Below are 114,376 nucleotides of genomic sequence, written 5' to 3' on the forward strand. Positions count from 1 at the left end.
GGCTATTGCCAAAGTCGAGCCTCACCAGTCCGCCGGGAGCATGATTCACCGAAAAGCCATAATAATTACCATTGACGTAAACATAGTCCATGAATACCGGCATGGATAAGTTATTACTGATATTGCCAAGATTGGTTCCCTGCGGTGTAGTAGTGATATCCGCTACGCAGAAGTTCCAGAAATAACTGCTGGCGCCGATGGAAGTATTCGTAAGGGTTACAGGATTATTGATACAAATCGTATCGGGAGCAGTAAAAGAGGCTATCACTGTACAATTGCTGGCGGTGACTACAACTGTATCGGCAACGATACAACCAAAACGATCTATCTCCACCCAATATTTGCCACCGGCTGTAACATCGATCGAGTCGGTATGAGCACCTGTATTCCACGTATACTTTGCATATTTGGTACCTGTACCGATTCTTATGTTGTTGCCACTGCACAACCTCACCTGTTGCGTAGGCGCCTGCACAGGAGCTGCCATTACGACCACCTGCTTACAAAAAGCAGATTGTGTAGGCAAGCCATCATCTACTGTCAGGTTGATGTTATAAGTACCGGGTGTATTATAAGTAACCGGCGGCGGCGTTTGCGCAGAAGAGCTGGCTACACTGGCGTTGGCACATCCTTCAAAACGAAACCGGGTGATGGTACTATTAACCACGTTGGTCACAAAACCATAAATATCTTCATTGACCCGAAACAGTTTGGAAATGGAATGTGGAAAGTTCAGGTTGCCAATATTACCGAGAGAAGTACCCGTAGGAACTGAAGAAAGATCATTATTGAAATTCAATTTCACAATATCATCCGATCCAAAAGCGCCATTCACGGCAAAAGCTATTATCTGGTCACAGGAACGCATGATGGTAAGGTCTCTCGAATGCCGCAATACACCGCCTGGATTCCCCAGGTTAACACCAGTAGGCGTATTCAGCAATGAATTACCAAAGTCAAGCCTGGAAAGAGACCAGTTGGCATGTGTATTCCGTGAATTATCACCACCATTGGTAATAAACACCCGATAATTGCCATTGTCATTGATGGCATAGATCCCTGTAGGATAGGAGAGGCCACCAATATTACCAAGGTTTATGGCAGTAGGTGTATTGTTGAAGCTATTGGTAAAGTTAAAACGGGTAATGGTATTATTTTCTGAGTTTACGGTAAAGCCATACCAGTTGATACCATCTTTAAACAGGTGCAGGTCGATAGGCTGCAACATATTGCCCAGGTTGCCCCAGTCGGTAGCCACCGGAGCTGGGTTAGCAATATTGGTTCCCAATTCAATTTTCAAAACCCTGGGCGTAACGCCTCCCGGCACAGCCGGATTACCCCCCACCATGATCACATACCATTTGCCTTCATTCTCCACAACCTGCAAGCCCTCTGCACTATTGTTGGGCGGTATAATACCACCAAAGTTGCCCAGGTTAACAGCAGCGGGAGTATTGAGCAGACTGTTGCCAAAATCAAGTCTTACCAATCCACCCGGAGTGAAATTAGTAGTGAACCCATAATAATTACCATTGACGAATGCATAATCCATGAAAACCGGCGCCTGAAGCACTCCACCCGGGTTTCCGATATTGGTTGCAACAGGCGCTTTATCGATATCCGCCACGCAAAAATTCCAGAAATAACTGCTGGCACCTGTAGAAGTATTGGTAATGTTGACCGGATTGTTGATGCAAACAGTATCGGGTATTGTAAAGCTGGCAATGGCATTGACAGATGTAACCACCAGCTCACAGGAATCTATCACCTGCGTGCAATTCACATTGGACTGATTGATAGCTGCTCCACCTTGCAAAGTCCCATTCCAGGCAGCATTGCCTTGCTTATTTAGTAAGTCATTGAATACATAATATGCCTGAAGTCCAGGCTGGGTAGTGGGAGCAGATAGCGATGTGTTCATGTAACCTTGTATCTCCGCCTGCGTTCTGGCCCTGTTCCATATCCTTACCTCATTGATAAATCCATTCATGTGCTCCGCAATCGTGTAAGGACCTGTTGCATAAGCATTCTCACCAATGGTAGTAATCCAATTGTTCTGAATGAGATTGCCCGTAGCCGCCACCTGGCTCATGAGGTATCCATTCCTGTAAAACTTCAGGAAACTGCCATCATATACCATAGCTACATGGTATGTCTTATTAAGTTGGAAATCGCAAACTTGTGGCGTACTGAAAAAACCATTAGAAGTACTGATCTCCGCATGTCTGGGACGCAGCAAGTAATTACAATCAGTAGGTTCTTTGTGTTTTGAAACTATGTTGCCGGCATACAAATAACCGCTTGAATAAGGAGCCACTCTATTGAAGATGGCTTCAACGGTCAGTTGGTTACCCGCTATATCCAGATCGCCTATTCTAACACCATCCAACTGGTTGGTAGTCCTTAACCAGTCACTACATAGTTGAGAAGGGCGTAGCGCATTTATCTCCTGTTGATTGAGTGTGGTAGCATCGATGGTATTGCCAGTGAAAGGGTAATAAGCTACAAGGCCTTGCCACAGGTTGGCCTGCGAAAAGCAGAAGACAGGGATAATAAGAATAAATAAAAAGCTTAATAATAAGCGTATCATTTTGGTCATCAGGGCATAGGGGTATTCCTTACCAATATATAAATTAAATTCGTCATTGCACAAGCAAACCGATAAGTGCGTCGATTCGGGCAATAACTGTGCAGTTTTAGAACGTAACCGTGCAGCTCATATTATTTTTTTCGCGCAAATCTTTTCCTGACCACCTCAATAAACTGAGGCAGATCGGGCGTAAGCCGAAGATAAAAAACGCCGGTAAAAAATAAAGTGGAGAAGAGTGAGGAGCGCAGCAAAATGCCGGTAAAGCCATGTATATTTCTCAGCAGATACCAGGTCAGGAAATAACAACCTGTCACCAGCAGCACCGCATATACTGTTTTAAGGCTGAATGGCCACATATTGAAGCGGTACTTGATAAAGATCAACCGGACTATATTGTACAATACGAGTGTACCGGCAGTAGCCAACGCCACTCCATCCATCCCCTTGGATCTGGCCATATATATATTGAGGGGAATAGACAGCGCCAACAGGATAACACCGGAAAAGAATTCGAAACGCCAGGCTGGAGATGTGCCTATCAATACCGAATTGGAACCGGTTCCCAATTCAAACACATTGTACAGCCCCAATAACAGAAACACCGTTTTACCCGCTGCAAACCTCGCATCGGTACGCAATACCTGCAATCCATCATCATAATTGATCCAGATATTGACAAAAAGAAAACAGCCTATGAGCAGCAGGTTGATAGATGACCGTTGATAAATACGGGAGATCTCTGTCAGATTCTTATTTTTCCAATGCTCCGCAATCAATGGAGCAGCAATAGCCGTCAACCCGCGATAAGGCACCTGCAGGATCGCTGCCGCAAACTGATTGAGCGAATAGACCCCCGTAACGCTGAGGTTTTGAGCACCTGCCAGCGCGATGGTATCTATTTGCCGGGCGATATTAGCAATAGCTGAGCCTGCATACACGTACCCGACATAAATAGCAGCACTTCGTTTAATACGCTTTGTTACCCTGCTGAAACGGGTAGCAATGATGAGTTGTTGGGTCAAAAAGAGATAACTGACCAGTATGACCACAATAAGCAGGTAGATACAGCAAAACAATATAACAAAGAGACTAAAGGGGATGACCTGAAAAACATACAAGGCAATCAGGATCGACACGCATATACGGTAAACAGTTTCCTTCATGAAGTTGGGCAGTACCGTTTTCTTCAGCGCGCCCATATAACTTTCAAGGATGGAAAAGCACATGAAGAAGAAGGAGAACAGGAGCGACCAGTAATAAAACTCTACGAGCAGTGCCGATTTCGTCTTAAACTTTTTAATGACCAATGGCTCAAAAACGAAACAGCCTGTAAACACCAATGCCGCCCCGATAATGCCGACAATGATGGTAACGGTGAGCATGTCATTTTTCCGGTTGGAAAGATGGCCAAAATAATACGGGAAAAACTTGTTGATGAAGGACGTCATGCCCAGTGCAGCGAGGGGCGCCAACACCTGGGATAAACTGATGATAGCCTGCGTAAGTCCATATTGTTCAGGCGTAAACATGCCTTCACGGGTGAAAAAGTAAGTATTGATGGCCCCAATCCCGAACCCTATATAGGAAAGAAAAGAAGATTGAATAACTTGTTTGCGTATCTGCCCCATGATTATGATTGCCTGAGCTTGTGTTGCCCGCAGTTTAGCGGTAAAAATACTGCATTGCGATTATTATGCAGAAATTGGTTTTCAATAAATTAAATGGCATAGCAAGACATTAATAGGGGAAATAATTTTAATTTTGCGCAACTTTTTACCTATTATGAAAGTAGCCGGTTTAGCAACAATTCCTAAGGACTTTAACCCTTCCCTTACTAATCCTTCGTACTTATTACGAAACCGGCTATTGAAACATATCCTTAAGTATACACCTTCTTTTTCGGGGTCCCTGATGGATTTTGGTTGTGGATCAAAGCCTTACCGGGATTTATTCAAAGTAGATGAATATATGGGAGTTGACTTCCATGGAGAGGGACATTCGCATGAAAATGAATCGATTGATGTGTTTTATGATGGACTGACCCTGCCTTTTGAAGCCGATCGTTTTGATGGTATTTTTTCCACCGAGGTCTTTGAACATGTTTTTAACCTTGAACATATGGTCAGGGAATTACATCGCGTGTTGAAACCCAAAGGGAAAATGCTGATAACCTGCCCTTTCGCAATTTGCGAACATGAAGTTCCCAATGACTTTGCCCGCTACTCATCATATGGCATAAAAGACTTGTTGGAAAGGAACGGATTCAGAGTCATAGCTTTTGAAAAATCCGGCACAGCCATCGAAACCATCGGCCAGATATTCATTGCCTATTATCACATACATATAGTAAGAAGATTTTTCGGTAAAATTCCAGTCATCAGAACCATATTGGATAGCGGAGGCGTTTTTTTCCTGAATGTTATCAGTTTGTTCTTTAATGCGATATTACCCAAAGGCCCCGATCTGTATATGAACAATGTCTTACTTGTAGAAAAGAAATAATGGTTCAAAACAGTGATAAAATTGTTCCTGTTACGGTCGTTCACCTGATATGGATGCCGTATGGAACAGTATTATTCGAAAAATTTATCACCTCCTATTGTGAACGCAAGGCAGGCTATGAACACCAGCTAGTACTGCTGTTCAACGGTGTACAGAATGAGCAGGATCTGGCCCCCTACCTGGCCATTGCCAACGCTAATAAAATAACCTATAGCCCCCTCATCCATTATGGCGCCTGCCAGGACATAGATGCCTATTTCTGGGCAGCCAGACAACTAAACACCGATTATATTCTTTTTCTAAACAGCTATTCCGAATTGCAGGCAGATAACTGGCTTGCATTGTATGCAGAAAAAATGCAGGCAGAAAAAGCAGGTATTATTGGCGCTACAGGCTCCTGGCAAAGTTATAGCTCTTCCGTTTTTATTAATAACACGTGGAAATGGGAGCTGAATAAACCCTTTCAGGAGAATTTCAGCAAATTCAAATTGTTGCTGAAAGCCTTATTCTACTGGAGTTTTTTATTTCCTTCTTTTCCCAATCCTCATATACGCACCAATGCTTTCATGTTGAAAAGAGCCCTGTTATTATCATGCAAAAAAGGTAACCTGAAGAATAAATTCAACGCATACCTTTTTGAAAGTGGCAGGAATAGTCTTACCCGTCAGGTCAACAAGAAAGGGTTGAAAGTACTTTTAATCGATAAAATGGGAAATAGTTATGAAAAGGAAGAATGGATAAACAGTTCAACCTTCTGGATGCAGTCACAACAGAACCTCTTGGTAGCAGACAATCAAACGAGACTCTATTCAGATGGCAGTGATGCCCAAAAAAAGAAATTGACTTATCTTGCCTGGGGCAAATAAAAGCTATAAACATGTCTGTAATAAGCGATTATCTGATAACTGGCTTATCTTATGTATCCCGTCCTGCAAAACGGATGTTGATTCGTTATAGCTATCAACTTAGTGGGAAAAAAGGACTGGAGATCGGAGGCCCAAGCGCGCAATTTTCTTTGATGGGCGGAGTACCGGTTTACTTGTTTGCAGAGCAGGTAGATGGGGTGAATTTCAGTAATGAAACGGTTTGGGAAGGCTCCATCAGAGAAGGCCAAACATATCGCTACCATACCAAAACAGGTCATCAGTTCATCAAAGAGGCTACAGACCTCACAGGAATTGCGAATGATAGCTATGACTTCATATTGTCCTGCCACAGCCTGGAGCATGTGGCCAATCCATTGAAAGCTGTCAAAGAATGGATGCGCGTATTGAAAACAGGTGGTCTTTTAATTTTAATATTGCCCGATAAGCGATTCACTTTTGATGCGCCAAGGCCCTATACTACCATGGAACACTTGTTGAATGACCTCAGGTCTGGTGTTCAGGAAGATGATACTACCCATTTTGAAGAAATACTGAAACTAAATGAACCGGGTTTTGAAACCAGCCCAGCTTCACCAGAAGAGCGGGAACTGATATTGCGTAATAATCATCAAAACCGCCGCGCCCATCATCATGTTTTCAGCCTGGAACTTGTACGGGAAATGTTAGAGTATAGCTCCTGCAATGTATTGTACCAAAAAGCCCAAAAACCTTTTCACCTCATTACTGTAGCACGGAAGATGTAGTAAGCGCCCTCTTAAGCCGGGCGTTGAACACAAACAGCGCAGATGATTATTGCTTTAAAGCCACAAACATAGTACGATTGTAGTGTTGCGTATAATTGTCCGGGAAAATATCACCCGTATAGTTAAATTGTTCAAATACGTGATTGAATCCTGCATCGTGCAATGCCTGCGTCAGGTCTTTTTTGCACAACCAGAACGACCGGTTGTTATTGTAGGATGCCCAAAGAGATTTTTCAATCTTTGCCCTATCCTGATTAGGGCTCCATTCCTTAAACCACCTTCCGCGAAAGCCTTCATTTTTCGTTAAAGCAGAAAGCCGGTAATTTTTCTGATATTCCAGGAAATGGGTTCTTTTTTGAATGGGACCAATAACATATTTGTTGAGAAAACCCAATCGGTACCTGATGTCCCGTTCAGGAGCAAAATGCGTATTGAGCAGTAACAGTTTATTGGTATTGTCGCCAATCCTTTTCAGGAAATCAACAGGATCATTCAAATGATATAACAACCCGTAACAAAGAGTAACATCAAACTTGCCGTAGTTGGCCACATTTCTTACATCATCCTGTGCAAAATGTAAATTGGGCAAATTCAGGTTTTCCTTTACATAATTACATTTTGCGATATTGTCTTCACGCGCTTCTATACCCAGACTGTCAAAGCCTAATTTAGCCAGTTCCGCAGTATAGGCCCCCTCCAGGCATCCAAGATCTACAGATCTCAGCTTATTCCTTTCTTCCCGAGAGCCTGGCAGAAACAGATCAATGGTACTTTTAATAGATGTCCAGACAGCACTGTCACTAAAAAGGATATGGTCATCGCCCAGTGTCTTCTTCCCATTATTTAGCAATATGTTATGGGCTGTAAACTGCATGGTATGAATAGGTTAATGTTGGAAAGGGCGCAAAATACGTAAATAATCCTATCAAATACCTGCTAAATATTTTACCTACTTTTGCAAGCGCCATACCAATGGCCTACAACTGTTATATGACATTTCCCGTTCTCATATCGATATGTATCCCGGCCTATAAAAATGTTGACTACCTCACAAGAATCCTGGACTCTGTTAAAGCACAAACGTTCCGGGATTTTGAAGTGGTAATAACGGATGATAGTCCCGACGATAAGGTACAAGCCTTATGCGATACTTATAAAACCTCTTTCTCACTGCATTATTCAAAGAATGCCCATGCACTGGGCACACCGGAAAACTGGAATGAAGGTTTACGGCGCGCCACGGGTCAATGGATCAAGATAATGCATGATGATGACTGGTTCAGGGAAACCACCAGCTTACAGCAGCTTGCAGATGCTATTGCCAACCATACGGGCGATCTCATTTTTTGTGCATACTATAACATCTACCTGCACACAGGGAAGCAAGAGCCCATTGTTATTGCCGATAGCAGGGTAAAAGCATTGATGAAGGAGCCGGCGATCTTATTTGCCCGGAATATCATTGGACCACCCAGCGTAATATTGCACCGGAACAACCAGCAGTTCTTTTATGATCCCAAAACCAAGTGGGTGGTAGATATCGACTTCTATATACGTCGCCTATCCACAGAAAAGATCGGCTATATCAACCAGCCTTTGATCAATGTGGGCATGAGTGATCAGCAGGTAACCATGGATTGTGTAGGTAACCGAAAAGTACAAATACCAGAAAACTTTTACTTGCTGAACAAGATCGGCATACATTGCCTGCGAAACATACTTGTCTATGATGCCTGGTGGCGGCTCATGCGCAACCTGGAGGTTCGCTATGAAAAAGAGATCAGGGAAGCAGGTTACCAGGGGGCTGTTCACCCGGTCATACTGTCAATGGTACATTGGCAATCCAAAATCCCACGTCGCTTATTGACGACAGGCGTTTTCTCCAAGTTTAGTATGTTCATTCATTATCTGACACACCGACATAAATTAAGCCAGTGATCTCTATCGTTATTGTCAATTATAAAACACCACAATTACTCGACAATTGCCTGAAGACGATCTTTGAGCCGACCCCACAGGTCGACCTGGAAGTGATTGTGGTAGATAACGCATCCGGCGATAATAGTCAGGCTTTGATCACCCGCCATTATCCTGCCGTTAAGTGGATCCAGATGGATTACAATGCAGGCTTTGCCCGGGCCAATAATGAGGGGATACGACACGCCAAGGGTGATGCGGTCCTGCTGTTGAATTCAGACACCCTGGTGGAAGACAGGGCAATAGAAAAGTGCTATGTACAGTTTATGCAATCCGGTTATGTCGCTTGTGGCGTACAATTACTGAATGAAGACCGAACCCCACAGATTTCCGGCAGTTATTTTACGGCGGGCAGCCTTAACAACCTGTTGCCCCTTCCATACATCGGGCAGTTCCTTAAGTGGCTGGGCAATGTTATGAAGGTCAAAAAACCACACGTGCCAGACACCAGGGAGGAAACCACCGTAGACTGGATCAATGGTGCTTACCTGATGGTTAAGCAGGCTGCCATTGATAAAGCAGGACTGATGGATGAAGATTTTTTTCTTTACGCAGAAGAGGTGGAGTGGTGTAGCCGTCTTGGGCGTTTCGGGAAAATGTGCATTTATGGTCAATTCAATGTGGTACACCTGCAAGGCGCTACAGCCAATGAAACATTCGGATCATCGGGCAAAGGATATTATAATCTGTATGACAGGAAAGGATTGCAGATCATGCTCTCCAATTTTCTACGTATCAGAAAACAATCAGGAGTTGGCTGGTTATTCTTCCACCTCGCCGTGTATACAGTGGCAGTACCCGTTTTCTACCTGTGCAGCTTTCTTGAAAGATTGTTCACCCTGCGCAATCCATTTGCCGAATGGGGACGTGCTTCACGGCTGGCCGGTAATATAGCCCGCCTTTGGCGTTTTATCCCCCGGATAGCCAGGAATAAGCCCTACTTCTACAAGGTCTTATAAAAGAAAAGGTCGTCTCAAAAGTAAACCGAAGGCTCTGCTGCTGTTGTTGTTATGCTTATTTAGTAGTATTGGCCATCGATTTGTTTTGCTTCCACAGGTACCAGGTCCCCGCCAACAGTATTAATATGGAAATAATGCCCGCGATCAGCGATATCCGGTCACCCAGTATATAGTCTTCCGGCTCAAAGCGGAACTCGATAGCATGCTTGCCTGACGGTACCGGTAATCCCCTCAATGCATAATTAACTTTTACAATAGCTGTTTCTTTACCATCGATAAAAGCTTTCCATCCGGCAGGGTAATAGATCTCACTGAACACAGCAAACTGGTTAGTAGCACCATTGAACTCGTAATTGATCTTATCGTTTTCATTCTTTATAAGCCTGATGGTGGCGGTGGAATCAAACTGAGGAGCAAACGCTACTTTCGGCTGCTCCCGCTTATCGATGATCACGGTGTCTTTAGGATCGAAATTATCCAGTGCCGCCATTTCCGCATCCGCATTATCTACATACTTAATGGTTTTCACCAGCCAGGCAGCTCCCAATGCGTCAGGATTCTGTTGAGCGATCGGTTGACCATCCTGCGGATTCTGTACAATAAAGTATTTCGTATTCAGCATACTGTACACCTTCATATTCCCTTTCGAAAGCTGGCGCTGGATCAGGTCATCATACAAAGCCAGCCTTGCAGGGTGCTGACCACCTACTGAATTATGGAAATAGGAAGCCCTTGAATCGAGGAACGGATTGCCACCGGTTTGATCGAGCACCCGGTAATAACCTGTATCCTGTTTTATTTGCAAGTCGGCACGATTAGCCACCAATTCACCACCTTCATCAGCCGCATGCCAATGCTTATGATTGAGGTAACGCAAATCCACACCAAGCAGGTCAATGGCTGTAAGCGCGACCAGCGCCAACGAGACCACAGTGTCGGAAACAGCCTTCTTTCTGACATAAAAGAACAACAACCCGGCAGCTAATGCTATAAAAATGATGGTACGCGTCAGATCACCAGCAAATAGAGAGCGGCGATCATTCCTTAATCCGTTGACTACTGAACGGCCAAAATCAGTGGCCTGCTGTTGCATCTCCGGCGTAGGTTGTCCACCCTGCGCCATTTGTCGCGCCATGCCAGCTGAAAGATTTTCAGCAATCGCATTATCATTCTCGCCTTTATAGTCGAACGAAAAATACATACCAGCTACTACTACCAGCACAGCACCTGTAATGACAAGAGATAGCCTGAGCTTTTTCCAGAGCGTAGCAAGATCGTATTTATCAGAGAGCACTTCATTAAGCCCCAGCACAGCCAGTAAAGGAACTGTCAACTGGGGAATGACAAGTGCTATGGAAGGGGCCCTGAATTTGTTGTAATAGGGGAGGTGGTCGAATAGCCAGAAGTTCAGGGCTTTAAAATTACTGCCCCACGCCAACAAAATCCCTAATACCGTTGCAGCAATAATCCAACTAAGGTGCCACTGCCTGTAAAACACCAGCCCTACGATAAACAGGAAACAAATGACTGCACCAAAGTATACTGGCCCTGAAGTACTGGGCTGTGTGCCCCAGTAGGGAGAGTATTGCTTGGCAAACTCATTTGCCTGATCCTCTCCCATACCTGTCTTTTCGGCTATTGCTTGCGCAGTTTGAGAGTTGTCGCCAATTTCATTCACATATTGATTATCCAATACACTGATTGAACTGCCGCCATAAAGACGCGGCACCAGGAAGGTAAAAGTCTCATTGATTCCATAACTCCAGTTAAAAGCATAATCTTTATCCAGTCCGCCTTGCGATTTATTTTCCTTATCGATGGGCGTCAATTCAGAACGGCCACCACGCATGGTTTCTTTAACATAATCCCGGGTAGGCATCAGCATAACGGCAAAAGAAGCTGCACTCAATCCTACAGCAACGGCGGCCAGGCAAACAGTGAGCACAAACGGTTTAATAGCCTTTTCCCGTATTGCCTGGATCAGATAAGCTATGCCCAGGAAGCCGGCAGTCAGAAAAGTATAATATACCACCTGCAGGTGATTCTGGTAAAAAAGACAAGTGGTAAAGATCAGGGTAGCCATAAAGCCCAATACGTATTTCCGTTGCGCAAGCAGTATTAAACCTGCCAGCACGGCGGGAGCATACCCCATTGATGCGAATTTACTGATATGCCCTACAGCAACAATAATGGCACTATAAGAAGCAAATGCATAAGCCAATCCACCCAAAACAGCTATCCAGTTTTTCACCCGCAATACCAGACATAAAATGTAGAACCCCACACAAGAAAGAAAAAACAGGCCCGCAGGAACAGGCAGGAATAAGGTCAGCAATAAATGCAGGTACGAAATAGTGATATTATATTGAGATTCCAAAGCTATCTGGTAAGCCGGCATACCACTCAGCATGGCATTGGTCCATAACGGAAAATGACCATGCTTCTCTTTATATTCAAACGATTGGTGCGACATGGCCTTCCAGCCAATGGAATCGTGTCCACCCAATACTTCGCCTTTAAAGACAGGCAAACAGTATATACAGGATATTACAAAAAAGATTGCTATCGCTATTACGTGAGGCTGAAGTCGTTGCCAGAGCGTTTTGTTCATGTTGTTATTATTGACAGAAGGGCAAAATAATGCAATTTTATAGCAAATCGGGGCATTAATTTATACAATATTGGGGATAGCTATTGTATAAACCGGGCCGCCTTTTCTGCGATATTGCCCCAATAGAAATGTTGAAAGTAAGCAGGCGATTGATCAGCTTCGTACCGGGCAGCCGCAGCTACCGCCCCTGCAAATCCTGTCAGCGCATCGTCCGTGATCACCAGCTTACCATTACAAATAGCCGGATCAACCCCAATAGCGCCATTTTGCGAAGACACCGCATTCATATTATGTCCCAGCGCTTCCACCAGTTTGGTTTTGATACCACCACCTTCCACCACGGGATTCAGGAACACATCACACCCTTTAAAATACAGATCGATATCCGGTACAAAACCGGCAAAGATGATGTTGGGGTAGGACTGGCTGGTCAGTTCTGCAGGAATATCCTTTCCACAGATCAGGATGCTATAGTGAAAACCATGAATGGTCTGCAGTTCGCGGTTTACCTGGTTGATGATACGACGCAAGGCGTTGATGTTGGGTAAATAATTAAAAGCCCCATTGAACAGCAACAATCGGTGATGGGCAGGTATACCATGTTGCCGGAGCAGCATTTCTCTTGCAGCTGCTTTTTCCGCCTTTGAAGGACAGGCATCCCACTCTATACCATAAGTAACCACTATGCACCGTTCAGGAGAAAGTCCAAAATGCCGGATGGCATATTGCCTGTCGTCTTCCTGTTTGAAGAAATTATAGTCGGCCCGCCGGTGCACCCACTTTTCGTACAGCCACAACAATCTCCACCAGGGCTTACCCAATGTTTTGAAACGCGTACCCTCGATATTGTGAGAATGCACGATCAATTTGACACCGGCAAACCATTTGAGCAGCACGGCCATCCAGCCATAATAAGGATGTTCAAGCTCAAAATGCGTCACCTGATGTTGCCGGATGAGCCTGCGCAGTTTAAAAAAGTAAAAAGGATTGATATAACGTCCAATGCCGTCCGACAGGATGTTCAGCATGGTATAACCTTCGGCAAAAGCAGGATCGTTTTTCCGGATGGAAACAGCCAGAAAAGGAACTTCCCGGCTGAAATATTTGTAAAAAAATGCGATGTCTTTTTGTCCACCTATTTTAGCAGGCAGGATGGAATACGATACCAGGCCCAGCACTTTCATCATAGATCGGGTAAAAATACAGCAATCGGGCAAAAATCAGGTCATCCATTCCTTCTTTTTGAGATTCACGAATTTCCCCTGTTTCTACGCACTTATCGGCTAAAACTGCACAGATATGGGTTTCTACCAGATTATAAAAATTCACCACCTATTTTAGCACACTTAAACAGTAGTTTTATATGAAACCTTCTTTCGTTGTGGCTTTAATAGCCTTTAGCTCTCTTATGTTTACTCAATGCAAAAAAGAGTGCGATCCGCCAGCGCCAACACCTCCGCCGCCTAACTACGAAGACAGCCTCAAGAGAGGATTGTGGGCCTATTTCGACTTTAATAACAGCAACTTTAATGACCTGAGTGGCAAAAACCACAATATGGCAGGTTTCAATGGTGCTAAATTCGGCATCGACACCTGGGGCAATGAAAACAACACCCTTCAATTAGACGGGGCGGACGATTATGCCCTGATCGATTCAGGCAAAGTCTTCCCCGATGGCAATTTCACAGTCAGCTTATTGATGATGCCAGCGAATACATATGGCAGGGTATTTCAAAAAGCAAACCCGGCCGATGCCAAAGGAGCCTCTATGGGCTTAGGTTATGACGATGCAGGTCAAAATGTCCTTGTGTTCAACGTCACCAAAGACAATAACATCTGTACAACTCTTACCGATCTGTCCAATTCAACACCCTTATTTCTCACCAAAAAAACCTTTGCCAATGCCTGGTATTATGTAGTATTTCAGTACATCAACGGCACGCAGAAAGTTTATATCAATGGAACATTGGCAGGTAGCCAAACCAACACGACTACCTCATTCAAAAATTGTCCCAATGCACCCTTTTACTTTGGCAGATGGTGGAATAATGATGTACATGCCTTTGGCGGCAAGATCGATGAGCTGAGAATTCATACACGGGCACTTACTGAAGAAGAAATCAAGTTTCTATATTCGAAACGATAGTAATAATCCCGCTATTTCATAAAAAAGGCCATCCCTTTCATACGGGGATGGCCTTTTTTCATGAAGTTTACAGCATCATCTATGCAAAAGCTATTATTTTTCTCCCGGGTAGCCTTTATTTGCAACATCTGTTTCCTGCTCACCTGGCTGATGCGGTACCTACCACCCATGCAACAAGGCCATATTGCCTCCACGGTGGTCATATTGGGCATAGGGCTTTCTGTGATATTGAATGTGATCGTTAATTTTTTTATTATTGTATTCCTATTGCAGAGAAAGCCGGTGTGGCAGCACATTCCACGGTGGCTGGCAATAGCCAATGCACTGTTCCTGATCGCTCAACTAATTCTATTGCTTAAATGATCCATAATATTATTAAAGACAAAGCCACCCGCCTTTTCATCATACTGGGCGGCTTTTTTATTGCCAATGCCATCGTGGCTGAAGTAACCGGCGTAAAAGTATTCTCGCTTGAAGATACCCTTGGTTTTCCAAAAGCAAGCATTGACCTGCTGGGCGAAAAAGGATTGTCATTCAGCCTTACCGTAGGCGTTATTCCCTGGCCGGTGATCTTTGTCATGACAGATATCATCAATGAATATTATGGCGTGCGCGGCGTTCGCTTTCTGTCGATCCTTACGGTGGTACTGATCGCCTTCGCCTTCCTGGTCTTTTACCTGGGAATTCACACAGTACCCGACGGAGGCTGGCGCTACCGCGGACTGGAGCCGGGTGTTACCGACCAACAAGCGGCCTATGTACAGGTGTTAGGACAGGGCATGAACATCATTATCGGTTCCATTGCCGCCTTTATCATCGGGCAGTTGCTCGACGCCTTTATATTCCGGAAAATTAAAAGAGTAACAGGAGAGAAAGCCATCTGGATGCGGGCCACCATCAGTACACTGGCTTCCCAGTTCATCGATAGCATTGTAGTAACCTTCGTGGCATTTTACTTGTTCAAAGATTTCAGCCTGGCAACAGTAACCGCCTGGGCACTCACCGCCTATATGTATAAATTCCTGGTGGCAGTATTGATGACACCTGTCATCTACCTGGTGCACGGCATCATCGAGCGCTACCTGGGCCATGACCTGGCGGCCAATATGAAGGAAGCAGCGATGAGAGATCGGTAACTACAGGCTTTTTTCCATTACATAGTCATTCATGTAGTAATCGTGGCCAATATCGATATCCTCCTCTTTGGTCACGATAAAACCCAGCTTTTCATAAAACTGGCGCGCTTTGTTGTGCCGGTTCACATTGAGGCGGAGCGTAGTGACTTCCGGAGTAGGGAGTTGGTCGATGATGAAATCGATCAGGTTCTTGCCGATACCTTTTCCCTGGGTTTTGGGATGAACGTATAACTTATGCAGCTTGTATACACCAGCTTCGCGGAGCGGAGAGTAAGAAGCAAAGCCTATGGGCTCTTCATTTAGTTCAGCCAGCAGGAACACATGCTTGTGCCTCACCATTTGCTGCTGCAGGGAGTCGGGACTGTAAATAAGGTCCATCATGTATTGCAGTTGTTCCGGCGACAGAATGGAGCTATAAGTGCCGGGCCATATTTGCTGTGCGAGATATCCTATAGTGGCAAGATCGTCAATACCCGCTGTCCGGATAACTAATTCATCATTCATATATCAAAACTAAAGCATATCCCCGGGGTTATCAAAAACCTGTTTGGAAAGCGCCTCGTGCTGACGTATGGAACGCAGGGAAAGCCGGATGGCAAACCAATAAGATACCAGAGCGCCTGTCACCAGCAAACTTTCAGACACATAGCGCGTAACATTGGGGTTATTCTGAAGGAACAGGAAAAAGTCGAAACTACCATGAAAGAATACAGCCAGCAATACCCCTTTCCACAAATGGATAGGAGCCTTGGCCGGGTCAAATTTTGCCAGACCGGTATGATACCCCATCAACACGCCAAAGCAGGCATGGGCTGGTACGGACAGGAACATGCGCAATATCCCGGTAGTATACCCGTGCTGAAATACATATAGCACATTTTCGAGGGTGGCAAACCCCATGCTCACCATGACCGAATATACGATGCCATCGAAAGGTTCATTAAAAGCCTTCTGCCGGTAAGAATACAGCCGCAAGGCAAGGTATTTACACCCTTCTTCACTAAAAGCAACCAATATAAACGCCCAAAGGAAATAATAGGTAATGGAATAGGGAGATACAAAACGATCCAGCTCCGGCTGCAATCCACGCTGAATAAGGGATGCCGGCACTGTACCTACTACACCCAGCAAAAAGGAGATAAAGAGATTCTCAAAAGGTTCACGGTCATATTTATCCTTTGAATAAATATAGAAAATGATAGCTATGCCCGGAGCAAGAGATAATGCTAATAAAGACAGCATACCCAAAAATACGGAACCACCCGTTTGCTGTGAAAAAAAGAGTTAATTTCCCTCCTTATAACCTTTACTGCTAATTAACTGCACATGGTTAAATATTGCTTATTGACATTTGCACTGCTGATCTATGGATTGCTGCCTGCCCAACAATTTGGAGGACATCCCACCCGCACAAAATGGAAACAGATCAACACGGATACCGTACGCGTTGTTTTCCCCGCCGGCTACCAGCGGCAGGCCGCCGATATAGCCGGCATTGTGCACAGGCTGGCCCAACAAAGCACTTCAACGCTCGGCACCGACCTGCGTAAGATCAGTATTGTCTTGCAACCCAAAACCACTATCTCCAATGGGTATGTGGGTTTAGGGCCCTGGCGCAGTGAATTCTACCTCACATCGCCACAAAACAGCTTCAGCCTGGGCAGCCTTTCCTGGCACCGTACCCTGGCCCTCCATGAATACCGGCACGTACAGCAATACAACAACTTCCGCAAAGGCATTTCCAAAGCATTCTACGTACTGTTTGGCCAGCAGGGGCTGGAACTGGTGAACAGTGCCGCAGTACCCAACTATTTTTGGGAAGGCGATGCCGTATACCAGGAAACATCACTCAGCGAACAGGGGAGAGGCAGGCTGCCATCCTTCTTCGACGGCTATCGCTCTTTATGGAGCGCCCGTAAGAACTACTCCTGGATGAAACTGCGCAACGGCTCCTTGCGCGATTTTGTACCAGATCATTACAAGCTGGGCTACATGATGGTAGCCTATGGCCGCGAAAAATATGGCGCAGATATCTGGGGTAAAATAACCGATGATGCGGTGCGCTATAAAGGCCTGTTCTATCCCTGGCAAAAAGCTATAAAGAAATATACCGGCAAAGATTATAAAACCTTCCGCCGCGAAGCATTCGAATACTTTAAAACCTCTTTAGCCACTACAACGCAGGATTCATCGATAGACAACTGGGCACGGCAACAACGTCATTTTGCAGCCGATGAAGAATATCCACAATGGATGGACGACCAGACCCTCATTTTTGTGAGCAACAGCTACATGAAGATACCTGCCTTCTACATGCGTAATATATTGGGAGGTGAAGATGAGAAACTGCGCTTGAAAGACATTTCTCTCGACAACTACTTTTCTTACCGCAACGGCAAAGTGGTATACGCGGCCTATGAACCGGATGTCCGCTGGCGATGGAAAGATTACAGCGTGCTCAAATGGCTCGATGTATACACCCGCAAACAACGCACACTGACGAGCAAGTCGCATTATTTTTCTCCCGACATTACCGAAGATGGCAACCAGATCGTGGCCGTACAAGTTGTGCCTGGCGCTCCTACAGAATTGCATTTGCTGAATAGCAACGATGGCGCTGTTATCAAAAAGCTGCCCAATCCCGATCAACTGTATTACACCTTCCCCAAGTTCTATGGCAATGGGCAGATAGTATCGGCAGTACGTAATCCCAAAGGAGCGATGTCACTCGCGCTGATCAACACCAACGATGGCAGCGCAGAGTACCTGCTGCCCTTTTCAATGAATGTGATCGGCTTTCCTACTATACACAAAGACACCATCAGCTTTTCGGCTGCCTATAAGGGACAGGACAGGCTTTTCATGCTGGTCGATAAAAAGCTATTACTGTTCACACCGCCTGCATCCACTGCCTCCACCAGCCATTACCAGCTACAGGTGGCCTACGGACGATTTGCCTGGAGTGCCTTCACGGCAGCAGGTCAACACCTTGAACAAGGCACATTAGCAGCCAGTCAACTTACCCCTGTAGCAACAGGAGAGTTTGCTGCAACCCCTGCCAACTTCAATGTCGCAGAACTGGAACCAGGCAAACATATACCCCAGGATGCTGTGCCGGCTGACACCTTATTGCCAGTAACCAGTTATTCCAAAGCACACGGCCTGTTCAACTTCCACAGTTGGCGCCCCATCGTGGAAGATCCGGATTACACCTTCTCCATTATCGGCGAGAACGTGTTGAATACCCTTCAGTCAGAACTGTATTTCAACTACAACAGGGATTTCCGGTACAAACAAATAGGAGGACGTTTTACCTATGCGGGCTTGTATCCCTGGATAAGAGTAGGCTCGGTATATACCATCGACATTCCCGGTACCACCTCATTGGCATCACTGGCAGGAAAAACCCTCTATTACAATACCTGGGACAACAGTGTTGGACTACAAGTACCACTCAACCTAACCAGCGGGCGGTATAACCGGTCGCTAACCTTTGGCAGCGACCTGGTGTATACCAAACGATATTTTCCTGGCACTTACAAAGACAGCCTCGATTCACGAGCCTTCGGTTACCTCAGCAACTACATATCCTTCAGCAACCAGTTGCAACAGGCACGCCGGCACGTTTATCCGCATTTTGCACAAAGCATTTACCTCAACTATAGCCGGGCTGTCATCAACCGGGAGGGCAACCAGTTTGTAGCCAGCGCCAATTGGTATTTCCCGGGCATCAGCAAAGACCATAGCATCATCATCAACACAGCCTTCCACGGCCGCGACACATCCTCTAATATCAATCTTCCCACAGCCTTTCCATTCGCCAGGGGATATGTGGGCCTGAACCTGCATCGCATGTTGAAATTTGGCGCCAACTACCATATGGGCCTACTATATCCGGATTGGGGATTTGCCAATATCATTTACTTCACCCGTGTGCGGGCCAATCTGTTCTATGATTTTGTGCGGGTACAGGATTATAACCAGGGCCGTAAGGTAGAAGCAGACTTTCGCTCCTGGGGCACAGAAGTCTATTTCGACACCAAATGGTGGAACCAGCACAACGTTACCTTTGGTTTCCGCTACAGTCGCCTGCAAGACCTGTCACAACTTAACCCTTCGGCCAATCACTGGGAGTTCATTGTGCCGATCAATCTATTGGGGAGAGATTAGAGAAACAGGAGTTAGCTGTTAGGTATTAGCTTTTAGCCGTTAAAATGAAATTAGCCTTTAGCAGTTGGCTAATAGCTAACCGCTAAAGGCTAATACCTTGTATTTATTTCTATAGATGAGAAAGGCTCTCTTCTATGATCTTGATCTTCGCCTCGGCATCAGCCTTCTTTTTCTTTTCGATATCCACTACTTCAGGCTTTGCATTTTGCACAAACCGCTCATTGCTTAGCTTCTTGTTTACCGATTCAAGGAAACCTTTGAAGTATTCCAGCTCCTTGGTAAGCGTTTCCTTTTGCTGCGTAGTATCTACTTCCTGCTCGGAAGTGATGTAAAACTTATCCTTACCGATAACAGAAGCAATACTATTAGGCACCGGCTCCTGTACATAAGTAATAGATTCAGCATTCACCTGTTTGGCAAGGATCGGTTCAATAGCCTTAAAAAGGGCATTATCAGCAGTGTGAATGCACAGCTTGATGGCTTCTTTTGGCTTCAATTGATTCTTGTTACGCGCATCACGCAAACCGGTAATAACATCCTGCAGCAGCTGACCTTCCTTCAACAGCGTCGCGTCGGCAGCCTCTGCAGCGGTAAACTGTTTTACACAAAGCTCATCAGTACGCTCTGCCAGCAAGTGGTAGATCTCTTCTGTGACAAAAGGCATAAAAGGATGCAACAACTGCATCAGTTCAGAGAAGAAATTAACCGTTTGCTCATACACTGCTTTGGAAATGGGCTGTTCAGGAGCTGGCTTCACCCATTCGAGGTACCAGCCACAGAAATCAGTCCAGATCAGTGAGTATAAAGTTTTCAGCGCTTCACTCAGCTTAAAGTCGGCAAACGACTTTTCAATATCTGCCTTTGCTTCGTTGAGACGCTGCTGGAACCAGTTTACGGCAAAAGGCAGCGGCTCATTGCTCACGTCCGTTGCCTGGCGTGCTTCAAACAACTTCACCAGCTTCAGCGCATTCCACATCTTGTTATTGAAGTTCCGGCCCTGTTCGGGAGAAGAATCATCAAACAACAGGTCATTACCGGCAGGAGAAGAAATCATGATGCCAAAACGTACAGCATCGGCACCTGAATGATCGATCATTTCCAGCAGGTCGGGTGAGTTACCCAGACTCTTGCTCATCTTACGTCCCTGTTTATCACGCACCATACCAGTAAAGTAAACATCACTGAATGGTTTTACGTTCATGTATTCCATACCCGCCATGATCATACGCGCTACCCAGAAGAAGATGATATCCTGACCGGTTACCAGTACAGAAGTAGGGTAGTAGTAGTTGATATCAGGATTACCCGGATGCGTAATACCCTTGAACACTTCAATAGGCCACAACCAGGAAGAGAACCAGGTATCGAGACAATCTTCGTCTTGCGTCAGATCGTCGATCGTCAATTGCCGACTGCTCCCGTCCGTTGACGGGACCGACTGCCGGTTAAATTCAGCCAATGCCGCCTCTTTATTCTCTGCTACTACAAAAGTGCCATCGGGCGCATAGAAAGCCGGGATCTGCTGTCCCCACCACAACTGGCGGCTGATACACCAATCCTTCACATTCTCCAGCCAGTATTTATAAGTAGCCAGGAACTTGTCGCCGGGATGTATGCGCACCTCACCACTTGTCACAGCCAGCAACGCTTTGTCGGCCAGCGTACGCATAGCTACAAACCATTGAGTAGAGATACGGGGCTCTACCACCGCACTGGTACGTTGGGAGAAACCAAGGCGGGTAGTATACTCTTCATCCTTTACCAGCAATCCTTCCGCCTTCAACAGTTTTACCACTTCCTTACGCGCCTCAAAACGGTCCATGCCTACACAAACCTGTGCCGCAGCACTCAGTTTGCCATCTTCCGTTAATGTATCGATAATCTCGAGGTTGTGCTTCAGCCCGAGATTATAGTCATTGATATCGTGTGCAGGCGTCACTTTCAGCGCACCAGTACCAAACTCCTTATCTACATATTCATCAAAGATCACCGGTACAGCACGATTCACGAGCGGCACGATCACCTTCTTACCCTTCAGGTGAGCATATCGCTCATCAGTAGGGTTTACACACACACCCGTATCACCCATGATGGTTTCCGGACGCTGTGTGGCAATGATGATGCTTTTATCGCCAGTAGGCGTACCATCTGCATTCACCACTTTATATTCTACATAATACAGCTTACCCTGTACTTCCTTGTATTCAACCTCTTCATCACTGAGCGCCGTTTTCGCAGAAGGGTCCCAGTTGATCATGCGCGCACCGCGATAGATCAATTTCTTATTATAGAGGTCTACAAAAACTTTGATGACCGCTTTGTAATAATCGGCGTCCATGGTAAACGATACCCTGTCCCAATCCACGCTGCAACCCAGCTTTTCGATCTGGTGATAGATAATACCACCATATTTGTCCTTCCACTCGTAAGCATGCTCCAGGAACTTCTCACGCGTCAGGTCGCTTTTCTTGATACCTTTCTCTTTTTCCAGCATCTGCACCACCTTGGCCTCTGTGGCAATAGAAGCGTGGTCGCTACCAGGCACCCAGCAGGCATTGAAACCACTCATACGCGCCTTGCGCACCAGGATATCCTGTACGGTTTCATTGAGCGTATGTCCCATGTGCAGCACACCCGTTACGTTGGGAGGCGGTATCACCACCGTGAAAGCCTTGCGGCCATCAGGCTTACTATTGAAATAGCGTTTCTCTTTCCAGATCCTGGACCATTTTTCCTCTATTCCGGAGGGCGTATAATTTTTACTTAATTCCATCTGTATGATCATCTTAAAGGACGGCAAAGGTACGAAAAAGAGGCGAGTGGTGAGTAGAGAGAGTTCAGGGGCAGAAGACGGCAGTGAAGGACAAGGAAAGTGCCCAAAAACAAAGCGCCCCATTTGCATGGAGCGCTCTGAGAAAAAGAGGTTAACTAACCGGCAAACCTATTGCCAGTAGTCTTTTTGTGGTCAGGTTTTGAAGCTATTTACAACTTATGCAAACCAGTACAGGTAAGACAAAGTCATGATAAATGCCAGGAAACCGATTGCCAGTAATACAACTTTAGTTGTTTCACTTACGTGGAATAAGGAAGTCTTCTTCATACGACTACGTGTTTTGTGTGTTAAGAAATTGTACGTGCACGATCATTGTACAATCGGTCTTCAGAGGGATGTGATTCTCAGTGGCGGTCCATCAATAAGATACGTAGTACGGTCAGGGGGTAGTAAGAAATACTTTGTTAAGATCACGACCTATATGCTCATCTTAGGAATAGTTCCGGGGTCTGAGAACAAAATTAATACAAGGATTTGGAAAGTGCAAGCCCAAAATTGTGAAATACCCGCAGGGAAGTCGGCTCCTGCGGGTAAAAACCTATCCTCGTTGATTATCAGGCAATCAACTTTGGGTGAACCAGTAAGAAAACAGAATTAATGCGGTGAAATAAAGTACGGTAGCAGTTGTAAGTGCAGCGTTTTCACCTGCTTTTTGTAAGTCGATCTTTTGCATAGATATGGATTTTGAGGTTTAAAGACATACTCAAAGTCCTCATAGGGGATACATAGCGGATAAGAAACTGATGCCTCAGCCTCTTTTTAATGCGGTACGGTGGATAAAAACCGGTGTGTCCGTTCTACTCAATTGCTGGCGCTTATCCCTAACTTTACAACTTCATCACATGTACGCCATTGTCGACATAGAAACCACGGGCGGTTATGCTGCTAATAACGACATAACGGAGGTGGCTATTGTGTTACACGATGGAGAAAAGGTAGTCGATAGGTTCGAAAGCCTGATCAGGCCAATACGCCCTATTCCCTATCATATTCAAGTACTTACGGGCATCACACCAGCCATGGTAGAAGATGCGCCACCCTTTGAGAAGTTGGCATCCATCATCTACAACATGCTGGAAGGAGCTACTTTTATCGCCCACAATGTCAACTTTGATTACTCATTCCTGAAGCACCATTTGTCCCTCGCCGGGTACGAGCTTACGGCCAACAAGCTCTGCACAGTTCGTCTTTCCAAGAAGGTATTTCCAGGCTTCAAATCGTATAGCCTGGGCCGTCTGTGCGAAAGTCTCGGCCTGCCGTTGCAAAACAGGCACCGGGCTGGGGGTGATGCGGACGCTACCGTACGCCTTTTTGAGCACCTGCTGCTGCACGATGCCATCACCCACATCAACCAGTTCGTTAAAAAAGGAGCCAAAGAACAATCCCTGCCGCCCCACCTGCCCAAAGAAGCAGTGGAAAGCCTGCCCTATACACCAGGCGTCTATTATTTCCACGACCAGAAAGGAAAAGTGTTATACGTAGGTAAGGCCAAGAACCTGAAATACCGCGTCCGCAGCCACTTCACTCACAATGGAGCAGGCCGCCAGCGACAGGAGTTCCTGCGCAATATCTATAGCATCACCTACCAGCCATGCGCCACAGAGCTAATGGCCTTCATCCTCGAAAGTGTAGAGATCAAACGCCTGTGGCCACCCTACAATAGCAGTCAAAAACGTTTTACGCCTTCCTTCGGGTTGTACCTGTACGAAGACAGGAGCGGCTACCAGCGCCTGGCCATCGATAAGATCAAAAAGAACCTGACACCCATCTATACTTTTAATCTATTGCTGGAAGGCCATCGCTTGATCAGGCGATTGATCACGGAGTTTGAGCTTTGCCCCAAACTCTGCCACATGCAAACAGATGCCGCAGCCCCCTGCACCGGTGTAGAGGAAGCAACCTGCCACGGCGCCTGTGAGCACCGGGAAAAAGCTGATGTATACAATGATCGCGTACAACAGGCTATTGAATACATGGATCAAAACCTGCCCACCTTTGCCGTAGTAGATGAAGGCAACCAGTCCATAGAACAAAGCTGTATACTCATCGAGAAAGGACGCTTCTATGGCATGGGCTACCTGCCATCCGACTGCGCTATCCATGATATGGACTCCCTTAAAGGCTATCTTACCCGCTATCCCGAAAATGACTATATCCGCGGCCTCGTATACCAGCACATTGAAAAATACCCACACAAAAAAGTAACCTGGAAGGCTGACGCCTGACCCTGAGCAAAAATTATCGCTTCATTTCCCAATATTGACAACTGCGTAAGCCACGCGTTGTTTTCGCGTCAAAGCGGTATAAATTGGAACAATGAAGCACTTAATTTCTACCAGTATACTGTGCAGTCTCCTGTACAGCGCTTCGGCGCAGACTGCCACACCACAACAACTCACCAACAATCTCTTCACCCTGAAAACCGATCGATATGGCATCGGTGAACTGTCCAGGACCAACGATGTACACAGCACCAACTACATCAGGCGGGGCAGGGTATTCGGCGAAGTCGTTGCCCGATATTACCACGCGAGGAAGCTGGATACAATAATGGCTTCTGCCAATAGCGAAACCACCATTTCGCAAAATGGCACTACGGTAAGCACCTGGGCGCCAGAAACCAAGCAAAACAAAGCCCTGCAGATCACACAGTCTTTTGCATTAGATAACAATGCCATCACCTGGCAGATCAACCTGAAAAATACGACCACCAATACTATCCGGATAGAAGACCTGGTAGTGCCCCTTACCTACAACAGTGGAGGTGGAGAAAATCCCATCGAGATATTTGAGCAACGTGTAGTAAAACATCACTTCATATCAGGCAACAACTCCTTCATCTTCTGGGAGCGGCCAACAGGTCTTGGTCCTTACCTCGTAATGGTGCCATTACCAGGTACTTCGCTGGAATACTTTAATACCTCTCAGCGTGACCGTGGCACGTTCATGGCCTATATCCATTCATCTCTCACAGGTAACCAGGAATTGCGCGGCAACTGGCGTCAGCCACACACAGCAGGTTTTATTGAAGGCAATGCAAGCAAAAGCTATTCCTTCCGCTTACGCTGGGCTAATAACTACAACGAGATACGCGATATCCTGGTAGAAGAAGGCCTGATCGACGTACAGATAATGCCCGGCATGTCTATTCCCACAGACCTCGATGCTACGATTGCTTTGCGCACCAAGCAAAAAATAACGTCTGTACTGCCGGAGTTTAGCGCCAACACCAAGATCACTTACATAGGAGAAAAACAAAAAGGAACACACCTTTATAAGATCAGGTTCTCGCGCCTTGGCGAAAACAAACTCACAGTAACCTATGGCGACAACTACAAAACTTATTTAGAGTTCTTTGTTACCGAACCATTAGAAACACTGTATAAGAAACGGGCTTCCTTTATTGTGAGCAGTCAACAACATACCGATCCATCCAAATGGTACAACGGTCTCTTTGGTGTATACGATATGAAGAATGCGGCCTTGCGTGGGCCTGACAATGGCGACTTCTTCGACACCAGCCGCTTAAGCTATGTACTCACCTGCGATGACCCCGGTTTGTGTAAAGCACCCTTTATAGCAGCTGTCAACGTAGCCTATCCCGATCAAAAGCAAATAGACGCACTTGAATATTACCTGAAGAACTTCGTATGGGGTGGTTTACAAAGAACCGACAAGGAAACACCCTATCCTTATGGTGTATATGGAACACCCAGCTGGAAAGTGAACCGCGACAATGAAAAAAGGCAGCCCAACATCTACGACACGAGTAAGTTCAAGATGCACGTATGGAGGTCATATGATTACCCACATATTTTCATGTTGTACTACCACATGTACCAGATTGCGACCATGTACCCCCACATGACGCATTACCTCGACAAGAAAGGGTATCTCGAAAGAGCCCGGCAAACAGCCCTCGCTTATTTCAAATACCCCTACGAGATACTTCCCTGGTACGAGATCTACAAATGGGGTTGCTACAATGAACTGTTACTGCCCGAACTTATTGCAGACCTGAAAAAAGAAGGCTTTAAAGAAGATGCAGATTTTCTTACCCGTGAATGGGAAAAGAAAGTGAAATATTTCATTTATGACGACAAATATCCCTTCCGTTCAGAATATGCCATCGATGCCACGGCTTTCGAATCGAGCCATGCACTGGCAAAGTATGCCGTACAAAATGAAATGAAACCCGACAGCAACCTGTGGCTGGATAAGAAAACAAAACAATGGTATTCACATCCCAAAATTCGTAAAGAAGACGGCGTACAGTTCATGGACCGGCAAACACAGGCCAACATGGCATTGCGCGGCGTTATAGAGCCGGCTTATTATTTCCTGGGCAGCGATTTCAGGGGTAGGAGCGATGGCTACACGCTGAGCTATATGTCTCAAATGGGTGGCTGGTCGATCCTCGATTACGGCCTCAACTTCAGCAAAGACCCGGCAGATTACATCAGGTTAGGCTATCAGTCGTACCTGAGTTCCTTCGCACTCATCAACTCCGGCACACCCGAAAGCAATTATGGCTACTGGTATCCTGGCAAAGAAAACGATGGCGCTTCCGGCTGGGCTTTTGAACCGCAAAAATCTGCCACCTCCTGGATACAAAAACCACAGGGCCGCGGCCCCTGGTTCTACGACGGCGAAATAGACCTCGGCTTTGGCGGCGCAGTAAGAACAGCGGCCACAGTAGTCACCAATGATCCCATCTTTGGGCTGGTAGCTTATGGCGGCGATCTGGTACAAAAGAACAAGTTGCTGGAAGTAGTACCGAAGGATGGCTTACGCAAAAAGATCTATTACCGCAACGGCAACCAGCAAATGGATATCGAGCTAATCCGTGATGGTTTCAAGGCCGGTGCTCCTGTGGTAATCGACCCGGCTGGCAACAGCATTCGATTCACGGTTGAAAACCGCACAAACAATGCACACGAGTTGCCGTTATTCCTGAAAGGACTTTCCGGAACATATACTGTGCAGGCAGGGCAGGGGACAGCTAAAAAGGTGACACTGCAGAAGGAAGGAACGACTGTTACTGTGGCTGTACCGGCGGGTAGTAGCACAGGAATCAGCCTGACAAAAAGTGGTAGTTAATAAACACGAAATGCCAACTTGTAAATACTGACAAATACCTATAAATTCATGGCTTCAAACAATCAGTAAACAGCCATGAAGCGCGCTTTCATATTTTTCCTTTTACTGTCTGCCATCCAATATTCATTTGCACAAACGAACAAGACAATTGAGTTAACCGATAAATTACTGACTAATGGCAGCCACAAGGCTGCCATTACAGTTTATGAGTTTCCCGATGAAATTCAGGTATTGCAACAGAAGGCAATGAAAAACCTGAAAGCCAATCCGGAATGGGCAGACAAATACATAGTACGAATGGTCGAAAAGGGCACTAAAGATATTTCGTACATGGATGCTTACGGCTTAACCAGGGAAGAGTTTAATAAAATGCTCACGGGCTTCAAAAATGGCAAGCGGGCCGTATTCACAGACACGTTTAACATCAGCATAAAACGAGCCAATGACATTATCACTTTCAAGGCAGAAGGTAAACTAACCGCGTTTAATTACTTTAATATTGACCTCAAAAAGAAACACATTATTTACGACAACTTGCTTCTTACGAAGGAGAATGAGTTAACCGGGCAAAATAAGCATGCCCCGATCTTGTACGGCTATGAAGCACTCAGGGAAAGTAAAATCCCTGGCCAAAAGAAGGTGACAAAGGTCAATGCGCTCAGCTTTAACATTGGGAAGAACCGGGGTGATACGCGAACAACAATTAGCCTTGTTTTGATTAAAGGGTTGAGTGACGTTGATTTCCTGACGATAACGTTGCTGTGATTAGCAGATAGGCCAGTAGATGCCAATGCAGGCTGGGCCTGTTTTTCAGCGTGAAGGGCTATTAATTAATGCGTTAGGCAAAAACTTTTTTGAAAATAGTAGCAGAAAAAAGAAGAAAAAATTTTGCAGTAATCAACCAACCCTTATCTTTGCACTCCCAAAACGATACCACGGTATCAAAAGGGAAAAGAAAAAGGGAGTTTAGCTCAGTTGGTTCAGAGCATCTGCCTTACAAGCAGAGGGTCGGCGGTTCGAGCCCGTCAACTCCCACAGATAAAAGGCTTCATAAAGTGAAGCCTTTTTTTATTTCACCTATCCCCCTCTTATATTCATGTTCGGATTTTTCAAGAAAAGAAAGCAAGCCAGGATTCCAATGCAAAACTGGAATATCCCTGTAAATGCAGATTTTCAATTAATCACGAACAACGATAGTATACAATATATCAAAAATGATGAAAGCATTGTATTGTATTTCTCCTTGTTACACACAACCAACAATTCTTTATTGCCTGAAAATGTTATAGCCAAAATACGTCCATCTGTGAGCTCTACGGAAAATGGCTGGGATTTTAAAGGTGCTAAGGTCAGTCCAAACGGCACAGAAATACTTACCTGTGTATTTTCTTTTACCAATGAAAGCGATCGGGCTTTCATTAACGACTTGTTTAATAACATTACGTATGTTAACGGAGGATAAGACAAAATCCAATGCCCCACCAGATTTTCCTTTACCCCTGTACCTTCTTCGCTCATTCCCTTCTTTCTTGCCTTGTCGGTTTGAATTTTTCAGGAATTGTCTGTCCGCTGAAGTCAATATATTCAGCTTCAAACCAACCTGTAAACCCGAAAAGCGGACCAAATAGTTTGCTTTTTACTTTTAAGTCTAAATAAAACTTTTGTTGTGCGTCATCAAACCATTCCAAAAGCTCAATGTCGCCTCTGAAAAGTCGTGGCACAGGCAGCTTAAGCCCTGCAATAAAGGCAAACTGTCTGCCTGATGTAAATCGAATGGCTCCATTCTCAGCTGACAAACCCATTTCAAAAACCATTCTATGATCAAGACCTAAATACTCGACAATATGTTGTTTCGTTTCACTATACGTAGCCGTTCCGTCAAATCGTTGTTGTTCGTCTGAAAAGTAAAATACTCGGTTCATTGAGTGTACTTCTCTGCCAAACTTGTCTAAATAGGGATAATTGTGAATTTCGTAATCAATATCTCGTCCAACCCTTGGGAAAAGTATGTTGCTTTTGGATAAGAGTTTGAGGATAAAAACAGCCAATTTATTTCCATTCCAAATATTGTCCATTGTCCCTTTTCCTATAAAAGCAATGTTATTGGTTGTTGAAAAATCGAATCGTTTTTGAATTTCTGGATGCAATTTTTCATACTCAAGCCCCATTTGCCTGCGGTATGGCGAAATATGTTTTATGTCAAAGTTCTGTTTGCTCATTCTTTATTCTATTGTTCAGCGTTATTGCCTGCCAGCCTATATCGGCGAAACCCCACTCGCCAGAAAATACTGAAGCTCTTTACCTGTACTATCAATGTAAAAGAATATGCCCGTCACCTGTGGATCACCAACAGTAATGAAATACCATTGCCCTTGCTCAAACACAATTGGGCAGGTAGGATGTTTCCCGAATTTGTTTAACCAATCCAATCTACTTGAAGTATCCAATGCAATTCTACTTAAGCCACTGTGCTCGTATCGTATTTTAAATATAGGCAAAATTGGTATGCCACATACTGCTCTTCAAAGCTGCTATTCCATATTCCAGCCCGTCAGCGTATATTGAAGGATGAAAAAACTTGTCTCAATCAGTCTACTCCTTTTCTCTTTAGGGATCATAATAGTTGCCTGCAACGACAATGCAAGCAAAATGGATAATACGGCAGAAAACAAGGCACTAAAAGACTCCCTGGAAGCTGTTAAAGCACTCGATACAGTTTTACATATGCCCGAAGTAATAGACCGCAAAAAACTGATCGAGAGCAACTCACAGGGACAAAGAAAAATCAGCTCCTGGATTGTTGAAAAGCCTGGCAAACATCCCTATTATTTGATCGCAGTAGGAGAGGATTCCGGGAATAGTATTCATTTCAATTTTCATGTCTACCCCGATTCGATGCGGGTACTGTTTTATGACCCTTTAAATGAGCGGGAGATCCCCCTTGAAGAATGGCGTGCCCAAAACAAGTAAACATTTACTACACTCACGCAGTCAATATCAAAAACATAAAAAGGCCTCACTAAAAAGTGAGGCCTTTCTTTATAATCTAAGAAGATTGAATTGCTTAGTAAGTGAGACTATCCTTCCGGGCTGAAGTCAAATTCTTCAGCGGAGGTGCAAACTTAGTCAGGTCGATACCCGTTACGGCAGCTTTGTACTCATCCATGTTTGGAATTCTTCCGAGGATGGCCGACAGCACCACCACAGGTGTAGAAGCCAGCAGAGACTCGCCTTTCTTACGATCGGAGTCCTCAACAACCCTGCCCTGGAAAAGACGTGTGGAAGTAGCCATTACCGTATCACCCTTAGCAGCTTTTTCTTGGTTACCCATACAAAGGTTACAACCCGGACGCTCGAGGTACATCATATTTTCATATTCAGTACGTGCCGCGTTTTTCGGAGCATCATCATTGAACTCAAAGCCGGAATACTTCTGCAAGATCTCCCAATCACCCTCAGCCTTTAATTCGTCGATGATATTGTAAGTAGGAGCTGCTACTACCAGTGGTGCGTGGAATTCAACCTTACCCTGTTGCTTTTCCAGGTTCTTGAGCATTTGAGAAACGATCTTCAAATCGCCCTTGTGTACCATGCAGGAACCAACAAAACCAAGGTCCACTTTTTTCTCGCCACCATAGTAGGAGAGTGCGCGAATCGTATCGTGGGTATAGCGCTTGGAAACATCGTCATTATTAACATCCGGGTCAGCGATCATGGGTTCAGCGATCACATCCAGATCGATTACCACTTCAGCATAATACTTCGCATTCACATCCGGCGTCAAAGCAGGTTTCTCGCCAGACTTGATCTCAGCGATACGCTTATCGGCTTTATTGATCAACCCCTGAAGCACCTGTTTGCTGTTATCCATGCCCTTCTCGATCATGATCTGGATCCTGCCTTTGGCAATTTCCAGTGATTCGATCAGTGTATCATCTTCAGAAATACAGATAGAAGCCTTAGCCTTCATCTCTGCCGTCCAGTCTGTAAAAGTAAAAGCCTGGTCAGCAGGAAGCGTTCCAATGTGCACCTCGATGATCCTTCCTTGGAAAACGTTCTCGCCGCCAAATTGCTGCAGCATCTGCGCTTGCGTAGAATGCACTACATCACGGAAATCCATATGCCCCTTCATCTCACCCTTAAAGGTCACTTTCACTGATTCCGGAATAGGCATGGAAGCTTCACCGGTAGCCAATGCCAGCGCCACAGTACCAGAGTCGGCACCAAAAGCGACACCTTTCGACATTCTCGTGTGAGAATCACCACCAATGATGATGGCCCACTCATCCACCGTAATATCGTTGAGCACCTTGTGAATTACATCCGTCATGGAATGATAGTCACCTTTCGGGTCACGGGCAGTGATCAGTCCAAACTCATTCATGAACTTCATGAGCTTGGGGATATTTGCCTGCGCCTTCTTATCCCACACCGAAGCAGTGTGACAGCCCGATTGATAAGCGCCGTCAACAATGGGGGAGATCACCGTAGCAGCCATAGACTCCAGCTCCTGGGCAGTCATCAGACCGGTAGTATCCTGAGAACCCACGATGTTCACTTCTACACGAACATCAGAACCCGCGTGTAATATTTTACCAGGAGTAGTACCTACAGCATTTCTGTTGAAGATCTTTTCAACAGCTGTAAGACCTTGCCCTTCGTTGGAAATTTCTTTTGACGGAGCAAATACAGGAGTAGGCTCGATACCTAAAGCCTTTGCTGCAATCGTCTGGATCTTTTTACCGAATACGATCGCATAGGATCCGCCAGCCCTGATAAACTCCTTTTTCTGAGGCGTCAGCGCCTTGGAAATATCGATCAGTTCCTGCTCACCATTATATAACTTCTTCGTCTTTGTGTTGATCGTAAGAACGGTGCCGGTAGCTATAGAGTAAACTTCTTCGAGAATAGGCTCCCCGTTTTCATTGCGGACAACCTTGCCGTTTTCGTCTACCTTTTTCACCCAGTTCTTGAGGTCGATACCAATGCCGCCGGTAACGTCGACAGTAGTAAGGAAAATGGGAGAAATGCCGTTGGTACCACCTACAATAGGGGCAATATTTACAAAAGGCACATAAGGGCTGGCTTGTTTACCCGTCCAAAGCGCCACGTTATTTACACCCGACATCCTTGATGAACCCACACCCATGGTGCCCTTCTCGGCAATCAACATCACGCTCGCGTCAGGATGTTGCGCCTGCAGCGCCCTGATCTCGGCCTGTGCCTTGGGGGTGATCATACATTTACCATGCAGCTCACGGTCCGACCTGGAGTGCGCCTGGTTGCCCGGAGACAGCAAGTCAGTCGAAATATCACCCTCACCAGCTATAAAAGTCACGATCTTAATCTCTTCAGGTACTTCAGGCAGTTTGGTGAAAAACTCAGCCTGTGCGTAACTTTCAAATATCTCTTTAGCTATTGCATTTTCGTTTTTGAATGCCTCTTTCAGGCGGTCAGTATCAGCATCATAGAGGAAAACCTGCGTTTTCAGCACATTGGCAGCTTCTTTTGCAGTAGCCGCATCATTACCCAGCGCCAGGTCCAGCAACACCTGAATGGAAGGACCTCCTTTCATGTGAGATAACAGCTCAAAAGCAAAAGCAGGGGTAATTTCTTCCACTTTGGCTGTGCCAAGGATGATCTCCTTTAAAAAGGCAGCTTTCACGCCGGCAGCACTGGTAGTACCCGGCAACACATTATAAATAAAGAAATTCAACGATTCCGCTCTGTGCACGTTTTTAACATCCCTAATTTGCTCAATAATTTCACTGAGCAATTCAGCACCATCGATAGGTTTCGGGTGGAGACCCTGACCTTTTCTTTCTTCAATTTCCTTAAGATATTCAGAATAACGACTCATAAAGTTCTCTTTTTGAAGCTAATCCGCAAATGTAAGCAATGTCGATTATATTACACAGCCCCTTACGGGCAGATTCCACGGAGTGGGTCATAAAAGACATTTCTTCATCTGCTCTCTGTATTAACAGTAACGGTTCTTTTTTGTTCTCATTGTACGACTTCCTACAAACCAGGACGCCGGAAAGCAAAAAGGATTATCCTTCTTACTTCCCGTCTTCCCGGCACAGTCAAAACCCGGCAACGGAGTTCCTGCTGAAACGGGACCCCGGCAAAACCACCAAAGATTGCAGGAAGCATCTCGGTTGGCTGTTGCGCAGAAAGCTGCCAATAGTTTGCTCCTTGTAGGGAACTACTACTATTGTAAAACAACTACTGAACAACAATTGCCGGAGTGGAGCGAGGTAGCAGTGTACTGCCGTTGCCGGTGCTGCTATTAAATCATCATATGCGCAACGATATACTGAGTTGGCCGTGGCCAGCCGAAACAACTGAAGATAAATGCTGCACATCGTTCATCACGCTTCTACTGAATCCCAAACCAGTATTGATCAGTTACCAGTTTATGATTTACAGCATCAGCACGAATGAACTTTTTTAAAAAAAGTGAGTCATGACTTACCGATCCAGACAAACGTACAACATCGAGATACCCGTTTCCAAATTTATTTATCCTGGTTTCGGATAGAATAGGAGAGAATGGGAGAAAGTGATTCCTGTTTTATCCCATTCCTTCCGAAACTCTCCCATTTCATCCCATTCTGCACAGAAGTAAATTTGGAAACCGCATTACCGGTATTGTATATTCGACGCTCGCTGTTAGAGACGAACAACAAAATAGAAATGGGAAAGATTCCGGAAAAGGGAAGAAAAGAAGAATAGAAAAGGAAAATGAAGAGCGGATGCACCATAGATAGTCCATGGATGGTACGTAGATAGTACGTAGATCAGCCGTAGATGGTACGTACTAATAGCACGAAACCCAAAAACAGGTGCAATTTGCAAAAAAGGGCAGGGCAGGACGCGCCCCTATGCAACACACCCGTTGTAACTCAGCAATAACGTTGGCAGTAGATTCTTTTATCGCTACGTGCAACATTCGTTCCGTGAAAGCACTCTCTTCAGAGCATGAAACGATTATTCTCACTTATCCTTTTGTTGGGTATCGCTACACATGCCTTTACCCAAACCAAAACTAAATTCACCGTCACCGTTTATCCCGGCACGGAACTGCTCAGCGTGATCCATCTGCTGACAGGTAAGGCTGAGTTTACCCGCTCGGCTTACCAGCAGGAGGTAATGCAGTATTTCGAAAAGTACAAAGACCACCCGGCCGTACAGAAAGCAAAGGCACTGCCCTATGTAAGCTGCGATTTTCCTACACGCCTGAGCTGGGCGTTTTACAACTTCCCCAAAGCCCGCGTACATAAACTGGATACACTTAGTGGCTATGAAAAGAAGTTCACCCTTGCCCAGATACAGGACTATTTTGAAGCCTGCCTTGATTTTTATAACGACACTAAGTTCTGGCGCTTCTTTCAACAACACCAGGCAGAATACAATAACTGGATCACTGCTTTTGAACGCAACATCTTTGAAAAAGGACAGGCCGCTGCACTGGACAGCTTTTACCGCGTGCAGGCATCCAAAGAGATCGTCTTTGAGTTAGGCGGCACCAACTGCTCAGCTTATGCTTCACCCGATATGAAAAGCATTAATCCACGCTATGCTGATAAGATGGTTTTGATGATAGCGTATGGCACCCTGGTTGGCAGCAGAGATTCCATCCACCTGCACCCTAATTTTTACATGCCCTGGTGGATAAGCCAGTTGGTATGGCATGAAGGAGGGCACGCTTACCTTGAAAGCACCTTTGAGCATTACAGCCATTCTATCGATAGCCTTAAAAGCATATTGGAAAAAGACACCACACTACAAAAAGCTGCCGGACCATTGAGCTGGTCAAAGCTCCTCAACGAGAACGTAACACAGTCCGTTACCAGCCTCTTGCGCATCAAACATCGTTACGCAACCAGAGAAGCAGAAATGAAGCGTTTCGAAAACAACCAGTTCTATGCCTTCGTCCCGCTGTTCATAGGTATCATAGAACAGGAATACCTGGACAACCCGACTTACCCCAATTTTGAGACCTTCTTTACCCGGCTGCTGCAGGAGTTGAAGAAAAAGACAATTATAAGTAGTTGATGATCAGTAGCCATATTGTCTGTCAAAGGAAGTTTACCCGGGCTTGTCTCCGTGCATCCGTTTTTATACATTTGTGTCATCAATACACTGATTTTATGGCATTTGACGGACCTACACGCCCTTACGAGTCAGAAGATGTGGATGTGCTCACCGAAAGTGAAGAGCCCTGTAGCCTCATTGTGTGGAATGATGAGGTGAACACTTTTGAACATGTAATCGAAACATTGGTACAGGTTTGCGGCCACAGCGCCGAGCAGGCCGAGCAATGCGCCTACATCATCCACTTCCAGGGAAAATATGCTGTAAAGCAGGGTTCCTATGATGAGCTGAAGCCACAATGCGATGCCATTACCGAAAGAGGCATTGGAGCTACCATCGAAGTAGTGGCTGCATAACCCTTGCTGCTATGCCATTATTTGCGTTAGAAAAAGACATTTATTTTCCTCCTGTACATCTGGCTGAACCCGACGGCTTGCTGGCCATCGGCGGCGACCTCTCCCGCGAACGTTTATTACTCGCTTATCGCAGCGGCATCTTCCCCTGGTACGAAGGCGCCCACATTTTATGGTGGTGTCCCCATCCACGCTTTGTATTATTCCCCGATGAATTGAAAGTGAGCAAAAGCATGCAGCAATTGCTGAAGCGGGATGCCTTTACTTTTACGGTCAACAAAGCCTTTTCCGAAGTGATCAATGCCTGCAAATCCATCAAACGGCAGGGACAGGACGGCACCTGGATCACGCCAGCTGTGGAAGAAGCCTACACAGATTTACATCACCAGGGTTATGCACACAGCGCCGAAGCATGGCTCGATGGAGAATTGGTAGGAGGGCTCTACGGTATCCGGATGGGAAAAGTATTCTTTGGCGAAAGCATGTTCAGCAGAGCCAGCAACGCCAGCAAGTATGCCTTCATCAGCTACGTTCAATTACTGAAGTCAGAAGGAGTTCAGCTGATCGACTGCCAGGTACACACCGAACACCTCGCTTCCTTAGGCGCCCGTATGATCGACCGCGAAGAATTCATCAACCTCCTCGATAAATTGATCTGAACTTAAAACCTTGTTCCTAAGTAGTGGGGGAGCATCGCCTTCCACGTAGGCCAGTCATGTTTCCATTCATGCCCCCAGATATCCAGCTCGTAATTGATCCCTTTGCCATACAGAATGCCGGCAAAGCGGCGCGCCGATTCAGGATCTTCATAATCGCCACTGCCGGAGAACAAATGAATATGATGGCTGCGCCTGATCTGTTCCAGGATGGAATGGTCAGTCAGGTTGGGCATATAATGCATGGGACTGTTGAAATATACATCATCGTCAAAGTACCCCTTGGTATATTCGGTAAGCTCATACACCCCACTCATCGCGATACAACCGTTGAGAAGGTCAGGCCGCTGAAAGAAGAGGTTGGCGCTGTGCAAAGCACCAAAGGAGGCGCCAGATACGATCACGGGAGTTTCTCCACTGGTGTGCGTATGTACAAAAGGGATCACCTCATTATATACATAATCATTCCACTGGCGGTGACGGATCGCTTTATGACGCGGCTGCATCTCATTATTCATCCAGCTTTCCGTATTGATGCTGTTGATGGAAAATACTTTTACTTTTCCGCCATCGATAAAAGGACGCAGAGATTCTATTAATCCAAACCGCTCGTATTCGAGGTAGTCGGCAGCAGCCGTAGGAATAAGCAACAAGGCAAAACCATAATGCCCATAAACGGCCATTGGCATTTCCTTATTCAACGAAGGGCTATGCCAGGAAGTGAGCTGTCTTTCCATACTATAATGATATTCCTACCAAGATAAGACAATTCTACTGCTGATAAGTAGCTACCGCATAATGCTTCAGCGCCGTCACCTTCAGGGTGCCACCCACCACATACACTTTCTTGTATTCCCGGAACTGCTTGTCCTTGTCAAGGAACCCAACGATACAGGAATAACCTTCCGGCCCTTTGCGGACCTCAGGTTGGGGCATAGTGCCGAAGTTGGGCAACTTCAACGTATCCGTCCCTTGAATCTCTTCAAACTGCAGGCGCATCAGGTAATAAAATGTCTTGGGAGTTTCGTACAACCGCACCGAAAAATACCAATCATTCAAAGGATTGTCGGTCTTGACGCGGTATTCTGCAACCGGAGCTTTCTGCAAGGTATCACGAAACAACGGTACATTGGCGGCAGGATTGACGACAGTAGGACCCTGGGTACTATCTTTCTTTCCGGACGCAGGCGTTGTAGCCGTTTCACCACAACCGGCCAATAAGCAAAAGGATAAAGCGAAGTAGATGATTCTCATAGTTGTATAGCGAACATTATCCACAAATATGCCAAAAACCGGCAAAAGTAAAAACTGTTTATCACGCAAATACCAACGTGATAGTACTCGAAAACGGAAAATCAACCGATCCACGTATTTAGAAAATTCATTTTATTACTATATTGTGCAGCAGTTTTAATTTGAGCAATGTCATTCTCCAGCTCTGCATCACCAAGCTCTTCGGGTAGTAGCCAATATTAATGCATGAACCAGGTCGTAGATTTTTTTGTCAGATTATTCGATACCTCGGATTGGCCCCCACGCTGGCATTGTGGCAAGTGGACTGAATTCCACGGATGGTTATACATCATCAGTGACCTTTTGGTTTGGTCCGCTTACTTTGCTATCCCCTTTATTATCATTCGCTTTATTACGAAGAAGCACGACGCACGTTTTATACGGTTGTACTTTCTGTTCGCAGCCTTTATCCTGGCGTGTGGCGCCACTCACTTTTTCGATGCCATCACATTCTGGTTCCCTGCTTACCGCGTCAATGCCCTTATCCGGGCAATTACAGGAGTATTGAGCTGGATCACGGTGTTCTATCTAATAAAAGTATTACCCGTAGCGTTTAGCTTACGTTCATCACGCGAGCTGGAAGAAGAAGTAGAACAACGCAAGAAAGCAGAAGACAAGTTCAGGAACTTCCTCGAACGCGCGCCCGATGGCATTATCGTAGTCAATGAAGCAGGAGATATACAACTGGTCAATGCACAAACAGTGAAACTGTTTGGCTATGGCCGGGAAGAAATGATCGGTAAACGCATAGAAATGCTGATACCACAGCGCTATGAAAAAATGCACCCGTTCAGGCGTTTCAGCTTCTTCGACACGTCACAGTCCACCCAGGTGGCCGAAGGCTTTGAAATGTTCGCCATACGAAAAGATGGCCGCGAGTTTCCCGTCGAAATGAGCCTCAGCCCCATGGAAACCGATGAAGGCATGATGCTCACCGCCTCCATACGGGATGTATCCGAGAAAAAGCAGCTGGAAAAAGTGATCCGCGAAACCAATATTATCCTTGAGCGAAAAGTGCGGCAACGCACAGAAGAATTGGAACGTAAGAACAAAGAGCTCGAGCAGTTTGCCTATGTGGCATCACACGATATGCAGGAACCCTTGCGCACCACGTCCAGCTTTGTAGACCTGCTGCGCAAGCAATACAAAGGCAAGCTGGATGAGAACGCCGACAAGTACCTGGATTATATGGTCCAGTCGTCTGACCGGATGAAGGTATTGATCAAAGACCTGTTGGATTATTCAAGACTTGGGCGCGAAAAAGAGAAAAGGCAGATAGATTGCAACGCCATTGTAGAACAAGTGAAAGCCGATCTCAATAAAGTGATCAGGGAAAGTCAGGCCGAATTGAGGTCCGGACAGTTGCCTTTACTGGACGCTTTTCCGACGGAGCTGAAACTGTTGTTCCAGAATCTGGTGAGCAATAGCATCAAATTTCGCAGGCCAGATTTACCTCCACTGGTAGAAATCAGTGCGATGAGGGCCGACGGAGGTTGGGAATTTGCATTTAAAGACAATGGTATAGGTATTGAACCACAATACCTTGAACGTATATTTGTTATCTTCCAGCGATTACACAATCGCACAGACTATGAAGGCTCGGGCATCGGCCTTGCACACTGCAAGAAAATTGTAGAACTGCACGGGGGCACGATCTGGGTGGAATCAGAGCCAGGCGTTGGAAGTACGTTCTACTTTACCATTTCTGAAATTCAGTAAACAAATGAAAAGAAAATTAGAATGTGTGCTGCTCATCGATGATGATGAGCCTACCAATTTCCTCAATAAGATGATTATTGAAGAAACGGGTTATGTGAAAGAAGTAAAAGTAACGCAAAGCGCCCGCGATGCGTTGGACTACCTGTCGGGCAAACAACAATCGGCAGAAGGCGGCCAACTGCCCACACCCGAATTGATCCTGTTGGATATCAACATGCCGGCCATGGATGGCTGGGAGTTTCTGGAGAGATACGATAAACTGTCTCCCGAACAAAAAGCAGCCATCATCGTGGTAATGCTTACCACTTCATTCAACCCGGAAGATGAATCAAAAGCCAGCCGCATCAGCTATATCTCCAGCTACCGCAATAAGCCACTTACCCAGGAGACAGTAATAGAGATCCTGAAGGAACATTTCGACTTTAATGAAGCCTGATATGTCTTTGATTGCCGATTGACGACTGCCGATTGCCGTCACAAGGGAATATCGACCTTCAATACACAGCCCTGGCCACTGCTGCTGATGATCTCCATATTGCCATTCTGCATTTCCACCCGGCTCACAATATTGTTCAGTCCAATCCCTTTGGCCTTTTGCTTGGGATCGAAGCCAATACCATTGTCTTTGATAACAAGGTGCGCTTTCTTGCGGGAAGTCTTCAACTCTATGTCTGCATGCGTTGCACGGGCGTGCTTTACGATGTTGTTCATTTGTTCCTGCACAATACGATAGAGGATCAGCTTTTTATTGTTGGATAAGCTTTCTATGTGCTGGTCGTTCGCCTTTATCCTGATGTGCAACTCAGGCGACACAGTCATGTTCTCGATCATTTCCAATAATGCTTCTTTGAGACCGATATCACCAAGAGAAGGCGGAACGAGGTTCTTGGACAAAGACCTTATTTCATTAATGGCCTTGGAGATATTGTCGTAGCTCTTATGCAGCAACTCTTTACGAATGTCATCATCATTGATGGCCATGTCCACGCACAACTTGGCGGTAGCCAGTATCTGGTTGATATTATCGTGCAACTCACGGCCAATTTCCCTTCTTTCCTGCTCCTGTGTTTGAATGGTGATCTGCGTGATCAGCTTTTGCGTCTCTATCTGGCTGCGCATAAGCTCTTCCTGCATCTTCTTGCGTTCGGTAATGTCCATCATGGCGCCGATCACCCGGTAGGGCCGGCGCTGGTCGGTACGAAGAATATATCCCCGGTCAAATACAAAACGATAAGTGCCGGCGGCAGACATGAAGCGGTACTCTTCCTGCCATTGGTCTTTACCCTCCTCGATACATTGCGTTATCCGCTGCAATACCCGGTCCCTGTCCTCCGGGTGTATCTTTTGATTATGCCACTCGATGGTGTTTTGTACATCCACAGGCTTATAACCAAATATATTGGTGATACCCTCATTCCATAAGATCTCGTTGGTGCGAATATCCCAATCCCAGATGGTATCGTTGGTGGCTTTGATCAACGTATTGTAGCGTTCATAGTTCTCTACCACCTTTTGCAATATCTTCTTGCGCTCGATGCTATATTGAATGGATTTGGCCAGCAGCTTTTCATCAAACTCGCCTTTTACGAGGTAATCCTGCGCACCCATCACGATGGTATTAAGGGCTATCTGGGTATCAGACACACCGGAAAGCACAACAATGGAAATATGAGGAGCCTGGTCGTTGATGCGGGCAAAAGAATGAATGCCCTCACTGTCAGGCAAGGTGAGATCGAGAAAAATAAGATCGGGCGCATCATCCTGTACTATCTCCAGCGCTTCCTGTAGCTTCTCGGCATGGTGCAACTCGCGCACGGGCAGCCCTGTCAGCCGAAGGTATTCTGTGAACAGGAAATAGTCACTCGGATTATCCTCCACTACCAGTATGTTCAAAGGGTGTGTAGAAGTGATCATAATAAGTTTTTGTGGTGCAGGTTTGCGCTACTTCAAACATGCATAAACGGTCGTCTATTCAGAGCCAGCGACTTAAAGGTACCCGTTATTCCGGGCTTTCCTGCTTTTACGCTCGCCGGGCAGGTAAGGGAATTGATCTTGTGCTGAAAATGAACTGTGTGGAAACGTTGCTAACCAAACCTTAATGAAGCAAAAGGCAAAGAAAAGGTACTAAATACTTTTTTCAGAAAAAAATTAGGAGAATTTCTTTTTTTAGGCCCCTGTCCAACTAATTTTGAAAGGACAATATGCCCCAAGCACCCAAAAAAAGTTACTGTGAAGCCGTCTGGGAAATGGAACCCGGCAACGTACACATACATTACCACGATTATGAGTATGGGTTTCCCATCAAAAATGACAATGAACTCTTTGCCCGGCTGGTACTGGAGATCAACCAGGCAGGGCTGAGCTGGCTCACCATCCTGAAAAAGAAAGACAACTTCTACAAAGCATTCGACAGTTTCGACATCGATAAAGTAGCCAGATACACAGATAAAAAAGTAGCCCGCCTGCTGCAGGATGAAGGCATCATCCGCAACCGTTTAAAAATAAATGCCGCCATCGAAAATGCCAAACGCATTAAGCAGCTGCAAAAAGAATTTGGCTCCTTTCAGGAGTGGTTAAAGGCAAACCACCCAAAAACAAAAGAAGAGTGGGTGAAGCTGTTTAAAAAGACATTTCTTTTCACTGGAGGAGAGATCGTTCACTCATTCCTAATGAGCATTGGCTACTTGCCCGGTGCACATATTGAAAGCTGCCCCATCTATAAAAAGATATTGAAAACAAAACCAGCATGGCTGGCTAAATAGCATTAAACCCCTTCATGTTAAACAAACTCCGCATCATTATCCTTTTCTTCCTCGCCTGGTTCTTCTTACATACTTTATGGGTAGTAAAAGACGGCCTGCACGATTTTACCGGCAAAGCAGATGTAGCCATCGTATTGGGCAATACCGTTTTTAAAGATGGTAGCCTATCGCCCTGGCTCAAGGGCAGGGTAGATGCAGCCCTGGAGCTGTACCGCAATAAACAGGTCAGGAAAATATTTGTAAGCGGCGGCATCGGCACATCCGATTACCCCGAAGGAGATGGAATGCGGAACTATTTGATAGCACAGGGCGTGCCCGGTCAGGATATTATTGTAGACAATTTGGGCGACAACAGCTACCTGACTGCCAAAAACTTTCTTACACTAAATACAACAACGCATTATCAATCGGCCGTAGTAGTAACCAGCTATTACCACGTTACCCGCTCTAAATACATTGTTAAAAAATTAGGATTTCCGACAGTAGCCGGCGACCATTCGAAGTTTACAGCCATCAAAGATTGGTATGGCCTGACCAGAGAATTCCCTGCCTTCTATAAGTATTGGCTGAAGTATTGATCGGCAATCGGCAGTCGTAAATCGGCAATGGTGCCTGTAAAGCAAAACGGTTGATCAAATGCAAGTTGCATTCAATCAACCGTTCCGAATGATTTATTGCCGATTTACGACTGCCGATTGCCGACTAATTCAGTTGTACCGCCGGCAGCCTGTAATGCTGGCCGTCATAGATAAACAGCTCATCTATCTCGTAGCTCCAGTATTTGTGAATAGGAGACTTAACAAGATAATCCTCAATCTCATTCTTGTCTTTGGCTGTAAAAGTGATCCAAACACGTTGGGTTTCCATTGACACCACATACTGATCTATGACCCCCTTTTCTATGAGCGTATCGATGTATACTCGGTGGGAGGGGACCAGGGACATGAACTCATCATCCATCTCAAATTGTATCGTTACCTGGAATTTCTTCATACTAATCCATTTCTAACACCTGACTGTTCTTAAATGTTTACAACGTACAGTCTCTTACCTCGTTTGCATAATCAGCCCGGTACGGCATAGTTACCTTGATATAATTGTCGGTATAACCTTCCATCATACCATTACGTTCATGCCTTTCGAATAATACTTTACGGGTTTGACCAGCATGCAGTTGGGTAAAATACTGCATTTTCATATAGGACAAGTTACGCAGCGATTTATTTCTTTCATTGCGGATATTGACTGGTACTACGGGCTCAATCTCCAATGCTTTGGTATTGTCCCTTTCAGAATACGTGAAAACGTGAAGATAAGTTACGTCAAGTCCATGCAAAAAATCAAAAGTTTCTTTGAAATGGGCGTTTGACTCGCCGGGAAAGCCTACAATGACGTCGACACCCACTGCGCAATGCGGCATCAAAGTCTTGATCAGATTCACACGATCGGCATACAACTCGCGCTTGTAACGCCTTCTCATCAATCTCAGCACCTCATTACTGCCACTTTGCAGCGGTATGTGGAAATGCGGCATAAAACGATCGCTATTGGCCACAAACTCAATGATCTCGTTAGTAAGCAGGTTAGGCTCGATAGAAGAAATACGATAACGCTCGATGCCTTTCACTTTATCCAGCTCCCGGATGAGGTCCATGAAGTTCTCTTCATGCCTTTTATTACCATCCGGCCCCTTGCCAAAATCGCCCAGGTTCACACCTGTTAAGACGATCTCTTTGACACCGGTAGTTGTCAGCTCTTCCACATTGCGCAACACATTATCGATACTGTCACTACGGCTTTTGCCCCTGGCCATGGGAATGGTACAGAAAGAGCAGTTATAATCGCAGCCATCCTGCACTTTCAGGAATGTGCGCGTTCTGTCATTGATGGAATAAGAAGCATTGAAACCGGTAATCGTTTCGATATCGCAGCTGCATATCTTGGCAGAATCGCCTTTAGCGAGCTCCCTGATATGCTGCGCGATGTTGAACTTCTCGGCAGCCCCCAATACGAGGTCTACACCGGGTATCTCTGCAATTTCTTTGGGCTTCAATTGAGCATAGCAGCCGGTGATGACCACCAGGCTTTCAGGCGATTTACGCTGGATGCGGCGCACCAGGTGCCGGCATTCCTTGTCGGCATTATCCGTCACAGAGCAAGTGTTGATCACGTACACATCAGCCTGATCCTCAAAAGAGGTTTTCTCAAATCCTTCATTCTCCAGTAAACGTGAAAGCGTGGAAGTTTCTGAAAAGTTGAGTTTACAACCCAACGTATGAAAAGCTACAGTCCTTTTTTCTGCCATGACGGGGCAAAGATACTTCAGTCTGGCGTAATTTGCCGCCATGAAAAAAACGTGGATACCGCTCGTCTCAGCCTTTATAACCATCGGCATAGCCCTTACTATCGCACTGAATAACAAGCACTCACGCAAAAAGCAGGATAAAGAACAACCCCGCCAGGAAGAAGTAAAGACCGATCCCCAAAAGGTTGACGACACGGCCAGCCAGCGCCGGAAGCGGATCACCCACCCACCCAGCGACAAACCTGTACGTGATATGGGTTTCGACCGTCGCCATGCCGACGGCAAGCTGATCTTCACCAAACATGCCCGCTGCCGCATGGCCTGCCGTCATATCGACGAAAGTGAGGTAAAGGACATCCTCGAACACGGCGTGGTCAACGACAAGAAAAGCGAACCCGCCGCCCGGCCCGACCCCAAATATGCTCTTGAAGGCCGCACCCGCGACGGTCAGCAGGTACGCATCGTTTTTGCTCCCGCCGACAGAGGTATGGTAGTTATTACCGTCATTGACCTGGACACAGACTGGAGCTGCGATTGCAAATAGCTTCGGATATGAGCGACGAGTTGCGGACAGAAACTACTGAACGTCAGGTCTTCGCTCATATTAACTTTTCAACTTATTTACTTTCAAACTTTATCACTACTTTTCCCGATTCAAATCCTGACGCTGCCTCATGAAATGGCTCAAGACCCCGCTTAAATGGCTTTACTGTGTGTATGCATACGTGATATTTGTATGGCTCATGATCAGTGTGCTGCCGGCCGTGATCGCCGGTTCCTTTTTTGGGAAAGTAGCAGGAGGTAATTTCATTTACGGTTTATGTAATCTCTGGGGGGAGCTATGGTTCTTTTTCATCGGCATCCGCCACAAGAACATCTACGAAGTCCCGCACAACAAGAAAGAACAATACATTTTTGTTGCCAATCATATCTCATACCTCGATGCGCCTATTATCGTCACAACGATCAGGCAACCAGTAAGGGTACTTGGCAAGCAGGAAATGTCCAAAATACCTGTATTCGGATACATCTACCGCAATACGGTGGTAACGGTGGATCGCAGCAGCGCAGAGGGCCGCGCCCGCAGTGTGCGTACCCTCAAAGCAGTCATCAAAAAAGGTATATCTATCTTCATCTTCCCGGAAGGCACTTTCAACGAAACCCATCAACCGGTAAAAGAATTCTATGATGGTGCATTCCGCATTGCCATCGAAACACAAACACCCATCAAACCGGTGTTGTTCCTCGATAGCTATGCCCGCATGCATTACAAAAGCGTATTCTCCATCAACCCCGGCCGGTCACGATCGGTATTCCTGGCGCCCATTCCGGTAGAAGGCCTCACCAATAAAGACCTTCCTGCGCTGAAACAAAAAGTATTCGACATCATGGAACAGAAGCTCCGCGAATACAAAGCCGACTGGATTGAATGATGAAAGCGTATCTTGCGCCTTAATTTTTTATTTTGTTTGCAGAAGTAATTATACCGCTGGCATTGCCAAAAAACTATACCTGGGCTGTACCCGTTCACTTACAGGAACAGGTGAGGCCCGGCGTACGCGTGGAAGTGGGGTTGAAGCAAACAAAAAGATATGCAGGCGTTGTAAAACGACTGCACAATGAAAAGCCTGAATTCTTCGAACCCAAAGACATCCTCAACATACTGGATGTAGAACCCATTGTTTACCCGGAGCAGTTGAAACTGTGGGAGTGGATCGCCCGCTACTACATGTGCAGCGAAGGAGAAGTGATGGCGGCAGCACTGCCTGCTCACTTCAAGCTGAGCAGCGAAACACAACTGGTGTTCAATGAAGAGTATGGCGAAAACTTCGAGCAACTCGACCATGACGAATATATAGTATCGGAAGCCTTATTAATTAAGAAAGAGCTGAAGCTGGCCGAAGTGCAGCAGATACTCGACTCCTCCCACGTATATCCCGTTATCAAGAGACTCATCGACAAGAAGGTCTGCTTTGTTTGGGAAGCCCTCAAAGAAACGTACACGCCGCGCAAAGAAACCTTCGTGCTGCTGAACCCGGTGTACGACAATGAAGACGAGCTGGCCAAACTGCTGAACGAGGATAAAAAACTACAACGGGCCGAGAAGCAAATGGAGTTGCTGCTGAGCTACCTCCACCTCAATAAAACAGAAGGCGAAGTATCGAAAGCCAACCTGCTTAAAAAGAGCGGCGCTTCCGATGCACAACTGAAGGGACTGGTCGATAAGAACATCCTGTTCCTCGAAAAGCGTAATGTAGACCGCCTGATGTACCTTCCGAGGAACATCAACATTGACTTTACACTTACACCCGCGCAGCAAACTGCACTGGAAGGAGTCAATGCGGCGCTGACTGAAAAACCAGTCTGCCTGCTGCATGGTGTCACCTCCAGCGGCAAAACACAGGTATACGTAAAGCTGATGGAGCAATTCGTACGTCAGGGTAAACAGGTATTGTACCTGCTGCCCGAGATCGCACTTACTTCACAGGTCATCCGCCGCCTCCAAAGACACTTTGGTGGCTATATCGGTATCTATCACAGCAAGTTCAACCAGAACGAAAGACTGGAGATCTGGAATAAAGTAAAGACCGGCGAACTGAAGATCGTATTGGGCGCCCGTTCTTCGTTATTCCTTCCTTTCAGCGACCTGGGTTTGATCGTAGCCGATGAAGAACACGACACCTCTTACAAACAGCAAGATCCGGCGCCGCGCTACCATGCGCGGGACGGCGCTGTTTATTATGCATCTTTATTCAATGCAAAGGTATTGCTGGGCAGTGCCACTCCTTCTATTGAGAGTTACTTCAACGCTCAAACCCAGAAGTATGGATTAGTACAGCTGAACGAACGTTTTGGCGGCGTGCAGCTGCCCGTTATACATATCATCGATACCAAGAAGATCATGCGGCCTGAAAAGGACAAGATCATGATCACCCCCGAGCTGCAGTCGGCCATCGAGCAGTCGCTGGAAAGAAATAAACAGGTGATCCTTTTTCAGAACCGCCGCGGTTATTCACCTTACCAGATATGCCAGTCTTGCGGCTGGATACCGCAGTGCAAGCACTGTGACGTTTCTCTTACTTTCCACAAGAATACCAATAAGCTGCATTGTCATTATTGCGGTACGGTGTACCCGCCTGTGTATACCTGCATGGCCTGTGGCAGTGATCGTTTCCTGCAACGCAACTTTGGAACGGAAAAGATCGAAGAACAACTCGAAGAACAGTTTCCCAAATACAGGATCGCGCGCATGGACGTGGACAGTGTAAAAGGGAAAACAGCACATGATAGCCTCATCCAGCAGTTTGAACAACAAAAACTGGACATGCTGGTGGGCACACAAATGGTAGTGAAAGGGCTTGACTTCGAACATGTATCCCTCGTGGGCATCCTCGATGCCGACAGCATATTGAGCTTTGCCGACTTCAGGGTCAACGAACGGGCTTTCCAACTGATGGAGCAGGTGAGTGGCCGTGCAGGACGCAAGGATGAACAAGGGCTTGTATTGGTGCAAGTATCGAATACCAGGCATCCGGTACTGGGCTTTGTGCAGCAGCACGACTATCATTCCTTTTATCTCTATGAGATCGAAGGAAGGCGGCAGTTTGGCTATCCACCTTTCACACGCTGTATCATGATCACCTTTAAGCACCCCATCAAGGATATAGCCGATGCAGCCGCCAACAGCATTGCCGCCGGCCTTAAATCGGAGTTTGGCAATTACCTCGTTGGTCCTGCCGAACCCATTGTAAACCGGGTGCGTAATCAATACCTGATGGAACTGCTGATCAAGCTGCCACGCGAAGCGCAGATCATCCAGCGCTGCAAGCAGCAGATTCAGGAGCAGATCGCTATTATGCACCAGAACCAACGTTTCAGGAAGGTGATTGCTATTGTTGACGTAGATACGATGTAACTATATGGATATGCTTAACAATGTTTCCCTGCGTTCTTATAATACCATGGGCATCGATGCCAAAGCCCGTGCATTTGCCACATTTAGTGACACAGATGAGTTATCAGAATTGTTAGCACAACGCCCCGCTACAACGCCCTTGCTGGTATTGGGCGGCGGCAGCAATCTTCTCTTCACGAAAGATTATGATGGACTGGTGCTGAAGAATGAGATAAAAGGTATCGACATTGTAAAGGAAGACGCCAACCATATATATATACAATCCGGGGCAGGGGAGAGCTGGCATGGCTTTGTGCAGCATTGCCTGCAAAGGAACCTGGCCGGAGTAGAGAACCTGTCACTCATTCCCGGCAATGTAGGCGCCAGCCCCATGCAAAACATTGGTGCTTATGGTGTGGAGATCAAAGATGTGTTTGAAGAACTGCAAGCTTATCATATCCACGATAAAAAAGTACACACATTCAGTGTGAATGATTGTCAATTCGGTTACCGGGAAAGCGTATTCAAACGGCAGTACCGCGATCAATTCATTATTCTGAATGTTACTTACCGGCTCAACAAAACACCCCGTTTCAATACCAGCTACGGCGCCATCGAGCAGGAACTGCAACACATGGGTGTGCAGGAACTAAGCATACAAGCCGTTTCTCAGGCGGTCATCAATATCCGCCGTTCTAAATTGCCCGACCCTAATGAGATCGGCAATGCCGGCAGCTTCTTTAAAAACCCTTCTATTCCTGCTGATCAATATGCACAGCTACAACAGTCCTTTCCGGGCATCGTTGGCTATGCTAATGCAGATGGCAGTGTGAAGCTGGCTGCAGGCTGGCTCATCGAACAATGTGGCTGGAAAGGCGTGCGCAGAGGCGATGCCGGCTGTCATGCACGCCAGGCACTTGTATTGGTGAATTACGGGCACGCCACAGGAAAAGAGATCTACGATCTCAGTGAAGACATTCTCCAAAGCGTAAAAGCAAAGTTCGGCGTAGAGTTGGAAAGAGAAGTGAATATCATATAGATTGTCAAATTGACAATAATTGTAAATATCCCACTAAAACGTGTTAATATTTGTTATCATTTGTCGTCCCCCGCTTAGTATATTTATAACCGGTATTATAGCAACTACTCCATAACCGCTGCCCTGCGGGTTCCACACTACCGGTGTAGCAACACCGGTAAACAATCATCCTGTACCATCGCACCGCTATTCTCTAAATTGATCTGCACCTCCTGTCGGGGAGGCATTACCCTTTACATCCTCAACCCATTGTAACCTTGACTTAACAAGCAGGGCAGTGCTGTTATTTGTCTGCGGCGTAGCTATTTGTCTACACCAAACCCTTTTATTATTCAATATTAATTAAACGCTTATTGTATGATCAAACAATTGACTTGCATTTTGCTTTTGTTGGTTTGCTGTGCTGCCCAAGTGAGCGCGCAAACCAACGTGGCGCCTCAAGCTACGGCGTCCACTTCGTATGTCTCTTCCTGGGAAACCATCGCTGCATTGAACGACAACTTCACGCCCGCCAATTCCAATGATAAATCACATGGCGCGTATGGCAACTGGAATAATCCCAATTCACTGCAATGGGTGCAGTACGACTGGGCGCAGACCTATTCCGTTACGTCCGTTCAGGTGTATTGGTTCAACGATGGTGGTGGCGTATTGACACCTACTACCGCTTACCTGGAACGCTGGACTGGTTCGGCCTGGGTGAACATGGGTAACATTCCTTTGGTGACCAATGCCTTCAATACGTTATCCTTCAGCGCTGTGAATGTTACACGGCTGCGTGTTACTATGCGCAATACCACACAGTCTACCGGTATTCTCGAATGGCGGGTAATGGGCACTGTTGTTGGCGGTGGCGGCACAGGTAATCCGTATACCTGGCCTTCTTATTCGCCCAACATCAGTTACAACTTCCGGGATGAATTTCCTTCGCTGCCTACACCTACCAATGTGCTGAACGATTGTCCGCAGGTAGTGGGCACACAATCTTCGCAGTGGTGGTGTTTCCGCTGGGGGCCCAACAAAAATTCACTGGTCACCACCAATGCCATTACACCCATGCTGGCACGCATGAATACAGACTTTGCGTACTTCCGTGACCAGATGGGTTGGCCACCTGATCTGCGCGCCAAAAATGGCTATCGCAGTGCAGTGTATTTGTATGGCTCTGGTCTTTGTACCGACAATGCGCCCAATACCGCATTGGGAGGCTGGCAAAGCGCCATCAATTACAATGGTACAAGTTGGCCGATGGTGCTGGCATCTTATTATCCTATTTACAGCTTCGATCCTGCCTCTACGTATTCTGACAAGGAGTTCCAGAAAGGCGCTATGGTGCATGAAGGCATCCACTCCCTCCTGGCCGACCTGCCCGGTGTGAAGCAATCAGCCTGGTTCCACGAAGGTGGCAACGTGTGGCTACAGCAGGTGGCCGACGCCAGAAGGAGCGGCAACTACAGCTCCATGGGCGATCTGAGTGGTACTGACTTCATTGCACCTTTCATGCCCATCGAGTGCTACTCCGGATGGCTGCAGGATGGTAGCTTTGGCGGCCCTTCTGCAGAAGGCGTAAACAGGTATAATAGCAGCGGGCAGCAACTTTGTACCTGGCGCACGTACCTCGGCGGCCACCAGTACAGCAGTTCATTCCCCACCTTCCTGGGTAATGCGCTGGGCGATGGTGCAGTGCCCTGGATATGGCGCAATTCACCTACACGTGTGTTAGCAGGTATTGCTTCAGGCATCGGTACTGCACAAACACGCCGGTTGATCACAGAATACCGCGCCAAGCAAGCGCTGGTCGACTTCGGTCCATGGAAGAATGCCATCGTTGCACTGCTGAATGCCCACTTTGGTCAAACCATCCAGGCCGAATGGCAACCTTCGTGGATGAACCCGGCAGCATGGACTGCTACACCGTATGTTGCCACCACCAACAGCAGCGGTCTGCTAACCCCGGAAGCACGTACATTGCCCGGATGGTCAGGAGCCAACCAGATACCGCTAACTGTCACCGGCAATATGGTGACGGTGAACTTTGAGCCCATCGGCGCCAACATGACTTGCCAACTGGTATATCGTTCTACCAACGGCACACCGGTGTACAGCCAGTATGTATCAAGCGGCCAGGTGAGCCTGCGTCTTGACCTGCCGCCCGCCAACAACGTAGTGATCGCCGTGATCACCAATACAGATCATATCTACAATGGCGAAAGCACCCGCACCGCCAAGTATGATTACAGGTTGCGGCTGGTGACCGGTGTCACCGGTGCTGCTGCTATCAATACCCGGTGGTACCAGTCAGCCAACCTTGCATCGGCAAGAACTGCCGAAGGTGCTATAACATCAAGTGGTGAGGGTGAAGTAGGCATCGACATGAGTAAATATTGCACGCATGCTTATCATCACACGCAACGGGTTGCTGCAGTAAAAGAGACCATCAATCCGGATAAGTTCCAGATGTATCCAAATCCTGTAGCCATAAATAAGCCTGTGATGCTGGAGTTTCCCAATGCAGATAAAGAGACAACCACGATCACAGTTGTTTCCTTACAAGGAACAAAAGTGTTTGAAGGATCAACGAAAGGGAATAACTACATCCTCGATCCGAAGAACCTCCTCAGTGGCACTTACATTATCCAGGTGAAAAATGCGAAGTCGACTTCAACGCAGAAGTTGCTGGTACGATAATAACCACTGTATACATGAAAATGCCCTGATCATATAATGATCAGGGCATTTCTTATTAAATGATAGCCGTTAATTAAAGTCGTCGCTTTCGAGGTCTTCTTCAGAGAAGTTACCGGTATTACCCAGGTTGAGCATGGACCCCATGAGGTCTTTGAACTCTACTTTGTTCTCCACGATCTTCTTGCTGATGAGGGAGAAGGACGCCAGTCCATGTAATACAAATTCCATCAGCAAAGCGGCTTCTTTTTCATTAGCGCCTTTGAAGAAGCGTTTTACCAATGCATGTAACCCATCCACTCTGTACAACTGCTGCACCTTTTCTGCATCGGTAGTATTGAAGAAGATATTGAGTGCATTGCCTTTATCGAACCATGCCTGGATGGAACGATAGGGATTATCCTCCGCCTGTTGCTGGCTGCTGCGTTTCTTTTTCAGCGACTCAGGATTGGGGAAGTAATTGACAAACTGTGTGCGGATGGCTTTGTCGAGCAGGTTCATGGCTACCTGGTAAGGGCCTTCCTGCTCACCTTCATACACCAACTCTATCTTACCAGTGATAGAGGGGATCACACCGATCATATCACTGATCCAAACCTGTGTGTCTTTCTCCTTGTTGATGATCACGCGGCGCTCGGCAGCACTCACGGCATTCTCAAAGGCCGAGATGCTCAAACGGGCAGATACACCGCTCTTTTTATCGACCAGCTCACTGCTGCGCGCTTCGAAAGGTATTTGCTCTATCAATCGCTTGATAAGGTCACTGACGCGGACCTTTTCTTTTTGCGCTTCCGGCACATCTGCTTCCTGCTCTGTAATGGACAGGGCTGTTTCAATGCTCTTCGGATAGTGCGTAAGTATCTGGCTTTCTATACGGTCTTTCAGCGGCGTCACGATCGATCCGCGATTGGTATAATCTTCCGGATTGGCCGTAAACACAAACAGGATATCCAATGGCATGCGCAGTTTAAAGCCGCGTATCTGCACATCGCCTTCTTCAAGAATATTGAACAGAGCCACCTGTATGCGCGCCTGCAAGTCGGGAATTTCGTTGATCACGAAGATGCCACGGTTGCTGCGGGGAATGATGCCGTAGTGAATCACTCTTTCATCAGCAAAGTGGAGCTTGAGGTTGGCAGCCTTGATGGGATCGATGTCACCGATCAGGTCGGCTACACTTACATCGGGCGTGGCCAGTTTCTCGCCATACCGTTCGCTGCGGTGCAGCCATACGATGGGTGTTTCATCGCCCTTCTCCGCGATAAGGTCTTTGGCATAACGGGAAATAGGATTGAGCGGATCATCGTTGATCTCACTTCCGTATATTACCGGCACATATTCATCCAGCAGGTCCACCATTTGGCGGGCCATGCGGGTCTTGGCTTGTCCACGCAAACCAAGGAAAAGTATATTGTGCTGGGAAAGCAGGGCTCTTTCCACATCAGGTATTACTGTTTCTTCATACCCCAGAATTCCTTTGAAGGTATTTTCCTGTTTCTGCAGGGAGCAGATCAGGTTCTTGCGTATCTCTTCCTTTACCGATAAAGGTTTATATCCACTTTTCTTAAGCTCTCCTAAAGTTGCTGCTAATCTCTTAGTCATTAGAATATGTTCTGTTGAAAATTAATTGTACTGCCAATAGTCTTTTCACAGGCAATGAAGGTATTAATACACGGTCTTACGACGGCCGCTTTCAAAGTCCTTGAAGATGAAAGCGCCCAGTTTATCCAGGGAAGCGAAGAATGCCTTACCATTATTCGTTTCGGTGAATTCCTGCACAAACCGCTGTAAATAGGGGTCTGTTGCGATCATAAAGGTAGTGATCGGTATCTTAAGTTTCTTGCATTGTGCCGCCAGGTTCAGACAACGGTTCGTGATCTTCCTGTCGAGCCCAAAGCTGTTCTTGTAATAGCGTTTTCCAACTTTGAGACAGGTAGGCTTACCATCTGTGATCATGAAGATCTGCTTGTTGGGGTTCTTCCGCCTGCGCAGCAGGTCCATCGCCATTTCCAGTCCGGCCACCGTGTTGGTATGATACGGTCCCACCTGTAAATAGGGAAGGTCCTTGATCTCTACCGGCCAGGCGTCATTACCAAACACTACGATGTCCAGTGTATCCTTGGGATACTTGGTGGTGATCAGCTCACTCAATGCCATGGCCACTTTCTTGGCCGGCGTAATGCGGTCCTCGCCATACAGGATCATGGAGTGGGAGATATCGATCATCAGCACCGTAGAGGTCTGGGCCTTGTAATCCGTTTCGCGGATAGACAAATCGTCCTCCTGCATGCTGAAGCTGTCTATGCCGTGGTTGATCTGCGCGTTGAGGATGGAAGTGGTAAAGTCGATCTGCTCCAGGGTATCACCAAACTGATAAGGGCGGGTATCCGGACTGATCTCGTCACCCTGTCCCGGTTTGAAAGTATGGTGTTGTCCTGACTTTGTCTTCTTGAGTTTCCCGAATATTTCCTCGAGCGACTTCTTGCGGATGCCTTGCTCGGTCTTGGAGGTGATGGATATCTGCCCGTTTACCGGGTTCTCCTGGATATAGCCCTTCTCCCGCAACTCCTCGATGAAATCGCCCATACCGTACTCACTGTCTGTGAGTTCGTATTCTTTATCCAGTTGGTTCATCCAGTTCAACGCTTCTGTAATATCGCCATTGGTGTAGGACAATAACTGCATCAGCACATCGAGCAACTGGTCAAACCGGCTCTTACCCTTGTTATTGGGATCAAACTTTGAAAAATGATGACCTATCACGAATTATAATTTTAACTATATAAGGGTTCTACTTCAATTTAAGCATTATTGCTGACTATACCGTCCGCAATACGTATCAATTTCAATAACAAATTGTTAAGTGAAATTGTTGGGAGCGCGGGAAAGGCATAGAGGCAGCAAGGCAACGAGGGGGGAAGTCCGGGCCTTCTACTTGCAACACTACCGTTTAAAAATAGTTCATATAGATTGTCCGCCTTTGTTTAGTCTGGTCGTCGATAGGGTGTAATACAAAAATGTAAACCAGTAAAACGAAATCAAATGAACGCTTTCCTTTCCCCGATCGAGAAGCCCAAAGGGCTGATGATGAAAATGGCCTATTTCTTCCTCCGTAAAGAGTTTGGCAAGGTCATAACACCTACGAAAGTCCATTCCGCCCGGTTGCCCTCAGCTTTTGGGCTGTTTTATGCCAAGGTATCCAAGCTCGACAAAAAGCTGGTGTTGCCGGCAGAAACCATGCTGCTGATCCGTACCCAGATCGCAAAGATCAACATCTGTCATTTCTGTATCGATGCTGCCCGCTGGCAGGTGATCAAAAACTCGATCAATGAAGCCAAGTTCAATGCACTGGACCAATATGCCAATAGTTCACTGTTCAGCAATGCGGAAAGGGCTGCACTGGATTATGTAACTGAGTTGACAATTGACAAGAAAGTAAGCCCCGATGTCTTTACCCGTATGGCTCATTATTACTCTGAGCGGGAAATCTGTGAGATCGTGTGGCTGGCAGCCAGCGAACATTTGTTCAACATGACCACGCTTGGCTTGAATATTCATTCGGATATGTTGTGCGATATCAGCCGCAAGGCCGTCAGTTAATATTAAAAATCCCGGTCCTTCGCAGACCGGGATTTTTAATTGGGCTAAAGCCCAAAGAGATATTGATCATATATAAACCCGGCCCTAAAGGACCGGGCAATTCTCGTTCGCTTTGAAAAGGTATCCCTTTGCTTTGAAAGGTCTGGCCGCCTGGAGCGGCCTGACTACAATTCGTCTCTATTAGTTATACCCCGGATTTTGTTCCAGTGCTTTTTGCTTGTCTCTTTCGCCTTGCGGGATAGGGAACAGATCGAAGGCGGGTTTGTACACGCGCTTCTCCAGCAGAAACTTTTCATACTTGTAGGTGTTGCCTGTCTTGGTGATCTTCATGCCATAGGCATCGGTAGATGCTGCGTCTCCGCCAATGCGCCACCTGTGCACGTCCCAATAGCGGTGTGCTTCGAAGGCCAGTTCTACTCTGCGTTCATGACGTATGCGTTCGCGCATTTCATCTTTGGAAAGGCCTGCAGGCAGGGGAGGCATCTTCACAGTAAGGCGATCACGTACTTTATTGATGGCATCGTATACTGATTGATCAGGTCCTACTGCTTCGTTCTGCGCTTCTGCATAGTTCAGGAATGCTTCTGTATAGCGCATGAAGATCCAGTAGTGGCTGCCTGGCTTATAGGATGAAATGAGGGTAGCGTTCTCATCGAGGTTCTTGGCTACATAATACCCGGTTTGGGTAGCAGCGGTATTGTAGTTGAGGCCATCGGTGCCTGAACCTACATACGTGTAGATAGGAGAGCCCAGCCAGCTGCGGCCATTGTAAATAATCGATTGATGGAAACGGGGGTCGCGGCCTACATAAGGATTGTTAGCATCATAACCGGAGGTAGGGTCGGTGATGTATTTGCCATTCGCCATTTCATAATCATCTACCATGTTCTGCAACGGCTGCAGGTTGCCCCAGCCACCACCTTTGCTCGGTGGCTCCGTGTGGCGCACCCAGTCGTTGGCCACTACCTGCCACACGTTGTTGATGGTAGATTGGAAAATGATCTCAGGTGAAGTACGGGTATGGAATAATGTTTTATAGTTATCGTCCATGCGGTACACATCTTTCATGTCCATCACCACTTTGGCTGCGGCCGCCGCAGCAGTCCATTTCTCTACCTTGTTTTCAGGATTGTACAGTTTGCTGGCTGCATACAACAGTGTTCTTGCTTTCAGCAGCAGGGCAGCTCCTCTGGTAGCTCTTCCCAGTTCTACAGCAGGCCAGGAGTTGGCAAGGTATTGAACGGCACTGTCACAGTCTTTTACGATAAAAGCCGCCACTTCATCCGCAGAATTCCTTGGCAGGTTCAGGTTGTCGTCGATGGTCAATACCCTGTCAACGATGGGCACACCGCCGTAACGCTGAAACAGCTGGAAGTAGAAGAAGGCACGCAGGAAAAATCCTTCTCCCTTCATCCGCAGTTTACCGTTGATCTGCGCCTGATCATCTGAGACAGGCACTTTGTCGATCTTGGCGATCAGGCGGTTTACCTGTCGGAGATGTTGGTATTTACCGGCCCAGATATCAACCGGGTTGTAGGTGGGTGACAATGATCCGTTGTTGAAGCCAACCGGACTGTTGACTGTTGTGTAAGGACATTTGGCTTCGTCGGTGGCTGCTGCCCAGGTAAAGGAATAGGCGGGCATCCAATCGCCTGCGTTAATGCCATTGAAGTAAATGGAGGCGAGGTAGGATTGTGTTTGTACGTAATCGTTGAACACCTGGTCTTCTGTCAATCCACCTGATTCGGCTTTATCGAGGTAGCCGTTTGTTTTAGAGCAGCCCGTCATCAGCAGGCCAAGCAGGCAACCTGCTACCCAGATCAGCGTGCTGTATTTTTTATTCAGTATCATTTGTAATGAATTAGTTAGTTTAAAAATCTGTTGATACGCCAACGTTGAAGACTTTCAGCTGGGGATAGAAGAAGCCTCTGCCGGTGGGCGCTTCAGGATCGAAATAGTCATTGCCCATTTTGTCCCAGGTGATCAGGTTCATGCCATTGGCATAGATACGCACGTTGGACAGCGTTGCTTTTTTGGTGATGGCCAGATTCCTGAATGTGTAGCCTATCTCCAGGTTCTTCAACCTGATATAGCTGGCATCTTCGAGGAAGAAGGTGGAGTTGCGCCAGTTGTTCACGTTGGTATTGTAATGCAGCGCAGGATAGGTGGCTGTGGCAGCAGTTTGTGGTGTCCACCTGCCCAGGTGTCGCTCCATGGCTGATGCCTGGTTGTAAAACTCCCATGCACCTTCATTGCTGAACAGGATATTGAACTTGGCAGCGCCCTGGAATAATACACTGAAGTCGAAATTCTTCCAGTTGATGCCGGCTGAAATGCCATACATGATCTGGGGTACATCGGTGTTACCGATAGGGCCTTCGTCCAATGCATCGATCACATTGTCACCGTTGAGGTCTTTGTACTTCAGGTCACCGGGAATAACCGTACCAAACTGTTTGGGGCTTTTGTTGATCTCGTCCTGGCTTTGGAAGAAGCCGATGGAAGTGAGACCAAAGTACTGACCAAGTGAAGTACCTGTTCTTCTCAGGTAATCGTATCGTCTCTCTACCTCATCCATGTAGAGTATTTTGTTTTTGGAGTAAGAAGCGTTGGCATTCACGAAGTAGGTAACTTTTCCAAGCCGCTGGCGATGGGTGGCTTCTACTTCAAATCCCTGATTCAGGATCTCACCCATGTTGGTAGGCGGAAGGTTGGCAGTAGACATACCGATGATAGAAGGCACAGAGCCACGCGTGATCAGGATGTCGGTACGCTTTTCCCGGAAGAAGTCGGCAGTGATGCCCAGCAAACCATTCCACATCTTTAATTCCAGACCGATATTGGTCTTGTGCGACTTTTCCCAGGTTACGGCTTCGTTGGCCATAGCGCCTTCGGAACGGCCACCGATCGTTTGCAGGGTTTCGCCATAGCCATATCCTGAAGTGGCGCCATATTGGGATACGAACAACCACCTTCTGCCATTCAGCTGGTCATTACCAGTCAAGCCATACGATGCCCTGATCTTTAAAAAGTCGATGATCGGGTTGCTGCTCAGGAAGTTCTCCTGTGAAATTACCCATCCTGCGGAAACAGCCGGGAAGAATCCATAGCGGTTGTTCTTCGCAAAGTTGTCGGTACCGTTGTAGCCGGCATTGAACTCCACGAAATACTTATTGCGGTAGTTATAGGTAAGACGTGATACCAGGCCTTGTGATACAAAAGGGATCAGTTTCTCGGCACTGGCCGTGGTGCCACCCACCAGCAATTGTGTTCTGTTGGCCAGCAAGAGACCGGACACATGGTGATCGCCAAAGGAGCGGTCATAATTCAGCGACAGGTCTATCCAGATACTGCGGCTTTGATCGTAACCAGGTGAAGGTGCGCTCAAAGGGAGGTCGCTGCTCACATAGGTATAGCTGGCCGTGTCGTTAATATTGCCTACGCCACTGTATTTCGCTGTTCTTACCTGGCGGGTACGTCTGAGTGAGTTGATAAACTTACCATCGAATGAATAGTTGCCTTTTACGTACAAGCCTTTGGTGATGAAATCCAGCTTGCGGGTAGCAGAAAGCTGTCCTGACAGATAGGAGTTGAAGTTCTGTATAAAGCCTGTCGTGTTCAGCAAGGCAAATGGATTGCCGCGCACTTCGCCGCCATAATATCCTGTAGGGTATTTGATGGGGGAGTAGGTGGGAGGCATCTTGAACAGGTAGTTGAATATATCGTAGGTAGAGGTGGCGGAGGCTGTTCTGTCTTCGATAGCACCTGACAGGTTCAAGGCTATCGAGAAGTTTTCGTCGAAGTCGATATCAACGTTGGAACGGAAGTTATAACGTTTGTAAATGGTATTGGGATCGTATTGGGGTTGCTTCTCTGATTTGTACAAGCCATCTTGTTGTACGTAACCCACATTCACAAAATACTTCACCAGTTTGCTGCCGCCGCTGATGTTCATATCGGCGCGGGTCATCTGGGACGGTTTTAGCATTTCATCGATCCAATCCACATTTGGGTATTTGTAAGGGTCTGATCCTGTTCTATAGGCTTCGATGGCTTCTGCCGTATAAGGTGGCAGTGTACCGGTAGGGTTGTCATTCTTATAAGCCTCATTGGCCAGCAAAGCCAGGTTGTACGAGTCGAGAAACTGGGGCATACGGGTGGGCGTTTGCACCGAGCGCTGTATGCTGGCATTGATGCCCGGGCGGCCTTCTTTACCACGACGTGTTTTAACAATGATCACGCCATTAGCGCCTTTTACTCCATAGAGTGCAGTAGCGGAAGCATCTTTAAGAATAGTGATGTTTTCAATCTCGTTGGGATCGAGCACGGAGAAAACGCTGGCATCTTTCTGCACACCATCGATCGTGATCAGGGGCGCAGTTGTATTGGAAGTAGCACGACCTCTGATATACATGTCCGGGACATCCATACCAGGATCGCCTGAATGCTGTACCGTAACGAGACCCGGCAAGCGGCCTGCGAGCGAGTTGGCAATATTGGCTACGGGACTTTGTTTGATCTCTTTCGAAGTGATGGAAGCTACAGCGCCGGTTTGTGCGATCTTGCGCTGTGTTTGTCCAAAGCCCAACACTACTACTTCGTTCAGTTCGCCTTTTGCTTTTTTGAGGGTGATGTCCTGTGTAGCAAAGCCTTCGTCTTTGGCTTCGATACCGGCTACTTCTCTCGGCTGGTAACCTATTACGCTGATGGCTGCTGTATAACTGCCTTTGGGCAACACAACTGAATAAAGGCCTTCATTATCACTCAATACGGTGTACTCACCAATCTTGATCGTAGCGCCTGCTACAGGTTCGCCGCTTTCTTCATCGGTGATCTTTCCGGTTACGGTGCCTGGAAGCGTGGTTTGCTTTTTAGGTACTGCCGCCTTTCTGCCTGTACGCACAATGATGTATCCATTGGATTCTTCATATACCAGGTTGCTGTTGCCCAGCATGGCTTTCAGAATGTCCTGCACGGCAGTTTGTTTGAATTCGTGGGCAGTGTTTTTATACTTGCCTGCTTCTTCGGGGTTATACACAAAGGGTATCCCTGTTTCTGTTTGCAGTTTTTCCAGTACGGTCTTTATTGATCCGTCCACAAAAGAAATGGTGATTTGTTTCTTCAACAGTCCTGGCTCCTGGGCCGCCACGTTGAGGCTACCCAGCATCAGGCATACAATAAAACCAAATACCCATGGCCCGGACAGCCGGGACATAGTATTCCCGGAAAAAGAGCCAGCGCAATTTTTCATACGTTTGTAGTGTTTGTAGTATTAGAATGAAAAGTATAGGGGACAGGGCTTTCTGTAAAGCAACCTGCCTGTTGTATTAATATATCTTATAGCTTCCGTCGGGCATCATACGATATTGGTTGTGATAAAGGCTGCTGATCACTTGCAGCACTTTCTCCGGAGCTACGGTACGCTTTAGTATAATGGTGTACTTATTCTGTTGTATCTCTTTACTGCCTGCCTGTATGCGTACATTGTAAAAGGTTTCAAAGGCCTGTGCCAGTCCGGTGAAATCTACACCTGCCAATGTTAACTCCTGTTGTGCCCAGGCGTTTACCAATGCTACTGGTTGATCGCTCACCGTAAAAGACCCAGTAACAGGATTTACCTGTAGCTTTTTGCCGGGGGGCAATACGGATAAGGTTTTGCTGCCGAGGCTCACCGCCACTTTACCGGTAGCAACTGCCACTATCGGCTGACGGTCATTTTCAATGTCCACTGTAAATGATGTACCCAATACTTTCGTGGCTATACTTCCGGTTGCAACAATGAAGGGATGAGCCGGATCTTTCTTCACCTCAAAGAATACTTTCCCTTTTTGCAGGGTTACTGTACGTGTATGTTTTCCATAATCTTCAAGGTATTGTACTTGTGCGCCGCCTGCTAACCAAATGGTGCTGCTATCGGGCAGCACAACGCTGCGCATTTCTCCTGCCGGTGCGGCGATCGTTTGTGCTACTGCCGCTGGTCTGTCCTGTGACGTCCGGTACCACAACAAAGCGCCCGCCGTCAGGGTGATCAAAATAATGGCCGCGGCCATCCACCGGAGGCCGGGTGGTTGCTTGCGCATCTCTACAACGTCTGCTGCATCTGACGCCTCTTCTGTACTATGCTGCTGTGCAATGCCCTGGTGGATATTGTGCAGCAGGTGTTGCAGGTGTGCTTCCGTATCTGCTCCGGGACGAAAGAATGGTTCCTGTGTTTTATCCAGGTTTGCATACCACTGTTCCAATTGCGCCAGCTCATCTTTTGTGATGGTGCCGTTGTGGTAGCGCTCCAATAGCTGTTGTGCTTTCTGTTCGTCCATAGAATCAGGTCCGTTTTATTATATAGCAATCGAATGGAGAGAAAGTACCATAGGGGAGTTGTAATTAATATTGTGATAACATTGGAGAGGGCTTACGGTTGCTTCGATAGCAGATTTCTCGCCCTGTGTGCGGGCTGATAATACAAGAGCGTATGGCAGGGCTCGAAATGACAATGAAGAAAGTGTTCTACCAAATCCAGGTGTGTAGTTTGTCGACAGAGGAGCGCAGGCGTTTTACTGCTATGCCTAATTGGTTCTTGACAGTTTGTTTGGAGAGTGCCAGTGTGCCGGCGATCTCGGGGATGCTTTTGTTTTCCTGCCGGCTCAGCTGGAATATTTGCTTCATAGCTGCAGGCAGGGTCTCAATTTCATTGTGTACCGCAGTGATCACTTCGCGGTATTCCAATTGTTGTTCGATACTGTGTGCCGAGGATGTTGTTTGTTGTTGTATGTCTGCGAGGATGGCCTGTGCTTTAAGCCGGCGATGGTAGTAGTTGTATATCTTATGCCGGAGAGCTGTATGAAGATAAGCTGCCACGTTGAATGGTTCACGGGTATTGGTCTGCACCGTGGGCGCATGTTCCCATACCCAGATAAAGACGTCCTGTACAAGATCATCTGCCAGATGGCGGTCATTGGTCTTTTGAAAGGCTGTTTGCAATAAAGAAGGGGCGAAGCGATAATACAGTTCATCAAACGCCTGCTCCCGGTGCTGTTGCACCAGTTGCCATAATTCCTGCTCGTTATATGCTTTGGTCTCCTTCATGCGGGCATTTGCAGTCGCAAGGTAACTTGCCTAAGTTACGCGATTATTAAGGATCGGGAAACGAGGAAATCAGGGCAAACGTTTGCGCAAAAAAAGAGTGGCAAGAAGCGTTTCCGCGACTTGCCACTCTGTATTATTTTAAGCTATCAGCCTTATCGGGGAGTGTCCTTTTTAGGTGCGTTTTGTGAATCAGGCGTAGAGACGTCTACACCCGGATTCTCAACGTTGGCCCCAGGTTTATCTCCTCCTTTGAATTGTTTCTCCCAATCGGCAAGCTGCATCAGCATTTGGTAGGATGAAAGGATATCCTGTGCAAAATACTCCTGCTGCGGAGCCAGTGCGTGTCCTCTGTTATTAAGGAAGGCAGCGGACTGCATAGCCAGTTGCTCAGAACTCATGCCATCGCCCAGTGAACCGTAATAACGCATTTGCTGTTCAAGGTCGCGCTTCATGGAAGCATTCACTTTCGTGGACAGTTTCGTATCGCCAGCTTCATAAGCAGCCAACAGGAATGACATGGACACGCGGTTGTGGAAGTTTCCGCGATTGGAGGTCATACCGTAAGGAATATTCTCTTCCAGCACGTTGCTATCATATCTGTTAAGTACCTTTTTAGCTGAATCTTTCTTATTGAGGTTAACCAATGTCAAGCCCAGTAATGCGTGTGTCTGGCGGATGCTGTTGACATGACGACGATTCTCTTCGTCGAAATACACACCACCGATATTAGCACCACCATAGCTGAATTTTTCCGTTACGTTCTTGAAGGCAATATCAGCTGCCACATTGTTCTGGTTTTCGATGGGCACTAACCTATAGGTCAATCCTTCCATGCGGGTGTATTTCTCCAGTCCAAGGTTTTCCAACTCTTGTGTAGACGTGAAATAGATCGGCCTTTTCCAGTTGTTGGCAGCAATCAGCGCCAGTACTGCGAGGTCGTTCTTATCGATGGAGTTGCGGTTGATGTCCAGTTTCAGTTCGCTCACGATGCTATCACCGGGATTGAGCTGCAGGGTCTTCTTTACAGCTTCCACATCTACCGGTAGTTTAAATTTCTTTACCGGGTAAACGTTGGGTCTGTCTTCATCCTCGCCTTCCATGGGCGCCATCTTGTTTGGATCTTCGCTGGCTATTACATCTTTGAATACTTTATAGAGATCGTAATAGTCGGTTTGGTTGTAGCCAGGCAGGGGATAGTAGTAGATCCTGTCGCGCTTGCCTCCCTGTATCTGCTCAGGTGTGAGGATCACGTCTGCCGGCTCGCTGTCGTTAACTTTATAGCGCAGCTGATTGATGTACCAATCGGTACCCAACAGACTATAGTTTACCACACGCAGGTCTTTTCTTACTCCTTCTACTTCCTGTGTATACCAAAGGGGGTAGGTATCGTTATCGCCAAATGATATCAGGATCGCATTTTTCTCACAGCTCTCGAGGTAATCTTTACCAAGGTCGCGGGCCAGCAATTTCTTACCGCGGTCATGGTCGTCCCACTCCTGTGAAGCCATGAGCACAGGTACTGCCAGCAGGCATATGCCGAATGCTGCATAGTTGGCCATCTCTCCTTTGAGGAATTTGCCCAATGCTTCTTTTACCCACAATACACCCAGCCCGATCCAGATGGCAAAAGCATAGAATGATCCTACGTAAGCGTAGTCACGTTCACGTGGCTGGTAGCCTGCCTGGTTGAGGTAGATCACAATGGCAAAGCCTGTGAAGAAGAATAACAGGAAGGTTATCAGCAGGTCTTTACGATTGCGGTACTGGAAAATAAATCCAAGTATACCCAGTATGAATGGCAGGAAAAAGAGCTTGTTATTGGCTTTATTCTTAGATCCGGCCGTTTCGGGCAACACATCTGGTGTGCTGTGGCCAAATGCTTTGTCTATGAAATTGATACCGCTGTTCCAGTTTCCATCACGACGGTTTCCAAAACCCTGCAAGTCGTTTTGTTTTCCTGCAAAGTTCCACATAAAGTAACGCCAGTACATCCAGCGGAACTGGTAGTTGAGGAAATACCGGATATCTGAAACCCTGCTGGGTTCTTCATCCTGCTCAAGGCCGCCAAAGTTGCGGTATACCTGTTCCTGCTGGCGCTCATTGTTGGGATCCCAGGCACGTGGGAACAAGTGGGCAGTGGGCATGCTACCGTAATCGATACCACCATTTTTACCGGCTACTTCATACTTGTCTTTTCCTTTTGCGTAGCGATCGCCGGTAATTTTAAAGTTTTCCTGAGAAGGTTTGTCGGTGAAATAAGGACCGTATAATATGGGCCAGTCACCGTATTGTTCACGGCTGAGGTAGCCTACCAGGCTCACCGGGTTGTCTACATTATACATATCTACCGATGGATTGGCAGAAGAACGTACAAGGGTGGTGAAGTAGGTAGAATAGCCGATGATCACGAAGATGGAAGAGAAGAGGCCTATCCGGAGGAAGGAGGCCACGCCTGATTTGTAGTAATAGCACAGTGCTATAACGCCTCCCAATCCCAGCAACAACAATACGAATGAGCCAGGTGACTTGATGAAGGGGAAGCAGAATAACAGGATGATGGCTGATAACCATACCGGAAACAGGGTAAACTTTTTGATCTGTGCTTCGCCAAAACGGAGGCCAAGGATCAGCAGGAGTGCCAATAATATAAAATAGCAGGCAAAACCGCTGAAGAAGGGCAGTCCGAAACTATTTACAAAGAGGATGTCGAATGAGCCGGCTCCTTTGATAGACCATTGGATGATCACCACCTGTACGAGGCCAGTGATCACACAACCGATAAAGAAGGCAAAGATGGTTCCCCAGGTAGTGACTTTATAGCGTTTGAAGTAATATACCATTACGATGGCGGGGATGGTCAACAGGTTCAACAAGTGAACACCGATCGACAAGCCCATCATGAAGAAGATGAATATGATCCAGCGGTCGGCGCGGGAGAACTTATGTCCGTCGGTGGTGCTCTCTCTGTCTACTTCATGCTCCCATTTCAGGATGGCCCAGAATACGATTGCAGTAAATAATGAAGAAAGGGCGTACACCTCACCTTCAACGGCGCTGTACCAGAAAGAATCGGAGAAGGTATAAGCAAGTGCACCTACTGCACCGGCAGCCATTACAGAAAAGACCTGAGAACCGGTGAGTTCCTGTCCTTTTTGTACCAGCTTGCGGGCAAAGTGGGTAATGCTCCAGAAAAGGAATAATATGGTAAAGCCGCTGGCAATAGCATTCATGAAGTTCACGCCCCTGGCAGCGTTGGCTGGATCATCACCAAAAAGCACGATGAAGAAACGACCTAATAATACGTACAGTGGGGCTCCGGGGGGGTGGGGTATCTGTAACTTGTAGGCACTGGACACAAACTCACCACAATCCCAAAAGCTTCCCGTGGGTTCCATGGTGAGGACGTAAACAGTACAAGCAACCAAACAAACCAGCCAACCTACAATGTTATTGACACGGCTAAAGTTCATATTGTATTGATTTTATTAAACTTGGCAAATATATAGAGTTTCGGGTTTCGTGTAGCGGGTTTCGATTTCTTTATATTCCGCATATAATCCACATTTATAACAGGTTTTAGTCATATCTCCGCCGATTATCATCAATTCAGGAACAGTCAATTACGATCGGGTATTGCAGAGGGTGGGGTAAATTAAAAGAAATAACGAAGATTTACGTAGATCAGGGGAAGGATTATTCAAAGTATATCCTCACTGTCTGGTAGAACAGCCGGTTCTGCATGTTCTGGGATTTCTCGGTAAAGCCCTGCAGGCCGAGCAATCCAGCCGCATTTCCTTTGTTGATGGCTATTTCGAGGTAGCCGGCCGCATTGAAAAGGGCCAGTTTTTCGCCTTCCTGCACATCGGCGTAGGTTTCGCTGATGGTGGAGATGACCTCGTTGCGCCTGAAAACGATCTTGAAGCTCCTGCCTTTGCGCTGTTCTTCAAACTGGGCGTGGGTGATATTGACGATGATGTTCTCGAAGTTGTCGATGAAGATGATCTGGCCTTCAATCCAGTTATCGCCCAGCAAGGGGCGTAGGTGGTTGGTTTCTGTGAACTGCACATCGGGGGTGCCGATATCCATCAGACCGGTTCCGGCCTGCAGTTCCTGTACCGCATGTCCCATTACCCGGGCGCAATAGAGGGTGTTCTTGATCGCTGCCTTATCGAGGGGTAGTCCGATTACCATTTCAGGCTTGCCTTCGAGGATCATGGTGAGCAGGCCATTGTCGGCACAAAGAATGTACTGTTCCCGGTGATAGGCCAGGAGCAATTGTTCCGGCTTTTTCTCAAACAGGTTTACCAGCAGGAGGTGAAAGGTGTAGGGCGGAAAGTTGTTGATAGCGTTCCGGCACACGTAGGCTGCCTGCGGGTAATTGAATGGGGAGAGGGAATGGGATATATCTATTAATGTAAAGGCAGGGTTGATCTGTAATAGCTGGCCTTTCAATGCCCCTACGAGGTAGTCCTGCTGTCCTATATCCGATGTAAGGGTTATTAATGCCATTTATTTAACCAGTTCCCCGTTTTTAAAGAAAAACTTGTGTACCAGTTTATCTGTCCAGGCGGGGAAGAAGCGGTTCAGGAATACAGTCCGCTTGCCTGTGAAGGTCAATACCAGCGTACGTTTGCGCTGTTCGATGGCTTTCAGCACATGTTCTGCTACTTCTTCGGCTGTCATCATCGCGCTTTCGTCCATGGGCGATTCGCCTTGTGGCTTGCCGTCTTTGTTGAGGGCGGCGTTGCGGATGTTGGAGGCGGTAAAGCCGGGACAAACCCACATGACATTTACGCCAGCGCTCAACATTTCTGTGCGCAGGGCTTCCATCCAGCCCTGGAGGGCAAACTTGGATGCTGAATAACCGCTGCGGCCAGGCAGACCTCTGTAGCCGGCAATGGAAGAAACGCCTACAATGGTTCCCTGACGTTGTATGATGGAATCAAGTGCGTACTTGGTACAATGTACAGCGCCATAGAAGTTGATGTCCATGACTTTTTTGATCACTTCCACATCGGCATCGCGGAAAAGGGCCCGCATGCTGACGCCTGCATTGTTGATGAGGATATCGATGCCTCCAAAGGTTTTGATGGTGGATTCTATAAACCGGCGGCAATCCTGCTCTTTGCTGAGGTCGCAGGTCATGGTATGCAGTTCTACATTGGTATGTTGGAGTTGCAGGGTATAGAGCTTATCATAGTTTCGGGCGCAGGTGGCTACCCGGGCGCCTTCGGCGATAAATGCATTTACCAAAGCTTTTCCTATTCCTTCGGTTCCTCCTGTAACGACAACTACCTTATTTTTAAAAAACGACATACCTGCTATTTATAATTGCAAAAATAATAAATGGGTAACGGATTTACGAATAACGATTGATCAATAATCTAAAACGATGCCGGATTTCAAATGGGTGGTGTTGGAAATTTGCTACATTTGCTGCCGTTACTGGTTTCCGGTTGTCTATTCGCTTTATCGAATGCAACCGGGATTAATAGGGAATCCGGTTAAAATCCGGAGCTGACCCGCAGCTGTAAGCTTCTGTCCCGTTTTAGGGATAAAGCCCTGGTTCTACAAGCCACTGTCGTTGTTACGACGGGAAGGTGACCAGGGTGAAGCAAGCCAGAAGACCTGCCAGTGAACATTTTTCAATTCATAAGCTTTCGGGGACTAAAGCTTGAATGAGAGACAGCTTTTACTGGCTTTTCATTATTATTATTTCCCGCAGGGTTATGCTTAGATTTTAAAGTTTTTAAAATTGAGCATCCGTGTAACTGCTTTGAGGCTGATAGCCATCTGGCTATGCGCGAGCATGGTATGTCTTGTACCTGCTTACGGTCAACCTTACCCGTCAACGCCCTCGTTGCCGGGGCATGCCAGTTATTACCGGGCCGACTTCAATGGTTTTTATGACTTTCTTAATGGTGTATGGAGTGGTGTATACCAATGGGACCCCGGCCAGGAGACTACCGGCCCCGGTGGTAATGTGATCGGTGGGTATAAGCAATTCTACCAGGACAATCTTGTTTTTGATCATTATACCGAGTACGGCAGCTTCTGGGAAGGCTTCACAGTATCGGAGCGTGACTATGAATATGCCAATCCTGATCCGCTCAATCAGTTCAGTGCTGTGACGCGTGGCGGGAAAGATGGTCCTGGCACGCCTTTCATTATCGGGTATTATGGGCTCAATCCGGCACGGCCTGCTTCATGCAAGATATGGATGGATGATGGCGCGCCTTGTGAAGTGGCCGGGATGTATGTAACCAATTCTTCTTATGCTTATTTGTCGATGATGAAAGGGGATGGCTTTGCGCATGCTTTCCGGCAGGGGGATTGGTTTCTGCTTACGGCATATGGGTTTGACCAGGACGGCCGGCAAACTTCGCAGGCAGAGTTTTATCTCGCCGACTTCCGTTCTACCAATGCGGCTAACCATTATATAATTAAGGACTGGCGCTGGTTTGACCTGCTGCCGCTTGGCCGTGTAGCTTCTATCCAGTTTGTGCTTTCGTCCAGTGACTATTCTGCCTACGGCATGAATACGCCTGCGTATTTCTGTATGGACAAACTCACGCTGTCGCTGTTATCTATCAAGAAGCAACCGCAGCATAAAACCGTGTGTGCCGGTCAAAAGGCGGAGTTGTCTGTAACAGCCGTTGGTTATGATTTCCTCAATCCGGTATTCAATGATTTTCTGCCGCGTTATCAATGGCGGAAGGATGGGGTAGCTATTTCCGGCGCCAATGATTCTGTGCTCATCATTCCGGCTATGCAGGAAGCAGATGCCGGTGTTTATTCGTGTGTCATCACCAGCAACTATCATACGCAGCAATACAGTGGTATTTATAAAGACCCGGCTTATGTAACAACAGTTACTTCAGACAATGCGCAAGTAAGTGTTGGCTTGCCCATTGCCATTACGCAGCAACCAGCGGGTCAGTCCGTCGATGCCGGACAAGCTGTTTCTTTCTCCGTAGCAGTATCGCGTACGCCAAATAGTTATCAGTGGTTCAGGAATGGGCTTTCATTGCCGGGCAGCAATAGCGCTACACTTTCTATTGCCAATGCAAAGGCAGCTGATGCAGGGGAATATCATTGTGTGATCAAAAGCGATTGTGCCGACCTCACTTCTTCCAAAGCATTACTGAAAGTAAAGGGTGTTATTACGGACACTGTCGAACGCCCGATCCAATGGGTGGCGTATCCCAATCCTGTGGCTGCGGGACAGGCTGTAACGCTGCGGGGTTATGATGGTTATCAATGCAGGCTGTGCACGGCGGATGGCAAGGTGTTGCAACGATTCAAGGTATATGGACATGCTTTCCGGTTTTATGTACCGTATCGTGCGGGCATGTATTTCCTGCATGCTGATAAAGTGGTAACAGATGCAAATGGCAACAAGCGGACCATCTTCAACTATGAGAAAGTTTTCGTTCAATAATTAAACCTTTAAATGTTATGTTATGAAAAAGTTCCATTGTTCTCTTATCCTTGTTATTGCTTTGTCATTATGTTCTCTTTCCTCTCTGGCGCAACGGCCGGAGCAAATGTATGTGCGCCGTGGCCTGCTGGGGCTTGGCAACACCAAGCCGGTCAAGACGCCGGAAGTTGCCAAGGCGCGTCCTGCACAACCGCAGTTGCTGAGTACCTGTCCATCCTGTCAGACTATCCCTTTCAACAGCTTTTCTCCCAATGGCACTTTTATGAGCGTGTATGGCAGCGACTCCGTATGGGTGGATACGTATACGGGTGTGACACCAGACCCGACGTATAGCGGCAGTTATCTGAACTTCGATGCGGGCTGTATCAACTTCACGCATTATGCCGACAATTCTTTTCCCGGCTTTTCGTACTGGGATGGTTTTACGGTGAGCAAGACCACCTCGCTGACCTGTGGCCTTGCCTGTAATACCACCGATTGTGCACCCGACAATCAGTTTGCTGCAATCACGCTGGCCGGTGTTGGTGGTGCCACCGATCCTTATGTGGTGGGTTATGACGGTTATAATGATGTGTGGTTTCCTGCAAGGCACACAACGCTTTCGCTCGCTTCGGCCAATAGCATCTGCGGCTTATATGTCACCAACAGTGCTTATGCTTACCGATCGATGAAATGTGGGGACTGGCTTACGCCGCAGCCTTTTGGCCAAGGCGATTATTTCATAGTTCGTATTACAGGATACCTGAGCGGAAGCCCGGTACTCGCTTCTCCAATAGATTATTATCTCGCCGATTTTACCGGCTCTACACAAGCATATATCGAAGATCAGTGGAAGTGGGTGAATCTTTCTTCACTGGGCACCGTGGATGCACTGGAGTTCTCACTGATCACCAGCAATACCGGCGCTAACGGTCCCAATACGCCTATGTATTTCTGCCTCGATGGCATTAAGGTGGGCACCGGCGGCGGTTGCGGGGAATGTGCTGCTACTGATAATACGCACAACTGGTTTCCGATGCCGGGCAACCGCATAGCTGCCGCTCCTGCAGCATCTGCGTGGCAGGTGAAGGTGTCGCCTAACCCTGCTTTCGACCAGGTAAGTATCGTTGCCAAAGCTGGTGGCTTATTGGAAGTGTTTGATGGTTCGGGCAACGTGAAGTTGCGCAAGAAGCTGGCTGCTGACCGGGAAAGTGTTTCGATTGCCGGTTACAGACCGGGTGTGTATTCAGTGAAGGTGACCGTGGGCAAGGAGGTGAAGACGGCGCAGTTTCTGAAGCAGTAGGGAAATTATTGTTTCAATGAATAGATGTTTACTTTTTATTGTCTGCGTGTTATGTATGCAGGCAAGTGTTGCGCAGAACAAGTTTGCCAACAGGGTGTTAGAATTTTTACCGGCGCCGGGTCAATTTACCAATGAGAAGGCCTTCCCGGCTTATGCAACGGGGGATGATGCCGCTACGATGGCCGCCAAGGCTACGAACATCATCCAGTCGAATGCCGGCAAGGGCACGACAGACAACCTGAGTACCATTTCGCTGGGTGCCTGGGGTGGGTATATCATCGTGGGTTTCGACCACGCTATTCTCAACAAGCCGTATGCTTATGACTTCAAGGTGCATGGCAACTGGTTTGACGGGAATGCGGAATCGGGCGTCGTGATGGTATCGCGTGATGTGAATGGCAATGGCCTGGCTGACGATCCGTGGTATGAGATCGCGGGTTCGGAGGCGCAGCATCCGGCTACTGTTCATAATTATGAAGTGAAGTATTATCGCCCGGTTCCGCTGAATGGTAACGTTCGGTGGACAGACAACCGCGGTGGAAGCGGGCTTGTGCTGCGCAACACTTTTCATACACAGGAGTCCTATTACCCGTTATGGTTCAGCGAAGACACGCTGATCTACCGCGGCACGCGGCTGATCGCCAATGCCTGGAACAGTGCGCAACCGCCGCAACAATACTGGCGTTCGGAGTCTTTTGGCTGGGGCTATGCGGATAATCAATCCAATGCAGGCGAGTTGACGAATTTCGACATCGACTGGGCCGTGGATGTGAATGGCAACAGGGTTAAACTGGAAAAGATCGATTTTATCAAGGTATACACAGGTATGCTACAGGATGCAGGCTGGCTGGGTGAGACCTCTACTGAATTCTCGCAGGCTGAGGACCTGCATCCTGATTATGTTTTTCCGCCGGTATTTGGCAGTGATGTGCATATCGTAAAACGTCTTCCCGCCTTACCGGCCAATACTGCCTGGTCATCTTCCGACAGCACTTCTTTTACGGATGATACCGTAACGTTCAAAGCGCAGTTTGATGCAGGGTCTTTGAAGGATGGTTTTACGTATAGTAATGAATCGAATTCTGCTACAGGTATGTATACTGCTGCTTCAGGTAGCGGTACCAGTGGCGCGGGCAGTTCTTACATTGTAGGGTTTTATGACAAGACTGCCGTCAACAACCAGCAAAGGCTCATCTCTTTCAATGACGGGCTGGTGCATGGTGCTGAGGGTGTGTATGTGAATAATACAAGGGCAGTGGTGCAGTTCCTGCGCAATGCCGGCATCCGCAAGGGTGATGTGGTGAAGCTCGTGGCCAAAGGTATTGCGGCCAATGGCAGCGCTACCGGCACAAAAGCCGAGTTCAGGCTGGCCGATTTCAGCTTCCAGAATAGTGTGATGTTCCATATTGTAGAAAAGTGGTGCTGGATGGACCTTTCTTCGCTGGGCAGTGTATCGGGTATCGAGTTTACGCTTGAGGCCAACCGCCCGGAGATCTTACCTGCTGCTTTCTGTCTCGACCGGCTGGTGATCAGCATACTTTCTATTACTCAGCAGCCTGTGGGCAATCCCAGTGGTAATCCCAAGATCTGTAGTGGCGGTTCGTATACGTTGACCACTGCTGCCATGGGCAACAACATGACTTATCAATGGTATAAGAATGGTCAATTGCTGGCGGGCGCTACCAATGCTTCTCTCAGCTTTACGGATATACAGGTAGCTCATGCCGGTTCATATTATTGTGTCATCAGCAATGGTATAAATAAGGCACAAACCAGACCGGTTCCGCTGGTGGTGAATCAAACCACCCGTATTGCGCAGAACCTGCCGGGTGACCGTATCAATGTGCCGCAGGCTACGGTTGTGAGCATGCCGGTAATAGCGGAGGGCGATGGGCTGTCGTACAGGTGGTTTAAAAATACGCCTGGTGCTCCCAACACCTACACGCAGATCGCTTCGGCGCTCAATGCTTCTGCGAATACAGCCACGCTCGTGCCGGCCGCATATGGCTTTGTGGCAGCGAATAATGGTAAATACTTTTCACAGATAACGGGTACCTGTGGTGTAGTGCGCTCAGATACTACTGAATATATCGTAGTCCCCAACCCGAACCTGCCCGCGCTGGCTATTACAGGCCAGCCGCGTGATACGACTATATGTTTTGGCAATACGGTCTCCTTTGATGTGCAGGCAGCGGGTGCCACCAGCTACAACTGGTACAAGAAGAATGCGGCAGGCGGTTTTGCACTCGTGCCTAATTCACAAAGTACCGGCTTTGCCAATCCTGCTATCAATGTATATAATCAGGTGGCTGATGGTGATTACCGGGTAAGTGTGACGCAGGATCTTCAAACCATCAACAGCCGGGAGGCGCATGTATCTATTGTGCAAAAGCTGGCTTTTGTGCAACCGGCAGCTATCGATCATCTTGCGGGTTATCAGCATGTGGTGAACCGGCCTATTACTATGGAAGTAAAAGCGGTTGACTTTACACCTACGGGTTATCAGTGGTATTATAAAGGAACTGCTGATACAGATTATACATTACTTACCGGTCAAACGAATGCTATCTATGAATTACCCAATACCACTTTTGCCGATGCCGGCAGGTATCGTTGTGTAGTGACGGGCGCAGCCGGCACCAGTATCATTGAATACAATCTTACCGTGGTGTCGCTGCTGCGTTTCCAGCCTTCCATGAATATGTATACGGTCAACACCGGCGCTTCGGGAACGCAGCGTGCCAATGGTTTGTTTACGCCGGGTGAAAACCTGTATTTAAGCTCTTCGGTTTTACTGAATCTCACCAACTATACCGCCACCTGGTACAAGGATGGGGTAGAAGTGGTAATTCCTATTGCCAATCAGGATCAGCCTACGCACGATGCGGTAACGGGTGGTTATTGGAAGAAGCAGGGTCCGAATTATGCACCGTGGCTACTCATCAAAAATGTTCAACCGCAACATGCCGGGGTGTATACGTTGAAGATCACGGATGCTACCGGGTTGTCAGAAATATCAACTCCTGTGACCGTGATCATTAATCCTCAACGGCCAGAGATCACACAGGAGCCCAACGGCGCTACTGTGAATGAAGATGAAACGGTGACGTTGTCGATCACAGCCGATGGTAAAGGGTTTACGCCTGTGTACCAGTGGCACCAGAATGGCCTGCCCGTACAGGGCGGCACACTTTCGCCATACGTTACTTCGGGCCCCACCAAGCCCAGCTTTGCGGTGGTGGCCAAGCCGTTGAATGAAGGCAGTTATTATTGTGTGATCACCACACCGGGTGGTGCTGATACCAGCGCTACGGTAACGGTGGCAGTGAACCGTAAAGTACGGATCACCAGCCATCCTGCCGATCAACTTACAGGCACAGGCAAACAAGCCGTGTTTACAGTAGTCGCTGAAGGAAATAATTTAGGTTATCAATGGAAGAAGAATGGTGCGGATATCAGCCAGGCCAATAGCGCCACGCTGACCTTATCAAATGTGAAGATAGGTGATGAAGGGGCTTATACCTGCGTAGTGACTGGTGGAGGCGAACTACCTGCTATCAGTGGCGAAGGCCGTTTGTCGGTTATTCAAAAGCCTGTAATTACCGGTCAGTCTTTGTGTGGCGGAGAAGCGAATACCGTATTGCGTGTGCAAACGCAGATTAAATCAATCCCTCCGCGTTATCAATGGTACAGGGATGGTGTGCTGATCGCAGGCGCGACTTCAACGTGGATCAATGTTACCAATATCGTTGCTGGTGATACACGCCGGTTCCATTGTATTGTTGCCAACAGCAACGGTGGCTCGGTAACAAGTGATACCGTGGGATTGATCACTGGCAAGGCTCAGTTTACCACTGACTTGCCTGCGGCGGCTACCATGCAGGAGGGCGATGTTGTTTCGTTACAAGTAGCAGCGAAGGGTTCAGGCTTGACTTATCAATGGTATAAGGACGGCAACAAGGTGGATGGGGCTACCAATGCTTTGTTCAGCTTCACCGCTGCTGCACCAGGCGAATCTGTATATATGTGCAAGGTGAGTAATGGCTGTGGTGAAGTAAGCAGTCAATCGCACCGGTTAACCGTGTTGGCAAAAGCTCCTGTGATCACCAGTCATCCTCAATCGCAATCGGTGATCAAAGGTGCGACTGTTCAATTTAGTGTAACTGCTACCGGCAGCGGGCTCAGTTACCAATGGTTCAGGAATGGGGTTGCCATCACTGGTGCTACGGCTGCCACGTTCTCCATCCCGGTGACAGCGCTGGCCGACTCTGGCAGTTATCATTGCGTGGTGCGCAATACCGCGCTGGCCGTTACCAGTTCAACTGCCACCCTTACCGTGAACCTCGGTGTTGACTTCATGGTATTCCCCAACCCGGCGCAAGACCATATCTGGGTGAAGGCGGAGGCTGGCAAGCTTATCGTGATCTATGACCTGCGTGGTAACAAAGTGCATCAACGGCTGGCAACGCATACCCTGGAAAAGATCTATGTGCAGGGCTGGATGAAGGGTGTGTACCAGGTGCAGATCATGGGTGTTGGGAAGGAGCGGACGTTGCAGTTTATCAAATTGTAATCCGGCAATATCGGCAGTGTCGACAGTCGGCAATGTAATATAGCGGCAGGCCCGGAATAATTTCCGGGCCTGTTTGTTTTAATTGGCGGTTATTGGAGTACGTTTTATATTGTAGTCCCTAAACTCTCCAACGAATGAAGAAATTTTTCTATCTGCTTCTGTTGATGCCTGTATTTACCATGGCTCAATTCAAGCCTGCCGTACCACGTAAAGAGAAAATAGTAACCGATTCTACCAATTATTATGAAAAGCAATTAAGGGCCCTGCAAAAACAGGCTATGGATTCTCTCTTCAATTCCGAGGATTACCAGGACCTGCTCAATAAATACAAATCGCACGTCCGGAAATCGCATAATTATACCGCCTTTACGCTATATACTGATTTTGTTCATACCGATTACGGCACGTTCAACGAATTGATCACTCAAAAGGGATTTGCACCACTTAATGAAATGTCGCCAAGGTTTGGTCTGGGCATCAGTACTAAACAAAAATGGTTGATGCTGGATTTTTACTTCGCCACTTTCGGGCTCAATGCAAAGGTCAAAAAGGGGGAGGAGACTATCAAGGCTTCGCTCAGTAATGCCTTGCATATCGACCTTGGTGTAGATGTATTAAAATCAAAGGCCGTGAGTCTTTATCCTTATGGAGGGCTTTCCATGCGTATGTCCAATCTTAGTTACCAAAAGCCTGAGATCATCAATCCCAATTATACGGACATCACTGATATTGTGGTTGAAAACCGTACTGTCAACTCCAGCTCGACCAGAGTAGGCTACCAGGCCGGAATTGGCTTCGATGTAGCTATCGGAAATAATAAGGAGCGTAATACTGCAACTTTCTTCTTTGTAAAAGCTGGTGTGAACCGCCCGATCGGCAAGGATAAGTACAAGATCTATGAGGCCGATTACAGGCCCAATATCAAGCAGGGTGTTTGGTGTATTACTGTAGGCGTCAAGTTTGCTACCAGAGATTAACCGGGCGGACATTGTCCGGCACCAGGTCAGGATAGGGGTGTCCATGGCTTTGCAACGGCTTCTCCATGAATGATCTACGTAGGGTAGTCGCTATAAGGTCGCTATAACGTCGCTGAAAGGCCGCTATAACGCCGCTAAAAGGTCGTTGTAAGGTCGCTGAAAGGTCACTACAAGGTCGTGGTAAGGACGTTGAAAATCAGTCGGAAATGCGTCGAGTGGCTGAGGGAGACAGGAAGAAAAAGGGTGATATATCACCGCAACCGGGTGATTTGAAGGATTATACGTATATTTAATTTGATAAACCATTTATCTTATTAAATTACAAAATCCAAACCGTATGCCCAAACTAAAACCTTCCTTATTTAAATTTAAGGGAACGCTTATTGGTGTCACTGTCGTCGACAGTGCTACGTATGGCACTCACACCCGTGCCGCCCGAGGTACCCACACACCTATTTCCATCAATGATGAACTGGTTGCCAGCGGTGAACGCCTTAAAGCCTGCAACAAGCCGGCCAAGTTGATCTTCGACGCCGTTCGTGATGAACACAAGGATGGCTGGTTATGGCCCGACCTGCTGAGCGTATTCCGAAAGCAATTGAAAGAAGATGGCGCATTCAGTTTTAAAGATCTGCTTAAGCATGAATGCCATCGGACGCACAAACTGGACAAATTATTACATGGGCAGTTTACAGTCGATGCCCAGGCTCACGATAGCGTGCTGGATGTGACGATCAACCTGCTTCAACATCCTAAATGGGATAAGAAACTTTACCTGAAGGGTTATCAGCTAAGTGTTACTGCTGTGTATCCTGATCTTGAGCAGAATATTTCTTCAAAAGCTGTTGCTCATACACCGATCATTCTTTTTACAGACAAGCTCGAGCCTTTGCATTTTGAACTTCCTATGCCTGCGCCTGATGTGCCCTGGATATTGTTTATGCGTGTAACGGCCAGCAGCGCCCGGGAAGTCTATAATTTTCCTCAACACAAGGGTATGGCGATCGTGAAGACTCACTTTACCACTGATCGCGCTTTGCGGGAGACATAGAATTTATTCAGAAAACAGTAAATTTTATTTTCCGCATCGACTGAATAATCAGTGATCAGCCGGTTAAGGAACATGTGCGTGTAGCTCAATAAAAGGCTGGCTGATGGCTGTTCATTATTTCCGGGTATGTTTAGCAATTCCTGGTACAGAGTCTCCATCCGGGCCGCATTCTTTTCAATGAGGTCCTGAATGGCCGGCCATTCGTTGTAAGGAAACAAAGCCGATGGTATATTTTCTCCAGACAACAGCGCTGCGACGGCCAGGCTGTTCTCTCTGTAAAACTCATACAATCCGTTTCTGAATGTTTTCTTTGCAGCAGCCGGGCCTTCGTATTCTTTCATCACCTGGGTTGTCAATTCTATGATGTTTTCTTCGCTATACCCAAAGCTTTTAAACATGCGATCAACTACGAGGATAGCTATGCAGGTCAATAACCTGGAGGATTGAGAAGCTCTCATCAACGTTATCAGTTCACAGACTAAATCACTATTGATAGAAAACAATTTTTCGGATAGCTCCATGGTTGCTTCTCCATAGCGTTCCAACTCCCGAACATAGGTGTCGATCTGTACGCCCTGTATAATGTTAAGTTGGGAAAAGGGATGCAAGGCCTGGTACACTTTTTCAATAACTTGTCCAATGTCAGCGGTATTGACCAACTGTAGTCGTAATCTTATATGATCACGCGGATCGGCGTAACGAAGAAAGAACCACTTTTGAATCAGTTGTTTTTGTTCTACTTCTTTTATCAGTGGATGGATACCTATTGTCAGTAACTCGTCTGTCGATTCGGGGACTATATATATTTTAAAGTAAATCCATTCGGAGCCTGGTATGAATTTACGCTGCAAGGTTGTATTCAGCTTTACTTCCAGCGCGGGTGTCTGCGCTTTGGCAGCCTGCTGCTGTTTGAGGAAGGGGATAATAAATTCATTGGAGAATGCACCAGACGGTCCTTTTACGATGTTGTTGTTTCCGGGATTGACATACTCCTGTAACCGGACATATTTTTTCTGCTTCAGTTGTTTCAGCAAAAATTGTTTTCCGAAGTCTGTTGAAAGATCAAGTACCAGGGAGTTATCGCCTTCGATCAGGTGTACCAACGAAGGCATTCGCCAATGCGTTCTGAACTGGTCTATTGCTGCGCTAATCTGTGGGATGGAGAGTTGACCATTGAGCAAGTTGCTTAACTGATCGGCCTGTAATGACCAGGTGGCCGGGCTAAGGACTATATTTTTGTACTCAATGCGGGGAAGGGATGCCTGGCTTTTCAACACGCCCCAATCCCAATATATATCGCCTTGTTTATCCTGGCATTGAAGATCGCCCAGGAAATTATAGACAGGCAGGCCATCTGAAAAATTGTGGGCAGAGGACAGCCGTGGTATGACTTCTTTTTGCCTGCTTTTTGAATACAGTATCAATTTTCCGTTTTTCAATAAAAGGTATAGATCACTAAGGGGTATTTGTTGTTCTGGCGGCAGTGTGGAAAATGCGAGGTAGGGTATCTCATATTTTCTGAAAATGGGTCTGCTCAATATGTTTCCAAACCTTGGCTGGGAAAGATGGACTACTTCTGCATAGATCTTACCGGGATCGTTGCTTTCTTCCTGGAGGCAGAGGGCTGTAATTTTTTCTTCGAGTTCCGCATCTGCGTCCGCAAAGCGACCTAACAGGTTAGCTGCAGATGGGCCTCCTGCATAATGAAAGACGATCTTATGTGCTTCTTCATTTCCGGTTAAGCTAATGATAGAAAAAAGTGAGTCGGGAATCGCTTCGTCGTTGATGGGCAAGTTAGCTTTATCGAGTTCAGTCAATACAACGTGTCCTTCGGGCGAGAACATGGACTCTTTGTATTTTTGAAATTTAAACTCAATGTTTGGATCGTCGTACGGGTTTGGCGTACGATAATAATCGGCGATGGTGGAAGCTTGTTGGTATCCGATACCTATTTGCGGGTCCAATACTTCTGCCAATGGTACAGCTCTGTCTTCGTACCGCTCGTAAAATGCGCGCCTGAATTTCTTTATTCGCAATGCCCCTGCGCAAGTGGGGTTTAAGCGGGCCAGCAGTTCGATGGCATCCCATAGTTCCTGCTGTATAATAGCAGGCAACTTGCATTGTTCGGCAGCCTTGAAGCAATCAACCTGTATCATTCTGTTCTCGCATACTTTCACAGGTTGGCCTGCTAATGTGGTAAAGATATTTTTATACCTTGTTACCTGGTCTTCTGTGCTGTGATCTATATTATCGAGGAAAGGAAAGTTTACTCCTTGCCCTGCAAGCAGATGGGCAATTCTCTGCTGGTAATGTTTACCAGTTACGTTGGCAGTCAATTCGCTTACAAGTACCTGATGCCGGATCAGCTCTTTTATGAAATCGATTGCCTGTTCCTGGTCATGGCCGGCCTGAACGACCAACTGAATCATCTCTCTGAAATGCTTTCCTGCCCGGCAGCTTTCCAACAGCAGCAGCAGTTCTTCTGTGGCTTGTATGCTTTCTATATGATGGCTCCACTTGTTGTTTTTATCTGTTCTGCACTCAGTGTATCTGATTTCTTTTCCAACCTGATATATACTGTTGTTGGAATAATAGCGTAGCTGTTGTTCTACCTGTCCATCCCCGCTCATGTGTCTTGCAACTGCACAAAGGTATTCCATGTCCATTCTTATCTTTCTTGTCACGTCTTTCTCCCTGCCCAACCTGATGTCTACCTGTTCTCCCCATGCGCCAATGGTATAACCAGCAAACAGACCAAAAGGCGTGCTGTTGGTACACATGCGCATAAAGTATTTATAGAGAGTCTCTTCCAGCTTTTTCGTATCAACTTTCCGGCTATCGTTTTCCTGTAACTGCATTATCTGGTCGTATAATTCGGGCGAAGCAAGATAGACGGCCTCTCTGATCAGTGGCTCGGCTTTTAGTTGCTGGAGTAGTAATCCGAGCAGCGGTTTTCCCTGCTGTAGCTGTACTATTATCAATCTTGCAGTTGATAAAGAAAGAAGAGGTGAACGGAGTATAAAAAAAGGGGACAGGTATTTTGAATCGGATAAGGTGTTCATCGTTGCAGGTTTTGTGAGCGCCTGAAAATTTTATGCATTTTCTGCTGCCTGTTGCAGTTGTGGCCGTTTGGCAACCTGCTCATTTCCTGTCTTACTTAATTGGGTATTTTTGGGACTTGCTACCGACTCAAAGAGTCCTTTTGTTTTTCTTCCGGATAGATCGACGATCGTCTTCTTAATAATAACCAGGCTGGTTTTATCTTTTTTCATACTAAAGGTTTTACTGTATAGCAGGCTTATCCGGCTGTAGTGTACTGTAATTAAAGTAAAAAAATCGATGTGTGAAAAAAATATCAGGAAACCGGGTTTACAAGCTTTTGTTTCCGGTAAAATATTACAGGTTGCAGCAGGTTAAAAATGACATATCCGGCGAACTGTCATCAAGAAAATTTTTACTATTAATGATAAAGTCTTTAAATTATGTTCTCAATTGCAACCATAACCTTATCAAACCTACGAGAAAATCTTGCAAGCACTATTCAAGCTGATCACGGGGCTGACGGGAAGAGGAAAGTTTATAAAATATATCTTCCTCAGTGTTTTATCTGGCCTGCTACGATTCCTGGTCGTCAGTTTTGTAGCTATGGTATTAGGCTTGATCGCTGCCGGCAAATACAAATCGGTGAGCCCGGCATATGTGTTCATTTTTTGTTTGACGCTGGTGTTTTTTATCTGGACGCGGTTCGTTGTTTCGGAAACCATAGTGCGGCTGACTCAAAAGCTGCTTTGGGAATTAAGAACGCAGATACTGAACCTTATTGTAAAGGCTGATTATTATCATCTCGCCGATCAAAGGAACAGGATATACTCCACACTTGTACATGACATTACCACTCTTACGCAGGCCTCTCTGAATATCGTCGATTTCTCTGCGTCCCTGATCGTAGCCATCTCCTGCCTTATATACATGTCGGTGATCTCCCTGCAACTTTTTGTGGCTACCATTTTTATTACTCTGGCCGGTATATTGATCTACCGCCGGGGTTATAAAAAGATGAGTAACCTTTTCAGTGAGGGCAGAAATCTCGAGAACAATTTCCTGAAAAACTTCAATTCCATCCTCAACGGGCATAAGGAAATACATATGAACCCCGACAAGGGAAAGGAGATCATCGATCGCAATATATCTGTTGTTGCAGAACAATCCTACAGCAACAACGTGAGCGCTATGACGAGGTTGCTGAACAACCAAATCACCGGTCAGATACTTTTTTATCTGCTCATTGCTGTGATCGTTCTTTATTTCAGTACTGTACTGGATATCAGCAACAGCAATGTGGTAAAATTCGTGTTCGTACTGCTTTACCTGCTCAGTTCGATAGAGACGCTGATGGTTTTCGCTCCTTACCTGGTGCGTGGCCGTATTGCGGTAAGTCAACTGACAGCCTTAAAGGCCTCTCTATCAGGCACACAACTAAAGAAGGTACTGCCAACTGAGTATAGCTCTTTCGACTTTTTGTCTTTTTCGAATTTACGTTTCACTTATACGGGTAAGAAAGATGGCTTTACTATTGGCCCCATCGATTTCAAGGTCAGAAAGGGGGACGTGTGTTTTATTTATGGCGGCAATGGAAGTGGCAAAACGACTTTTATCAATTGTATCATCGGCTTATATGCTCCGACAACTGACAATATATCGTTAAATGGCCACTTTATTGAAAGTACGGCCGGCGTCGATTACAGGGGGTTGTTTGCAGTGGTATTCAGCGACTTCTACTTGTTTGACGAGGTCTTGACTGCGGGCGACATCGACCAACAGAAATGGGACTATTATATCAGGTTATTTGAGCTGGAGGGTAAAGTAGCCCTGGCAGGAAAGCGTTTTTCTACTACTGATCTTTCTACAGGACAGCGAAAACGTTTGGCGCTGATCGTTTTTCTGATGGAGCAGAAACCGCTGTTGGTGCTGGATGAATGGGCCGCTGACCAGGACCCTCATTTCAGGGATAAGTTTTACAGGGTGATCCTTCCGCTGTTGAAGGAAGAAGGTTTTACGATCATTGCGATCACGCATGACGACAAATATTATCATTGCGCCGATAGAATATACCGGATGGAAAATGGCCAGTTAATGTCTGACCAACATCATAAAAGTTCTGTTGTAACCTTTTAATAAAGTACGCATGACCAGGTTATTTATGATCCACTATGCAGGTGGTAACCGTTACTCATTCAATTTCCTTATGCCTTATTTGAAGGGGCTGGACGTAGTATCGCTTGAATTACCAGGAAGGGGAAAACGCATGGACGAGACGTTGCTGATGGACCTTGGGCTGGCAGCAGACGATCTGTTCGATCAAATAATGAAGTATCCAATTTCAGACGATTTCATGATCTATGGCCATAGTCTTGGCGCTTATCTTGGGCTGAAGGTAGCTGGTATGCTCGAACGCAACGGAAGGTTTGCCCGGCAGTTGGTAGTAAGTGGTAATGCCGGGCCGGGTGTACGGGAAAAGAAAATGCTGCATCAGCTGGATGATGAGGATTTCGTAGAAGAATTAAAGAAACTGGGGGGCATGCCAGATGGCGTTCTTCGTGATCCTGAGTTGATGAATATTTTTCTACCGATCCTGAAAAAAGATTTTACACTCGTCGAGGCGGGCGACATCGATAGTATTCCGCCCGTCACGGCTCCTATATACGCTATGATGGGCAGTGAGGAGGAAACTGTTGCTCATATATCCAACTGGCGGCATTATACTTCGGGTTCTTTTTCTTTCAGGGTCTTTCCCGGCAATCACTTTTTTATACATCATTTTCCGGAACAACTGGCCGCCATTATAAAGAATGCTCATGGTCAAAATATTATACTCGGACGTTAGCCTACTGGACGATGTCGGTATATATGCCTACACGGCAACACTGCCTCTTAATTTACAACAGGATGTTATGAAATACCGGAATGCGATAGACAGGAAGCTGGCGCTGTATGCACGGCTGATGCTAAAGGCAAGCCTTGAGGAAGATGGCTGCGGCGGGCTTATTCATGAATGGAAAAGGGACGACAGTAATAAACCGGGAATATGTGGATGGCAGTCTTTCAACATTTCCCACTCCGGCAAGTTTTCGGTGTTTGCGTACGGGGATTCTGTGATGGGTATAGATCTTGAAGAAAAGCAATTATTGGATTATCATGAATTGGAACATATTCTGCACGATAATGAAAAGCAATATGTATTTGAGACCAGCCATGCAATGGATCGCTTTTATGAAATATGGACTAAAAAAGAAGCGCTATTGAAGGCTACAGGCGTGGGGCTTATCAATGAACTGAGTTCTCTCGACTGCACACAGGCATGTGTGTTTTATGCAGACCGGAACTGGTTTTTTTATTCCTTGCCTCTGGTGGAGGGCTATGCTTTTTCAGTTTGCAGCGATACTGCCGATGAAACGATCTCGACAGGTGAATTCGATATAAAGCTTACAAAATGAGTTACAGAAGATCGGGGTTGTTATTTCCTCTTATCGTGTTGATCATACTGGTATTTGGCTTGTCTATTCAGATGAGCAATATTCCACCTCTTGGTCAATTCCTGCATCCCTTCACGGGTGTAGCGCATACGGGGGAGGCGGAGCTTCCAGACAAGAACAGGGTTTTGCAGTTGTCCGGGCTCAAGGACTCAACAAGGATATTTTTCGATAGCCGCCATGTTCCGCATGTCTTTGCCCGCAATGCTGATGACATGTATTTTGCGCAAGGGTATATAACGGCTTCGCTACGGTTGTGGCAAATGGATTTTATGAGTTATGTATCGGCTGGCAGATTATCTGAGATATTCCCTACGGAGGAGTATCTTGTTTACGACCGTCGCCAAAGGAGGAATGGCCTACTCGAGGCCGCTAAAAGATCGCTGCATATTATGGAAAGCCATGCAGAAACGATTGCCGTACTGAATGCTTATACCAATGGGGTAAATGCTTTTATCGAACAGCTCAGGTATAAAGACCTTCCTGTTGAATATAAATTGTTCAATTATACGCCTGAGCCCTGGACGAATTTAAAATCGGTGCTGATCATGAAATATGTAGCCAGCATGCTTACTGGTTACGAGGAAGACTTAAGTAATTCGAGGGCGATGCTGGCTTTAGGCAAGGAAGTTTACAATAAAATCTATCCTGACTTTTACAAGGGTATTTCGCCCATCGTTCCAGACGGTGATACGCTAACCACTGCATCGGTTTTCAATATCGATAAGCCGTCTTATCTCACTAACTGGTTTTTGTCTAAACGCACCATGCTTCCCCAAAGTACTTATAATCCAAGACTGGGCAGTAATAGCTGGGCAGTTTCAGGGGCCAAGACGAAGTCGGGGCATCCTATTTTATGCAATGATCCTCATTTAGGGCTTACGTTGCCCTCTATCTGGCTGGAGATGCAACTTAGTTCGGACAAGCAGGATGTGTATGGTGTTTCGATCCCGGGAACGCCTGCGGTGATCATCGGCTTCAATGAATCTATTGCCTGGGGACTGACTAATGGCATACAGGATGTGAAAGACTGGTACAAGCTTAAGCTTACTGTTGACTACAAGCAGTATCAACTGGATTCGCAGTGGCATGATCTCAAAGTGGTTGTTGAAGAAATAAAGATCAAAGGTCAAAAGAGTTTTTATGATTCGGTGTATTGGAGTGTTCATGGACCGATCGTTTATGACAAAAACTTTATTGATGATCATCTTGACCAGGTGAATTATTCACTCAGCTGGGAGTTGCATAATCCTTCGGACGAATTCCTTGCTTTCATCAAGTTGAACAAGGCTCATGATTATGACGGGTTTAAGCAGGCTATAAAGTATTATTCCTGCCCGGTACAGAATTTCACCTTTGCTTCAAAGACTAATGATATTGCCATTGTTCACCAAGGCAGTATTGCCAGGAAGTGGCCCGGGCAGGGCAGGTTTATTCTCGATGGCACGCTCAGCTCTCATTTGAAGCGGGCTTATATACCCCAGGACAGTCTTCCGCAAAGCCTGAATCCTGGTACGCACTATGTATTTTCGGCGAATCAACATCCTACGGGGCCAGATTATCCTTATTACTACAATGGGTATTTCTTAGATCACCGGGCCAACAGGATCCGTCAATTGCTGGACAGTGCTGTGGGTTTGGATGTTCAGCAAATGCAACTTATGCAACTGGACAACGTAAATTCTTTTGCACAGCAGGCAATGGCTATTCTTCCGGATAGAATTATTGGCGGTAAGCTTAACAAGGAAGGTTATATGGCTTTACAGGGCCTGAAGAATTGGTCGTGCGCTTATGATAGCAGCACTGAACATGCAGAGCTGTTTAACCTATGGTGGAATAATATCACTGATTATACGTGGGACGAGTACAAGCCTCAGGCGTTTTTCTCCACTGCCCCAAAGCAGTTGATCCTGCTGAATATGATTGTGCACGACACGCTTAATGCTTATTTTGATAATGAGCAGACTGTGGCCCGGGAATCGGCGCAGGATATTGTAACCAGCGCTTTCATTGCTGCCTATAATGAATTTAAATCGATGAAAAGCAATGCACCTGTAACATGGGGGCAACTGAATAGGGTTGACATCATGCACTTGAGTTATCTGACTCCTTTCAGCAAAATGAATCTTACCTCTGCTGGTTATCCGGATGCTATCAACGCTGTCTCCAAAACCTGGGGGCCTTCGTGGAGAATGATCGTCGAGTTGGGAGACAGACCCAGGGGCTACGGTGTGTATCCGGGTGGACAATCGGGCATCCCCGGCAGCCAGTATTATGACAATTTTATCACGACGTGGAATAAAGGGTCTTATTATGAATTGACTTTTTTCATGAATCAACGGGAAGCCGAGCAGTCGGCTTCATTTTCCTGGATACTAAAATGAGGTCTTAATGCGTGTATTTATCAATCGTCTGCTATTATACTTTATCGTGATCGCAGTAATCTCACTGGGGTTATGGATATTTCCTTCTCCCTGGTGGCTTTATCTGGTTCCTGTTTTTATTTGTGGAATGGTTTTGAGCTATTGGCAACCTGGTGAATCTTATGCCATGATCGGATTTATCGGCGGCTTTATTACCTGGCTTGTGGTGAACTGGTATTTTGACTGGAGTATAGGTGGAGGTATGTTGAATAAGACAGGCGAGTTGATGGGGCTCTCTGGTGTTTGGGTATTTTTTATCGCAGGCAGTATCGGCGGCGTGACGACGTCACTAAGTTTATACAGTGGTGCAAGGTGTATGTATGACATTCGTCAACGAAATGTTAATAGTTCCATTCGCTGAGGTTGGTGATGATATTATGAGTATAACGTTAACCATGATGCACAGCGTGTGATTAAAAAATTATTAGCAGTGATCGTTTTTATGTTTTTTTCGGTAATTTGTTTTGGCTAAATTATTCGACCAATTGATGTCACAGGGGGAAAACTTGATCCTTGCGTGGATCAATACTATTAAACTTTATCCTGAACGCGTCGCTGTAAGAGACAAAAGTAGATCGATTACCTATTTAAGTCTGTACCAGGAGGCGTATTCACTTTGTTGTTTGCTGACTAAAACAGGCATCACTGTTGGTGATAATGTTGCTTGTCTTACGTCAAAGAATATAGAAAGTATTGTTTGCTTTTGGGGAATATTGCTGGCTGGCGGTGTCCCTGTTTTGCTTGACCAGGATGATGGCGATAAGGTAAATGCGTTAAAGATAAAGGAAGCAGCAGTCAACATCATCTTCCTGGACCGTAACAGGATTATTCAGCCTGATTGGCTGCATGGAAAAACAGTTATCGATCATTTCTCTATTCCTCCACAGAATGCTCCGGCAACTCCTTCGCTGGTTACGTCATTACTTCCTGACATCTGCTATATTCTTTTAACCAGCGGTACAACCGGCAGGCCGAAAGCTGTTCAAATCTCTCATGGAAACGTTCTGCATTATATGGATGCTATGCATGAGCGGATTGGATCGCCTGATCAGCTGATTGCGGCTCATGTTTCTACTTTCAGCGCAGACCTTGGTTTTACCAATATTTTTTTGGCGCTTGCTTCCGGTGGCACTTTACGCATATTTGATAAGGAAGAAGCTTCAGACACCTCTACTTTCATGAGTATCGTAGCAGCGGAAAAGATCAACTTCTTAAAGATCACTGCTTCGCATATCACGGCTTTGTTATCGGCGGCGGAAGGCACCTACACTCAACCTATCGCGCATCTTGTCGTTGGCGGGGAGCGCTTAAGCTGGGATGCTGCCAGACTCATCCGCGATACCGGAATATGTCAACATTTATATAATCATTATGGTCCAACAGAAACAACCATAGGTTCACTGGTCTTCAAGGTGGATACAAGACGTGATGAAACATATGCAGCTTCAGTCCCCATCGGCAGCCCACTGGGGAATACCATTTGCCGGCTGCAACAACTGCCCGACAAGGAAGGGGGCGAGCTCTATATTGGCGGGCCGGGGGTTTGTATCGGTTATTACAAGCATGAAAATGCCAATGAGGAAAGGATCGTAATGCTGGAGGTGGATGGTGAGCTGATGCGTTTTTTCAAGACGGGAGATATTTGCCGCCAACTTGAAGATGGCAATTTTGAATTCTTATATAGAACAGACCGGCAAGTGAAGGTGAGGGGATACCGGATTGAAATAGGTGAAATCGAACTGGCCATCTCTACGCATCCTGAAGTGGAGAATGCATTTGTCAGCAAGGTCGAAAGAAACAGTCATACTTATCTGGAAGCATATGTTAAGCTGAAGCAGAGTAGCTTGCTCACCGTGCATGGGCTAAAAAACTGGCTCGCGGACGAGCTTCCTGCTTACAAAATACCTGCCAGCATTTTTTATTATACTACTGTTCCTTATACAGCCAATGGCAAGGTAGATATTCAAGTGTTGAAGGAGTGGGCTGCTCAAAAGGAAGTAGTCACAGAAGAACAATTTGCACCTAACACCTGGCCATACCAGGTATGGCAATCCTGGAAAGCTGTGCTGGGCGTGAATAATGTATCGGCTACGGACAATTTTTTTGAAACGGGCGGCGATTCTTTACTGGCGATCCAACTGATCGGCCGGCTCCAACGATACGGTTACCAGGTCCACATCAGGGATATCAATAAATATCCGGTGTTCCATGATTTTGTGGCGGTTGCTCCTGTATATGACCAACAGGATAATAGAAATGTTCCCAAAGATATTACGGCCAATGTATTGACATTGTCTCAGCAAATGTTTCTGGACCAGGAAAAATTCAATGGTGACAAGTATTGTCAAACTGTTTTACTGGAATCATCGGGGGCCTTGCAACCGAGGGCAATGACGCTTGCCATCAACAATTTACTAAAAGCACATAAAACTCTTTTACGTCACTTTCAGCCTTTGGTGAAAGGAAGACCGCAACAGGAGTCGCTATGGGAGGGATTGAGTGTTTCGGTACTTGACCATAATGAATCCGCCGCTCTTCAGATACAAAAAATGGTGGCCGGGTTATTAGGCAATATGTCTATCCGGAAAGGAAAATTGTTCATGGCACATTTATTCATGGGGCCGCAAGGGCAGGACTTTCTTTTTCTTGCCTGTCATCATCTGCTGGTAGATGCGGTGACATGGAATATTATCATCGAAGAGATCATCGATTATTATGATCTGGCGGTGAAGGGTCTTCCTCTACGTCCGGTTGCAGAGCATTCATTTGACGGGCTTCTTAATTTAGCTGGCAAGAGATTACAAGATGATGCTACTACGCTTCACCCAATAATAGATCGCGAAACGACAGGCATGGCTGCCAGCCATGGGGATGGGATAAGGGTGATTTCGCTTGTGCTACCTGCAACTGTCATTGATGCTTTAAATCGGGCCGAGGATCAATTTCAAGCGCCTCTTCCGGGATTATTGCTGTACGGGCTGAGCAATGCCGTGCTGGATGAGTTTGCTCTGGCAGATTTAAGTGTGGATGTTGAATTTCATGGCAGACCCTATGGGGAAGGGCTTCCAGACTTAAGCAGATCGGCCGGATGGTGGTCGATCACGATGCCAGTACACCTGAACAGGCGTTTATTGACTCCCGGGTATTGTCATGATCAAATTTATACGGTTTCGCTCAGGGCCAATTCGATCAATGCTTCTCCCGAGCGCACTGTTTCTTTACCGCTCCGACGTGCCGATATCCGATTCAATCATCTGGGACACTTCCCAGGAAACTATCAAAATGAATCGATCTCTCTACAGCCTTCCTATTTTGCAGCGGGGGCTACACGAAGCAGTGAAGCGCTGCAGGAATACCCTCTAAACTTTACGTCGAGATTCATTGCTACTACTTTAGTCATCGACATTCAGTATGTTGAACGTTATTTCACTGCAGCCCAAATAAAGAGGATAACCGGCAAGATGCTGGCAACGCTGGATCATTACACTGATGCCGGCATTGCACTGCACGCATCGATCAATCATTATTCAACGGAAACAACGATCCCATCGGTCGGTCAGCCCTTGTATAATGTCAGGGGGTTGCAACTACCTTCAGTGAAGGACAAGTTATATGTATTGTTAACGGGCGCCACCGGTTTCCTTGGTATACATCTGTTGAAGGAATTGTTGACGCACTCATCTGTTCACGTCTACTGTATCGTTCGGGGGAAACACGACGAAGCAGCAAACGACCGCCTTCTGCATGTATTCCATCATCACTTTGGCCATGAGCATGTCAATTTTAGCGATAGAGTGCACGTATTTTCAGGCGACCTGACCGTGCGAAAATTTGGGCTTACAGATGCTCAATATGATGAACTGGCTCAACAAACCGACCTGATACTGCATGCAGCTGCCGACATTAACCTTGTGAAGGGTTATACAGAATTATTCGATATCAACGTCGGATCAACTTTGCAGTGTATTGAACTGGCCAAGACTGCAAAACAGAAAGAACTACACTATATATCTACGCTTGCAGTGAGTGGTTATTCGCCGCAGAACAGGGCAGTGGTATTTTCGGAAGATGATCTCAATTATGGCCAGGCATTCAACTCTGACTATGAAATGACCAAATTCGAGTCGGAGCAGCAATTAAGGAACTTTTTCGCCATCGGAGGCCGGGGCAAGATCTACAGGGTTGGTCATATTGCTGCCGATTCGATCCATGGAAGGTTCCAAGCTAACATTGAATCCAATAGAATATTTCAGATCATCAAAGGCATGTTGTTATTGAAACAATGTCCAAAAGTTTATGATGAGGAGATCGCTTTTTCGCATGTAGACATTGTGAGTAAGGGGATTTGCAGCGCCGCTCTTTTTCCCAATCTTACTAATCTTTCATGCCTGCATATAGAAAATTCTACCCGTTTACCATTCAGTTCTATTACGGGGTTGCTCCAAAAGATAGGATATGTGGTAAAGGCTGTGGAACTGGATATTTTTTGGGAGGCCGCTGCACATTTTGAAGGAACACCGGAAGAAAAAAACCTGGTTGAGCTGTATCAGACCTGGATCCAAAGGCATCTGGCTTTCCCTAAGCATATTACTTATCGTAATGGACAGACTATCGATGCGCTGGCAAGCGCCGGGCTTTATTTCCCGGAGTTTACTCCGGCCTGGTTCTGTGCCATGATCGATGATGGCATTAAGGTGGGCTTTTTTCCGGCGCCTGAACAGTTGATGAGTTTGATCTAAAGTGAAATGATTTTATGCACCAGTTATCATCTACGCAACAGCAGATACTTCTAACGCAAAGCATCCATAAGAGTGCTGTATTGTATAATGTTGGAGGATATGCTCATATTTCGGGAAATGTTATCGATCGTCTTTTTATACAATCGATCGAGCTGGTGTTGCAGCAGGCAGATGTTTTAGGTCCTGCTTTGCAAGCGCTCAGGCATCTTTACGATCATACTGATGCTGCCAGGGATTATGTGATCGACGTAAAAAACTTTTCAGGTTCTTCTACTCCTGACAGGGATTGTGTGGCATGGATGGAAGAGGACATTGCCCAGGGTTTTTCGAATGGTTGTTTTATCAGTATTTCTCTTTTGAAAGCTGGTGAAACCAGCACTTACTGGTATGTAAAGGCTCATCACCTGGTTTTCGACGGTTTTTCGATGTCGCTTTTTTTCAATGAAGTAAATGCCGTGTATGCGCGCCTGGCAACCAACGACCTGGCGGCCGTTACGCCCAACCTTCACCCATTTGCTCATTTTGTGGAAACCGAACAGCAGTATTTATCATCAGATGCCAGTAGCAAGGACCGGCATTTTTGGGTGGAGCAGTTCAAAGATCATGCGGATACGCGCGCTTTTCTCTCCTGCATGGAGGGCGGAAATCCCGCTATCTTCAGTAGCCGCAAGAAAGAAATTTCCATACCCAGGGGGCTGGTGGATCAGATTGAAGCATTCTGCAATCATCGAAATATTAATGTACTGGCTTATTTTATTGCCCAGGTATTATTGCTCAACAGGCTATACAACAACAATGATGCGGTATTGGGCGTACCTTTCTTCAACCGAAGGGGAAGAGAGGCCAGGAAATCGCTGGGGCCATTTGTAAATGCTATTCCATTCTCCACAAGAATAGATCTAACCAATACGTTTTCGCAGTTCCTGCTTAAAGTCCATACTCAGTTAAGGACTGCTTACCGGCACTCTTCTTTTCCGCTGATCAATACGGTAAAGGAACTGAACCTGCAATCGACTATCTACAATATCATTTTCTCTTACCAGCGGAACAGTTATCAGACCAACAGTAATGACGGGCTGGAAGCGAATATTTGTTATCTCCCAGCCCGAGAGCAGCAGGAGGATCTGGCATTTCAGCTGCTTGAGTATGGCGATACAAAAGATCTTACACTGGTTTTGAGTTATAAGGAAAATCTATTCGCTGAAAAAACGATCGATCGTCTCCTGCAGCATTTTTATAATTTATTGAACTTTTCGCTCCTGCATGCGGAGGAATCACTTGATACATTTTCCTGTTTAACTGCTGCCGAGCAGGAATTCCTGACAGGCGGCCTAAATAATACGGCGAAGGGGTTTCCGTCGGAAAAAACCATCGCAACACTTTTTGAAGAGCAGGTATTGCAAACGCCGGATAGTATTGCGCTGACGTTTGACAGCACAAGCTTTAGTTACCATGCACTCAACCGGACAGCAAATCAGTTTGCCGCTTTTTTGCAGCAGCATTTTAACATCCGGAAAGATGATGTTGTGCTCGTTGGCCTTGAACGGGGTGAACAACTGGTCATTTCTCTCTTAAGTATTCTAAAACTGGGAGGAGCTTATGTATCTGTAGACCCGGAATATCCCGAGACGCGTATTCATCATATTTACCAGGAAAGCGGGGCAACAGGCATAATCTCTGCTGCCTTATGGAGCGATTTCCTTCAACAGCAAACAGCATATACGGACTCCAATCCGTCTGTTGCCCGAAGTGCTACAGACAACTTCTGCATTATTTACACCTCAGGCTCTACCGGATTACCGAAAGGCTGCGTACTGACCAACAGAGGTGTGGTGAATAATATGTTTAGCAAAATCGACCTGCTTAGGCTACAGGAGGGAGTTGCCATTTGCCATAATGCCGAAACTTATTTCGTGGGTTCCTTATGGCAGTTGTGGGCCCCACTTATTTGCGGCGGAGAAGTGGTATTATGTAATTATGAAGAAATGAGGGACCTGAGTAAGTTGTTTCGCAAAGCTCAACAATACAATTGCAAGATCCTTACGCTTATTCCATCACAATTGCAAGAGTATCTTGTTGAGGTGGGAGCGGTGCCGATGGATACCATTTCCACGCTTATCCTTACGGGCGAAAAATTAAGCGCTCCCTTAATTGACAGGTGTTATTCGCTGAATCCTGCGATGAGGGTTGTGAATACTTATGGGCAAACGGAATCTACAGACGATGTTACGTTTTATGTTATCCCTGATAGCCGTACTGCAAGAAGTATCCCGGTCGGGAATGCCACACAGAACATGCGTATGTATGTTCTTTCCAGCATGGGCACACCCTGTGCTATCAACGTTTTGGGGGAAGTCTATACCAGTGGGGCTGGCGTAGCTAATGGTTATGTAAATAATGCTTTGCTTACGAAAGAAAAATTCATTCCTGATCCGTTCAGGCCGGATCAAATGATGTACAGAACGGGCGACCTCGGAAGATGGCTTGAAGAAGGGATCATCGAGGTAGTGGGCAGGGTAGATGAACAGGTAAAGGTAAGGGGATACAGGGTGGAACTGGCAGAGATAAGAAAGGCACTATTGGCACACAGCCATATCGATGATGTGGTATTACTGCACCGGGAAATGGACACCCAGGAAAAGCACATCATCGCTTATATGATCTGCCGGGAATCGATCGACCTGAAAACGTTGCGGGACTTTCTGCTACAAAGCATGCCTTATTACATGTTGCCTGCCTATTTTATCCGTGTGGGAAAATTTCCTTTGCTGGCCAATGGAAAGGTTGACAAACGTGGGCTATTTGAAGCTGGCGGGTTGTTGATCAATGTAACTACTGATTATATAAGACCAAGGAATGAAACCGAGCGTAAGCTGGCTAATATATGGCAGGCCGTATTAAAAAGACCGAATATCGGCGTAGAGGATAATTTTTTTGAACTGGGCGGGCACAGTTTATCGGCAATGACGATCATCAATTTGCTCAAGTCTACTTTTCATGTAACCATCCATGTACGGGATGTGTTTGAGTGTCCTACTATTGCATCGCTGGCAGCAGTCGTTCATCAAGCCCGCCATACCGGCGATTACCCTATTCTTCAACCAATACCTGCAACGCTCCATAACGGCTATGATCTGTCATCTCCCCAATATAGGATGTGGATGCTTTGTCAGGATGAAGAAAGCAACAGGGCTTATAATATGTCTACGGCCGTAGACCTACAAGGGCCGATCGATCTGCTGTTGCTGGAACGTTCTTTTTCTATGCTTATCGAACGTCATGAGATCTTATCTACCTTTTTCAGAGAGGATGGTTCGGGTACTGTGCTACAATTCATAGACCCATCCCTGGCAACCACTTTCCGAATCCATTATACAGACCTTCGTGCAACAACTGACGCACAACAATATTTGAACGATTTATTATTAAAAGATTTTCAAACTCCTTTCAACCTGGATCGTTCACCATTAATCCGGGTATCGTTGTTCCACACCGGCGATCGTTCTTACACGTTGTCATTGATCATTCATCATATCATTAGTGACGGCTGGTCGATGCGCGTGTTGGTCAATGATCTATTGACCATCTACAGATCAGGCGGCGCTCATGAATTACCTGAACTCTACATACAGTATAAGGATTTTGCTGACTGGCAAAAGAAGTTATTGAATACTGAACAGCTGGAAGGACAACGTGAATTCTGGCTTCAACAACTGGCAGGGGAACTTCCCCAGTTACAGTTGCCCCAGGATAATACACGTCCAAAACTTAAATCATACCAGGGCAAGACTATTGTCAAAAGGCTACAACGCCGTATCACCGATGGCTTAAAGGAATTGTGCCTGAAGGAGCATACGACTTTATTCACAGGACTGATGGCTGCCGTGAACACATTACTGCACCGGTATACCGCTCAAAGCGACATTATCATTGGCAGTGCGGTATCGGCAAGGGAAGACACAGTACTGGAATACCAGTTGGGGTTGTATGTGAATACAATCGCTATTCGCACAATGGTGGCTGAGGATGACAGCTTTACGACTCTTTTATCAAAAGTGCACAATACAATACTTGAATCCTTCAAGCATCAATTATATCCTTTTGATGAAGTGGTCAGAGCACTTGGCGTCAGGCCAGATACAGGTCGCAATCCTATATTCGATGTAATGGTTGTGCTGCAGAATACAGGCAGCTATGAATCGTTTAACGATTCTCTGGAAGATATTCAATTGAGTGCTCATGAAGTAATTGAAACTTGTACCAGCAAATTCGATCTTTCTTTTGAGTTTATTGAGTTTGGCCCTGAGGTCGAACTGAGGCTGGAATATAGCACCGACATCTTCGAACAGTATTTTATCGTTCAGCTGGTCAATCATCTGGAAAGGATAATCGACAGGGCTGTGTCCCTTTCCCAGACCCCCGTCCGTCTTTTGCAGTACCTTGAAGACAATGAGACAAATACTGTACTTAAGTCCTTCAACGAAACAGCTAAGGCATATCCGTCAACAGCAACGGTGGCACACCTTTTTACAGCTCAGGCACTGCTTACTCCCGATGCCACGGCTGTGGTGTTTAACGATAGCAGCCTTAGTTACCGGCAACTCGATCAGAAAAGTAATCAGCTCGCTCATTACCTACTACATCATGGAATAGAACCCGGATCACTCGTACCTGTCTGCATGGAACGGTCACCGGAAATGATCATCGGCATTATTGCCATATTGAAAGCAGGGGCTGCCTATGTGCCTATCGATATCAGTTATCCCACGGAAAGGATCCGCTTCATTCTCGAAGACACCAGCGCACGAATCGTACTCACTGACCGACTTATTCAAGACCTCCCCGAAGACATTGTCGCAGTGAACCTGCTGCAGGAGGCAACTATGCTGGCCCAACTACCTACTGAACGGGTGGCCCACAACGGCAACTCCCATGAGCTCTGTTATGTGATCTATACATCAGGTACGACCGGAAGGCCTAAAGGGGTACTGGTTGAGCATGGCAATGTTGTCAGCCTCATCAGGGGAGGGCTCGACACACTCGACTTCAAACAAAACAATATACTGCTCTCAACCGGATCTGTATCTTTTGACGCCACCACTTTTGAGTACTGGAGCATGTTGCTTACGGGTGGATCTTTGGTACTGTGCCCGCCAGAAGACATCTTAAAACCAACGGCTCTTAAAAGAATCATACGACAACACTCCGTGAAGATCATGTGGCTTACTGCGGGGTTGCTGAATCAGCTTACTGATAATGACCCTGATCTGTTTGAGGGTTTGAAGGTAGTGGTTGCAGGAGGAGAGAAGCTTTCTCCAGGGCATATCGGTATCCTGAAAAAAAGGTTTCCGCATCTCCGTTTGTTCAACGGGTATGGCCCAACTGAGAATACGACCTTCTCGCTTACTTATGAGATAAAGGAATTGAAAGGCCCGTCTATTCCCATCGGCAAACCTTTGGGCAACAGGACGGCTTATATACTCGAGGAGGCGGGTATTCCCTGCGCCATTGGCATTCCCGGAGAATTGTATGTTGGTGGGGCAGGAGTGGCCCGTGGCTACTTAAACCTGCCGGAGCTGACGGCTGAGAAGTTTATACATCACCCATTCAGTAACGACAATAATAAAAGGCTTTATAAAACGGGGGACAGGGCACGATGGCTACCCGATGGCAACATCGAGTTCCTCGGAAGAAGGGATGACCAGGTAAAGATCAGGGGATACCGCATTGAACCAGGCGAAGTGGAGGCGGCGCTACAAGCCTGTCATGGCGTGCAACAGTGTGTAGTTGTAGCAGAACCTGATCATTCAGGCAGCGGCAGATTGGTTGGTTATGTAGTAGGGTTGGCAGATTACGATCATTCGACAGTGCTGGACCAATTGCGCAGCAAGTTGCCTGCGTATATGATACCGACTATTCTCATGCAGCTCGACAACCTGCCGCTTACTGCTAATGGGAAAGTAAATAAAGGGGCATTGCCGAAGCCGGATGCTTCGCACATGAAGGCAGGCTCTGTGGCCCCCGGGACGGAACTGGAAAAACAATTGGCAACGATATGGGCTGAATTGTTGCAAATAGAGTTTATAGGCATCGAGGATAATTTTTTCTCATTTGGTGGTCACTCCCTGCTCGCCACACGGGCATTGTCCATCATTCGCCAGCGCCTGGGCATGGAAGCAGGTGTTAAGGACTTATTCTTATATCCAACTATTCGTGAACTGGCCCAACATCTTTCTACTCAAATAGCCGGTACCGTATTGCCAAGGATAACGGCTATTGCCAAACAACCGGGAGATCTGCTACCCGTATCATTCAGCCAGGAACGCTTGTGGTTCATCGACCGGTTGCAAGGCAGTGTACAATATCACATGTCGGCTATAATACGGTTGAGCGGACCTCTACAGGTTGAGGTACTCGAACAGAGCCTGTGTGCTATTATCAACAGGCATGAAGTACTCAGCACTGTGTTGATGGAACAAGACGGGATATGTTACCAACAGATCAGGCGTGGAGATCAGTGGAAACTGTCCCAGGTATCTTTCATCAATAATGATGAAGCAATCAGCAGACAACATATTGCTGCCTATATCGATCGGCCTTTCAATCTTTCGGCAGATTATATGGTGCGCGCAGAGCTACTGGAGCTATCACAGGATGATCACTTGCTTGTGGTGGTGATTCATCACATTGCTTCCGATGGCTGGAGCCTGCCTATACTGATAAAAGAACTGTCAACTTTATATAGCGCAGGACTCTCGGGCGAAATAGCCAACTTACCTGAGCTGGAAGTTCAGTACAGTGATTATGCAATCTGGCAACGCACCTATCTGGAAGGTCCTGTACTGGACCGGCAACTGCAGTACTGGAAAGGTAAACTGCAAGGCATCCAACCGATCGATCTGCCGCTTGACCATATACGGCCTGCTGTACAGAGCGGAAAGGGAAGTTCGATATACATTGTCGTGGATAAAGAACTCACCAGTGCTCTTAAAGAGCTCTGCAGGGAAGAAGGGACAACGCTCTTTATGGTGTTGCTCAGTGTTTTCAAGGTATTATTATATCGCTATAGTGGTTCCGAAGATATTGCCGTGGGCACCCCCATTGCTAACCGACGCCAACAGGAAATCGAATCGCTTGCAGGCTTCTTTGTCAATACGCTTGTAATACGTAGTGAGTTGAGGGGTACATTATCCTTCAGGGAGTTGCTGAGACAAGTGAAAGCGACGCTGCTGGAAGCTTATGAGAATCAGGACGCCCCCTTTGAAAGAGTAGTAGAGGTGGCAAGAGCAGAACGCGACCTAAGCCGATCTCCTTTATTTCAGGTAATGTTTGCGCTTCAAAACACGCCCAATATTCCGGAGCTGCAGCTCGGTGAGCTAACATTGCATCCCGAGAACAATTACCATAATACAGCCAAGTTTGATATCAATGTTATGGCTGTTGAACGCGACGAACAGCTATATTTCGAGTTCGAGTATTCGACCGATCTTTTTGACAGGGTCGGCATCGAACGGCTGGGAGCGCATTATGAGCAGTTGCTGAGAAATGCTGTAGCAAACCGTGATGAGAAGATTAACGCTCTTTCTTTATTGAAAACAGCAGAGCGACAACAGATAGTAAAAGACTTCAACAACACATTATCGGCATATTCAGCAACGGCAACCGTAGCCGATCTTTTTGAAGAACAGGCTACGCTGACGCCTGATATCACTGCCGTATCATTTAATGGTATTGAGCTTAGTTATCGGGAACTGGAGGAAAAAAGTAATCAGCTTGCTCATTATTTGCAGTCCAAAGGGATTGGCTCAGGTGCATTGGTACCTGTTTGCCTGGACCGCTCCACAGACCTGATAGTTTGTATTGTGGGTATACTAAAATCCGGCGCAGCTTATGTACCAATCGAACTCAGCTATCCTGTTGAAAGGATGCGGTTCATTCTGGCTGACACGAATGCCCAATTGATCGTAACCGATGGAAGCGTACAGGATCTGCCGGAGCATATCGAAGTCATCAATGTATTAAGAGACCGGCAGTATATAGCGGGTGAGCCAAAGCACAGGGTTGTCAGCAACGCTACTGCCGCCAGTCTTTGTTATGTGATCTATACATCGGGCACTACCGGACGACCTAAAGGGGTGAGGATGCCCCACACGGCGCTTGTCAACCTGCTGCAATGGCAAAGAAAGCAACTTATTTCTTCCGACATAAGGATACTACAATTTGCCAGTATTAACTTCGATGTGAGCTTTCAGGAGATATTTACCGCGCTCTGTTCAGGCGCGGCTCTTGAACTGATCAGTGATGATGACCGAAAAGACTTTGCGACACTGGTGACCAAGATCAATGAGGCTGCAGTTACTCATTTATTCGTTCCTTATGTTGTGCTGCAGGGTGTAGCAGAATATTGCAGTGAAACAGGTTATTATCCCAAAGCGCTTAGCACCATTATTACAGCGGGCGAACAACTGAAATTGACGCATGATATCAGACTATTGACTGATACTACAGGGGCAATTCTGATCAATCAATATGGACCAACGGAAGCTCATGTAGTCTCTTCTTATAATGTACAGCCGGAAGATTATCTCCAGCGTCCGCTGCCACCCATCGGTCAACCCATCAGTAATACGCAATTGTACATCCTTGATGAGCAGCAGCAACCTTGCCCACTGGGCGTAACAGGAGAATTATATATAGGCGGCGCCTGTGTTGCTACAGGTTATCAAAATCTTCCCGAACTAACAGCCGAAAAGTTTATTAGTCACCCATTCGATAACCAGGATAGCGAAAAGCTTTACAAAACAGGGGATATAGCCCGCTGGTTACCAGATGGCAATATCGAATTCCTGGGTCGACGTGATGACCAGGTCAAGATCAGAGGTTATCGCATCGAGTTGGGCGAGGTGGAGAGTGCGCTGCAATCCTGCCAGGGAGTAGGGCAGTGTGTAGTGATTGCTGTGGCAGACAACAGCACCGGCAGCAAAAGGCTAATTGGCTATGTGGTACCTGCCGAAACCTATACGCGACCGGGTGTATTACAGGAATTACGCAACAAATTGCCGGAGTACATGATCCCGGCTGTACTTGTAGAAATCAACAGCATCCCACTCACCTCCAATGGAAAGGTGGATAAGCGAGCGCTTCCAAAGCCGGACGCTTCCATGATGCAGGTAAGCTATGTGGCACCACGTACTGAACTGGAAAAGCAGCTTACTGAAATATGGAGTGAACTCCTTAAAGTTGAGCGGATTGGTATCGAGGATAACTTCTTTGAACTCGGCGGGCACTCATTGCTCGCTACACGCGTGACATCATTGATAAGAAGCAGGATTGGTGCAGAAACAGGTGTAAAAGACTTGTTTTTATACCCCACGATTAAATCGCTGGCCGGCTACCTCGTAGCCAAGGCTCCATTGTCGGTATTGCCACGAATAGTGGCCGCTACCAAACAACCAAGCGATCTGCTGCCTGTATCATTCAGCCAGGAACGTTTATGGTTTATCGACGGCTTGCAGGGCAGTGTGCAATATCATATGCCAGTGGTGATGCGATTGAAAGGCCATGTGCGGGTGGACGTTCTCGAGCAATGCTTGCGTGCCATCATTGCCAGGCATGAAGTACTCAGAACTGTACTGATAGAGCAGGAGGGTGTTTGTTATCAACAGATCAGGAGTGAAGCAGCATGGGCTCTACCTTTGTTATCTTTTGCGGACAGGAATGAGGAAGGTCTTAAGGAATACATCACTCAAAGCATCCTTCAACCTTTTGATCTTTCTACAGACTATATGGTTCGGGCTGAATTGCTGGAGTTGTCCAGAGAAGAGTATATACTCGTGGTAGTTATGCACCACATCTCTTCTGATGGATGGAGCCTGGCAGTACTTGTAAAAGAACTGGTGGAGCTATACAGCGCAGGCGTCTCCGGCAGCACACCAAACTTACCTGGACTGGAAGTACAATATAGTGACTATGCTATCTGGCAACGCACGCACCTGGAAGGAGCCGTGCTGGAACAGCAACTGCAATATTGGAAAAACAAGCTTGCAGGCATTCAGCCGATCGACCTGCCACTTGACCATGTACGACCTGCTGTGCAAAGCGGCAAGGGAGCCAGTCTCGTGAAGACATTGGACAAGACGTTGATCAAAGCCCTCAAAGAACTCAGCACACAGGAGGGAGCAACGCTTTATATGGTACTGCTAAGCGTCTTCAAGATATTGTTGTATCGCTATAGCGGCTCGACAGATCTTGCTGTGGGTACGCCCATTGCCAACCGCCGCCGGCAGGAGATCGAATCGCTTGTGGGATTTTTTGTGAATACGCTTGTAGTGCGCAGTGAACTAAAAGGCGATCTATCCTTCAGGGAGTTGCTGAAACAAGTGAAAGCTACGCTGCTGGAAGCTTATGAGTATCAAGACGCACCTTTTGAAAGGGTCGTGGAGGTGACGGACGCACAACGCGACCTAAGCTTGTCTCCATTATTCCAGGTATTGTTCGCACTGCAAAACACTCCTGACATACCGGCACTTCAGCTAACAGATCTCGATCTGCTGATTGAAACGCACGATAATAATACGGCAAAGTTTGATCTAAGTATTGATCTTCGGGAGACCAACGAAGGCATCATCATGTCTATCGAATATGCAACTGATCTTTTTGACCGGGCAAGTATTGAGCGAATGGGACAGCATTACGAGCAATTACTGAAAAGCGTCGTAAACAATTATGATCAAAAGATCATATCGCTTACCTTATTAAATGATGACGAAAAACGCCAGGTTGTAACCACATTCAACAACACAGCAGTTGCGTATCCTGCAACTGCAACCGTTACCGATCTTTTTGAAGTACAAGCCGCACTAACACCGAATGCGATTGCCGTGGCTTTTAATGATCATTCTATTACCTACCAGGAACTGGAAGAAAAAGGTAATCAGCTTGCCCATCACCTGCAAGCTAAAGGCATTGGCGCAGGATCACTGGTACCTGTTTGCATGGACCGTTCCATAGCCATGATCACCGGTATTGTAGGCATCCTAAAATCAGGCGCTGCCTATGTGCCCATCGACATCAACTATCCAGCCGAAAGGATGGAGTTCATTCTGGCTGATATTCATGCTCATTTGATCGTGACCGATAGAAACATACAAGACCTGCCGGAAGCTATTGAGCCCATCAACATAACAGGCGAGGGGGAGGCTATAGCAGATAAACCGAAATATAGGACCACCAACAAAGCAACGGTAGCAGATCTTTGCTATGTTATCTACACATCAGGAACAACCGGCAGGCCCAAAGGTGTCAGAATGCCTCATGCCGCACTCGTCAATTTGCTGCAATGGCAAAAACGGGAGCTCACTTCTTCAGATATACGGATACTCCAATTTGCCAGCATCAATTTTGACGTCAGTTTCCAGGAAATCTTTACCGCCCTTTGTACGGGATCGACTCTTGAACTGATCAGTGATGATGACAGAAAAGATTTTTCGAAACTGGTTGAAAAGATCAATCAGACAGCCGTCACTCACCTGTTCGTTCCTTATGTGGTGTTACAAGGGGTGGCCGAATATTGTCATGAAACGGGATATTATCCACAAACGCTTAAGGAAGTCATTACAGCAGGGGAACAACTGAAACTGACCAACGACGTCAAAGCGCTTGTCGATCATACAGGTGCAGTACTTATCAATCAATATGGCCCAACAGAAGCTCATGTGGTTACCTCTTATAAGGTACAGCCGGAAGATTATCATCATCGACCGTTGCCGCCCATTGGTCAGCCTATCAGCAACGTACAAATGTATATTCTCGATGAAGGGCTTCAACCTTGCCCGTTGGGCATAACGGGAGAGTTGTACATAGGCGGAATCTGTGTTGCAGCCGGTTATCAACTTTTACCAGCGCTGACGACTGAGAAATTTATCCCTGACAGTTTTAGTAAACAGCCAGGAGCGAGGTTGTATAAAACAGGCGACAGAGCCCGTTGGCTCGTGGATGGAAATATAGAATTTCTTGGCCGCCGTGATGATCAGGTTAAGATCAGGGGATATCGTATCGAGCCGGGAGAAGTGGAAAGCGCGCTGCAATCCTGCGATGGCGTTGGCCAGTGCGTGGTCATCGCGGATACGGGAGATGCCGGCAACAGGAGACTGGTCGGCTATGTAGTGCCGCTGGCAGGTTATGATCAATCGACTGTACTGAATCAGTTACGAAGCAGGCTGCCTGAGTATATGGTACCGGCAGTGCTTATGGAAATTGATAGTATACCGCTCACCTCCAATGGGAAAACTGATAAACGTTCACTGCCTAAACCAGTTGCTTCGAAGGCAAAAGCAATCAGCTATGTGGCACCACGCACTGAGCCCGAAAAGCAGCTCTCAGCAATATGGGCGGAATTATTGAAAATCGAACGAATTGGCATTCACGACAACTTCTTCGAACTTGGGGGACACTCACTGCTGGCAACAAGGGTTTTATCGCTCATTCGACGTCGCCTCAATATAGAGGCGGGGGTCAAGGATCTGTTCCTGTATCCCACCATTGAAGCCATGGCACGATTCCTCAATGAAAAAGCCCCTGTGGCTGTTTTACCGCAGGTCCTGCCAACGGTAAAGCAACCAGGACAGCTACTGCCGGTATCTTTCAGCCAGGAGCGACTGTGGTTTATCGACCGACTGCAGGGATCAGTACAGTATCACATGCCAGCGGTCATACGCCTCAAAGGAAACCTGCACGTCAACATGCTCGAGCACAGCCTCCGATCCATCATCCAAAGGCATGAAGTCCTCAGAACCGTGCTTATTGAACAGGAAGGTGTGTGTTTCCAGCAGATCAATAGTGAAAAACAATGGCAGCTATCACGAACATCCATTGCAGGTAACGATGAGGACGCCATCTCCCAATACATTGCGCAATGTATCAGCAGACCGTTCGATCTATCGGCTGACTATATGTTCCGGGCTGAACTAATCGAGCTATCAGCCAGCGAATACATTCTTGTGGTGCTCATGCACCACATCGCTTCCGACGGCTGGAGTCTGCCCATTCTCATAAAAGAGTTATCGGCGCTCTACTCCGCAGCACTGGCAGGGGAAACGCCTGAACTTCCCGGGCTGGAAGTACAGTACAGTGACTATGCCATCTGGCAGCGTACTTATCTGGAGGGAGTCGTACTGGAAAAACAGCTTAGTTACTGGAAAAAAAAGCTGGAAGGCATCCAACCGCCTGATCTGCCCCTTGACTATCCACGGCCTGCTGTGCAAAGTGGAAGGGGAGCCTCACTGGTGAAGGTCTTCGACAAAGAATTGGTAAAAGCGCTCAGAGACCTCAGCACACAGGAAGGAGTAACGCTTTACATGGTCTTACTCAGCGCCTTCAAAGTACTGCTGTATCGCTACAGTGGATCTGAAGATATTGCCGTGGGTACTCCCATTGCCAACAGGCGTCAACAGGAGATTGAATCACTCGTAGGATTCTTTGTCAATACAATCGTGATTCGCAGTGAGCTCAAAGGTGAGCTATCCTTCAAACAGTTGCTTCAACAGCTCAAAAACACCTTGCTTGAAGCCTATGAGCAACAGGATGCGCCATTTGAAAAAGTAGTCGATGTGGTAGGGGGAGAACGCGACCTCAGCCGGTCTCCTTTATTCCAGGTGATGTTTGCTCTTCAGAATACACCGCATATTCCTGATCTGCAACTAAAGGATGTAACGCTACTATTGGAGGAGCATAAAAATGACACTGCCAAGTTCGACCTAAACTTCGATCTCAGGGAAATAAACGATCATCTTCATCTTACTGTTGAATATGCAACAGACTTATTTGAGCAATCGCGCATCAAGCGCATGTTATTACATTATGAAGAATTATTGCGCTGTATACTAATTGACCTGAATAAACCGGTTTCAGGTATTTCGTTATTGGATAATCAGGAAAAGGAGCTACTACTGCATGGCTTTAATGACACAGCTATTGCTTATGAACTTGACCAAACAGTAGCCGACCTATTCCAGGAGCAGTTTCACAAAACCCCTGATTCGATTGCCGTGATAGATGGGGATCAACAGTTCAGTTACCGGCAACTGAATGAAGAAAGTAATCAGCTTGCGCATTATCTACGAGCTAAGGGCATTGGCTCAAACTCCCTGGTACCTGTTTGCATGGACCGTTCCATAGCCATGGTTGTTGGGATTGTTGGAATACTAAAGTCTGGCGCCGCCTATGTACCTATTGATATTAGTTATCCAATAGAACGGATACATTTTATACTTGCCGACACTGATGCCCGATTGATCGTAGGTGATGGAAGTGTACAAGACCTGCCCACAGGCATTGAAGTCATCAACTTACTAAAGGATCAGCATACGCTGGCACAATATCCAAAGGAACAGTTTATACATAAAGGAAATTCCGACGATCTCTGTTACCTGATCTATACATCAGGCACCACTGGCAAGCCTAAAGGTGTGAAAATGCATCACCGGGCAATGGTAAATCTCCTTTTGTGGCACGATGGTCTACTTAACGACACGTCTACAAAACGGGTGCTTCAATTTGCCAGTATTAATTTCGACGCCAGTTTTCAAGAAATATTTTCGGTATTGTGTTTTGGAGGCTCTATCGTGCTAATAGGAGAAATGGAAAGAAAAGATATGCACCAGTTGCTGTCTGTGGTTCAGCAATATGAAGTGAATCATCTCTTTATTCCATTTGTAGTGTTGCAAGCGGTGAGCGAGCAGGCAATTCAGGATATCAGCAGTGAGGGTAGCCTGAAAAGCCTCACGCATATATTTACTGCAGGGGAACAATTGCGCATGTCAGCAGAAATAATTGCGCTTTGCCGCTTAACAGGTTTAGCATTGTACAACTATTACGGGCCTTCGGAAACGCATGTAGTTACTGCCTACAAAGTACAGGTAGCAGATTGTAAGCAGCAGCCGTTGCCTCCAATTGGTAGTCCTATCAGTAATACCCAAATCTACCTATTAGACAAATATGGGAGTTTATGTCCCATCGGCATAGCAGGTGAATTGTTCATTGGCGGCGACAGTGTAGCACAGGGATACCTAAACCGCCCTGAACTTACCCAGGAACGCTTTCTCAAGGATTGGTTTAGCAAAGATGATAATGCCTTTCTTTATAGAACAGGGGATATAGCTCGCTGGTTACCGGATGGCAATATCGAATTCCTGGGTCGACGTGATGACCAGGTCAAAATCAGAGGTTATCGCATCGAGTTGGGCGAGGTGGAGAGTGCGCTGCAATCCTGCCAGGGAGTAGGGCAGTGTGTAGTTATTGCTGTGGCCGACAACAGTACAGGCAGTAAAAGACTGATTGGCTATATGGCGCCTGATGGAGCGTATGCACGGCCAAGTGTATTACAGGAACTGCGCAACAAGTTGCCGGAGTATATGATACCGGCTATGCTTGTTGAGATCGACAGCATCCCACTCACCTCCAATGGGAAGGTGGATAAACGAGCGCTTCCAAGGCCCGACACCTCCGTGATGAAGGTAAGTTATGTGGCGCCCCGTACTGAACGGGAAAAGCAACTCACTGAAATATGGAGCGAACTGCTCAGGGTTGAACGTATTGGCATCGAAGACAACTTCTTTGAGCTCGGCGGACATTCTCTGCTTGCCACAAGGGTATTATCAGTCATTCGTCGTCGCCTGAACATTGAAGCAGGCGTAAAGGACCTGTTCTTATATCCTACCATCGAAACGTTGGCCCGTCATCTTTCTACCCAGACGTCCAAGTCTGTTTTACCTAAAGTTGCAGGCGTTGTTAAACAACCCGGAGACCTGCTCCCCCTATCATTCAGCCAGGAACGCTTATGGTTCATCGATCGTCTGCAGGGAAGTACGCAATATCACATGCCAGCGGTATTGCGACTGAAGGGAAAAGTTCAGGTGGGTGTTCTCGAACAAAGTTTGCGTGCCATCATTGCCAGACATGAAGTGCTCAGAACCGTACTAATAGAACAGGAGGGCATCTGTTATCAGCAGATCAAGGATGAAAAGGGATGGTCACTATCATTGGTTTCTTTTACTGACAATGATGACGCAGCTATTAAACTCTATATCGCGCAAAGTACCAGCCAGCCTTTTGATCTATCCGCGGATTTTATGCTGCGGGCCGCACTGCTGGAGCTATCTAAAGAAGAGTATATACTTGTGGTAACCATGCACCATATCGCCTCTGATGGCTGGAGCCTGGCCGTGCTTGTAAAGGAGCTGGTGGAGTTATACGATGCCGGCATTGAAGGAAGGCAATCTATTTTGCCTCCACTTGAAGTGCAGTATAGTGATTATGCCATTTGGCAACGCACGCATCTGGAAGGAGCCATACTGGACCAACAACTGCAGTATTGGAAAAACAAGCTTGCAGGCATTCAGCCTATCGACCTGCCGCTTGACCATGCACGGCCTGCTGTGCAAAGCGGCAAGGGATCCTGCCTCGTGAAGACATTGGATAAAACATTGATCAAAGCCCTCAAAGAACTCAGTACACAGGAGGGAGCAACGCTTTACATGGTATTGTTAAGCGTCTTCAAGATACTATTGTACCGCTATAGTGGATCAGAGGACATTGTAGTAGGTACGCCCATCGCTAACCGCCGTCAGCAGGAGATTGAATCGCTTGTGGGATTTTTTGTCAATACGCTTGTAGTACGCAGTGAATTAAAAGACGATCTATCCTTCAGGGAGCTGCTGAGACAAATAAAAATCACGCTACTGGAAGCTTATGAACATCAGGATGCCCCCTTTGAAAGAGTCGTAGAGGTGGCGGGGGTGGAACGCGATCTGAGCCGATCTCCCTTATTCCAGGTAATGTTCGCATTTCAAAACACACCAGATATACCAACACTTCAATTAACAGATCTCGATCTGCTGATTGAAACGTACGATAACAATACAGCTAAGTTTGATCTAAGTATTGATCTCCGAGAAGTTAACGAGGGCATCCTTATGTCTATCGAATATGCGACCGATCTTTTTGACCGGGCAAGCATTGAGCGAATGGGACATCATTATGAGCAACTACTGAAAAGCATTTTAAACAATCACGACCAAAAGATCATATCGCTTACCTTATTAAACGATGCCGAAAAGCAACAGGTTGTAACCACGTTCAACAATACAGCAGTCGAGTATCCTGCAATAGCAACCGTCACCGATCTTTTTGAAGCGCAAGCGACATTAACACCCGATGCGATTGCTGTGGCTTTTAATGATCATTCTATTACCTACCGGGAACTGGAGGAAAAAAGCAACCAGATTGCCCATCACCTGCAAGCTAAAGGAATTGGCGCCGGCTCGCTGATACCTGTTTGTATGGACCGCTCCATAGCCATGATCACCGGTATTGTAGGCATACTAAAATCAGGCGCAGCCTATGTACCTATCGACATCAACTATCCAGCCGAAAGGATACAATTTATACTTCATGATACCGGAGCTGGCGTTGTAGTAACTGATGGAAATATAAAAGAATTACCGGAAGGTATTGAGCCGATCAATATATCAGGCGAACTGAATACTATAGCAGGGGAGTCGACCAACAGGGTTACCAGCACTGTAACAACCAACGATATCTGTTACATCATCTATACGTCAGGCACCACTGGTAAACCTAAAGGTGTTAAGATGCCGCATGTCGCCCTTGTCAACCTACTGCAATGGCAAAAACGGGAGCTTGCTTCTTCCAACATGCGGATACTGCAATTTGCCAGCATCAATTTCGACGTAAGCTTCCAGGAGATATTTACTGCCCTTTGTACCGGATCGACTCTTGAGCTGATCAGTGATGATGACAGAAAAGATTTCGCTAAACTGGTTGAAAAGATTAACCAAACAGCCGTTACTCATCTGCTTGTTCCTTATGTGGTGCTACAAGGTGTGGCTGAATATTGTCATGAAGCAGGGTATTATCCGCAAACGATTAAGGAAATCATTACAGCAGGGGAACAACTGAAATTAACTCATGAAATCAGGTTGCTGATGGATACTACCGGAGCAGCATTGATCAATCAATATGGCCCAACGGAAGCCCATGTGGTTACCTCTTATAAGGTGCAGCCGGAAGACTATCAACATCGACCGTTACCGCCCATTGGTCAGCCTATCAGCAACGCACAAATGTATATTCTCGACAAAGTCTTACAACCTTGTCCTGTGGGTATTATGGGTGAACTTTATATAGGCGGCACCTGTGTAGCAACAGGATATCAAAACCTGCCTGGACTGACGGCTGAAAAGTTCGTATCCGATGGTTTTAACGAAAATCCGGAGGCCCGGCTGTACAAAACAGGCGACAGGGCCCGTTGGCTGGCGGATGGAAATATAGAATTTCTTGGCCGTCGTGATGATCAGGTTAAGATCAGGGGATACCGTATCGAGCTGGGAGAAGTGGAAAGCGCCCTTCAATCCTTCGATGGCATAGGCCAGTGCGTGGTCATCGCAGATACAGGAGATGCCGGCAACAGGAGACTGGTCGGCTATGTGGTGTCGCTGGCCGGCTACGATCAATCGACCGTGCTGAAACAGTTACGAAGCAGGCTGCCCGACTATATGGTACCGGCAGTACTCCTGGAAATTGACAGCATACCGCTTACCCCTAATGGGAAAGTCGATAAACGCTCATTACCTAAGCCAGCTGCTTCGAAGGCTAAGATAATCAGTTATGTAGCACCGCGCAGTGAGCTCGAAAAGCAACTCACTGAAATATGGAGAGAACTCCTCAAGGTTGAGCGGGTTGGAATCGAAGACAATTTCTTTGAACTCGGAGGACACTCACTGCTTGCCACAAGGGTGACCTCCCTGATACGAAACAGGATTGGTGTAGAAACAGGTGTAAAGGAGTTATTTCAGCATTCAACAGTGGCGTCTTTGGCAAAACATATCCAGGCAAACAACGTGGAAGCGGAGCATGAAGAATACACGATCGTCAGAATCTGATAGCCTATTTGGGTAATTTCAGCACATGACAAAAGTCAATATCAGCAACAAGTAAACGATGATATCCATGATCAGGTCAAATTTAACCTTAGACTAAAAAATATTAACAAAATAATGCTTTTGCAATCAATTTAATTCACACGAAATACTTAACTTGTCCATACGGAACCAGCATCGCAAATTCACACTAATCAAGTCTTATTACCTGCTATTAAACCGAAGTCATTATGAGAGATCAAAAACAACACAGAGTCCTGCATGGTAAGGCAGCTACCTCATCAACTTTCTACCCCGAACATTATAAGTATTTAAGTTTAACCCGTCATTTACGACCTATACGTTTTAAGAACGAACCGTAATCGTTTCTCCCGACAAAAACCACCATACTATCTTCATTGCTTAACCGCAATGCTTATTTAATTTCTTTCTCAGTAGTATATGAGCCATCATTTGCTTTACCGGATCGGCAGATCCAGGTATTGTAATGCTGACTTCTATATTGTCATTCAATCCGGCACCCAACCAAATATGGTTTTCAAATTTCTTTAAAAGAGAAGCATGAAAGGGTATATAATAGTATTAAATATACTAAAGGGATGCAAGGCCCAGGGAATCAAACTATTCCTGGAAAAGGAGGATCTGGTAGTAAAAATCCCTAAAAACAAAATAGTTGACAGTGCGCTTCTCGATGACTTAAAAAAGCACAAGGATCTACTAATCGAATATTTTAAACCAGAGAAAGATAGCATCCGTATTCTCAATGATTTTTCGATTGGCCGCAATACACTTGCAGCAGGAGAACTGGCCCCGTTATCTTATTCTCAGGAACGCTTATGGTTTATAGATCGCCTGCAGGGTAGCGTGCAATATCATATGCCGGCAGTCATGCGCCTGAAAGGCGCATTGCAGGTTAGCCTACTCGAACAGAGTTTGCACGCCATTATCAAAAGGCATGAGGTACTCAGAACCGTTGTTGCAGAACAGGAAGGAGGTTGCTTTCAACAGGTGAGCAGCGAAGATGCCTGGAAGATGCAGCTAATCCCTTTTGGTAATAAAGACGAAGTTGCTATCCGCGATTATATTTTTCAAAGCATCAGCCGTCCTTTTGATCTTTCAGCTGATTACATGTTGCGTGCAGAGCTACTCGAGGTAAGCGGGGAAGAATACATCCTTATAGTGGTCATGCACCACATTGCCTCCGACGGCTGGAGCTTATCTGTACTCGTAAAGGAGTTGGTGGAACATTACGCCGCCGGCATCAAAGGCGAGCAATCTCGATTACCCAAGCCGGAGGTTCAATATAGCGACTATGCTATTTGGCAACGTGCTTACCTCGAAGGGGCTACCATGGATCAGCAACTGCAGTATTGGAAAAACAAGCTTGATGGTATCCAGCCACTCGATCTACCGCTGGACCACGTTCGCCCTGCAGTACAGAATGGCAAAGGCGCCAGGCTAATGAGGGTTTTGAACAAAGAGCTGGCACAAGCTCTTAAGCATATCAGCAATACAGAGGAAGTTACGCTGTACATGGTGCTACTAAGTGCATTCAACGTATTGCTTTTCCGCTACAGTAATTCAACAGATATAGCAATAGGAACGCCTATTGCTAACCGGCGGCAGCAGGAATTAGAATCGCTCGTAGGCTTCTTCGTCAATACGCTCGTGATTCGCAGTGAGCTAAAAGGTTCATTATCGTTCACGGAATTGCTGAATCAGGTAAAGACCACGCTGCTGGAGGCTTATGAAAACCAGGACGCTCCTTTTGAAAGGGTAGTGGATGCGGTAGAAAGCCCGCGTGATTTAGGGCGTAATCCTTTATTCCAGATCATTTTTGCACTACAGAATACTCCTCATATTCCTGAGCTCCTTTTAGCAGACCTGGAATTATTCATGGAAGATATTCATCACAGTACTTCCAAATTCGATCTTAATTTTGACATAAGAGAAACTAAAGAGGGTTTACTCCTTACTATCGAATATGCTACCGACCTTTTTGACGAGGTCAGCATCGACCGTATGGCTCAATATTACGAACAGTTATTAAAAAGTATCATAGAAGACCCCAATCAAAAAATATCATCTCTATCATTACTAACAACAGCAGACAGGGAAAAAGTATTATTGGATTTTAACAATACCGTTGTTGAATATCCGGCAACTGCAACAGTAGCACACCTTTTTACAGCTCAGGCACTGCTTACTCCCGATGCCACGGCTGTGGTGTTTAACGATAGCAGCCTTAGTTACCGGCAACTCGATCAGAAAAGTAATCAGCTCGCTCATTACCTACTACATCATGGAATAGAACCCGGATCACTCGTACCTGTCTGCATGGAACGGTCACCGGAAATGATCATCGGCATTATTGCCATATTGAAAGCAGGGGCTGCCTATGTGCCTATCGATATCAGTTATCCCACGGAAAGGATCCGCTTCATTCTCGAAGACACCAGCGCACGAATCGTACTCACTGACCGACTTATTCAAGACCTCCCCGAAGACATTGTCGCAGTGAACCTGCTGCAGGAGGCAACTATGCTGGCCCAACTACCTACTGAACGGGTGGCCCACAACGGCAACTCCCATGAGCTCTGTTATGTGATCTATACATCAGGTACGACCGGAAGGCCTAAAGGGGTACTGGTTGAGCATGGCAATGTTGTCAGCCTCATCAGGGGAGGGCTCGACACACTCGACTTCAAACAAAACAATATACTGCTCTCAACCGGATCTGTATCTTTTGACGCCACCACTTTTGAGTACTGGAGCATGTTGCTTACGGGTGGATCTTTGGTACTGTGCCCGCCAGAAGACATCTTAAAACCAACGGCTCTTAAAAGAATCATACGACAACACTCCGTGAAGATCATGTGGCTTACTGCGGGGTTGCTGAATCAGCTTACTGATAATGACCCTGATCTGTTTGAGGGTTTGAAGGTAGTGGTTGCAGGAGGAGAGAAGCTTTCTCCAGGGCATATCGGTATCCTGAAAAAAAGGTTTCCGCATCTCCGTTTGTTCAACGGGTATGGCCCAACTGAGAATACGACCTTCTCGCTTACTTATGAGATAAAGGAATTGAAAGGCCCGTCTATTCCCATCGGCAAACCTTTGGGCAACAGGACGGCTTATATACTCGAGGAGGCGGGTATTCCCTGCGCCATTGGCATTCCCGGAGAATTGTATGTTGGTGGGGCAGGAGTGGCCCGTGGCTACTTAAACCTGCCGGAGCTGACGGCTGAGAAGTTTATACATCA

67 protein-coding genes, 1 tRNA gene and 1 riboswitch (1 of these 69 cut by a window edge) are annotated in these 114,376 nt (G+C 46.6%); of the genes, 42 read left to right on the forward strand and 26 right to left on the reverse strand.

The genetic code is table 11. The features are described 5' to 3' along the window. A protein-coding gene (locus AC5JBY_RS16950; RefSeq protein ID WP_495905811.1) for a PKD domain-containing protein crosses the window boundary here: on the reverse strand, positions 1–2,599 show its 5' portion. Its footprint begins 6,020 nt before the window's first position; the window shows 2,599 of its 8,619 coding nt (coding positions 1–2,599); it begins with the start codon at positions 2,597–2,599; the stop codon falls past the left edge of the window. A 122-nt stretch (positions 2,600–2,721) separates the two neighbouring features. Continuing rightward, a complete protein-coding gene (locus tag AC5JBY_RS16955; protein ID WP_495905812.1) occupies positions 2,722–4,218 on the reverse strand; it encodes a lipopolysaccharide biosynthesis protein in 1,497 nt (498 codons plus the stop codon). Between the two features lie 154 nt (positions 4,219–4,372). On the opposite strand from AC5JBY_RS16955, the gene AC5JBY_RS16960 reads away from it, so the two are divergent. From AC5JBY_RS16960 to AC5JBY_RS16970, 3 genes are read left to right on the forward strand one after another with little or no spacing between them, the layout of a single operon-like run. Continuing rightward, positions 4,373–5,092: a class I SAM-dependent methyltransferase gene (locus AC5JBY_RS16960; protein ID WP_495905813.1), complete on the forward strand. Its 720-nt coding sequence runs from the start codon at positions 4,373–4,375 to the stop codon at positions 5,090–5,092. Continuing rightward, positions 5,092–5,958: a hypothetical protein gene (locus AC5JBY_RS16965; RefSeq protein ID WP_495905814.1), complete on the forward strand. Its 867-nt coding sequence runs from the start codon at positions 5,092–5,094 to the stop codon at positions 5,956–5,958. Before AC5JBY_RS16960 ends, AC5JBY_RS16965 begins: the two co-directional genes overlap by 1 nt. An 11-nt stretch (positions 5,959–5,969) precedes the next feature. Continuing rightward, positions 5,970–6,722, forward strand: a complete 753-nt coding sequence (locus AC5JBY_RS16970; RefSeq protein WP_495905815.1) for a class I SAM-dependent methyltransferase — start codon at positions 5,970–5,972, stop codon at positions 6,720–6,722. Positions 6,723–6,768: 46 nt separating this feature from the next. Here the strand turns inward: AC5JBY_RS16970 and AC5JBY_RS16975 are convergent, their stop codons facing one another. Continuing rightward, complete coding sequence (locus AC5JBY_RS16975; protein ID WP_495905816.1) at positions 6,769–7,596, reverse strand: class I SAM-dependent methyltransferase; 828 nt, start codon at positions 7,594–7,596, stop codon at positions 6,769–6,771. A 116-nt stretch (positions 7,597–7,712) separates the two neighbouring features. Here AC5JBY_RS16975 and AC5JBY_RS16980 point away from each other — a divergent pair, with 116 nt between their 5' ends. Both AC5JBY_RS16980 and AC5JBY_RS16985 read left to right on the forward strand, forming a co-directional pair. Then, on the forward strand, positions 7,713–8,660 hold the full coding sequence (locus tag AC5JBY_RS16980; protein WP_495905817.1) for a glycosyltransferase family 2 protein: 948 nt from the start codon (positions 7,713–7,715) through the stop codon (positions 8,658–8,660). Further along, positions 8,657–9,658 (forward strand): glycosyltransferase family 2 protein, encoded by a 1,002-nt coding sequence (locus tag AC5JBY_RS16985; RefSeq protein WP_495905818.1) that lies wholly within the window; start codon positions 8,657–8,659, stop codon positions 9,656–9,658. Before AC5JBY_RS16980 ends, AC5JBY_RS16985 begins: the two co-directional genes overlap by 4 nt. Before the next feature lie 55 nt (positions 9,659–9,713). Here AC5JBY_RS16985 and AC5JBY_RS16990 read toward each other — a convergent pair whose 3' ends face one another. Then, the gene (locus AC5JBY_RS16990) at positions 9,714–12,269 is read right to left on the reverse strand and encodes a YfhO family protein (RefSeq protein ID WP_495905819.1); all 2,556 of its coding nucleotides are present in this window, start codon (positions 12,267–12,269) and stop codon (positions 9,714–9,716) included. Positions 12,270–12,349: 80 nt separating this feature from the next. Continuing rightward, on the reverse strand, positions 12,350–13,456 hold the full coding sequence (locus AC5JBY_RS16995; protein ID WP_495905820.1) for a glycosyltransferase: 1,107 nt from the start codon (positions 13,454–13,456) through the stop codon (positions 12,350–12,352). A gap of 176 nt (positions 13,457–13,632) precedes the next feature. Between AC5JBY_RS16995 and AC5JBY_RS17000 the strand changes: the two genes are divergently transcribed. From AC5JBY_RS17000 to AC5JBY_RS17010, 3 genes are all read left to right on the forward strand, one after another. Beyond that, positions 13,633–14,415 carry a LamG domain-containing protein gene (locus AC5JBY_RS17000; RefSeq protein WP_495905821.1) on the forward strand — a complete coding sequence of 261 codons (783 nt, stop codon included), beginning with the start codon at positions 13,633–13,635 and terminating at the stop codon, positions 14,413–14,415. A gap of 81 nt (positions 14,416–14,496) precedes the next feature. Next, positions 14,497–14,778: a hypothetical protein gene (locus tag AC5JBY_RS17005; RefSeq protein WP_495905822.1), complete on the forward strand. Its 282-nt coding sequence runs from the start codon at positions 14,497–14,499 to the stop codon at positions 14,776–14,778. Next, entirely contained in the window at positions 14,775–15,551 is a 777-nt protein-coding gene (locus AC5JBY_RS17010; RefSeq protein WP_495905823.1) for a queuosine precursor transporter, read from the forward strand. Before AC5JBY_RS17005 ends, AC5JBY_RS17010 begins: the two co-directional genes overlap by 4 nt. Here AC5JBY_RS17010 and AC5JBY_RS17015 read toward each other — a convergent pair whose 3' ends face one another. Both AC5JBY_RS17015 and AC5JBY_RS17020 read right to left on the reverse strand, forming a co-directional pair. After that, positions 15,552–16,055, reverse strand: a complete 504-nt coding sequence (locus AC5JBY_RS17015; RefSeq protein WP_495905824.1) for a GNAT family N-acetyltransferase — start codon at positions 16,053–16,055, stop codon at positions 15,552–15,554. A 9-nt stretch (positions 16,056–16,064) separates the two neighbouring features. Next, complete coding sequence (locus tag AC5JBY_RS17020) at positions 16,065–16,793, reverse strand: PrsW family intramembrane metalloprotease (RefSeq protein ID WP_495905825.1); 729 nt, start codon at positions 16,791–16,793, stop codon at positions 16,065–16,067. Between the two features lie 84 nt (positions 16,794–16,877). Here AC5JBY_RS17020 and AC5JBY_RS17025 point away from each other — a divergent pair, with 84 nt between their 5' ends. Next, positions 16,878–19,721 (forward strand): hypothetical protein, encoded by a 2,844-nt coding sequence (locus AC5JBY_RS17025; protein ID WP_495905826.1) that lies wholly within the window; start codon positions 16,878–16,880, stop codon positions 19,719–19,721. A gap of 109 nt (positions 19,722–19,830) precedes the next feature. On the opposite strand, the gene AC5JBY_RS17030 is transcribed toward AC5JBY_RS17025, so the two are convergent. Then, positions 19,831–22,494 (reverse strand): valine--tRNA ligase, encoded by a 2,664-nt coding sequence (locus AC5JBY_RS17030; RefSeq protein ID WP_495905827.1) that lies wholly within the window; start codon positions 22,492–22,494, stop codon positions 19,831–19,833. 902 nt (positions 22,495–23,396) lie between these two features. On the opposite strand from AC5JBY_RS17030, the gene AC5JBY_RS17035 reads away from it, so the two are divergent. From AC5JBY_RS17035 to AC5JBY_RS17055, 5 genes are all read left to right on the forward strand, one after another. Then, positions 23,397–24,779, forward strand: a complete 1,383-nt coding sequence (locus tag AC5JBY_RS17035) for an exonuclease domain-containing protein (RefSeq protein WP_495905828.1) — start codon at positions 23,397–23,399, stop codon at positions 24,777–24,779. 91 nt (positions 24,780–24,870) lie between these two features. Next, positions 24,871–27,654, forward strand: a complete 2,784-nt coding sequence (locus AC5JBY_RS17040; RefSeq protein ID WP_495905829.1) for a DUF5695 domain-containing protein — start codon at positions 24,871–24,873, stop codon at positions 27,652–27,654. Positions 27,655–27,900: 246 nt separating this feature from the next. Beyond that, positions 27,901–28,419 carry a hypothetical protein gene (locus AC5JBY_RS17045; protein ID WP_495905830.1) on the forward strand — a complete coding sequence of 173 codons (519 nt, stop codon included), beginning with the start codon at positions 27,901–27,903 and terminating at the stop codon, positions 28,417–28,419. 195 nt (positions 28,420–28,614) lie between these two features. Then, a tRNA-Val gene (locus tag AC5JBY_RS17050) sits at positions 28,615–28,689 on the forward strand. A 103-nt stretch (positions 28,690–28,792) separates the two neighbouring features. After that, a complete protein-coding gene (locus tag AC5JBY_RS17055; protein WP_495905831.1) occupies positions 28,793–29,116 on the forward strand; it encodes a hypothetical protein in 324 nt (107 codons plus the stop codon). Between the two features lie 52 nt (positions 29,117–29,168). Here the strand turns inward: AC5JBY_RS17055 and AC5JBY_RS17060 are convergent, their stop codons facing one another. Further along, positions 29,169–29,873, reverse strand: coding sequence for a DUF4166 domain-containing protein (locus AC5JBY_RS17060; protein ID WP_495905832.1), 705 nt, complete (start codon positions 29,871–29,873; stop codon positions 29,169–29,171). A 349-nt stretch (positions 29,874–30,222) separates the two neighbouring features. Between AC5JBY_RS17060 and AC5JBY_RS17065 the strand changes: the two genes are divergently transcribed. After that, on the forward strand, positions 30,223–30,624 hold the full coding sequence (locus AC5JBY_RS17065; RefSeq protein WP_495905833.1) for a hypothetical protein: 402 nt from the start codon (positions 30,223–30,225) through the stop codon (positions 30,622–30,624). Between the two features lie 94 nt (positions 30,625–30,718). Here AC5JBY_RS17065 and AC5JBY_RS17070 read toward each other — a convergent pair whose 3' ends face one another. Then, positions 30,719–33,514 carry a bifunctional aconitate hydratase 2/2-methylisocitrate dehydratase gene (locus tag AC5JBY_RS17070; protein WP_495905834.1) on the reverse strand — a complete coding sequence of 932 codons (2,796 nt, stop codon included), beginning with the start codon at positions 33,512–33,514 and terminating at the stop codon, positions 30,719–30,721. A 38-nt stretch (positions 33,515–33,552) separates the two neighbouring features. Here AC5JBY_RS17070 and AC5JBY_RS17075 point away from each other — a divergent pair, with 38 nt between their 5' ends. From AC5JBY_RS17075 to aat, 4 genes are all read left to right on the forward strand, one after another. Next, positions 33,553–33,858, forward strand: coding sequence for a hypothetical protein (locus tag AC5JBY_RS17075; RefSeq protein ID WP_495905835.1), 306 nt, complete (start codon positions 33,553–33,555; stop codon positions 33,856–33,858). A gap of 780 nt (positions 33,859–34,638) precedes the next feature. Then, the gene (locus AC5JBY_RS17080) at positions 34,639–35,715 is read left to right on the forward strand and encodes a DUF4932 domain-containing protein (RefSeq protein ID WP_495905836.1); all 1,077 of its coding nucleotides are present in this window, start codon (positions 34,639–34,641) and stop codon (positions 35,713–35,715) included. Between the two features lie 95 nt (positions 35,716–35,810). Continuing rightward, the gene (locus tag AC5JBY_RS17085) at positions 35,811–36,110 is read left to right on the forward strand and encodes an ATP-dependent Clp protease adaptor ClpS (protein WP_495905837.1); all 300 of its coding nucleotides are present in this window, start codon (positions 35,811–35,813) and stop codon (positions 36,108–36,110) included. A gap of 11 nt (positions 36,111–36,121) precedes the next feature. Further along, entirely contained in the window at positions 36,122–36,766 is a 645-nt protein-coding gene (gene aat / locus AC5JBY_RS17090; RefSeq protein ID WP_495905838.1) for a leucyl/phenylalanyl-tRNA--protein transferase, read from the forward strand. 2 nt (positions 36,767–36,768) lie between these two features. On the opposite strand, the gene AC5JBY_RS17095 is transcribed toward aat, so the two are convergent. Together AC5JBY_RS17095 and AC5JBY_RS17100 are read right to left on the reverse strand one after the other, a co-directional pair. Then, positions 36,769–37,500, reverse strand: a complete 732-nt coding sequence (locus AC5JBY_RS17095; protein WP_495905839.1) for an esterase family protein — start codon at positions 37,498–37,500, stop codon at positions 36,769–36,771. Between the two features lie 34 nt (positions 37,501–37,534). Beyond that, a complete protein-coding gene (locus AC5JBY_RS17100) occupies positions 37,535–38,017 on the reverse strand; it encodes a hypothetical protein (protein WP_495905840.1) in 483 nt (160 codons plus the stop codon). A gap of 225 nt (positions 38,018–38,242) precedes the next feature. Here AC5JBY_RS17100 and AC5JBY_RS17105 point away from each other — a divergent pair, with 225 nt between their 5' ends. Beyond that, the gene (locus AC5JBY_RS17105; RefSeq protein WP_495905841.1) at positions 38,243–39,775 is read left to right on the forward strand and encodes a sensor histidine kinase; all 1,533 of its coding nucleotides are present in this window, start codon (positions 38,243–38,245) and stop codon (positions 39,773–39,775) included. A gap of 4 nt (positions 39,776–39,779) precedes the next feature. Next, positions 39,780–40,211 (forward strand): response regulator, encoded by a 432-nt coding sequence (locus AC5JBY_RS17110; RefSeq protein ID WP_495905842.1) that lies wholly within the window; start codon positions 39,780–39,782, stop codon positions 40,209–40,211. Between the two features lie 38 nt (positions 40,212–40,249). Here the strand turns inward: AC5JBY_RS17110 and AC5JBY_RS17115 are convergent, their stop codons facing one another. Continuing rightward, a complete protein-coding gene (locus AC5JBY_RS17115) occupies positions 40,250–41,689 on the reverse strand; it encodes a sensor histidine kinase (protein WP_495905843.1) in 1,440 nt (479 codons plus the stop codon). A gap of 287 nt (positions 41,690–41,976) precedes the next feature. Here AC5JBY_RS17115 and AC5JBY_RS17120 point away from each other — a divergent pair, with 287 nt between their 5' ends. After that, on the forward strand, positions 41,977–42,537 hold the full coding sequence (locus AC5JBY_RS17120) for a DNA-3-methyladenine glycosylase I (protein ID WP_495905844.1): 561 nt from the start codon (positions 41,977–41,979) through the stop codon (positions 42,535–42,537). A gap of 14 nt (positions 42,538–42,551) precedes the next feature. Beyond that, positions 42,552–43,115: a SanA/YdcF family protein gene (locus AC5JBY_RS17125; protein WP_495905845.1), complete on the forward strand. Its 564-nt coding sequence runs from the start codon at positions 42,552–42,554 to the stop codon at positions 43,113–43,115. Positions 43,116–43,239: 124 nt separating this feature from the next. Here the strand turns inward: AC5JBY_RS17125 and AC5JBY_RS17130 are convergent, their stop codons facing one another. Together AC5JBY_RS17130 and mtaB are read right to left on the reverse strand one after the other, a co-directional pair. Beyond that, positions 43,240–43,530 carry a hypothetical protein gene (locus tag AC5JBY_RS17130; RefSeq protein WP_495905846.1) on the reverse strand — a complete coding sequence of 97 codons (291 nt, stop codon included), beginning with the start codon at positions 43,528–43,530 and terminating at the stop codon, positions 43,240–43,242. 37 nt (positions 43,531–43,567) lie between these two features. Next, on the reverse strand, positions 43,568–44,842 hold the full coding sequence (gene mtaB / locus AC5JBY_RS17135; RefSeq protein ID WP_495905847.1) for a tRNA (N(6)-L-threonylcarbamoyladenosine(37)-C(2))-methylthiotransferase MtaB: 1,275 nt from the start codon (positions 44,840–44,842) through the stop codon (positions 43,568–43,570). Between the two features lie 40 nt (positions 44,843–44,882). Here mtaB and AC5JBY_RS17140 point away from each other — a divergent pair, with 40 nt between their 5' ends. The 5 genes from AC5JBY_RS17140 (at position 44,883) to AC5JBY_RS17160 (ending at position 52,464) form a co-directional block, all read left to right on the forward strand. Continuing rightward, positions 44,883–45,386, forward strand: a complete 504-nt coding sequence (locus AC5JBY_RS17140; RefSeq protein ID WP_495905848.1) for a DUF4258 domain-containing protein — start codon at positions 44,883–44,885, stop codon at positions 45,384–45,386. A gap of 130 nt (positions 45,387–45,516) precedes the next feature. After that, a complete protein-coding gene (locus AC5JBY_RS17145) occupies positions 45,517–46,275 on the forward strand; it encodes a lysophospholipid acyltransferase family protein (RefSeq protein WP_495905849.1) in 759 nt (252 codons plus the stop codon). A 32-nt stretch (positions 46,276–46,307) separates the two neighbouring features. Next, a complete protein-coding gene (priA, locus tag AC5JBY_RS17150) occupies positions 46,308–48,758 on the forward strand; it encodes a replication restart helicase PriA (RefSeq protein ID WP_495905850.1) in 2,451 nt (816 codons plus the stop codon). A gap of 10 nt (positions 48,759–48,768) precedes the next feature. Next, on the forward strand, positions 48,769–49,776 hold the full coding sequence (gene murB / locus AC5JBY_RS17155) for a UDP-N-acetylmuramate dehydrogenase (RefSeq protein ID WP_495905851.1): 1,008 nt from the start codon (positions 48,769–48,771) through the stop codon (positions 49,774–49,776). Positions 49,777–50,133: 357 nt separating this feature from the next. Beyond that, positions 50,134–52,464, forward strand: a complete 2,331-nt coding sequence (locus AC5JBY_RS17160; protein ID WP_495905852.1) for a T9SS type A sorting domain-containing protein — start codon at positions 50,134–50,136, stop codon at positions 52,462–52,464. Positions 52,465–52,533: 69 nt separating this feature from the next. On the opposite strand, the gene AC5JBY_RS17165 is transcribed toward AC5JBY_RS17160, so the two are convergent. Continuing rightward, a complete protein-coding gene (locus AC5JBY_RS17165) occupies positions 52,534–54,063 on the reverse strand; it encodes a sigma 54-interacting transcriptional regulator (protein ID WP_495905853.1) in 1,530 nt (509 codons plus the stop codon). Between the two features lie 63 nt (positions 54,064–54,126). Further along, positions 54,127–55,224 (reverse strand): vWA domain-containing protein, encoded by a 1,098-nt coding sequence (locus tag AC5JBY_RS17170; protein WP_495905854.1) that lies wholly within the window; start codon positions 55,222–55,224, stop codon positions 54,127–54,129. A gap of 279 nt (positions 55,225–55,503) precedes the next feature. Between AC5JBY_RS17170 and AC5JBY_RS17175 the strand changes: the two genes are divergently transcribed. Beyond that, positions 55,504–56,061 (forward strand): carboxymuconolactone decarboxylase family protein, encoded by a 558-nt coding sequence (locus AC5JBY_RS17175; protein ID WP_495905855.1) that lies wholly within the window; start codon positions 55,504–55,506, stop codon positions 56,059–56,061. 180 nt (positions 56,062–56,241) lie between these two features. Here the strand turns inward: AC5JBY_RS17175 and AC5JBY_RS17180 are convergent, their stop codons facing one another. The 7 genes from AC5JBY_RS17180 to AC5JBY_RS17210 all read right to left on the reverse strand — a co-directional run bounded on the left by AC5JBY_RS17180 (position 56,242) and on the right by AC5JBY_RS17210 (position 68,460). Further along, on the reverse strand, positions 56,242–57,912 hold the full coding sequence (locus AC5JBY_RS17180; protein WP_495905856.1) for a RagB/SusD family nutrient uptake outer membrane protein: 1,671 nt from the start codon (positions 57,910–57,912) through the stop codon (positions 56,242–56,244). A gap of 19 nt (positions 57,913–57,931) precedes the next feature. After that, a complete protein-coding gene (locus tag AC5JBY_RS17185) occupies positions 57,932–61,312 on the reverse strand; it encodes a TonB-dependent receptor (protein WP_495905857.1) in 3,381 nt (1,126 codons plus the stop codon). A gap of 76 nt (positions 61,313–61,388) precedes the next feature. After that, the gene (locus AC5JBY_RS17190; protein WP_495905858.1) at positions 61,389–62,378 is read right to left on the reverse strand and encodes a FecR family protein; all 990 of its coding nucleotides are present in this window, start codon (positions 62,376–62,378) and stop codon (positions 61,389–61,391) included. 187 nt (positions 62,379–62,565) lie between these two features. Then, complete coding sequence (locus AC5JBY_RS17195) at positions 62,566–63,144, reverse strand: RNA polymerase sigma factor (RefSeq protein ID WP_495905859.1); 579 nt, start codon at positions 63,142–63,144, stop codon at positions 62,566–62,568. Between the two features lie 152 nt (positions 63,145–63,296). Then, positions 63,297–66,614 carry a glycosyltransferase family 117 protein gene (locus AC5JBY_RS17200; protein WP_495905860.1) on the reverse strand — a complete coding sequence of 1,106 codons (3,318 nt, stop codon included), beginning with the start codon at positions 66,612–66,614 and terminating at the stop codon, positions 63,297–63,299. Between the two features lie 223 nt (positions 66,615–66,837). Then, positions 66,838–67,653, reverse strand: coding sequence for an SAM hydrolase/SAM-dependent halogenase family protein (locus AC5JBY_RS17205; RefSeq protein WP_495905861.1), 816 nt, complete (start codon positions 67,651–67,653; stop codon positions 66,838–66,840). Beyond that, a complete protein-coding gene (locus AC5JBY_RS17210) occupies positions 67,654–68,460 on the reverse strand; it encodes an SDR family oxidoreductase (protein ID WP_495905862.1) in 807 nt (268 codons plus the stop codon). A 113-nt stretch (positions 68,461–68,573) separates the two neighbouring features. Further along, positions 68,574–68,794, forward strand: a riboswitch (cobalamin riboswitch). Positions 68,795–68,899: 105 nt separating this feature from the next. Between AC5JBY_RS17210 and AC5JBY_RS17215 the strand changes: the two genes are divergently transcribed. The 5 genes from AC5JBY_RS17215 (at position 68,900) to AC5JBY_RS17235 (ending at position 78,468) form a co-directional block, all read left to right on the forward strand. After that, positions 68,900–70,585, forward strand: coding sequence for a DUF4465 domain-containing protein (locus AC5JBY_RS17215; protein WP_495905863.1), 1,686 nt, complete (start codon positions 68,900–68,902; stop codon positions 70,583–70,585). Positions 70,586–70,607: 22 nt separating this feature from the next. Next, the gene (locus tag AC5JBY_RS17220; protein WP_495905864.1) at positions 70,608–71,867 is read left to right on the forward strand and encodes a DUF4465 domain-containing protein; all 1,260 of its coding nucleotides are present in this window, start codon (positions 70,608–70,610) and stop codon (positions 71,865–71,867) included. Between the two features lie 16 nt (positions 71,868–71,883). Next, the gene (locus AC5JBY_RS17225) at positions 71,884–76,440 is read left to right on the forward strand and encodes an immunoglobulin domain-containing protein (protein WP_495905865.1); all 4,557 of its coding nucleotides are present in this window, start codon (positions 71,884–71,886) and stop codon (positions 76,438–76,440) included. A 134-nt stretch (positions 76,441–76,574) separates the two neighbouring features. Further along, entirely contained in the window at positions 76,575–77,417 is an 843-nt protein-coding gene (locus AC5JBY_RS17230) for a hypothetical protein (RefSeq protein ID WP_495905866.1), read from the forward strand. 337 nt (positions 77,418–77,754) lie between these two features. After that, a complete protein-coding gene (locus AC5JBY_RS17235) occupies positions 77,755–78,468 on the forward strand; it encodes a hypothetical protein (protein WP_495905867.1) in 714 nt (237 codons plus the stop codon). Here the strand turns inward: AC5JBY_RS17235 and AC5JBY_RS17240 are convergent. Both AC5JBY_RS17240 and AC5JBY_RS17245 read right to left on the reverse strand, forming a co-directional pair. Then, complete coding sequence (locus tag AC5JBY_RS17240) at positions 78,432–81,530, reverse strand: lantibiotic dehydratase (protein WP_495905868.1); 3,099 nt, start codon at positions 81,528–81,530, stop codon at positions 78,432–78,434. The two genes, AC5JBY_RS17235 and AC5JBY_RS17240, sit on opposite strands and share 37 nt — an antisense overlap. Before the next feature lie 30 nt (positions 81,531–81,560). Beyond that, complete coding sequence (locus AC5JBY_RS17245; RefSeq protein ID WP_495905869.1) at positions 81,561–81,740, reverse strand: hypothetical protein; 180 nt, start codon at positions 81,738–81,740, stop codon at positions 81,561–81,563. Between the two features lie 256 nt (positions 81,741–81,996). Between AC5JBY_RS17245 and AC5JBY_RS17250 the strand changes: the two genes are divergently transcribed. The 8 genes from AC5JBY_RS17250 to AC5JBY_RS17285 all read left to right on the forward strand — a co-directional run. Next, positions 81,997–83,643 (forward strand): cyclic peptide export ABC transporter, encoded by a 1,647-nt coding sequence (locus AC5JBY_RS17250; RefSeq protein ID WP_495905870.1) that lies wholly within the window; start codon positions 81,997–81,999, stop codon positions 83,641–83,643. A 10-nt stretch (positions 83,644–83,653) separates the two neighbouring features. Next, on the forward strand, positions 83,654–84,352 hold the full coding sequence (locus AC5JBY_RS17255; RefSeq protein WP_495905871.1) for a thioesterase II family protein: 699 nt from the start codon (positions 83,654–83,656) through the stop codon (positions 84,350–84,352). Positions 84,353–84,419: 67 nt separating this feature from the next. Beyond that, on the forward strand, positions 84,420–84,962 hold the full coding sequence (locus tag AC5JBY_RS17260) for a 4'-phosphopantetheinyl transferase family protein (RefSeq protein ID WP_495905872.1): 543 nt from the start codon (positions 84,420–84,422) through the stop codon (positions 84,960–84,962). Continuing rightward, positions 84,959–87,382, forward strand: a complete 2,424-nt coding sequence (locus tag AC5JBY_RS17265) for a penicillin acylase family protein (protein WP_495905873.1) — start codon at positions 84,959–84,961, stop codon at positions 87,380–87,382. The genes AC5JBY_RS17260 and AC5JBY_RS17265 overlap by 4 nt, the downstream gene beginning before the upstream one ends. 7 nt (positions 87,383–87,389) lie before the next feature. After that, positions 87,390–87,782: a hypothetical protein gene (locus tag AC5JBY_RS17270; protein WP_495905874.1), complete on the forward strand. Its 393-nt coding sequence runs from the start codon at positions 87,390–87,392 to the stop codon at positions 87,780–87,782. A gap of 127 nt (positions 87,783–87,909) precedes the next feature. Further along, complete coding sequence (locus AC5JBY_RS17275; RefSeq protein ID WP_495905875.1) at positions 87,910–92,160, forward strand: AMP-binding protein; 4,251 nt, start codon at positions 87,910–87,912, stop codon at positions 92,158–92,160. A gap of 14 nt (positions 92,161–92,174) precedes the next feature. Further along, the gene (locus tag AC5JBY_RS17280; protein WP_495905876.1) at positions 92,175–111,119 is read left to right on the forward strand and encodes a non-ribosomal peptide synthetase; all 18,945 of its coding nucleotides are present in this window, start codon (positions 92,175–92,177) and stop codon (positions 111,117–111,119) included. 558 nt (positions 111,120–111,677) lie between these two features. Next, positions 111,678–114,376 (forward strand): non-ribosomal peptide synthetase (locus tag AC5JBY_RS17285; RefSeq protein ID WP_495905877.1); only part of this gene is annotated, 2,699 nt, incomplete at its 3' end.

This window comes from Paraflavitalea sp. (assembly GCF_059502485.1).

Coding starts and splice junctions, on each gene's coding strand:
- AC5JBY_RS17245 (WP_495905869.1), bottom strand. CDS start 81,740: ATGAAAAAAGATAAAACCAGCCTGGTTATTATTAAGAAGACGATCGTC.
- AC5JBY_RS17060 (WP_495905832.1), bottom strand. CDS start 29,873: ATGAGCAAACAGAACTTTGACATAAAACATATTTCGCCATACCGCAGG.
- AC5JBY_RS17055 (WP_495905831.1), top strand. CDS start 28,793: ATGCAAAACTGGAATATCCCTGTAAATGCAGATTTTCAATTAATCACG.
- AC5JBY_RS17280 (WP_495905876.1), top strand. CDS start 92,175: ATGCACCAGTTATCATCTACGCAACAGCAGATACTTCTAACGCAAAGC.
- AC5JBY_RS17210 (WP_495905862.1), bottom strand. CDS start 68,460: ATGTCGTTTTTTAAAAATAAGGTAGTTGTCGTTACAGGAGGAACCGAA.
- AC5JBY_RS17175 (WP_495905855.1), top strand. CDS start 55,504: ATGAACGCTTTCCTTTCCCCGATCGAGAAGCCCAAAGGGCTGATGATG.
- AC5JBY_RS17125 (WP_495905845.1), top strand. CDS start 42,552: ATGTTAAACAAACTCCGCATCATTATCCTTTTCTTCCTCGCCTGGTTC.
- AC5JBY_RS17100 (WP_495905840.1), bottom strand. CDS start 38,017: ATGAGAATCATCTACTTCGCTTTATCCTTTTGCTTATTGGCCGGTTGT.
- AC5JBY_RS17185 (WP_495905857.1), bottom strand. CDS start 61,312: ATGAAAAATTGCGCTGGCTCTTTTTCCGGGAATACTATGTCCCGGCTG.
- AC5JBY_RS17200 (WP_495905860.1), bottom strand. CDS start 66,614: ATGAACTTTAGCCGTGTCAATAACATTGTAGGTTGGCTGGTTTGTTTG.
- AC5JBY_RS16965 (WP_495905814.1), top strand. CDS start 5,092: ATGGTTCAAAACAGTGATAAAATTGTTCCTGTTACGGTCGTTCACCTG.
- AC5JBY_RS17040 (WP_495905829.1), top strand. CDS start 24,871: ATGAAGCACTTAATTTCTACCAGTATACTGTGCAGTCTCCTGTACAGC.
- AC5JBY_RS17265 (WP_495905873.1), top strand. CDS start 84,959: ATGAGTTACAGAAGATCGGGGTTGTTATTTCCTCTTATCGTGTTGATC.
- AC5JBY_RS17015 (WP_495905824.1), bottom strand. CDS start 16,055: ATGAATGATGAATTAGTTATCCGGACAGCGGGTATTGACGATCTTGCC.
- AC5JBY_RS16960 (WP_495905813.1), top strand. CDS start 4,373: ATGAAAGTAGCCGGTTTAGCAACAATTCCTAAGGACTTTAACCCTTCC.
- AC5JBY_RS17220 (WP_495905864.1), top strand. CDS start 70,608: ATGAAAAAGTTCCATTGTTCTCTTATCCTTGTTATTGCTTTGTCATTA.
- AC5JBY_RS16980 (WP_495905817.1), top strand. CDS start 7,713: ATGACATTTCCCGTTCTCATATCGATATGTATCCCGGCCTATAAAAAT.
- AC5JBY_RS17240 (WP_495905868.1), bottom strand. CDS start 81,530: ATGAACACCTTATCCGATTCAAAATACCTGTCCCCTTTTTTTATACTC.
- AC5JBY_RS17020 (WP_495905825.1), bottom strand. CDS start 16,793: ATGCTGTCTTTATTAGCATTATCTCTTGCTCCGGGCATAGCTATCATT.
- AC5JBY_RS17110 (WP_495905842.1), top strand. CDS start 39,780: ATGAAAAGAAAATTAGAATGTGTGCTGCTCATCGATGATGATGAGCCT.
- AC5JBY_RS17005 (WP_495905822.1), top strand. CDS start 14,497: ATGCAAAAGCTATTATTTTTCTCCCGGGTAGCCTTTATTTGCAACATC.
- AC5JBY_RS17035 (WP_495905828.1), top strand. CDS start 23,397: ATGTACGCCATTGTCGACATAGAAACCACGGGCGGTTATGCTGCTAAT.
- AC5JBY_RS17275 (WP_495905875.1), top strand. CDS start 87,910: ATGTCACAGGGGGAAAACTTGATCCTTGCGTGGATCAATACTATTAAA.
- murB (WP_495905851.1), top strand. CDS start 48,769: ATGCTTAACAATGTTTCCCTGCGTTCTTATAATACCATGGGCATCGAT.
- AC5JBY_RS17070 (WP_495905834.1), bottom strand. CDS start 33,514: ATGAGTCGTTATTCTGAATATCTTAAGGAAATTGAAGAAAGAAAAGGT.
- aat (WP_495905838.1), top strand. CDS start 36,122: ATGCCATTATTTGCGTTAGAAAAAGACATTTATTTTCCTCCTGTACAT.
- AC5JBY_RS17080 (WP_495905836.1), top strand. CDS start 34,639: ATGAAACGATTATTCTCACTTATCCTTTTGTTGGGTATCGCTACACAT.
- AC5JBY_RS17025 (WP_495905826.1), top strand. CDS start 16,878: ATGGTTAAATATTGCTTATTGACATTTGCACTGCTGATCTATGGATTG.
- AC5JBY_RS17230 (WP_495905866.1), top strand. CDS start 76,575: ATGAAGAAATTTTTCTATCTGCTTCTGTTGATGCCTGTATTTACCATG.
- AC5JBY_RS17010 (WP_495905823.1), top strand. CDS start 14,775: ATGATCCATAATATTATTAAAGACAAAGCCACCCGCCTTTTCATCATA.
- AC5JBY_RS17165 (WP_495905853.1), bottom strand. CDS start 54,063: ATGACTAAGAGATTAGCAGCAACTTTAGGAGAGCTTAAGAAAAGTGGA.
- AC5JBY_RS17140 (WP_495905848.1), top strand. CDS start 44,883: ATGAAAAAAACGTGGATACCGCTCGTCTCAGCCTTTATAACCATCGGC.
- AC5JBY_RS17190 (WP_495905858.1), bottom strand. CDS start 62,378: ATGGACGAACAGAAAGCACAACAGCTATTGGAGCGCTACCACAACGGC.
- AC5JBY_RS17115 (WP_495905843.1), bottom strand. CDS start 41,689: ATGATCACTTCTACACACCCTTTGAACATACTGGTAGTGGAGGATAAT.
- AC5JBY_RS17205 (WP_495905861.1), bottom strand. CDS start 67,653: ATGGCATTAATAACCCTTACATCGGATATAGGACAGCAGGACTACCTC.
- AC5JBY_RS17145 (WP_495905849.1), top strand. CDS start 45,517: ATGAAATGGCTCAAGACCCCGCTTAAATGGCTTTACTGTGTGTATGCA.
- AC5JBY_RS17270 (WP_495905874.1), top strand. CDS start 87,390: ATGCGTGTATTTATCAATCGTCTGCTATTATACTTTATCGTGATCGCA.
- AC5JBY_RS16990 (WP_495905819.1), bottom strand. CDS start 12,269: ATGAACAAAACGCTCTGGCAACGACTTCAGCCTCACGTAATAGCGATA.
- AC5JBY_RS17180 (WP_495905856.1), bottom strand. CDS start 57,912: ATGATACTGAATAAAAAATACAGCACGCTGATCTGGGTAGCAGGTTGC.
- AC5JBY_RS17160 (WP_495905852.1), top strand. CDS start 50,134: ATGATCAAACAATTGACTTGCATTTTGCTTTTGTTGGTTTGCTGTGCT.
- AC5JBY_RS17235 (WP_495905867.1), top strand. CDS start 77,755: ATGCCCAAACTAAAACCTTCCTTATTTAAATTTAAGGGAACGCTTATT.
- AC5JBY_RS17045 (WP_495905830.1), top strand. CDS start 27,901: ATGAAAAACCTGAAAGCCAATCCGGAATGGGCAGACAAATACATAGTA.
- AC5JBY_RS17195 (WP_495905859.1), bottom strand. CDS start 63,144: ATGAAGGAGACCAAAGCATATAACGAGCAGGAATTATGGCAACTGGTG.
- AC5JBY_RS17105 (WP_495905841.1), top strand. CDS start 38,243: ATGAACCAGGTCGTAGATTTTTTTGTCAGATTATTCGATACCTCGGAT.
- AC5JBY_RS17130 (WP_495905846.1), bottom strand. CDS start 43,530: ATGAAGAAATTCCAGGTAACGATACAATTTGAGATGGATGATGAGTTC.
- AC5JBY_RS17260 (WP_495905872.1), top strand. CDS start 84,420: ATGAAATACCGGAATGCGATAGACAGGAAGCTGGCGCTGTATGCACGG.
- AC5JBY_RS17075 (WP_495905835.1), top strand. CDS start 33,553: ATGTCGATTATATTACACAGCCCCTTACGGGCAGATTCCACGGAGTGG.
- AC5JBY_RS17120 (WP_495905844.1), top strand. CDS start 41,977: ATGCCCCAAGCACCCAAAAAAAGTTACTGTGAAGCCGTCTGGGAAATG.
- AC5JBY_RS17085 (WP_495905837.1), top strand. CDS start 35,811: ATGGCATTTGACGGACCTACACGCCCTTACGAGTCAGAAGATGTGGAT.
- AC5JBY_RS17095 (WP_495905839.1), bottom strand. CDS start 37,500: ATGGAAAGACAGCTCACTTCCTGGCATAGCCCTTCGTTGAATAAGGAA.
- AC5JBY_RS16995 (WP_495905820.1), bottom strand. CDS start 13,456: ATGATGAAAGTGCTGGGCCTGGTATCGTATTCCATCCTGCCTGCTAAA.
- AC5JBY_RS16975 (WP_495905816.1), bottom strand. CDS start 7,596: ATGCAGTTTACAGCCCATAACATATTGCTAAATAATGGGAAGAAGACA.
- AC5JBY_RS17225 (WP_495905865.1), top strand. CDS start 71,884: ATGAATAGATGTTTACTTTTTATTGTCTGCGTGTTATGTATGCAGGCA.
- AC5JBY_RS17255 (WP_495905871.1), top strand. CDS start 83,654: ATGACCAGGTTATTTATGATCCACTATGCAGGTGGTAACCGTTACTCA.
- AC5JBY_RS16955 (WP_495905812.1), bottom strand. CDS start 4,218: ATGGGGCAGATACGCAAACAAGTTATTCAATCTTCTTTTCTTTCCTAT.
- AC5JBY_RS17030 (WP_495905827.1), bottom strand. CDS start 22,494: ATGGAATTAAGTAAAAATTATACGCCCTCCGGAATAGAGGAAAAATGG.
- AC5JBY_RS17065 (WP_495905833.1), top strand. CDS start 30,223: ATGAAAAAACTTGTCTCAATCAGTCTACTCCTTTTCTCTTTAGGGATC.
- AC5JBY_RS17000 (WP_495905821.1), top strand. CDS start 13,633: ATGAAACCTTCTTTCGTTGTGGCTTTAATAGCCTTTAGCTCTCTTATG.
- AC5JBY_RS16970 (WP_495905815.1), top strand. CDS start 5,970: ATGTCTGTAATAAGCGATTATCTGATAACTGGCTTATCTTATGTATCC.
- mtaB (WP_495905847.1), bottom strand. CDS start 44,842: ATGGCAGAAAAAAGGACTGTAGCTTTTCATACGTTGGGTTGTAAACTC.